The 115,343-nt window shown below is 37.4% G+C and carries 98 protein-coding genes and 6 pseudogenes (2 of these 104 only partly in view); 24 read left to right on the top strand and 80 right to left on the bottom strand.

Going from position 1 to position 115,343, the window contains the following annotated elements:
• From LDX58_RS26355 to lipP1, 5 genes and pseudogenes are all read right to left on the bottom strand, one after another.
• A protein-coding gene (locus LDX58_RS26355) for a bifunctional diguanylate cyclase/phosphodiesterase (RefSeq protein ID WP_308017434.1) crosses the window boundary here: on the bottom strand, positions 1-617 show its 5' portion. The gene continues 928 nt to the left of window position 1, outside the view; only the first 617 of its 1,545 coding nucleotides appear in the window; the start codon lies at positions 615-617; its stop codon lies beyond the left edge, outside the window.
• Between the two features lie 401 nt (positions 618-1,018).
• On the bottom strand, positions 1,019-2,767 hold the full coding sequence (locus tag LDX58_RS03110; RefSeq protein ID WP_227935372.1) for a methyl-accepting chemotaxis protein: 1,749 nt from the start codon (positions 2,765-2,767) through the stop codon (positions 1,019-1,021).
• A gap of 917 nt (positions 2,768-3,684) precedes the next feature.
• Positions 3,685-3,852 (bottom strand): annotated as a pseudogene (locus LDX58_RS03105) (carbon starvation induced protein CsiD); the annotation flags it as partial.
• Positions 3,853-4,077: 225 nt separating this feature from the next.
• On the bottom strand, positions 4,078-5,712 hold the full coding sequence (locus LDX58_RS03100) for a flavin-containing monooxygenase (protein WP_227935371.1): 1,635 nt from the start codon (positions 5,710-5,712) through the stop codon (positions 4,078-4,080).
• 131 nt (positions 5,713-5,843) lie between these two features.
• Complete coding sequence (gene lipP1 / locus LDX58_RS03095) at positions 5,844-6,770, bottom strand: LipP1 family hormone-sensitive lipase (protein ID WP_227935370.1); 927 nt, start codon at positions 6,768-6,770, stop codon at positions 5,844-5,846.
• A gap of 142 nt (positions 6,771-6,912) precedes the next feature.
• Between lipP1 and LDX58_RS03090 the strand changes: the two genes are divergently transcribed.
• Positions 6,913-7,608, top strand: coding sequence for a response regulator transcription factor (locus tag LDX58_RS03090; protein WP_227935369.1), 696 nt, complete (start codon positions 6,913-6,915; stop codon positions 7,606-7,608).
• Between the two features lie 160 nt (positions 7,609-7,768).
• On the opposite strand, the gene LDX58_RS03085 is transcribed toward LDX58_RS03090, so the two are convergent.
• The 5 genes from LDX58_RS03085 to LDX58_RS03065 all read right to left on the bottom strand — a co-directional run bounded on the left by LDX58_RS03085 (position 7,769) and on the right by LDX58_RS03065 (position 14,957).
• Positions 7,769-8,023: a DUF3006 domain-containing protein gene (locus LDX58_RS03085; protein WP_227935368.1), complete on the bottom strand. Its 255-nt coding sequence runs from the start codon at positions 8,021-8,023 to the stop codon at positions 7,769-7,771.
• 54 nt (positions 8,024-8,077) lie between these two features.
• Positions 8,078-9,322: an MBL fold metallo-hydrolase gene (locus LDX58_RS03080; RefSeq protein ID WP_227935367.1), complete on the bottom strand. Its 1,245-nt coding sequence runs from the start codon at positions 9,320-9,322 to the stop codon at positions 8,078-8,080.
• Between the two features lie 1,240 nt (positions 9,323-10,562).
• Positions 10,563-10,862: a hypothetical protein gene (locus LDX58_RS03075; RefSeq protein ID WP_227935366.1), complete on the bottom strand. Its 300-nt coding sequence runs from the start codon at positions 10,860-10,862 to the stop codon at positions 10,563-10,565.
• A gap of 614 nt (positions 10,863-11,476) precedes the next feature.
• A complete protein-coding gene (gene ppdK / locus LDX58_RS03070; protein WP_227935365.1) occupies positions 11,477-14,140 on the bottom strand; it encodes a pyruvate, phosphate dikinase in 2,664 nt (887 codons plus the stop codon).
• A 4-nt stretch (positions 14,141-14,144) separates the two neighbouring features.
• Entirely contained in the window at positions 14,145-14,957 is an 813-nt protein-coding gene (locus LDX58_RS03065) for a pyruvate, water dikinase regulatory protein (RefSeq protein ID WP_227935364.1), read from the bottom strand.
• A gap of 669 nt (positions 14,958-15,626) precedes the next feature.
• Here LDX58_RS03065 and LDX58_RS26580 point away from each other — a divergent pair.
• Together LDX58_RS26580 and LDX58_RS03055 are read left to right on the top strand one after the other, a co-directional pair.
• Entirely contained in the window at positions 15,627-15,833 is a 207-nt protein-coding gene (locus tag LDX58_RS26580; protein WP_227935363.1) for an OsmC family protein, read from the top strand.
• A gap of 467 nt (positions 15,834-16,300) precedes the next feature.
• The gene (locus LDX58_RS03055) at positions 16,301-16,747 is read left to right on the top strand and encodes a cupredoxin domain-containing protein (RefSeq protein ID WP_227935362.1); all 447 of its coding nucleotides are present in this window, start codon (positions 16,301-16,303) and stop codon (positions 16,745-16,747) included.
• Between the two features lie 484 nt (positions 16,748-17,231).
• Here LDX58_RS03055 and LDX58_RS03050 read toward each other — a convergent pair whose 3' ends face one another.
• Positions 17,232-17,579: a small nuclear ribonucleoprotein gene (locus LDX58_RS03050; RefSeq protein ID WP_227935361.1), complete on the bottom strand. Its 348-nt coding sequence runs from the start codon at positions 17,577-17,579 to the stop codon at positions 17,232-17,234.
• A 648-nt stretch (positions 17,580-18,227) separates the two neighbouring features.
• Positions 18,228-18,887, bottom strand: coding sequence for a YhcN/YlaJ family sporulation lipoprotein (locus LDX58_RS03045; RefSeq protein WP_227935360.1), 660 nt, complete (start codon positions 18,885-18,887; stop codon positions 18,228-18,230).
• Positions 18,888-19,430: 543 nt separating this feature from the next.
• Here LDX58_RS03045 and LDX58_RS03040 point away from each other — a divergent pair.
• Entirely contained in the window at positions 19,431-19,682 is a 252-nt protein-coding gene (locus LDX58_RS03040; protein ID WP_227935359.1) for a YrhK family protein, read from the top strand.
• Between the two features lie 28 nt (positions 19,683-19,710).
• Positions 19,711-20,412 carry an MgtC/SapB family protein gene (locus tag LDX58_RS03035; RefSeq protein WP_227935358.1) on the top strand — a complete coding sequence of 234 codons (702 nt, stop codon included), beginning with the start codon at positions 19,711-19,713 and terminating at the stop codon, positions 20,410-20,412.
• A 337-nt stretch (positions 20,413-20,749) separates the two neighbouring features.
• Here the strand turns inward: LDX58_RS03035 and LDX58_RS03030 are convergent, their stop codons facing one another.
• The 7 genes and pseudogenes from LDX58_RS03030 to LDX58_RS03000 form a co-directional block, all read right to left on the bottom strand.
• Positions 20,750-22,192 carry a glycoside hydrolase family 1 protein gene (locus LDX58_RS03030; RefSeq protein ID WP_227935357.1) on the bottom strand — a complete coding sequence of 481 codons (1,443 nt, stop codon included), beginning with the start codon at positions 22,190-22,192 and terminating at the stop codon, positions 20,750-20,752.
• A gap of 49 nt (positions 22,193-22,241) precedes the next feature.
• Positions 22,242-24,101: a beta-glucoside-specific PTS transporter subunit IIABC gene (locus tag LDX58_RS03025; RefSeq protein ID WP_227935356.1), complete on the bottom strand. Its 1,860-nt coding sequence runs from the start codon at positions 24,099-24,101 to the stop codon at positions 22,242-22,244.
• A gap of 351 nt (positions 24,102-24,452) precedes the next feature.
• Positions 24,453-25,286: a BglG family transcription antiterminator LicT gene (gene licT / locus LDX58_RS03020; protein ID WP_227935355.1), complete on the bottom strand. Its 834-nt coding sequence runs from the start codon at positions 25,284-25,286 to the stop codon at positions 24,453-24,455.
• Positions 25,287-25,441: 155 nt separating this feature from the next.
• Positions 25,442-26,194 (bottom strand): annotated as a pseudogene (locus LDX58_RS03015) (Cof-type HAD-IIB family hydrolase).
• Between the two features lie 347 nt (positions 26,195-26,541).
• Positions 26,542-27,411 carry a Cof-type HAD-IIB family hydrolase gene (locus LDX58_RS03010; protein WP_227935354.1) on the bottom strand — a complete coding sequence of 290 codons (870 nt, stop codon included), beginning with the start codon at positions 27,409-27,411 and terminating at the stop codon, positions 26,542-26,544.
• 164 nt (positions 27,412-27,575) lie between these two features.
• A pseudogene (locus LDX58_RS03005) lies at positions 27,576-28,172 on the bottom strand (family 1 glycosylhydrolase); the annotation flags it as partial.
• A 69-nt stretch (positions 28,173-28,241) separates the two neighbouring features.
• Positions 28,242-28,499 carry a PTS glucose transporter subunit IIA gene (locus tag LDX58_RS03000; protein WP_227935353.1) on the bottom strand — a complete coding sequence of 86 codons (258 nt, stop codon included), beginning with the start codon at positions 28,497-28,499 and terminating at the stop codon, positions 28,242-28,244.
• Positions 28,500-28,677: 178 nt separating this feature from the next.
• Between LDX58_RS03000 and LDX58_RS02995 the strand changes: the two genes are divergently transcribed.
• From LDX58_RS02995 to LDX58_RS02980, 4 genes are all read left to right on the top strand, one after another.
• Positions 28,678-28,872, top strand: coding sequence for a heavy-metal-associated domain-containing protein (locus LDX58_RS02995; protein ID WP_227935352.1), 195 nt, complete (start codon positions 28,678-28,680; stop codon positions 28,870-28,872).
• Between the two features lie 103 nt (positions 28,873-28,975).
• Positions 28,976-29,176: a hypothetical protein gene (locus LDX58_RS02990; protein WP_227935351.1), complete on the top strand. Its 201-nt coding sequence runs from the start codon at positions 28,976-28,978 to the stop codon at positions 29,174-29,176.
• 228 nt (positions 29,177-29,404) lie between these two features.
• A complete protein-coding gene (locus LDX58_RS26350) occupies positions 29,405-29,980 on the top strand; it encodes a spore coat protein (protein WP_227935350.1) in 576 nt (191 codons plus the stop codon).
• Between the two features lie 78 nt (positions 29,981-30,058).
• Positions 30,059-30,205, top strand: a complete 147-nt coding sequence (locus LDX58_RS02980) for a hypothetical protein (RefSeq protein ID WP_227935349.1) — start codon at positions 30,059-30,061, stop codon at positions 30,203-30,205.
• A 75-nt stretch (positions 30,206-30,280) separates the two neighbouring features.
• On the opposite strand, the gene LDX58_RS02975 is transcribed toward LDX58_RS02980, so the two are convergent.
• The 37 genes and pseudogenes from LDX58_RS02975 to fabG all read right to left on the bottom strand — a co-directional run bounded on the left by LDX58_RS02975 (position 30,281) and on the right by fabG (position 71,631).
• A complete protein-coding gene (locus LDX58_RS02975) occupies positions 30,281-31,144 on the bottom strand; it encodes an MBL fold metallo-hydrolase (protein WP_227935348.1) in 864 nt (287 codons plus the stop codon).
• Between the two features lie 278 nt (positions 31,145-31,422).
• The gene (locus LDX58_RS02970; RefSeq protein ID WP_227935347.1) at positions 31,423-31,572 is read right to left on the bottom strand and encodes a hypothetical protein; all 150 of its coding nucleotides are present in this window, start codon (positions 31,570-31,572) and stop codon (positions 31,423-31,425) included.
• 118 nt (positions 31,573-31,690) lie between these two features.
• Positions 31,691-32,075: pseudogene (locus LDX58_RS02965) on the bottom strand (VOC family protein).
• A gap of 170 nt (positions 32,076-32,245) precedes the next feature.
• Positions 32,246-33,661: a Na+/H+ antiporter NhaC family protein gene (locus LDX58_RS02960; protein WP_227935346.1), complete on the bottom strand. Its 1,416-nt coding sequence runs from the start codon at positions 33,659-33,661 to the stop codon at positions 32,246-32,248.
• A gap of 402 nt (positions 33,662-34,063) precedes the next feature.
• Positions 34,064-34,999, bottom strand: a complete 936-nt coding sequence (glaH, locus tag LDX58_RS02955; RefSeq protein WP_227935345.1) for a glutarate dioxygenase GlaH — start codon at positions 34,997-34,999, stop codon at positions 34,064-34,066.
• Between the two features lie 382 nt (positions 35,000-35,381).
• Entirely contained in the window at positions 35,382-35,708 is a 327-nt protein-coding gene (locus LDX58_RS02950; RefSeq protein ID WP_227935344.1) for a DUF3870 domain-containing protein, read from the bottom strand.
• A 32-nt stretch (positions 35,709-35,740) separates the two neighbouring features.
• Positions 35,741-36,955, bottom strand: coding sequence for an L-2-hydroxyglutarate dehydrogenase (gene lhgD, locus LDX58_RS02945; protein ID WP_227935343.1), 1,215 nt, complete (start codon positions 36,953-36,955; stop codon positions 35,741-35,743).
• Between the two features lie 251 nt (positions 36,956-37,206).
• Entirely contained in the window at positions 37,207-39,309 is a 2,103-nt protein-coding gene (locus LDX58_RS02940) for a (Fe-S)-binding protein (RefSeq protein ID WP_227935342.1), read from the bottom strand.
• A 172-nt stretch (positions 39,310-39,481) separates the two neighbouring features.
• A complete protein-coding gene (locus LDX58_RS02935) occupies positions 39,482-40,459 on the bottom strand; it encodes an electron transfer flavoprotein subunit alpha/FixB family protein (protein WP_227935341.1) in 978 nt (325 codons plus the stop codon).
• Between the two features lie 14 nt (positions 40,460-40,473).
• Positions 40,474-41,244 (bottom strand): electron transfer flavoprotein subunit beta/FixA family protein, encoded by a 771-nt coding sequence (locus LDX58_RS02930; protein ID WP_227935340.1) that lies wholly within the window; start codon positions 41,242-41,244, stop codon positions 40,474-40,476.
• Positions 41,245-41,276: 32 nt separating this feature from the next.
• Positions 41,277-42,428: an acyl-CoA dehydrogenase family protein gene (locus LDX58_RS02925; protein WP_227935339.1), complete on the bottom strand. Its 1,152-nt coding sequence runs from the start codon at positions 42,426-42,428 to the stop codon at positions 41,277-41,279.
• Positions 42,429-42,487: 59 nt separating this feature from the next.
• On the bottom strand, positions 42,488-43,333 hold the full coding sequence (locus LDX58_RS02920) for a 3-hydroxyacyl-CoA dehydrogenase family protein (protein WP_227935338.1): 846 nt from the start codon (positions 43,331-43,333) through the stop codon (positions 42,488-42,490).
• Positions 43,334-43,428: 95 nt separating this feature from the next.
• Positions 43,429-44,769 (bottom strand): hypothetical protein, encoded by a 1,341-nt coding sequence (locus tag LDX58_RS02915; protein WP_227935337.1) that lies wholly within the window; start codon positions 44,767-44,769, stop codon positions 43,429-43,431.
• Positions 44,770-45,269: 500 nt separating this feature from the next.
• On the bottom strand, positions 45,270-46,031 hold the full coding sequence (locus LDX58_RS02910) for an SDR family NAD(P)-dependent oxidoreductase (RefSeq protein WP_227935336.1): 762 nt from the start codon (positions 46,029-46,031) through the stop codon (positions 45,270-45,272).
• Entirely contained in the window at positions 46,028-46,447 is a 420-nt protein-coding gene (locus LDX58_RS02905; protein WP_227935335.1) for a PaaI family thioesterase, read from the bottom strand. Before LDX58_RS02905 ends, LDX58_RS02910 begins: the two co-directional genes overlap by 4 nt.
• Before the next feature lie 2 nt (positions 46,448-46,449).
• Positions 46,450-47,229, bottom strand: a complete 780-nt coding sequence (locus tag LDX58_RS02900) for an enoyl-CoA hydratase/isomerase family protein (protein ID WP_227935334.1) — start codon at positions 47,227-47,229, stop codon at positions 46,450-46,452.
• A gap of 22 nt (positions 47,230-47,251) precedes the next feature.
• The gene (locus LDX58_RS02895) at positions 47,252-48,439 is read right to left on the bottom strand and encodes a thiolase family protein (RefSeq protein ID WP_227935333.1); all 1,188 of its coding nucleotides are present in this window, start codon (positions 48,437-48,439) and stop codon (positions 47,252-47,254) included.
• A 15-nt stretch (positions 48,440-48,454) separates the two neighbouring features.
• Positions 48,455-49,318, bottom strand: coding sequence for a 3-hydroxyacyl-CoA dehydrogenase family protein (locus LDX58_RS02890; RefSeq protein ID WP_227935332.1), 864 nt, complete (start codon positions 49,316-49,318; stop codon positions 48,455-48,457).
• A 15-nt stretch (positions 49,319-49,333) separates the two neighbouring features.
• The gene (locus LDX58_RS02885; RefSeq protein ID WP_227935331.1) at positions 49,334-50,941 is read right to left on the bottom strand and encodes a long-chain-fatty-acid--CoA ligase; all 1,608 of its coding nucleotides are present in this window, start codon (positions 50,939-50,941) and stop codon (positions 49,334-49,336) included.
• 84 nt (positions 50,942-51,025) lie between these two features.
• On the bottom strand, positions 51,026-52,069 hold the full coding sequence (locus LDX58_RS02880; protein WP_227935330.1) for a TAXI family TRAP transporter solute-binding subunit: 1,044 nt from the start codon (positions 52,067-52,069) through the stop codon (positions 51,026-51,028).
• A 32-nt stretch (positions 52,070-52,101) separates the two neighbouring features.
• On the bottom strand, positions 52,102-54,057 hold the full coding sequence (locus tag LDX58_RS02875; RefSeq protein WP_227935329.1) for a TRAP transporter permease: 1,956 nt from the start codon (positions 54,055-54,057) through the stop codon (positions 52,102-52,104).
• A 66-nt stretch (positions 54,058-54,123) separates the two neighbouring features.
• Positions 54,124-55,272: an acyl-CoA dehydrogenase family protein gene (locus LDX58_RS02870; RefSeq protein WP_227935328.1), complete on the bottom strand. Its 1,149-nt coding sequence runs from the start codon at positions 55,270-55,272 to the stop codon at positions 54,124-54,126.
• Positions 55,273-55,562: 290 nt separating this feature from the next.
• Entirely contained in the window at positions 55,563-57,248 is a 1,686-nt protein-coding gene (locus LDX58_RS02865) for a sigma-54 interaction domain-containing protein (protein WP_227935327.1), read from the bottom strand.
• Between the two features lie 615 nt (positions 57,249-57,863).
• The gene (locus LDX58_RS02860) at positions 57,864-58,634 is read right to left on the bottom strand and encodes an SDR family oxidoreductase (RefSeq protein WP_227935326.1); all 771 of its coding nucleotides are present in this window, start codon (positions 58,632-58,634) and stop codon (positions 57,864-57,866) included.
• A 100-nt stretch (positions 58,635-58,734) separates the two neighbouring features.
• Entirely contained in the window at positions 58,735-59,919 is a 1,185-nt protein-coding gene (locus LDX58_RS02855; RefSeq protein WP_227935325.1) for a thiolase family protein, read from the bottom strand.
• A 61-nt stretch (positions 59,920-59,980) separates the two neighbouring features.
• Complete coding sequence (locus LDX58_RS02850) at positions 59,981-60,376, bottom strand: PaaI family thioesterase (protein WP_227935324.1); 396 nt, start codon at positions 60,374-60,376, stop codon at positions 59,981-59,983.
• 340 nt (positions 60,377-60,716) lie between these two features.
• Positions 60,717-62,258 carry a tripartite tricarboxylate transporter permease gene (locus LDX58_RS02845; RefSeq protein WP_227935323.1) on the bottom strand — a complete coding sequence of 514 codons (1,542 nt, stop codon included), beginning with the start codon at positions 62,256-62,258 and terminating at the stop codon, positions 60,717-60,719.
• A gap of 23 nt (positions 62,259-62,281) precedes the next feature.
• On the bottom strand, positions 62,282-62,728 hold the full coding sequence (locus LDX58_RS02840; protein ID WP_227935322.1) for a tripartite tricarboxylate transporter TctB family protein: 447 nt from the start codon (positions 62,726-62,728) through the stop codon (positions 62,282-62,284).
• A 231-nt stretch (positions 62,729-62,959) separates the two neighbouring features.
• Positions 62,960-63,733, bottom strand: a complete 774-nt coding sequence (locus tag LDX58_RS02835) for an SDR family oxidoreductase (protein ID WP_227935321.1) — start codon at positions 63,731-63,733, stop codon at positions 62,960-62,962.
• Positions 63,734-63,906: 173 nt separating this feature from the next.
• Positions 63,907-64,938, bottom strand: coding sequence for a tripartite tricarboxylate transporter substrate binding protein (locus tag LDX58_RS02830; protein ID WP_227935320.1), 1,032 nt, complete (start codon positions 64,936-64,938; stop codon positions 63,907-63,909).
• A gap of 379 nt (positions 64,939-65,317) precedes the next feature.
• Entirely contained in the window at positions 65,318-65,719 is a 402-nt protein-coding gene (locus LDX58_RS02825) for an acyl-CoA thioesterase (protein WP_308017432.1), read from the bottom strand.
• An 83-nt stretch (positions 65,720-65,802) separates the two neighbouring features.
• Positions 65,803-66,978, bottom strand: coding sequence for an acyl-CoA dehydrogenase family protein (locus tag LDX58_RS02820; protein ID WP_227935319.1), 1,176 nt, complete (start codon positions 66,976-66,978; stop codon positions 65,803-65,805).
• A 121-nt stretch (positions 66,979-67,099) separates the two neighbouring features.
• Entirely contained in the window at positions 67,100-68,716 is a 1,617-nt protein-coding gene (locus LDX58_RS02815; RefSeq protein WP_227935318.1) for a long-chain-fatty-acid--CoA ligase, read from the bottom strand.
• Positions 68,717-68,781: 65 nt separating this feature from the next.
• Positions 68,782-69,954 carry a thiolase family protein gene (locus LDX58_RS02810; RefSeq protein ID WP_227935317.1) on the bottom strand — a complete coding sequence of 391 codons (1,173 nt, stop codon included), beginning with the start codon at positions 69,952-69,954 and terminating at the stop codon, positions 68,782-68,784.
• 50 nt (positions 69,955-70,004) lie between these two features.
• The gene (locus LDX58_RS02805) at positions 70,005-70,409 is read right to left on the bottom strand and encodes a MaoC/PaaZ C-terminal domain-containing protein (protein WP_227935489.1); all 405 of its coding nucleotides are present in this window, start codon (positions 70,407-70,409) and stop codon (positions 70,005-70,007) included.
• Between the two features lie 2 nt (positions 70,410-70,411).
• Positions 70,412-70,861, bottom strand: a complete 450-nt coding sequence (locus LDX58_RS02800; RefSeq protein ID WP_227935488.1) for a MaoC family dehydratase N-terminal domain-containing protein — start codon at positions 70,859-70,861, stop codon at positions 70,412-70,414.
• Positions 70,862-70,866: 5 nt separating this feature from the next.
• Complete coding sequence (gene fabG / locus LDX58_RS02795; RefSeq protein WP_227935316.1) at positions 70,867-71,631, bottom strand: 3-oxoacyl-ACP reductase FabG; 765 nt, start codon at positions 71,629-71,631, stop codon at positions 70,867-70,869.
• 412 nt (positions 71,632-72,043) lie between these two features.
• Here fabG and LDX58_RS02790 point away from each other — a divergent pair, with 412 nt between their 5' ends.
• Positions 72,044-72,940, top strand: coding sequence for a LysR family transcriptional regulator (locus LDX58_RS02790; protein WP_227935315.1), 897 nt, complete (start codon positions 72,044-72,046; stop codon positions 72,938-72,940).
• A gap of 474 nt (positions 72,941-73,414) precedes the next feature.
• Here the strand turns inward: LDX58_RS02790 and LDX58_RS02785 are convergent, their stop codons facing one another.
• The 3 genes and pseudogenes from LDX58_RS02785 to LDX58_RS02775 form a co-directional block, all read right to left on the bottom strand.
• On the bottom strand, positions 73,415-74,425 hold the full coding sequence (locus LDX58_RS02785) for an NADP-dependent oxidoreductase (RefSeq protein WP_227935314.1): 1,011 nt from the start codon (positions 74,423-74,425) through the stop codon (positions 73,415-73,417).
• Between the two features lie 250 nt (positions 74,426-74,675).
• A pseudogene (locus LDX58_RS02780) lies at positions 74,676-75,710 on the bottom strand (IS4 family transposase).
• A gap of 559 nt (positions 75,711-76,269) precedes the next feature.
• Positions 76,270-77,178: a ketopantoate reductase family protein gene (locus LDX58_RS02775; RefSeq protein WP_227935313.1), complete on the bottom strand. Its 909-nt coding sequence runs from the start codon at positions 77,176-77,178 to the stop codon at positions 76,270-76,272.
• Positions 77,179-78,200: 1,022 nt separating this feature from the next.
• On the opposite strand from LDX58_RS02775, the gene yhfH (LDX58_RS02770) reads away from it, so the two are divergent.
• Positions 78,201-78,350, top strand: a complete 150-nt coding sequence (yhfH, locus tag LDX58_RS02770; protein WP_308017423.1) for a protein YhfH — start codon at positions 78,201-78,203, stop codon at positions 78,348-78,350.
• A 50-nt stretch (positions 78,351-78,400) separates the two neighbouring features.
• Entirely contained in the window at positions 78,401-78,550 is a 150-nt protein-coding gene (yhfH, locus tag LDX58_RS02765; protein WP_308017421.1) for a protein YhfH, read from the top strand.
• 280 nt (positions 78,551-78,830) lie between these two features.
• Here yhfH (LDX58_RS02765) and LDX58_RS02760 read toward each other — a convergent pair whose 3' ends face one another.
• From LDX58_RS02760 to LDX58_RS02725, 8 genes are all read right to left on the bottom strand, one after another.
• On the bottom strand, positions 78,831-80,021 hold the full coding sequence (locus LDX58_RS02760) for a cytochrome P450 (protein WP_227935486.1): 1,191 nt from the start codon (positions 80,019-80,021) through the stop codon (positions 78,831-78,833).
• 101 nt (positions 80,022-80,122) lie between these two features.
• Positions 80,123-81,130: a biotin synthase BioB gene (gene bioB, locus LDX58_RS02755; protein ID WP_227935311.1), complete on the bottom strand. Its 1,008-nt coding sequence runs from the start codon at positions 81,128-81,130 to the stop codon at positions 80,123-80,125.
• A gap of 2 nt (positions 81,131-81,132) precedes the next feature.
• On the bottom strand, positions 81,133-81,828 hold the full coding sequence (bioD, locus tag LDX58_RS02750; protein WP_227935310.1) for a dethiobiotin synthase: 696 nt from the start codon (positions 81,826-81,828) through the stop codon (positions 81,133-81,135).
• Entirely contained in the window at positions 81,825-83,003 is a 1,179-nt protein-coding gene (gene bioF, locus LDX58_RS02745; RefSeq protein ID WP_227935309.1) for an 8-amino-7-oxononanoate synthase, read from the bottom strand. Before bioF ends, bioD begins: the two co-directional genes overlap by 4 nt.
• A complete protein-coding gene (bioA, locus tag LDX58_RS02740) occupies positions 82,987-84,354 on the bottom strand; it encodes an adenosylmethionine--8-amino-7-oxononanoate transaminase (protein ID WP_227935308.1) in 1,368 nt (455 codons plus the stop codon). Before bioA ends, bioF begins: the two co-directional genes overlap by 17 nt.
• Positions 84,335-85,117 (bottom strand): 6-carboxyhexanoate--CoA ligase, encoded by a 783-nt coding sequence (bioW, locus tag LDX58_RS02735; RefSeq protein WP_227935307.1) that lies wholly within the window; start codon positions 85,115-85,117, stop codon positions 84,335-84,337. The genes bioA and bioW overlap by 20 nt, the downstream gene beginning before the upstream one ends.
• Before the next feature lie 88 nt (positions 85,118-85,205).
• Positions 85,206-85,367 (bottom strand): hypothetical protein, encoded by a 162-nt coding sequence (locus LDX58_RS02730; protein WP_227935306.1) that lies wholly within the window; start codon positions 85,365-85,367, stop codon positions 85,206-85,208.
• Between the two features lie 469 nt (positions 85,368-85,836).
• Entirely contained in the window at positions 85,837-86,337 is a 501-nt protein-coding gene (locus LDX58_RS02725; RefSeq protein WP_227935305.1) for a GNAT family N-acetyltransferase, read from the bottom strand.
• A gap of 693 nt (positions 86,338-87,030) precedes the next feature.
• Between LDX58_RS02725 and LDX58_RS02715 the strand changes: the two genes are divergently transcribed.
• Together LDX58_RS02715 and LDX58_RS02710 are read left to right on the top strand one after the other, a co-directional pair.
• Positions 87,031-87,198: an aspartate/glutamate racemase family protein gene (locus tag LDX58_RS02715; protein ID WP_227935304.1), complete on the top strand. Its 168-nt coding sequence runs from the start codon at positions 87,031-87,033 to the stop codon at positions 87,196-87,198.
• 237 nt (positions 87,199-87,435) lie between these two features.
• The gene (locus tag LDX58_RS02710) at positions 87,436-88,092 is read left to right on the top strand and encodes a DsbA family oxidoreductase (RefSeq protein WP_227935485.1); all 657 of its coding nucleotides are present in this window, start codon (positions 87,436-87,438) and stop codon (positions 88,090-88,092) included.
• 188 nt (positions 88,093-88,280) lie between these two features.
• Here the strand turns inward: LDX58_RS02710 and LDX58_RS02705 are convergent, their stop codons facing one another.
• From LDX58_RS02705 to gltB, 4 genes are all read right to left on the bottom strand, one after another.
• Positions 88,281-89,126, bottom strand: coding sequence for a sulfatase-like hydrolase/transferase (locus LDX58_RS02705; RefSeq protein WP_227935303.1), 846 nt, complete (start codon positions 89,124-89,126; stop codon positions 88,281-88,283).
• Positions 89,127-89,598: 472 nt separating this feature from the next.
• Complete coding sequence (locus tag LDX58_RS02700; protein WP_227935302.1) at positions 89,599-90,978, bottom strand: Glu/Leu/Phe/Val family dehydrogenase; 1,380 nt, start codon at positions 90,976-90,978, stop codon at positions 89,599-89,601.
• 235 nt (positions 90,979-91,213) lie between these two features.
• Entirely contained in the window at positions 91,214-92,698 is a 1,485-nt protein-coding gene (locus LDX58_RS02695) for a glutamate synthase subunit beta (protein WP_227935301.1), read from the bottom strand.
• Positions 92,699-92,703: 5 nt separating this feature from the next.
• Positions 92,704-97,296, bottom strand: a complete 4,593-nt coding sequence (gene gltB / locus LDX58_RS02690) for a glutamate synthase large subunit (protein WP_227935300.1) — start codon at positions 97,294-97,296, stop codon at positions 92,704-92,706.
• A gap of 312 nt (positions 97,297-97,608) precedes the next feature.
• Here gltB and LDX58_RS02685 point away from each other — a divergent pair, with 312 nt between their 5' ends.
• Positions 97,609-97,824 carry a hypothetical protein gene (locus LDX58_RS02685; protein ID WP_227935299.1) on the top strand — a complete coding sequence of 72 codons (216 nt, stop codon included), beginning with the start codon at positions 97,609-97,611 and terminating at the stop codon, positions 97,822-97,824.
• A 65-nt stretch (positions 97,825-97,889) separates the two neighbouring features.
• Here the strand turns inward: LDX58_RS02685 and LDX58_RS02680 are convergent, their stop codons facing one another.
• On the bottom strand, positions 97,890-98,243 hold the full coding sequence (locus tag LDX58_RS02680; RefSeq protein WP_227935298.1) for a SpoIIAA family protein: 354 nt from the start codon (positions 98,241-98,243) through the stop codon (positions 97,890-97,892).
• Between the two features lie 51 nt (positions 98,244-98,294).
• On the bottom strand, positions 98,295-98,717 hold the full coding sequence (locus tag LDX58_RS02675) for a ferritin-like domain-containing protein (protein ID WP_372459079.1): 423 nt from the start codon (positions 98,715-98,717) through the stop codon (positions 98,295-98,297).
• A gap of 229 nt (positions 98,718-98,946) precedes the next feature.
• On the opposite strand from LDX58_RS02675, the gene LDX58_RS02670 reads away from it, so the two are divergent.
• Positions 98,947-99,027, top strand: coding sequence for a YjcZ family sporulation protein (locus LDX58_RS02670; protein ID WP_227935484.1), 81 nt, complete (start codon positions 98,947-98,949; stop codon positions 99,025-99,027).
• A 152-nt stretch (positions 99,028-99,179) separates the two neighbouring features.
• On the opposite strand, the gene LDX58_RS02665 is transcribed toward LDX58_RS02670, so the two are convergent.
• Complete coding sequence (locus LDX58_RS02665) at positions 99,180-99,482, bottom strand: aromatic acid exporter family protein (RefSeq protein ID WP_227935483.1); 303 nt, start codon at positions 99,480-99,482, stop codon at positions 99,180-99,182.
• Positions 99,483-99,711: 229 nt separating this feature from the next.
• On the bottom strand, positions 99,712-101,196 hold the full coding sequence (locus LDX58_RS02660; protein ID WP_227935296.1) for a nicotinate phosphoribosyltransferase: 1,485 nt from the start codon (positions 101,194-101,196) through the stop codon (positions 99,712-99,714).
• A gap of 150 nt (positions 101,197-101,346) precedes the next feature.
• Here LDX58_RS02660 and ybaK point away from each other — a divergent pair, with 150 nt between their 5' ends.
• A complete protein-coding gene (gene ybaK / locus LDX58_RS02655; protein WP_227935295.1) occupies positions 101,347-101,826 on the top strand; it encodes a Cys-tRNA(Pro) deacylase in 480 nt (159 codons plus the stop codon).
• 99 nt (positions 101,827-101,925) lie between these two features.
• Here ybaK and LDX58_RS02650 read toward each other — a convergent pair whose 3' ends face one another.
• Positions 101,926-102,075 (bottom strand): hypothetical protein, encoded by a 150-nt coding sequence (locus tag LDX58_RS02650; protein WP_227935294.1) that lies wholly within the window; start codon positions 102,073-102,075, stop codon positions 101,926-101,928.
• A 119-nt stretch (positions 102,076-102,194) separates the two neighbouring features.
• A complete protein-coding gene (locus LDX58_RS02645) occupies positions 102,195-102,524 on the bottom strand; it encodes a toprim domain-containing protein (RefSeq protein ID WP_227935293.1) in 330 nt (109 codons plus the stop codon).
• A 706-nt stretch (positions 102,525-103,230) separates the two neighbouring features.
• Here LDX58_RS02645 and LDX58_RS02640 point away from each other — a divergent pair.
• Together LDX58_RS02640 and LDX58_RS02635 are read left to right on the top strand one after the other, a co-directional pair.
• On the top strand, positions 103,231-104,361 hold the full coding sequence (locus LDX58_RS02640) for an NADH-dependent flavin oxidoreductase (RefSeq protein WP_227935292.1): 1,131 nt from the start codon (positions 103,231-103,233) through the stop codon (positions 104,359-104,361).
• Between the two features lie 106 nt (positions 104,362-104,467).
• A pseudogene (locus tag LDX58_RS02635) lies at positions 104,468-105,143 on the top strand (NAD(P)H-dependent oxidoreductase).
• Between the two features lie 703 nt (positions 105,144-105,846).
• On the opposite strand, the gene LDX58_RS02630 reads toward LDX58_RS02635, so the two are convergent.
• A complete protein-coding gene (locus tag LDX58_RS02630; protein ID WP_060671790.1) occupies positions 105,847-106,047 on the bottom strand; it encodes a cold-shock protein in 201 nt (66 codons plus the stop codon).
• A gap of 605 nt (positions 106,048-106,652) precedes the next feature.
• Between LDX58_RS02630 and LDX58_RS02625 the strand changes: the two genes are divergently transcribed.
• From LDX58_RS02625 to htpX, 4 genes are all read left to right on the top strand, one after another.
• Entirely contained in the window at positions 106,653-107,918 is a 1,266-nt protein-coding gene (locus LDX58_RS02625) for an ammonium transporter (RefSeq protein ID WP_227935291.1), read from the top strand.
• 397 nt (positions 107,919-108,315) lie between these two features.
• The gene (locus tag LDX58_RS26345; protein WP_308017429.1) at positions 108,316-109,089 is read left to right on the top strand and encodes a PRC-barrel domain containing protein; all 774 of its coding nucleotides are present in this window, start codon (positions 108,316-108,318) and stop codon (positions 109,087-109,089) included.
• A 33-nt stretch (positions 109,090-109,122) separates the two neighbouring features.
• The gene (locus LDX58_RS02615) at positions 109,123-109,563 is read left to right on the top strand and encodes a hypothetical protein (protein ID WP_227935290.1); all 441 of its coding nucleotides are present in this window, start codon (positions 109,123-109,125) and stop codon (positions 109,561-109,563) included.
• Between the two features lie 417 nt (positions 109,564-109,980).
• Positions 109,981-110,895, top strand: a complete 915-nt coding sequence (gene htpX / locus LDX58_RS02610; RefSeq protein ID WP_227935289.1) for a protease HtpX — start codon at positions 109,981-109,983, stop codon at positions 110,893-110,895.
• Between the two features lie 797 nt (positions 110,896-111,692).
• Here the strand turns inward: htpX and LDX58_RS02605 are convergent.
• Positions 111,693-112,301: a methyltransferase gene (locus LDX58_RS02605; RefSeq protein ID WP_227935288.1), complete on the bottom strand. Its 609-nt coding sequence runs from the start codon at positions 112,299-112,301 to the stop codon at positions 111,693-111,695.
• A 431-nt stretch (positions 112,302-112,732) separates the two neighbouring features.
• On the opposite strand from LDX58_RS02605, the gene LDX58_RS02600 reads away from it, so the two are divergent.
• Positions 112,733-113,941: a DUF2515 family protein gene (locus LDX58_RS02600; RefSeq protein WP_227935481.1), complete on the top strand. Its 1,209-nt coding sequence runs from the start codon at positions 112,733-112,735 to the stop codon at positions 113,939-113,941.
• A 214-nt stretch (positions 113,942-114,155) separates the two neighbouring features.
• On the opposite strand, the gene LDX58_RS02595 is transcribed toward LDX58_RS02600, so the two are convergent.
• A protein-coding gene (locus LDX58_RS02595; RefSeq protein ID WP_227935287.1) for an MDR family MFS transporter crosses the window boundary here: on the bottom strand, positions 114,156-115,343 show its 3' portion. The gene runs 240 nt beyond the window's last position; only the last 1,188 of its 1,428 coding nucleotides appear in the window; its start codon lies beyond the right edge, outside the window; its stop codon occupies positions 114,156-114,158.

The following is a 115,343-nucleotide window of genomic DNA, read 5'->3' as shown; positions in this document are numbered from 1 at the left end:
ATTTTTTCAACAAAGGTTACAACATCTTGTTTACTTGTAATATGATTGAGAACGACGATAAATTCGTCTCCTCCTTGACGCGAAATAAAATCAGTTTTCCGAAGGCAATTTTTTAGCCGTTGACTCACTTCTTTTAATAATAAATCACCAATATCATGGCCTAAATTATCATTAACCGATTTAAACCGATCTAAATCTAGAAAGAGTACAGCTAATTTATCATTACTGTTTTTTTCGTATAATTGTTTTTCTATCCAGTGACTTAAATAGTTTCGATTAGGTAAAGATGTGAGCGTATCATGAAACGCCATTAATTTTATCTCTTCTTCCATTTGTTTACGAGCCGTAATATCATGACGAATAGAGATATATTGATACGGTTTTCCTTTATCATTTAAGAAAGGCACAATCGTCGTATCAACCCAGTAAAATGAACCATCCTTTGCTTTGTTTCTGAATTCTCCTCGCCATACTTCCCCCTCCGCAATCGTTTTCCATAATTCTTTGAAAAACTTCTTACTATGGTAAGCAGAGTTAATAATACGATGATCATTTCCTACTAATTCATCACAGCTATACTGAGATGCTTCACAGAATTTTTTATTTACAAATTGAATGACTCCTTTATGATCTGTAATTGCTACGATCGAAGCCTCATTTAAAGCGGTTTTAATATCTTTTAGTTTTTTTTAGATATAGTCTAATTCCGTTTGTTCACACATGCATTTCATCCTCTTTTATTGATTTGCCTATATTATACTGAAAACTTTTTAACTATAGTGTGATATAGGTCACATATATTATATTGGAAAAAGTTGAACGATCAACGGCATTTGTTATCCCGTAGCAAACACAATGAAAAAAGGGAACGAGGTCATTAATACCCCGTTTCCCTTTTGGGGATTTTTACCAGTGTGAATATTTCAATGATATTATTTTCGCAACGCTAATATGCCTGCCTGGGATGAATTCAGTTATTTCGAATTTGGCTTTTAGCAAAGTTTTTGTATTGCAGAGCCTACAGTCTGAATCTTTTCACTGATTCCCGAAGCTCTTCAGCCATATTGGAAAGGATTGTCGCAGTTGCAGCAATCTCCTCCATTGATGCATTTTGTTCTTCTGCTGAAGCTGCCACACTTTGAGAATAGCCTGCTGAATTTTCTGCTAGATTAGACGACTCCTCAATTGCCGTTACCATCGATTGAGATTGCATGGTAATTTGTACAATGCCATCTGAAATTTCGTGAAGTTGAGTCGTCACCTCACTAACCGAGTGAGTAATATCTACAAATTCATTTCCAGCTCGGTCAACAAATGTAATTCCATCTCGAACGGCGTGTTTCCCCTCATCCATTGTAACAACAGATTGTTGAATATCCTTTTGGATATCACCGACCAAATGGTTAATTTCACTTGCCGAATGACTAGCTTGCTCGGCTAATTTCCGTACTTCATCTGCAACAACGGCAAAACCCTTCCCATGTTCTCCAGCTCTTGCTGCTTCTATTGCTGCATTTAATGCAAGAAGATTTGTTTGTTTAGCAACACTCGTAATCAATGAGACAATATTTCCAATTTGAGTTGATTTACTGCCTAATTGATTAACAACTTCTGAAATATCATTGGTTTTAGTATGAATGACATTCATTTGTTTAATAGTCTGTTGAATAACCTCTTGACCACTTTCTGATTTTTGCTTCGTTAGCGACGCAACATCGTTAACGGACTGAATACTGCTAGAAATTTGCTCAATCCCATTCGATATCGCAGAAGCTGACTCCATAGCATTCCTCGCGCTGGTCATTTGATTATCCGCAGAAGAGGCAACAAACTGAATCGATTCCGATATTTCATCCGTTGCTTTACTTGTTTCATCCGCACTTGCAGTTAACTGCTCAGAAGATGAAGCCACATGCTCAGATGATTCAGAAACTTTTCCAATCATTTCTCTTAATACTGTTACCATATTATTAATATTATTCCCTAACAAGCCAATTTCACCTTTTTGGTTGAGACTGATCTTATCAATTTTTAAGTTTCCTTTCGCAATTTCATCTACTTGTCTACTGACAACTGCAAGGGGATCTGAAATATGCTTTGCAAAAAGGAAGATAATAACAATTCCAATCGTCAAAGAAACAAGTAATACAAGGACAACCGTTTTCAAGATACTATTTGCATCCGAATTAAAATCTTGCATGTAAGATCCACCACTAACAACCCAGCCCCAGTTTGGATCTAGTTGATTGTATGAAATTTTATCAGCTATTGTATTCGGGTCGTTGGGTAACGGCCATTTATAATAGGTAAAACCACCACCAGCTTGAGCAGTCTCTATTATATCCTGTGTGAAATATTCGTTGTCTTTATCTAAAGTGTCCCAAGTATTTTTCCCTTCTATATTGGGATGAGCCATTAGTGTACCGCTTTCATCTAAAATAATAATATACCCGTTCTCACCTAAGTTAATATTTTTATTAATTGGACGGGTACCCGCTGCTTGCTTCGGACCTAATATCATAGTCCTTACTTCTTCTTGTGCCTCTTCTAATGAAAGATGACCCTTTTCAACTTCCTTATTCATTATGTCAATCAGTTCAATCGTCATATTTACGCTATTTTGTAACCTGATTTCCCCTGCATTATCCAAACTGTTTGCTGATGTCTGGTAACTAATTATTCCTATAGAAACGCTAGGGATAACTAATAATAATAACGTGGTTATAATTAGTTTAGTTCTTATTTTTAAATTTTTAAGGTTAAACATGTTAATTATACTCTCCCTTGAAAACACTTGTTATTTATCTCACTTTTGAAGCTTCCCCTGAAAAAAAGATGTTTCGTTCGTCCAATTCTTTCTCGGTCAACTCTATAAACGAATTCATCTCCCGCATTTACTTCTGTCTAATCTATTAACAACTGATGTTTATAAGTAGTATTTCATAGTAATTAAGACCTAAAACTATAATACAATAGGAAATGACCATATTCAATAGACTCTGAAAACTATTGTTAAAGAAATCGGGCGACCAAGTACTTTGAAAGATTGGTAGGCACTGCTAACCTATTTCCATTCCCGTCCCTAACCTCCAATACATCAGCCTACTCGTCCTAGTATTTCGGAGCTATCCTTCAACCTCAATTGACTTTCGGTCCACAAACTAACTGTCTACACTTAAAGGTGCCGGTTACCCGACACTCTCCAAGACTCGCTACGAGTAGGTGGCTAGCTCTTTCTCGACGGGAATCACACCCGCTATATATGCCGACCTAAGCTTGGCCGCACGGACAGGCACTTCAATCTTTTAATAAGTGATAATCTGCCTAATGTTCCGTACACAAATACATTGAATGTTCTATTGATATTAACAACTATTCTTGATAGTTCAAGTATTGAATTTGAAGCTACATCATTGTTTAACTCTGTAATCTTTCGTCAAAGTATTAAGACTTGAAGCTGAAGCTCATTTCACCTACAAAAAGGAAAATCTATAAAGATTGCCATAATGATTGACAAAACGCGTCAACTTAGCAAAATAGCTAAAGGGAAAAAATAAACATATTTGGAAGAAATTCAAAAAACCCCTAGTTAAGAACCTAACAACAAGATTCAAGTAAAAGTAAAAAAAGCTGAAGAGAATCATATATCTCAACAGCCTGAATATACTTTATTTTATTTCGTTATCATTCAGCAAAACGTCCACGTTGACGAAGAAGCTCACGATTTAATTCCGGGTGTTTCTCAAAAGCTGCTCGACCATGTAACCAGAATAAATTATTAAGCCCAACCAAATCACCAACTAGCAATTTAAGTTCTACTACACTTTCATCATTTTCCATTGATTCAGATAAAGTTTATTGGATTATTAACTGCATTAAACATAAATATGCCGATTGTCCGAAGCATTGACACTGTTAATTGGGAAGAACTCTTGGTATAACCTTTTGCAATTCCTTTAAACTATGTAGATCTTAAATAAAAATAAAGAAGGTCCCTAACTAGGAACCTTCCAACTTACCATTTTGTCTGTTTTAAAAAATCTTTTTATTTATCTTTACCAATCATATGAACGCTTATTATTTCACCGTCTTCGAAGAGGCCTCCAAAGTAAATCCCTCATACCCTTTAGCCGCTATTTCACTGCACTTCTCTCGGTATGGGCCAACACCTCCAAGATAGATTAAGAATCGACGCGGTTTACCTGGTACATTGGCACCCATGTACCAAGAATCTGTCTTTGTAAACAGGGTAGCTTCAGCTACCTCTCGACAATGTTTACTCCAGTCTTCTTCTGATTCAACTTTTGCATCAATGGTTTCTACACCATTTTCACGAAGGTAATCAATGCAATCTGCAATCCATTCGACATGCTGCTCAATTGATACAGGCATATTGCTTAGGACAGAAGGGCTTTCTGGACCGGTAATCATGAACATGTTTGGGAATCCAGCAGTTGCAATCCCTAGATACGTTCTTGTCTGCTCGCCTTCCTCCCACTTTTCCTTGAGCGTTACTCCATCTTTACCGCGAATATCCATCTTAAACAAAGCTCCCGTCATGGCATCATAACCGGTTGCAAAAACGATTGCATCTAGGTCATACTCTCCTTCCGTTGTTTTTATACCCTTTGGCGTGATCTCAACGATCGGTGCTGTTTTTACATCGACCAAGCTGACGTTCTCACGGTTAAATGTCTCATAATAATTCGTGTCGATAATTGGCCGTTTTGTGCCATAGTAATATGTTGGCATCAGCTTTTTGGCAACCTCAGGATTATGAACGGTCTCGCTGATTTTGGAGCGCACGAACTCGGCTGCCGTATGATTGGCGTCTTCGTTTATAGTCAGATCAGAATAGGTTTCAGAGAAAAATCCAACTCCCCCTTTAGCCCAGGCTTCTTCATACACCCTCTCCCGCTCTTCTTGAGTATCTGCTAAGGCTGAAGGATTCGCTGGTTTCGTCGGTATGCCACCTGCGGATTCACGCATTTGTTGCTTTATTTCGCTGAAATTTTCTTTCGCTTGACGGACATACTCTGAATCATACGGATGATTTCCTGCTGGAACACTGTACTGCGGCGTCCGCTGAAAGACAGTGAGATGCCCTGCTTCTTTCGCAATGACTGGGATGGCTTGAACTGCGGTTGAGCCAGTACCGATAATCCCAACACGTTTACCCGCAAAGTTTACTTTTTCGTGCGGCCAGTGCCCCGTATGGAACCACTCTCCCTTAAAACTGTCTAAGCCCTTAAATTTAGGGATACTGGCCGCGGATAAGCAGCCAACACCAGTAATAAAGTACTTAGCTGATACAACAGCGCCATCATCCGTTTCGATCTGCCACCTATTTAAATCTTCATCATAACGTGCAGTCGTAACCCGCGTTTTAAACTGAATGCCAGAGCGAAGATCGAACTTATCGGCCACAAAATTAAGGTACTGGAGAATTTCTGGTTGCTCAGGGTATCTAGAAGACCAAGACCATTCATTATAAAGCTCTTCAGAGAACGTGTAGTTGTAATAAATACTTTCCGAGTCACACCGAGCCCCCGGATAACGATTCCAATACCAGACTCCGCCAACACCATCGGCCGCTTCATAGACACGTGTCTGTAAACCAGCCTCCCGTAAGCGATGAAGCATATACAACCCTGAGAACCCTGCCCCGATAACGACTGCATCTAACTCCATTACTTCATTTTTCCGAGCCATTTATAGCTGCCTCCTTCATTCTCATATCTCCATTACTACTCTCTGACGTATATGAATTTTTTAAAAGGTCCTCATTAAAGGTACAAGCATTGTTGTAAACCCTTACATTTCATTATTCGATAAAACTTCTTCTATTCAATTCCACTTAAAAATTGGGTAATATTAGAAATCGATCCTTTTATACGGTCAGGAAATACAGCCATATTCGTAAAATAACCGTGGACTAATCCTGTCTCACTACTCGTTTCAACCTTTACCCCAGCTTCCTTAAGACGCTTTGCATATGCCACCCCTTCATCTCGAAGTACATCACATTCAGCAGTGATCACAAAAGCAGGAGGCAAATTACTTAAGTCATCTGCTACTAATGGAGCAACATATTTATTTCTCGTATCCTCGCTGCTGTTAATATAATAATCTCCAAACCAAATCATCAGGTCCCTATCTAAACCAAATCCCTTTTGAAATTCCTGGTATGAACCAGTGTCATAACTCAAACTAGTTACTGGATAAATCAATACCTGTGCCGCGATAGCTGGACCATTTTGATCTCTAGACATTAATGCTACTGCAGCAGAAAGGTTTCCTCCTGCACTATCCCCACCAATCGCTATATTGGAATCGCTTCCATTTATTGATGCAGCATTTTCACTTACCCACTTTAATGCTGCATAGGAGTCATTTAAAGGAACTGGGAACTTATATTCAGGAGCCAGTCGATAATCTACTGAAACGACTACTCTACCAGTTTTATTAGCGATCATTCGGCAGCTTGCATCTGCTGTTTCAAGATCACCTATAACCCAGCCTCCCCCGTGGTAATAGACAAAAAGAGGAAAAGGACCTTCTCCTTCTGGTGTGTATATCCTAACTTTGATTTCCACATCCTTGACAGGAATCAATCGATCCTCAACCTTTGCAAGTGGTGCCAGTTCTACCTCCACAGGAGGAGCTAAAGCAAACAAATCTCGAACAGCTTGCGCTTCCATTTTGTGAAGTTCCGGTAATTGGTTGAATCCCTCCAAATAAGCTTTTGCTTGCGGGTCTAAATTAGGCATTGAATTCATCCTTTCGATCCTATTTTTAGAGTTTTTCTTAATTAATCTATTCTAAGAGGCCTATCTAAAGGATATAATTTTCTGTATAATAAGAACATTCCCAATTTTTATGGTACCACTACCCCAAAAAGGAGATGATTTATTGCCGTCTCAGTTTACCATTCAGGAAAGCATACGAAAAATAGAAACTGCTTCTAGTCATGAAGAGCAATTGTATATGGTTCTCGAAGTATATATGGACCTATTCCCCGTTAAGGATTCTCATTTATTACGGTACTCCCCTTTAGGATATCTTGGAGAAGGGATTGTTGCCTTTACAACCTCTGGATTTACTCAGATTAGAGATTTAAGGGATGATATCAGGTCATTGCCGATCATTTACAAAGCGATACGTGAAAGAAAAGCTAAGTTTTGTTCAGGAATTGAGCATTTTATTAACGTGAGCAGCAAATATATCTTGCCATCTCCAATTAATTGCTTGCTTGTTGTTCCCATATGCTTCGGTTCCGTTACGATTGGCTATATTTGTACATCAGAGTTTGAAAAGGGAACTTTAATCGATCAGCATGTTCTTCCTTCTTATACTTTGTATGGAAAACTCGTTGGAAAAGCATTGGAGAACTTCCATAGTTCAGAAGACCCCGTGTTTTTGAGCAAAAGAGAAATGGAAGTAATGAGGAGAATCTCGTGGGGAGAAAGCACAAAGATCATGGCTGTATCAATGGCAATTGGGGAAGCAACTGTAAAACAATACGTCAAATCGGCAATTAACAAACTTAACGCACAAAATCGGACACAAGCTGTAGCAGAACTATTTCGACGAGGTCTTTTAGCTTAAGTTATAATGTAAGCGCTTTATTAAATGGTTTCATTCCACAACCGATCGCAAAACTCAGCTACTACTTTCTAAATAACTAGCTAGATGATTTTTTATCGACTAATTAAAAGTAATCCGTTTAACCCTCTTCATATTTTAGGAAGAACCTAGTCCCTCAGGACTAGGTTCTTCTATTGGAGCGTTGTCGCAGTATTTCCATTTTCGTTTTAATCCGCTTCTTTGTTTGATTTGTTTCCTTTTCGTCTGCCTCAATAGATACTAACTCATCCCCATTGAATTCGACTTTTACCCATGATCCTTCAGTTACGCTATCTGGTAATTTCGAGGAAGAAATCACTTTCTCAACCTCTTGATCCCCCACTAATAATACCGCATGTTTTCCGTCCACTATCCGATCTACAACAGCTTTTACCACTCTCACTCAACTCCCGCTACGTTAAGTTAATACATCCAGCTTCCATATGATTCATTACTGTACACAAGCAAGTCCTTGGTCTTTAATATCTGCCACCCTACCTGGACCAATGCCTTTAATCCTGTTCAAGTCATCAACGGAGTTAAATGGACGTAATTGAATCAAATCATCCGCTCTGGCATCACCAATCTGAGTGATTTCCATTAACTTCTCCTTTGGAGCCGTATTGATGTCAATACAGTTAGGCCCTGTTTCTTGCTTTTCTTTTGGCTCAAGCTCAGTAGAGGTTGGTGGTCCTGTGACCGTCCCACTTTTGTTAGTTGAAATGCTATATTGTTCCCCATCTGTTGTCACAATGATATGACCATGTACATCTGTTCCATAAAGGTCAATACCGATGCTTTTTACTCGATTGATGATTTCATCATGGGGGAAGCCATAACTATTTCCCTCTCCCGCACTATAGATAGCGACCTCAGGTTGGACGTTATCTAAGAAAGATTGCGTATTAGAAGTTGTCGATCCATGATGTCCCAATTGAAAAATATCAGCCTGTAAATCATGGCTACGATTAATCATGTCACGTTCTGTTTGATGCTCAGCATCGCCAGTGAAGAGGAATTTAATATCTCCATAAGTGATCCGAACAGAAATACTTCCTTCATTTAAATCCCCTGTTACATCTTTTGGACTAACTACTTCTACAAGTGCAGAACCAAATCTATAAGAATCCCCTGCTCTTGGCTCATGGTAATCAGCACCAGAAGTAAGAATAGCGTCTAGCACTTGTTCAAACGTTTGCGAAGTATGTTCATCTCCGCTCATCCAAACTTCTTGGACATTAAACTCTTGCATGACTGTATCTGCCTGGCCGATGTGATCCGAATGAGGATGCGTTATCATCATTAAATCAATGTCTGACACGCCTTGACTTCGAAGATACGGTGTTACATCATTTGCATCGTGTCTTCCTGCATCAATTAAAATTGTAAAATTAGGACCTATTAACAGAGTGGCATCCCCTTGACCAACATCGATGTAGTGAACCGCTAACTCTCCAGATGCTTCTGGTTGACTACTGTGTTCTTCCTCCTCAGGTGATTCGTTATTCGTGGTTGATTCCGTATGACTCTCTTCACCCGCTGTTTCTGAATCTATCTGTTCGTTATCTGTTTGTTGTTCGATTTCATCATTAGTTTGGGGTGGTGCTTGTTGCTGTCCACATCCAACTATAATAATCGATAAAGACAAAAGAAAAGCAAAAAAGATAGGCTGGTGTTTTATTATCTGACGGTCCATGCTGTTCCCTCCAATCCATACAGTTAACGATTATACCATTAAAATGAAGGATAGAATGTGTAAATGATTTCAGAACACCCAACTCCAATAAAACACAAAAAGGGAGTCTCTCAACCTTACCAAAATAGCAAAAAAAATGGTTTGATAACAGTATCTGACTAATCATTGCTGATAAACTTCCCATGAAATGTACCTCTATACGCAAGCTGTTTAACGATGGCACATTGCAACAATCCCTAATGCACTGCAATAAGTATATAAATCTTTACTTGTCTGATTTAATTCTTATTTTAATACAGCAAATTCTTTTATCAGTTACTGTGCAAATAAACAAAAAAGCAGGCTGTAAAGAGTTTCTCTCAAGCAGTCTGCTTTTTTAGAATTTTATTGCTTTTTATAATTGTTCTTTCTTTTCTTTTTTCTCTTCTTCTAATTGGAGCGCGACAATGATGATTAATCGTTTCCTTAGTTCTGTTAAATGTTAAACAACGGTCATTTCAGTCTGTATTAAAAGTCACCTATTTCTACCTCGCATTCATCAAGATCTATTTATGTTCTCTTTATAAATCGAATTTAGTTTCGTCCTTACTCTTTCAAGATTTTTATAATAAGCGAGACCGTTTCACTTATTGTTACTTTTATGGAGTTGAAAATTAATGATGTAGTTGAATATCTGAGTGATATATACTAATATCCTCCGATTATTCCCATAATTTCACTCTTTATTCTTTCATATTGATTTTTTAAAGAGTGTTGAAAGAATAGAGAAAAGTATATTTTGAAGGTGAATCACCTGTCAAAAAAATTCAAGAAGTACTTATTTTTGGATTACTGTTTAATTGGTATTGGAACTTGTACTTTGTTGTTATCTTAGTTTAGATGAAAAACCCTTTACGTCTTCTTTTCGATCATCTGATTTTTAGCTTAATCGATCCTTGTTTAACCATATGCTTTTAATGGGTAAAAAGGGTGACTCAAAAAGTTCGCATGTTGCGATCCGTTTGAGTCACCCTTTCTTTTGATTATTGGTGGCATTGCCAGAAGCGTGATTCACCTACCTAGGGCAAGAAGTGTTCATATTTCCATTTTCAATTCTCACTTTATTATTTGTTATCATTTTTGGAACCTTATTAACCGCTATTCTTACATTAACTACACTAGTTTCCAATGAATGATAAAAAAAGAAACAGAGAGCTAACAGTAAATGTTGGCTCTCTGTTTCTTAATAGTTCACTAAAAATTATTGGAGCTTATTTTGTGTCTTTGCAATTGATTGAGCTTGCTGGACCACTTGTTGCGCCTGTTGTACTTGTTGTGCTTCCTGCTGTACTTGTTGTTGTGCTTGCTGTAGATTTTGTTGAGCTTGCTGAAATTGTTGGGTTTCTTTAGTTAACTGCTGTTGTGCTTGTTGAGCTAGTTGCTGTGCTTGTTGCATTTCCTGTGGCGTCCCACTTGCTTGAGTTTGTTGTACGACTTGCTTCGCCTGCTGTACAGCTTGTTCAGCACGTTGAATTGCTTGTAATTGGTCCTGTTGATTCATAATAATAAGCCCCCAAAAAGTTTTAGTAGGAGTATTAATCCCCTTCAGTATTTTGCTTAATGTGAAGTTTTTTATGCTATAATTTTTTTCGAAAGTTTTTTAATTTTTATTTAAACTTCTGAAGATAATTACTGTTGAATTAGCTCCTACAATTTATTGACATTGGATATTAGGTGACGTTTGGTAAACAAAGATGCATGCTTAGCTTATGTCCTTTTTAGTCACTACAATAACCATAATCTAGGAACTCTTGCTGTATTTAATCGAGTAGGAGTGGTGAAATAACCCCCGACCTCTTTATACGCCAATATCCTTTTCGTATGTTCACCCATTCTCAAGCTTTTTGCTTGGGAATTTTTAATTTCATGAGGCTTTTAAAGCGAGTGCTAATCAATTCTGAACGTTCACCATCTCTTTCTTCTAAGTTCACGCAAAACACACTACATACATTCGCTGTATTTTCTGGCTCCACCTTCTAGAACACCCTAGACACCCTTGCCTTTCGCTAACAGTTTACTGCTAAGCCTGTATTGGACTTTAGCAACTAGCTACTTAGAGCCTCGCACCAACAAAAAGATCCCCGTATTTACGAGGATCTTTGAAGCAAAATATATTTAAACTCGAACTGCCGATTGCTTTAATTCACCTTTAATCTTTGCTTGAGCTGCTGCAAGGCGTGCAAGCGGTACACGGTATGGGGAGCAACTTACATAATCCAAGCCGACTTCATGGCAGAATTGGATTGAATGTTTTTCTCCTCCATGTTCTCCACAAATTCCTGTTTTCAATCCTGGCTTTGTTTGTCTACCAAGCTTTACTCCCGTATCAACAAGTTTTCCTACGCCTTCTTGGTCAAGAGAAGCGAATGGATTTTCTGGTAGCGTTTTGTTTTCAATATAATTCTGAAGGAACTTTCCTTCTGCATCATCACGGCTATATCCAAACGTTGTTTGCGTTAGATCATTTGTTCCAAAGGAGAAAAAGTCTGCCTCTTCAGCAATTTGATCAGCTGTTAGCGCCGCTCGTGGAACTTCAATCATCGTCCCAATGAGATAATCAAATTCCCGCCCTAATTCTTCCTTCACCTGGAGTCCGACATTGATGACCAATTGACGCATTTCCTTTAACTCATTGACATGGCCCACTAAAGGAATCATAATTTCAGGTTTTACTTTGATTCCTTTTTCCATTACCTTTGCAAGAGCATAAAAGATCGCTTTTGCCTGCATGACATAAATCTCCGGGTGACTCATTCCAAGTCGGCAACCACGGTGTCCAAGCATTGGATTAGATTCATCTAAGTGACGTACTTTTCTTAGAAGCTCTTCCTTCTCCTTCAGCTCTTTAGAATTTGGATTTAAGATTTGTAGCTTAGTTACTTCGACCAGTAGTTCTTCCTTATCTGGCAAAAATTCGTGAAGAGGAGGATCTAATAAACGGATCGTTACAGGATGCCCTTGCATCGCTTCAAAGATTCCCTCAAAATCCTCTTGTTGCATTGGTAACAGCTTACTAAGAGCTAATCCACGTTCCTCATTTGTGTCAGCAAGGATCATCTCTTGCACAATTGGGATTCGAAGTGCATCCATAAACATATGTTCAGTACGGCACAATCCTATCCCACCCGCTCCAAATTCAAGAGCTTTTTTCGCATCTTCTGGGTTATCAGCATTGGCTCGGACGCCAAGTCTTCGCTCTTCATCTGCCCACGTAAGAAGCAATTGAAATTCGTTTGAGAGCTTAGGTTCGATCATTGGAATCTCACCCAAGATGATCTCGCCAGCCGAACCATCAATCGTAATGATATCGCCTTGCTTCACGATCGTCTCTCCTACTTTAAATTGTTTTAGCTTCAAATCAATCGCTAATGATTCACAGCCACAAATACAAGCTTTCCCCATTCCTCTGGCCACAACAGCTGCATGGCTTGTCATTCCTCCACGGCTCGTGACTGTTGCTTCGGCAGCTACAATTCCATGAATATCATCAGGCGTCGTTTCAGGACGAACAAGAATAACCTTTTGATCATCTTTCGCTAATCTTTCTGCTTCATCTGCATCAAAGACAACTTGCCCAGTTGCTGCTCCAGGCGAGGCTGGTAAACCTTTAGCTAACGGGTTCCGTACAAATGAATCATCAATTCGACGATGAAGTAACTGATCAAGCTGCTCAGGATCTACACGTAGAATCGCTTCTTGCTTACTAATAAGCTCTTCCTCAACTAGCTCAACCGCTATTCTAATCGCAGCTTCGGCTGTTCTTTTACCAGTCCGTGTTTGAAGAATAAATAGTTCACCACGCTCTACAGTAAACTCAATGTCTTGCATGTCTCGGTAGTGCTTTTCAAGAAGATGACACGTATCAACAAACTGCTGATAGACTGTCGGCATTTCATTTTCGAGGGTAACAATTGGCTGAGGGGTGCGAATTCCAGCCACCACATCCTCTCCCTGAGCATTAATCAAATATTCACCATAAAGCTTGGATTCACCTGTCGAAGGGTTCCGTGTAAAAGCAACTCCTGTACCAGAATCATCTCCCATATTTCCAAAGACCATGCTTTGAATGTTTACAGCTGTTCCTAGATGACCTGGAATTTTCTGAAGACGACGGTATACAATCGCACGTTGATTATTCCAAGAATCAAATACGGCACTGATGGAAAGGAATAATTGCTCTTTTGGATTTTCAGGAAAAGCCCTTTTAGCATGCTTTTTAACAATAGCTTTATATCCTTTAATCACTTCTTTCCAATCTTCTGCTGACATTTCAGGATCTGTTTGATAGCCTTTCTCGTCTCTAATTTCTTCTAATAGCTGTTCAAAGTAAAAACCATCGATTCCTAGGACAACATCACTAAACATTTGAATGAATCTACGGTATGAGTCATAGGCAAAACGTGCATTGTTTGTCAGCTTTGCCATCCCTTCCACGGTTTCATCATTCATTCCAAGGTTTAACACGGTATCCATCATTCCTGGCATTGAATGTACAGCACCAGAGCGGACAGAGACTAATAATGGGTCTGATGCGTCTCCAAGTCTTTTCCCAGTTTTATATTCAAGATTTTGAAGAGCTTTTAATATTTGAAGTTCAATCTTTGATGGAAGCGATTTCCCTTCATCATAATAGGCATTACAAGCCTCTGTTGAAATGGTAAAACCGAATGGTACTGGTAAACCAATTCGGGTCATTTCTGCCAGGTTCGCTCCCTTTCCACCTAATAGTTCCTTTTTATTGGCGTTTCCTTCATCAAACATGAATACAAATTTACTCATGATATCAAACTCCCCTCTTTTTTAACATCGCTAATATAATATCTGCCGTCTCTTCAACTGCTTTATTTGAGACATTAATAATTGGACAACCTATTCGTTTCATAATCTTCTCAGCGTAATCTAATTCCTCGAGGATCCGATCTAAATCGGCATAATTCGCAACAGGCATTAACCCTAAATGTTTTAATCGTTCCTTACGAATTTCATTTAATTTATCTGGTGTGATCACTAACCCAACACATTTATTTCTTGGCAATTCAAATAGTTCAGCTGGTGGTGCAACTTCTGGTACTAAAGGAACATTGGCTACCTTAAACCTCTTATGAGCCAAATACATCGAAAGTGGTGTCTTGGAAGTTCTAGAGACACCAATTAAAACAATATCTGCCCGTTTAAACCCTCGTACATCTTGACCATCATCATATTTTACGGCGAATTCAATCGCTTCCACTCTTCGAAAATAGTTATCATCTAATTTCCTCATGAGCCTTGGCTCCCGTTTAGGATCTTTTTTAAATTTTTCTGCAAAGGCTTCCATAAGAGGGTTCATTAAGTCAATGGCAATAATTCCTTCTTCTCTTGCCCTTTCATCTAGATATTTCTTTAATGACGGAATCACGATTGTATAAGCAATGATTGAATGACTGTATTTTGAAAGAGCAATTATATTCTCAAGATCTTTAATATCCTCTACAAAAGAAATATGCTGGATTTCAACATATCCACCATTAAATTGCGAGGCAACTGCTCTTACCATCAACTCAGCTGTTTCGCCAACTGAGTCAGAAACGACATAGACCATTTCCTTCTTATTCACACGCGATCCCCCTTTTACGCTTTATCGTTTAACCATTTTTACTAAATTGACTGTAGTATCTATTTTCACCCCATATGAGACAAAGAGGGAATCTAGTTAACAATTAATCAATTCTATTACTTGAAATAATTTTTATTATTTCATTAAAAAAGTGAAAATTTGCACTCTAGCTTCTAGAGAAGAAGGGTTATGAGTAATCTTGGTTAGTTTAAATGGCTATGTTACAACAAACATTTAAGTAGAGTGATATGTGTTATACTAATTAACTCTTTTTACATTAATGTGTTATACAGGTTGATTAAATAGTATATTACCATTGACTGGGATTTGATACAACCCTTTTCTTTTGTTTGAGCAAATATAATAACAGATTGCCTGTCAGCTAAAATAACTTCTGACTAGATATCCTGCAAAATCAGTACAAGCTTAAAGTTATTCGTCTGCATGGAGAAAAAAAGTGCTAGTCACTTGTCGAATTTACCAAGTTACAAAACACCTCTCTTTCAAGAAGCTTTCTAATCAGTTTTTGTTTTAAGGATGTCTAAAACCAGCAGTAAGATCTTGTACATCTCTTTGCCTCCGGATTGTTATATCCCTTCTTTACTTAAAGTTCCTAATATTGTTTGAATTAATTATTAATATGTATTAAGGTTACCTCCACCAGATAAAGTGAAAGCACAAATTCAAGGTATCATTGAGGCACCCGAGGGCGTAAAAATCACTACAATCAGCTGTCATTATCAGGTCAAAGTACCAGATGGTAAACTAGACGCAGCAGAACGGGCTTTATCCGTTTTTGAACAATCTTGTCAAGTCGCTCAAACACTCAAAGGTTCTGTTACGTTTAAACATACTTGGAGCATAGAAGTAGGATAACGTTCAATATTAAAATAAAGACATAAAGAAAGTCTCACTGCAATAGGTCTTTTCTTTGTGTCTAGCACTTACTATGGACCTTGCTTTCTATTCATGCAAAAACAGAGATCAAAAATCATAAGAGGAAATAAACAACTATTTATTTTAGCGCTATTATCAAAGAATCTTGTATAAACTTACCGTCCGATAATTGGTTCTTCGTAATTTTTCCTCAAATAATAAATCTCTGCTTTATCAAATTGTTTCTTTTAATCAACCTCTGTTTTTGATAGGAGTGGCGATTACTCTTTCCCTCATATAAATGTATAGTAAAAATTCACACTTAATATCTATACTAGTTTAACTTTAATCTCCTTAAAAATTCCAACCAAAAAGATTAAATGTCCCAATGTTTTTTATAATTAGACAAGTATGGTGGGGCTGTCTGCATATAGTTAGATAAGTTTATATAAGGGGGACTAGCTGAGATGAAATTTATTTTTATCAAAAAAAGTTGGATTACTTTGGCGTTAATCGGGTTATTTGTCGGTTTGGGCACGTATGTTGTTATGTCTCAAAAGCAAGCAAATACTGTCGCTACCCAAGCAGTTGCTAATGAATTTGAAATCCATATGGTAACAGGTGAGTTCAAGACCAAAACAGAGGATGGAAAGGAACTTGAGGCTTATCGATGGGACCCTGGAACAATTAACGTTCCAAAAGGAAAAAAAGTTAAACTGAGCATCTTTGGTGTAAATGGCAAAGAACATCCCTTTGTTATTGAGGGGACAGATATAAAAGGAATGGTACGTAAAGGAGAAGAAACGGTTACTCATCTTCAGTTTGATGAAGATGGCATATACCGGTTAATTTGCACGACTCACTCAAATATTGAAAATAATGGACCTATGATTGCTTATATTGTTGTTGACTAATTTTTTTTAAGTAGTAGCAAGTCAGAAATAAGGTAATAGTTATAGAAACCACTATTACTGACTGTCAGGATAACAACACTATAAGTAGAAAAGTTTCCCCTTCAGACTTGACCGGGGAGACTTTTCAACGATTTATCGATCTAGTTACCTAAAGGTTACGTTTGTTTGTCTATATGGAGTGTAATATAGATTTGATGTGACAGTAGCAGGATTTAGCATAAGTAACCATTTTTACACATACGAAAACGCAGAAGGATTAGAGAGGTGCAAATATTTATTTCCTCCTCTCACTAGGTGTGTACTCTTAATTAAGTTAAATCTTTGATATGACAATAAAAAATCACACGAAATTTTCTTGTCAAACATGTAATTTATCTAATGAATTGTTTGCACTTCCGAAGTAAATTCTTTAGAACCTCATCATGTTTTTTTCAATAAATGATGTTTAAATAGACCTAAATCAAAAGGCGCAAGCAACCTCAGTTTAATAATACGGATAGTACGGATAATAAGGATACGGTGGTGGTGGTGGTGCAATGTATGGTAATAGCGCTAATGCAGCTAGTGTAGCTAGTGGAAAATCAAAGCGTCGAAAGCGTCGAAACCTTCTCCTAGGAATACCATACCCGCCATAATACCGAGTATCAGATTCTTCTCCCTCTTCTCGGTCCATTACATCCTCCCCAACTAACACAGAAACATAATCCGATGTTACGTTATCAATGATTCCATCCATCGTTCGTCCATCTGTCATCGTTAATGTAACATGATACGACAAGTAATTTTTGCATTGGTCGTGCATATTCCTTAAGTCACTCTGATACATATTCATTTTCTCCTCATCTCCTTTCGATACCATGATATTCATCTAGAAGATGGGTGTTACTCTTTCTTGAGTTAAGTTTAGTAATCCTATTCGCTCTCGTTTTCTTAGATTAAAGTCGATGTAAAGAATGTATTTTTTGGATTTCTAAGTCACGATAGACAAGCAAAACGGTCCAAATGTAAGATAAATGTACTTGGTCCTGTTTTCATCAATGATGTTGTCGTTTTCATGCTTAATGTTACCGGTTCCATCATCGTTGTTAAACATTTGCGTATATACCATAATATAGATATAACAAATAAAGGGGGAATAACAAATGATGAAAAAACTTTTAGAAACTTTTAAAGATAGAATTGATATGTACGCGGATGCGTTTAGTAGAATGGAAGGCAGAGAAAGATTAAATGCAAAGCCAAAAAAAGAAGAGAAATAACTTAAAATCCAAAAGTAAGGATGATACGATGATTTCATTTCTAAAAAACCAAAGTGATCCGTTAACCGATTCTCACAAATAAAAAAGAGAATCGGTTTTTTTGTGTTTTATTAGCCCTTCCACTATTTAGTTATCTCATTTCATCGATTTACCTGCTTCTGTACTCTTGAGAAAGTTAAAGGCTCTTTGGTACTTCAAACTTAATAAATTGCCCCAAGGCATTAACGTGAACGCTCAAAGGGACGTTGTGCCTCCTGATGTAAATCGCCTAGCATATCTGTATACGTTGCACCAATTTCTTCAAAAGCCGTTCCTGCACGTAATTGGTTATCCATTGTGCGAATACGACTAACTACATCCTGATCCGTTACAACCCAAACTTCCTTTTCCTCTGCTAAACCTTTTGCTCTACGTTCCACTTCCTTTTTCACATCTTTGATATGTGCATTGGCTGTAATGCCAATAACGACATCATCATCATGTACGATTACATACGCTTCTTCAACACCATCAACTTCTTCAATTCGATCACCGATTCGTTGAACTGTTTGTTCATCATAATCTTTGTGATAATTAACTCCACCATGCGCTTGAATTCGATCCTGCCCAGTTGTACGTAGGCCTGTTTGTCCGATATTACCTTGGAAACTTCCGCCTTGACCTGTTGCAATATGGCCTGTTTGACCAGCAATACTTTGGTTTCCGAATAAACTTTCATTTTGACCTGGTGTATCAGTATTACGACCAACATACATATCCTGCGCCGATAGACCTGTTTGATTATTAGCACCCATGTTTGATGCTAGATTGTCTCCTCCACAACCTGCAAGGCCACCTAAAAGTATCGTTGTTGCTGTAACTGATATAGCAATTTTTCTCATTTTTAAATCCCCCTTATCCAATTATTATTGCTTTTAGAAAAGTCCTTTACACTAGTTAATTAATTCTTGGTTTTCCTTCATATAAGTGTGTGTCAATTAAACTTGAGTAATGTTATCATCACGCTCTTTTGATAATCTGTCTTTTTCATTTTTTCAGCTTTGGTACTATTGCAATATTCTTTTGATTCTCATATGTAGAAATAAACCAATTTACTGGATAATATAGCCAATATTTCTGTGTAGTTCTAATAAGTTAATGTTTTAACTATACCGCTTTTCAGAAATTGGATCATTGAACGATCATTTTCATGGTTGTTGTTTTATTGGATCATCTATTTCACTTTATAATGTTTACTTGACCGTCACTATTTATTCATCATGTCTTTAGAAGCTATAAACACAATTACCTTTCCATTCTGCTGTTTGTTGTTAATAAATTCATTGTCATTTGTGTTGTCTCTCTCCAAACCCATCCTCCTACTCTAAAATTGATGTTTATTCCTTTTTAAAAGTGGAAAGAAACAAAGGGGAGGTTTTTTTAGAATGAAGAACAATAATGATATCGACATATTTATTGGCAAACATGAAATTCTAATAAAGAAACGATATGAATTTTTATCAATATTAAACGATGTTTTTATTGCTGTACTGTTTCTAATAGGAAGTATTCTCTTTTTGTGGAGCTCCACAGAAAAAACAGGTATATGGTTATTTATCATAGCAAGTGTATTTTTTTTAATAAGACCATTACTGCAATTTATTAAAGAAATACATATAAGCAAAATTAAATCATAAATTTTTTGAGGGAGGAGAATGAAAATCATTGGATAATGACATGTTAGCTTCGTTAATACCTTTATTTTTAAGTATTTTACTGAGTGGACTTATTGGGTTTGAAAGGGAAATAACGAACCATCCTGCAGGGTTACGTACTCACATATTAGTTGGGTTAGGAGCTTGTTTATTAATGCTACTATCACTCAATGGCTTTTCTGATTTTATCGAACGTTATCAAGACGTCGCAAGAGTAGACCCAGGTAGAATCCCCTCCTATGTCATAAGTGGGATTGGGTTCTTAGGAGCTGGAACCATTATTGTTCAAGGCGGTCTAAGTGTAAAAGGCTTAACGACAGCTGCATCGATTTGGATTGTCGCTGGAATTGGGTTAGTCGTAGGAGCTGGGATGTATTTTGAAGCAATCGTCACAACACTAATGGTCCTCTTAACTTTATTTTCTTTAAGTAAGGTTGAAGCTACCTTACTTAATAAAGTAGATAACACATTTTTACTTTCTCTAACTGCAAAAAAGAGTGACCAGACCTTTAATGAAATTTTTCCTCTTTTAAACGAAAAGGACATAACGATCCTCGAGAGTAAATTTGAGGACGGAAACGAAGTCTACTCGCCTAATCATGCTACCTATACGATTTTAATTCAAATAAAAAAGAAATTTGAACCAATGGAACTCATTGATAAGCTCCAACAGTTAGAAAAAGTTAAAAAGGTTTCAATTGTTAAAAAATAAGATAAGCATCATTATAATCCCAATACAATCAAGTATGTGAGAGGATGAAATTTTTCTTTTATTAAATAGTTATCATCTTAAAGCAGATGATTCCTCTTCTCACGATGACAAATTCAGCTGTAACCATTTCGCTAACAAAAAGGAAAAAAACCTACAATAGTGTAGGTTTTTATAGTTATCCTCATTTTAAAGAAGCCAATCTCTATATTTTGGAATGCTGTCATTTTCGTATATTCATCCACTTCTTTAAGTGGTTGAACAATACCTTTCATGTCCAACTTTTTCACCATTTCATTGATTTCCTGACTTTGCCAGTCTTCTTGTCGCTGCTTTTTTATTATAGATTTTTCCCATTTGAAGCAATTACATCTTTATACCAGAAGAAGGATTTCTTTCTACTTCGTTCTAGAGTTCCACTTCCGTCGTCATGCTTATCAACATAAATAAAGCCGTAACGCTTTGACATTTCTCCAGTTGATGCACTTACTAAATCAATACATCCCCATGATGTGTAACCTATTAATTCAACACCTTCTTCAACGGCTTCACCCATTGCTCTAATATGTTCACGTAAATAATCGATTCGATAGTCGTCATTAATACTTCCATCTTCTTCTACTTTGTCATAGGCACCTAATCCGTTTTCAACAACCATCAATGGCTTTTCATAGCGGTCATACAACTCATTTAAAGCTACACGAAGACCTACCGGATCGATTTCCCATCCCCAATCACTTGCTTTAAGGAACGGATTTTTAACTCCTCCAATTAGATTTCCTTGACCTACTTCTTCTTCAGTCTTTTCTTTTTTCTCTGTGAGCGACATATAATAACTGAATGAAATGAAATCAACTGTTCCTTCTTTAATTGTTTCTAAATCGCCTTCTTCGATATCTAAATTGATATTGTGTTCCTTAAAGTATCTATTAATAAATGATGGGTACTCTCCACGAACCTGTACATCACCACAGAAGAAATTAAACAGTCTTCCTTGTTCTAAGGCATACATGACGTTTTCCGGATTGCTATCATAAGAATAAGTAGGCGCATAGATGAGCATACAACCAATTTGGGACTCAGGCATCAATTCATGGCCCAATTTCACTGCTTTAGCACTCGCCACAAATTGGTGATGAAGACCTTGAAAACTGTCTTGAAGACGTGTTTCTTCACTATCTGGTGAAAAGCCAAGACCGAAAAGCGGGAAATGGGTTGCACCATTAATCTCATTAAATGTTAGCCAATATTTCACTTTGCCTTTATAGCGATTGAAGAGCACAGTGACATAACGTTCAAAGAAATCAACCAATTTACGATTTCTCCATCCACCATATTCTTTGATCAGATGTAAAGGAGTTTCATAGTGAGCAATCGTTACTAGCGGCTCAATACCATATTTTTGAAGTTCATCGAACACACGATCATAAAAAGCTAGACCTTCTTCATTTGGTGTTAATTCATCACCTTTAGGAAAAATACGACTCCAAGCAATACTCAAACGAAACACTTTAAATCCCATTTCCGCAAATAAAGCAATATCCTCTTTATAACGGTGATAAAAATCTATTCCTGTGTGGTTAGGATAGACATATTTTGATTCATCCATTTCAAAATTAAAACCAGTAGAAGTCAATAGTTTATATCTGTCTTTCCCACCAGGAAGTACATCAGCCAGATTAAGACCTTTTCCACCTTCTTGATAAGCACCTTCTAATTGATTGGCAGCAGTTGCTCCGCCCCATAAAAATCCTTCTGGAAATCTTTTTGTGTTTGTTGACATTATCATTCACCTCATAATTTTTTTGTTAGGGGAAACAATCCCCCTTTTATTAACTAAGTGTTAAAACAGCTTCTTTACTATTTACTAAACCATCTTTTAAAGGCTTTATCGTTTGATAGTTTCCTGTATTCGTGACAATAATCGGAGTAATCAGGTCATAACCAGCTGCTGTAATAGCTGCCATGTCAAAGCTTAAAAGTGGATCACCAACTTTTACTATATCTCCATCCTTCACGTGTGCAGTGAAGTGTTCTCCATCTAAGCGAACCGTGTCAATACCAACATGGATTAAGATCTCAGCTCCATTTTCACTTGTAATACCAATTGCGTGTTTCGTTTTGAAAACCGTTGTAATCGTTCCTGATACAGGTGCAACAACTTCACCTTCTATTGGTAAAATAGAAATTCCTTTTCCCATTACTTCACTTGAAAACGTTGCATCGTTTACTTCACTTAAGCTTTTCACTTCACCTTTTAAAGGACTGTAAATCGTTTCTGCTGTTACTACCGTAGCTCCAACTTCTTTGTTGGCTACTGCAGCTTCTTCCACAACTTCTTCTTCTTCTTCATTCTCTACATCAGTAAAGCTCAAAATATAAGTAACAACTGCTGCTACGATGAAAGGAATTGGCAACCCTAATACTGCTAGTAAGAAGGTGTCTCCAATGAAAGAAGCAATACCTGGTAAACCTACATTTCCACCTAGAATATAGTACTTTACTCCAACTGCGCTGTAGTAGGCTCCCCCTACTGCTCCACCAATTAAAGCAGCGATAAACGGCTTTTTCATACGCATGTTTACCCCGTACATCGCTGGTTCTGTAACACCCATCACAGCTGTAATACTTGTTGTCATCGCAAGTGATTTAAACGTCTTATTTTTTGAACGTAGTGCCACTCCAAACGCAGCCCCCGCTTGCCCCATATTAGCCATAAACATAGATGGAAGGATCACATCATACCCTTTTGTGGTCAAGTTGTTCATTACTACTGGTAAGAATGCATAATGCATACCTGTCATGATGATTAAGGACCAAGTCCCTCCCAGAATTGCTCCTGCGAGAATTCCTGCATTGTCAAATAGTGCTCCAACTCCTACTGACAACATATTACCAATGATTGTTCCAAGTGGTCCTACTGCAATCAAAGTGACTGGAACAATAATTAACATTGTTAATGTGGGAACCAATATTAGCTTGAACATACTTGGTATAATTCTGTCAATCCAATTCTCTACATAAGAGGCAAGCCATATTGCTAACAGAATCGGTATAACAGAAGAAGCATAGGTGACAGCGGTTACAGGCAAGCCTAAAAACGCCACCTTTTCACCAGAACTAAATAGTGTTGTAATCGTTGGATGCAATAGCGCTGCTGCGATTGCCGCCGCTACATATACATTGCTTCCAAACTTTCTAGCTGCACTTACTGCAAGTAAGATCGGTAGGAAATAGAAAGCACCGTCTCCAATTGCATTTAGAATCACATAAACTTGACTCTCAGCTGTCAGCCATCCCATTGAAGCCGCAATAGCAAGTAAACCTTTGATCATACCTGCTCCAGCAATAGCCGGAAGAATTGGTGTAAATGTTCCCGAGATTACATCAAAAATAGCACTGATTGCATTTTTGCTTTTCCCTGATTTTTGATTACCTTCTGTTTTAATCGAGCTATTGTCTAAAATTGCTTGGTATACCTTTGGTACATCGTTTCCGATAATGATTTGGAATTGATCCCCACTGATATTAGTTCCCATCACACCAGGTACTTTTTCGATCTTTTTTCTATCGACGATTTGATTATCTTTTAAGTTAAAACGTAATCTTGTCATACAGTGGATTACGTTCTGTATATTTGCTTCTCCGCCTACTAGCTCAAGAATGTCTTTTGCTGTTTTTTGATAGTCCATTGTCAATGCCTCCTTTTTTGGGTAAAAAAATAACCTGAGAAGAGAATAAGGTAGAAATTCATGCACCTTTTCTCTTCTCAGGTTTTGCCTGCCTAACCAGTAACAATCCTGAATTTAGTATTAAATTTTAAAGAATACACCTTCTGGTTCATTCTGCGGCTTTACCGTCCGGATCGGAGAAGCTCCACTGGAATTATAGCAACAAAAAAACCTAAATTGCACACCAAGAGTTAGGTGACAATTTAGGTTTTGCCTGCTTTACCAGTAACAACCCTAAAGATTTAAGGTGTATTAATTTATGAGCTAATCATAGCATGGTCTAAAAATGTTGTCAACGCTTTCACCAAAAAATCAATTCCGATTTACGACCCGTTCAATATGAATTGTTAAATAAAGCTTTTCTTCCTTCGTTAACTCATACTCATATTTTTTTGAAACAAAATCAGCAATTTTTTCAGTACACTCCACTGCTTCTTTATATTTTTCTTTTATTGTTTGGTAAAGGAAATCATCTTCATCAGAGTAATAGTTTTGACTGAACATTCGTTGGGCAAAGAATTTTAAATGTGTTATAAATCGAAAATAATTAAGTGAATCTTCATCAAAATCAATTTTAAAGTGATACTTTACAACGTTTAAAACCTCTTGAATGACCTTCGTAATATTCGCAATGTTTGGCATTTCTTCGTTTAATTCAGCATTAATAATATGCATCGCAATAAAACCAGCTTCATCTTCAGGGAGGGTTATATTTAATTTATTCTTAATGATGTCTAATGCTCTTTTACCAATCGCGAATTCGTCCTTATAAAGCTTCTTAATTTCCCAAAGTAAGGCGTTTTTTATATCCATCCCTTTTTGGTGTCTTTGAACAGCAAAATGGATGTGATCTGTTAGAGAAACATAAATACTCTCGTTCAACTTTTTCCCCAAAACATCCTTCGCATTATGAATAATTTCATCAGAGATTTCCATGTATTCTAAAGGAACTTCGTATAGAAGGGTCTTAAACCTTTCTGAAACATCTATATTTTCTAATGTAAATACTTTCTCTATTAGCGATTCATCAACAGGCTCTCCCGGCTTCTTTTTAAAAGCAAGCCCCCTTCCCATTACAACCATTTCTTTCTGTTGTTCGTTTAGTACACTAATAACATTGTTGTTAATGACTTTGTGAATTTTCATATACAAAACCTCTTTTTAAAATATTGCCGAACTATATTAATTAAAAGAATAACTTTAAAGCTTTCATAAGTGAATCTAATTTTTCATCAAGTTTTAATCATTCTTCTATATTTTGGCTTCTAAAGATATCTTTCATGCTTTTAAATCTAATTCATTTATACCATTTGAAGACCATGGAAAATCCCATCTTCCTCAACTGATTTGGTAACATATTTTGCGACATCTTATAAGTTATTTTCTGCATTCCCCATTGCGACACTATTTTTTACAGTTGAAAGCATTTCCACATCATTCAGCCCATCTCCAAATGCATATTGACGTTCTTCTGAAAATCCTAGTTTTTGAACAATCTGCTCAATACCTTTTGCTTTGGAACCTCCCCTAGGAAGAACATCGACTGAAACAGGATGCCACCTCACAAAATCAAAGTCTTGAAATTGTTGTTCATATTGTTTCTCTTGCCCTTCTGGACAAAATAGAAGAGTTTGGTACAATTCACGTCCTTTGTAATAATGCGGATCATGTGTAGGAAAACGCTTGATTTTCAAGGTTTCAATGCTTTCCTTTATGTAGGCATGTTCGGGAACATTTGCCCTCATGTCCTCATGATCCATAAAGACAACAGGTATGATTGTTAATAAGAGTTGCTGCTGTTAACTTTTCTAGTGATGAAATCTTTAATGGATTGGTATAGAGAACTTCCCCATTTAGCACAACATATTGACAGTTATAACTAACGTACGTATTTATATCCAATTCCTTTCGTAAATCCTCATACATAAAAGGAGCCCTTCCTCAATGGATACTACATGTCCATTTTCCTTTAATGAAAAAACGGCTTCTTTTGTTGAAAGAGGCAATTCTTTATCATGAGTAAGCAATGTTCCGTCTATATCACATCGTTCCACGTTAAATTAACGGGAAACAGTGTCTGATGCTCCAGCCATCCTTGCTAATCCTTTAATGTTTGTCATATGGTCACTTGTTTAATACTCGAATTGTCATGATTACACTTTAACAAAATGTGCCTATTATTTATAATAAATTTATCTTCTTATTGTTCGGTTGAACGATGGTCATGATCACTCTCTTTTTGCCGGACAGAAAATCAACAGGAGAAACCGTTGAAAAAAGTCGGAAAGGACAAGTATAATAAACCCTTTTTAATATAGAAAACTTCTAAAAGCAAGTAGTTTAACATAAAAGGTTCCTGTCCCCGGTACTTTTAAGCAATTGGGGGCAGGAACCTTAGCCGTTATTTTTGTAAATGATTATTTAACATTTCTTCTATTGCAAAGGCTACGCCGTGATCGGTATTTGTTTTCGTCGTAAAGTCCGCTAACGCTTTAATTTCCTCTTCTGCATTTCCCATTGCGACACCTAGGCCGGCCATTTTTAACATCGTCTCATCATTAAAATTGTCCCCTAGACTCATCACATCAGCCATTTCAACTCCTATATGGTCAGCAAAGTAACTTAATGCTATTCCCTTTTGGGCTTCTGGGTCATTAAACTCCAGATTTCTGCTTGCTGAAGAGGTAGTAATTAGTCCTTCCATAGGAGCTAATGTAGCTCTAATCGATTCGAGCGGCTCCTGCTGTTTGGAAAAAGCAAGCATTTTATAAACTTCCACTTCTTCGTTATCGATCACTTCTTGAAAGTCATTTACTACCTGTACATTTTCTTCCTCAAAACGTTTCCGGGCAAATTGCAGAATCGTTTTTTTATCCATAGTAGGATTAGCTGTTTGAAAAATATCAATAATTACTTGTGTAAAGCGTTCATAACTTGTGGAATAGGGACATTCATTTGTGAAAACTTCCAAATAGAGGTTATCTTCTAAGACCTTAGAGAGAACCTGCTCGGCAATACTTTTTGATAACGGAGATTTTTTAATCAGCTTTCCCTCTTCGGAATAAATTGCTGCTCCGTTAAAACAAATGACCGGACAAGTGATGCCGACATCCTGAAGGGGCTTGCGGGCATACTCGTGCGATCTTCCTGATACGACAACAAATGTGATTCCTTGTTGCTGCGCGCGTTTTATGGCAGCAGCATTTTCAGAACTAACTTCACCAACTTCATTTAATAGGGTCCCGTCTAAATCAGATGCAATAAGTTTCATTTCATTTTCTCCCTCCATTTGACAACAAAAACACAAATCTTTTTCTTAACTTTTAAAAAAAACCAAAGAACAAGGGATTATCCTTATTCTTTGGAAACAAAAAATTAGTCTAATTTTTCCCCGTTGCTAGCAATGACTTCCTCATACCAATAAAGCTCTTCTTTTTCTTGAAAAACAAGGCCAGCGCCGACAAACGGCAAGTGCAGCAACATATTAATTTCATTAAAAGTCATCCAGTACTTCACTTTTTCTTTATAACGCGCTAATATTGTTTTTGCATACGTTTCAAAAAACGTGACGAGCTTTCGGTTTCTCCAACTTCCATATTTCTCAATTAGATTGACCGGAACATCGAAGTGAGCAATCGTTACGACCGGCTCGATGCCATGCTTCAACATTTCATCAAACAAGCGGTCGTAAAAAGCAAGCCCTGCTTCGTTTGGCACAACGTCATCCCCGTTCGGATAAATCCTTGACCAGGCAATCGAGACCCGTAGCGCCTTAAACCCCATTTCCGCCAGAAGGGCGATATCCTCTTTGTAACGATAGTAAAAATCAATTGCTTCATGAGAAGGATAAAATTCCCCTTCGATAGGAGTTAATTGATCGATATTCCCAAACATAATATCCCAACGCTTTTTTCCTGTCGGGAGTAAATCGACAAGGGTTAATTCTTTCCCGTCTTCCAAGTAAGCACCTTCTACTTGATTGGCAGCAAGGGCCCCGCCCCATAAAAAGTTTTCTGGAAATTGATTTGCCAAATATCCCCCTTCTAATATGTAGGACCGAGAAGAGGACTGTATTGCCCGTCCCCTTCTCTTTCGTTTCGTTTATTTTACCACTGTCATTAAATAATCTCCCGACTTAACCTCTTGATCAGTCGTGAAAATCAGTTTATGTTCACCTGGATTTGTGATCAGAACTGGCGTGCTTAAATCGAAGCCTGCCTCTTTAACTTTATCGATATCAAATTCTGTTAAAAGCTGTCCCTTTCTGATCCGATCCCCTTGCTTAACGTGTGCCGTAAAGTATACTTCCATTGTAAAGGATTTTTTTATGTCTAAAACAGCTAATAATTGAAGATTCAAAGGATTTCAAATCTTCAATTATTATTAATGCAACACTAGTGACATTTTATATACTAAAAAACTATCTTGTCATCCTTATTCTCACATATGTCGCTTTTTTATAAAACAAACTTGGTTTAAAATAAAATACTTTAGAGAAAATAAAGATGTCTACATCTTCAGGAGGGAAATTTAATCTATGACACAAGAAACCATTTTTGTGAAAGATGCAACAACTATCAAGCCCATTCAACAAATCGAACAAAGTCTGACTCAATTAAAAGGAATTGAAAGAGTTCTAGTGGACACAGCTGATGGAGAAGTGAAGATTGAATTTGATAGTGACAAAATTACAAGAGAACAAATTGTTCAAACCTTACAACGACTAGAATAACCAAGTGTCTTTGGGATATTGAGAACCTATAATCCCTATCAAATGATCGGATAAATCTTTAAGATCCACTTAAAAAATTAGCTGTATTAAGGTGGTGATAGAAATGAATAAGGAGACCAAAGTTGCTAATGAACTTCAAAAAATGTTAACACAAAATGAAGTCCCCATTTCAGTTCAAGAAGATATTAATCAAATCTCAGATAGTTTAGTAAATGGACTTGTTTCACTTAATGAATTGCAAAAAGAAGATCAGTTTGTTGTTGAAGTTATTCAAAAGGCAATGACTAAGATCGAAGGAAGCTAAGTTCTTAAAAAATAGTAGAAATATTAATTAATCGCTAAGCAACGCTAATGATGTTGCTTTTTTTATTCTAATATTAAGCTTTTACATTATTTAACTATAATTTAAATTAGATCAAAACATTTAATTATTACTAGATGGTTTCAAATTATATTTTAGTGTATGTAAAAATCCTCTGCACATAAACTAATTTGGGGTCATACCTAATTATTCTTTTTGGAGGAATGAAATGTGAATTTAGCAGCACATGAACTTTTAGAAACACAAGAAGCCTTGAGAACGAAAGCAGCAGAGATTGAACAACATGGTTTATTTGCTAACCAATGTAGAGATCAACGCTTAAAAGGAATTTTAGCAAAGCATCAACAGCAAATGATTACTGCCTACCAACAAGGAGTTAACCTTATGCAAGGCAGAGGAGCTCAATTGACTCATCAAACTCCAAACTTCTATACTCAAAATGTAAACCCTAATGCTCATCATCAAGTGTCGATGTCAGCCCCAATGATGAATACACAAACTTTATCAGATCAAACAATGGCAACTTTAGCTCTAAATACTCATAAATCAGGCTCGGTAATGGGAATGCAGTGGGCAAACGAGTGCGTAGATCCACAAATCCGAATGTACCATGTGAATGGTGCTAATTTATGTCAAGAGATGGCCTACGAAATCTGGACTTGGATGAATCAAAATGGATATTACCAACCACAAAATTTCAACAATGCACAAACCACCCAAATGATGAACATGTTTCAACCAATGGACATGCCAAGACAAAATACAAACACGCAAAATTTAATGTGAGTAGTCTATTTAAGTGCAATTAGAGTAGGATAAAAAATTGCTCTTGATGAAATTATTAAAAGGTGGGAGGTAGGCGAATTGAACACCAACGAACAAGGATTATCTGAAAAAAAAATAAAAAGAAACTCTTACGAAATAGAGCCAAACACAAAAGAATCTAAACAGCTAAAACAAGCCCCTAAGCCACATAGCTACGGTGGACAAATAACGGAAGATATGGAGTAACAGACTCCAAATTAAATAAATTCCAAAAAGGAAAAGTCAATATGACTTTTCCTTTTTTGGATACTTATTAAAACTCTAATGTTTAATATCTTTATTAACGAACTTACCGTAGTCAGGGATCGCAATTTTGTCAAAATCACGAGAAAGCATTTGTAAATTCATTTTCAATATTTCACCTGTCATAGGCAATCCATGTCCTGTTACTGCAACAGAAGGATTTAAGGCCTCTAACTTTTTAACGGAATCCCAGGCGGCTTCCCAATCTGGTGTAAGATACCTCGGCGGACCACTTATTTCCTGCTCTTGTGTTAAGACAGAGTAGAGAGATTCTTGCTTAACCGTAACAAATGCATCTCCTGCTATAAGCGCGCGATCTTCCTTTCTAAATAATGAAACATGACCCGGAGTATGACCTGGTGTATGAATCCAACGGAAATCCGGCATATGAGGAACGCCCCCATCAGAAGGAAGTCTTTCTACTTTATTTCCTAAATTGATCGGTTCGTTTGGAAACATCGGTGACATCTTTGCCACCATTCCTCCTTCAACGGTTGGGTCAGGATCTGGATAGGCCATTTTCCCCGTTAAGAACGGGAACTCGAATTCATGGGCATAGACCCGAACATTCCAATGCTCGACTAATTCAAGAATTGACCCTACATGATCGAAGTGTCCATGAGTTAGAATAATGGCTTTTGGTCGACTGTTTTTTCCAAAACGTTCTTCCGTAGTAGAAATGATTTCATTTGCCGATTTTGGTGTACCAGCGTCAACTAAAACAAAATCCTCACTCTTCGGATCACCTACTAACATAATATTGACAATTTGCACATTGTAACAAAATAAATCAGGAAGTACCTCTAATCCAACTCCACTTGTTGCAGATGTTGCAGGGATTGGTTTGTAATCACTACCATATGATAATACTTCTTTTTCCATTTGCCATCCTCATTTCCTCAATTAACATAGCCAGACACTTATAATATCAACTACTTTTTTTGAAATATGTTATTGAAGTTCATTTAAGTTTGCTGCTTAGGATGTGGATTAACTAAGGAAAATAGTTAATCATAAAGCTTCATATTTACTACCTTAGTGTGAATACCAGATGCGCAAAACCTTCGATACATAGTTCGTTCCTCTACTTTAATTACTCTTTAACTTGACGTATTTTCCCCTTAAAACACCGTTAACCGTGCTCTTTTCTTTTTTAAAAGTTATTCTTCTACTTGAAAATCCCCTTCGTTTCTTGGTTGATTGTTGTTACGATTGGAATTTTGTTCCTGTTCTTTTGTTGTCTGTCTAATTATTTCTGTTTTAGTACCAAGAGTTTGTTGATAAGATACCTGTCTATTATTTTCTGACATCCTTTTCACCTCCTCTTATTAATAAATTCCCCATTTCAAGGTAAATTTAGCCTGACAGAGACTCATATTAACAACAAAAAAAACCCAAGAATTCCTCCTGGAGTACAATGTAAACATGTTATTTCCCTCTCTCAAAGAACTCAATCCACTCACCATCTGGTCCGTGAAAGAAAAAGTATCTCGATCCATTCGGCAACGTAGTAATGTCTTCATCAATTAGATTCACAGCAGGGTTTCTAATTCTTTTAACCTCTTCCTCGATGTCATCGACGGTAATCGCAAAATGGTGGACTTTCCCTTCAATTGGTAAATCATCATTATAGCCTTGAATTAATTCAAGTTCTGTTTCCCTTTCCTTATTAAAACCAAGGAAAGCAAGTCGCATGTGCCCATCGGAATGGACCAAGGGTCAACTGCATACCGACAATGTCTTGGTAAAACTGAGTCGACGTTTCAAGATCTTTTACCATTACCCCCACATGTTCCATTTTTTTCTTAGCCATTTTACTCCCTCTTTCTTTTTAAAAATCAACTAAACTTCGTATTAGTAAAGCTAGATAGTACTATACCCTCTACGTCATTATGTACACACGTACCTTCCGTATCAATAGAGTAAATGGGCAAGTCTTTTAACTTCCCCTATCATGTATACTTTTTCCTACCGCTATATACCTTAGAATAGAAACGTCACAGCTGCATACATCACCGTCGTTATCCCTGCTGCAATTAATGCCGGTTTCAATTTATATTTTGCGTACTCGATCACTGAAAGCCCTAAAATTTTGGCAATTGTATTCGTATCATCACTTAAAGGGGAGGCAAACGCCCCAAACGAACCACTTGCAAAGACTGCACCTATTACTAATGGAAGAGACACATCACCAACAGTTGCAAGAGATATCCCAAGTGGCATTAAAATCCCCCATGTCCCCCAGGCAGAACCAATAAAATACGAAACCACGGCCCCAAATATAAAGATGAGGGGTGCGATGAACATTTGCGGAATCCACCCTGAATGCGCTGTAACAAAAGCTGAGAACCCTAAGTCATCCGTAATAGAAGAGAGCCCCCACACAATTGATAAAAGCAAGATGACGGACATTAGTTCATTTCCGCCAGCAATAAAACCTGAAATCAATTCTTCAAGTTTAAATCGCTGAATCAGATAAAATCCAATAGAGAGTAGAACCGTTATCAGGAGCGCAACAACCATCGCATCTAGTACTTCCGCTTTAATAAAAGCTTCAAAGAAACCAAATCCTTTAACATGCCCACCCCACCAGGTTAAAAATAACGTCAGACCAATGACCAAAATCAATGGCAGTAGAAGATTCATTGGTTTTATCGGTAACTCTTTTGAGACACCTGGGTGGCAATCATGCCAGTCGTCTTCCTCTTCAACTGTTTGCTCATCAATCTGCACCGGCGCAGTTGATTTGGTTTTAGAATGGTGAAAAAAGCTTAAATAGATCCCCAACAAAATAATGACGATTGAAAAAAAGTTAAAAGGAATGCTTTGTATAAAAAGCGAGTAAGGGTCAAACTCAATTCCTTGATTTTCAGTCGCTATTTGGATAATGGAGACCATATAACCGACGAAAGCAGTGGCCACAGGAATCAGCACAATAATCGGAGTTGCCGTTGTCTCGATCACAAAGCCGAGCTCGGCCGTCGTCATTTTTACCTTCTTAAGCAATGCTCTCATAATCGGAGCAATGGTAACAAAGCGGAACGTTGGAGCTGCAAACGTCCCGATCGTCGACACATATGTTAGAACGAGGGCTTGTTTTCTTGTTTGAATTTTTTCTGCTGCCTTCTCAACAAATCCCCTAATTCCACCAGTCATCTTAATCATCCCTACCAGTCCGGAAAAAGCATATAAAAAGACAATAATTTTAATATTATTTGTATCAATGAGCGCTTGTACAACGTAGACAAACAACGCTTGTACACCGCCAAAAATGGTAGGCTCCATAATATAAGACCCAACTAGCAACCCTAAAAAGAGGGCCGGGAGCACTTGTTTCGTATATACTGCCACTGGGATCACCACTAAAAATGGGATAATCGAAAGCCAACTTGATTCCATCTTCAATCACCTATCTTGAATCCGACTTTTGTTAAAAAATTCATGTGTTCTTATCTTGTGATAGAGCTGGAATATTATACTTGGGGTTATCATTCAGGGTGAGTTACTTTGATGCGAGTTAAGATGAAGCTTCCTCTATGATCCTAAGTTAGCTGAAGCTTTTATTTAGAGCTCAAACTGCAGTTGTCTTTTGCTTTATGCGAATTATTGAATATATTAGCGAAGACTCTTATATAACTGTGAAAAATTTCCTTTTTCTACTCTACCAAGTTCTTCAGGTGCTATCAGCACAAAATATACATGTTATCAATCAATAATATATAATCACCTCTAAGAATCTCAAACAAAAAAGCGTACTGCAGAGAAAACTCTCTAGAGTACACTTTGGCTTTGTCCTTTAGATTAATAACGCGTAAAACTTCCTCGCTGACGTAGTAATTCACGATCTAAGTTTGGATCCTTTTCAAAAGCCGCGCGTCCGTGTAACCAGAATAAGTTGTTAAGCATCACTAAATCACCAACAGGTAATTTAAGCTCAATTACATTGTTATCACTTTCTAATGACTCTGATAGATCATGTAAATATTTTGCCTGCTCAATACTATTTGGGTAAACAAATTGATCAATAAAACAGATACATGGTTTATTATTATAATTAAAGAATGGAGCTCTTGTAACATCTTCCTGAACATTCTTACTCGCTGGTGCTTTATACGTAAATTCATAAGAACCCAATGGATGTTTATAAAACTTATCAAGTTCCGCCCAGTCATCTAGATGCAGTAAACGCGATTCACCACCTCGTGCATTTTCTTCATGCATCTTCATCATTAGCAACCAATCTGTACGTTCTTCCACAAATGTCCCATCTGTGTGCATCGTAAATAACCGATAGGCTTGTCGTAAATAAGAATCACTATTATCTGTATCTTTCACCGTAAACCTAGCATAATATTTACCCGACATTGCATCAAAATTAGGTGTTCCAATAAGGTGAGTTAAGGCAGTTGAAAACAACACATAATTCTCTTTATCCTTCGTTTCACCTTGAACCCCAATTGTAAATCCGCCAGATTCTCGATCATTAAGGATATTGCGAACTAACGATGTAAAAGATGTACCAAGTAATTGCTGCAGTTGGCCAGCAACAATGTGACGCATATAAGGTACATATTCAAGCGCTTGTGTAGATACATCTTTATTTAACTTTAAGAATTGTTGGACAATCCCTTGCTTAATCTCAATATGATATAGGCGATTGCTTTGCGGGTGCTGTTTCACCTCATAGCTTTCTGTTATTTGTACAAACCTACTTGTTTTTTCTACTATCATACTCATTTCAAATTCCTCCTAATGTTTTCTTTTTAGGAACAATAAATATTGTTAAGGGGAATAAAACATAAAAAGCCAGTTATATTATAGCGCACCCTTAAAAAGGGTACTCCTTATAATATAACTGGCTTCTATTACTTTACTGCTCTAAGGTTGTTAGAGTCATAGTAAATATTACAGTTATGCACATATATTTTATTCGTTCTTTAACAATACTTTTCATGAAATTACTCACGAATTCGAAAGAGGTCATCTTCCTAAGGTGAATATATTTGGTTAATTCCTACTTATAATCATATCTTACTGGCCCGAAAAAATCAACACATTATTTGAAGATTTCAAATTCCTTGGTGTGTTAATTTCTGCCCCATACAAAGGGATTTTAGTATTAATAAACCTCATTTCTATATTGCTGAAAATGCACATGTAAATCTTTAAATGCAGCAATTAAAGCATTAGTGGCTTTTCCTCTGTAATTATCAGTAATTAATTTCGTAGCATATTCCATGTCTTCATTAAGACTGATTCCTTTAAGAATATGACCGATAAACGCTCGCGCCTGATCCGTAGCTAATGTACAAGAAGCCTCAACAATAACTCCATACTTTCTATCTACTTCCGCTGTAATTGTTAGTGTATCAAATACACTTTTTGCTGCCATCCCTTGAGGCAGTCGTGCATGTCCCGCAATAAGCAGCGTATTAGGATTCACCATTCCTATTCCTACCTCTCTCAACTAACGATTATTTAAGAAATAATGACTGATCTCAAATGCTGTTGTACTGGAATTCGTTCTACCACTGCTTTGCCAATTTCAATAGACGCTGTTGCAGCAGGCGAGGGGGCATTACAAACATGTACACTTTTTTTTCCGATAATAATTTCGAAATCATCAACTAAACTTCCATCAGACCTCAATGCTTGCGCTCTTACTCCAGACGGCCCAATAACTAAATCTTCTTCTTTCACTTCCGGAATTAACTCTTGTAAACTAGCAACAAATCTCTTTTTACTAACTGAGCGGACCATTTCTCCAATGCCTTCCTTCATATACTTACTCGCAAGTTTCCAAAATCCTCCGTAACTCATTACTTCTGAGAAATCTTTTAAATTAAAGTCTACTTTACGATATCCTTCGCGTTTAAAGCTTAATACAGCATTAGGTCCTGCATCCACCTCTCCATCAACCATTCGTGTAAAATGAACACCCAAAAAAGGAAAGTTTGGATTAGGAACAGGGTAAATAAGATCTTTAACTAGATATCTTTTTTCAGGCTTTAATTTATAATACTCACCTCGAAATGGAACAATCTTCATATCCGTTTTATAACCTGCCAGCTGTGCGATCCGATCACTTTGAAGACCTGCACAGTTAATCATCAGATGTGCATGAATCGTTTGATTGCTCGTTTCGATGACGACTTCATCTGCGGTTTCAGTGATTTTTTTCACCTCAGCTCCTAATTGAATTTCTCCACCTTTCACTTGGATCATTTCAGCTATTCTTTCACTAACTTGCTTATAATTAACAATACCAGCCATTGGTACAAGAATGCCCGCTATTCCATTTACAAAAGGCTCTTTTTCCTTTAATTCTTCTGAAGTTATTTTTCTAATCTTCAATTCATTTTCAAGACCTCTTTTATATAAATGATCCAGCATAGGAAGTTCTGCTTCCTTTGTTGCAACAATAACTTTTCCACATATGTCATGTTCAATGTCATACTTCTTACAAAATTCGGTCATCGACTGACTCCCTTTACGAGCGAATCGTGCTTTAAAGCTACCTGGCTTATAATAAATTCCTGAATGAATGACACCGCTGTTATGACCCGTTTGATGCTTTGCGACTTGATTCTCTTTGTCTAAAATGATAATTTTTGCATTAGGATAGCGTTCATATAATGCTAGACCTGTAGAAAGGCCTACTATTCCTCCACCCACGATTGCGAAATCATACATAAAGCCACCTCCAAAGTATTTGAATTTCTACCCTTACCTCGAGTCTGATCTTATGAGAATACGAGTTTTGAAGAATAAAGACTGACATTGATTAAGTTTGTGATTAAACTGTTATCACAGACTTTATAATCCTTAAACTTAATAAATAATTGAAAGCCCATAAATAGGGCAACAAAATGCGATGTTGCCCTATTACAAGTTGCATTATCGTTGAGATAACTTACATTAACTTACAGCTTCCTGATCTACCTTTACGCTAATTCAACTTCTTGTTTTTGAATCAACGATTGTTCTAAAATTTCAACTAAATCCAGTGTTTGAACCTCTTCTTCGACTTCTTTCGCTTTGGCTCCATCACTTAGCATCGTTAAGCAATACGGACAACCGCTTCCAATTACAGATGGCTGTACTTCAAGCGCTTGCTCTGTCCGAGCTACGTTAATGCGCTGACCAGCATCTTCTTCCATCCACATCATTCCGCCACCGGCACCACAGCACATGCCGTCCTCGCGACTTCGTTTCATTTCCACAATTTCAACGCCAGGAATGGCTCGTAAAATTTCACGTGGTGGTTCATATACTTCGTTGTACCTGCCAAGATAACAAGAATCGTGGTAAACAATTTTCTCTTTCACTTCATACTTTGGTTGAATACGCCCCTCATTAATGAGCTTTGCTAAGAGTTCGGTATGGTGATAGACTTTTACTCCTTCAAGGCCAAATTCAGGGTATTCATTTTTAAACGTATTATAAGCATGCGGATCAATCGTGACAATTTTTTTTATGTTGTGTTTTTGGAAGAGTTCAATATTCGCTGCTGCAAGCTCTTGGAATAAAAACTCATTTCCAAGTCGTCTCGGTGTATCGCCCGAATTCTTTTCTTTATTACCAATAATTGCAAAAGTAACACCAGCTTCGTTCATTACTTTCGCAAATGATTGAGCAATTTTTTGACTTCGCTTATCATACGAACCCATCGATCCGGCAAAGAAAAGGAATTCAAATTCTTCTCCAACCTTCTCCATTTCTTTAACAGTAGGTACGTGAATATCATCACGACCTTCACGCCAATTTTCACGCTCTTTACGGCTAATTCCCCATGGATTTCCTTGACGCTCAATGTTCGTCATCGCTCGTTGTGCGTCCGAATCCATTTTCCCTTCTGTTAAAACAAGATAACGGCGCATATCAATGATTTTATCAACGTGTTCATTCATAACAGGACATTGGTCTTCACAGTTACGACAAGTCGTACACGCCCAAATTTCCTCTTCTGTAATAACATCTCCTATTAAGCTTACATCATATCCAGCTGCGGCTTCCTGTCCCGCAGCTCCGCGCATCGCCAGTTGATTCGCTTTCGTGTTTGAGAACGCAAACTCCGGAAGCCATGCTGATTTTGAAGTGACCGCAGCCCCTTTTTCAGTGAGGTGATCACGCATTTTGACAATTAAGTCCATAGGTGACAGCATCTTTCCTGATCCTGTTGCCGGACACATATTCGTACAGCGTCCACACTCGACACAAGCATATAAATCAACCAATTGCTTCTGGTTAAAGTCTTCAATTTTATTCACACCAAACACTTCTTGACTTTCATCTTCAAAATTAATTGAAGACAATTGACCAACTTTATGTGTCCGTCCTAAAAAGACGTTTACTGGGCCAGCAATTAAGTGGGCGTGTTTAGATTGTGGTACATAAACGAGAAATGTTAGCAAAAATAATAAATGTAACCACCAAAACAGAAAGAATAGTCCGCTTGCTACAGCAGGAGAAACAAAGCTAAATCCAGCGGCAATCCCCGACGCAATCGGTTCAAACCCACTTAAGGATTTGTCTAACCAAATGATTTCCATTCCTTTTGCTAACAGCTTTGAGGTCATTAATCCCCCAATAAAAACCAGGACGAGCCCTGATTTCCACCCACGCTTTAAGCGGACGAGTTTTTCAATATAACGACGGTGAAAGGCCCAGACAACAGCGACCAATATCATCAATACAACAATTTCTTGAAAAAAAGTAAAAAATGAATACAATGGTCCGAGTGGCAAGTGTGAGCCAATCGCTATCCCTTTCCAAATTAAATCAATTGCTCCAAGTTGAACAAGTAAAAATCCATAGAAGAACATCAGATGAATGATTCCACTTTTCTTGTCCTTCATCACTTTCTTTTGTCCGAATACATTGACCCAGATTGCATTCATACGCTCTTTCATTGTATGGTTAAAATCCGCTTTTTTTCCAAGTTTAATGTATTGGTACCTCGTCAGTACGAGCCTAACAAATAAAGAAACTGCATAAGCAGCGACAGCTAAGAATAACAGAGTATTTATTAATATTAACGTGTTCATCATAAACCTCTTTTCTAGTTCAAGTTTTGATTATGAACTACTACTAGGTAAAATTGGTGCCTATTTTTTACTTTTTACTAAGAAAAAGTGATCTGTTTGCAGGAAATAAAACGATTGGACAAAAAAGGAGTTTGAGAATCCTTTTTTGTCCAAGGTTTACTTTAATACATGGTTAGTTTGTAACAAGCGACTTTTTTAGTTCTTCCGTCAAAATCGGGAGAATTTCAAACAAATCTCCTACAATTCCATAATCGGCTACTTCAAAAATGGGAGCCTCAGGATCTTTATTAATTGCGACAATGACTTTTGAATTAGACATCCCTGCTAAATGTTGGATTGCCCCAGAAATACCTATCGCAAAATAAAGATCAGGTGTTACGACTTTCCCTGTTTGGCCAATCTGCAGCCCGTAGTCACAATAATCAGCATCACAAGCCCCACGCGACGCCCCAACAGCTCCTCCTAATAGATCAGCGAGTTCTTGTAGTGGTTCAAAACCTTCTTTGCCTTTAACTCCACGTCCTCCTGCAACAATAACATTTGCCTCTGACAAATCTACACCACCAGTTGCCTTGCAAACGATGTTACGAATGATTGTGCGTAAATTTGTAATTTCAACTTTTATGACTGAAACTTCTCCACTGCGAGAAGAATCTTGGTCTAGTGCAGCAATATTATTTGGTCGAATCGTTGCAAAGATGATGCCTCCATTCACTTTTTTCTTTTCAAATGCCTTACCTGAATAGATAGGACGAGTAAATACAGCCTCTCCACCATCTAATTCAACTGAAACAGCATCCGAAATTAGCCCGGCATTTAGCTTCATGGCAAGTCTTGGAGCAAGGTCTTTTCCAATAGCAGTATGACCAAGTATTACACCTTCTGGACTTTCTACGTCAAAAACTTGTAAGACCGCTTGTTGAAACGCATCTGTCGTGTAACTGTTTAAGTCTGTATGATTTACAATAACAACACGATCGGCTCCATATTGAATAAACATTTCAGATAAACCACTAACTTTATCACCTAAAAGTACACCTACAACTTCTCCGCCATTTGATACGGTCTTTGCAGCAGCAACTGCTTCATAAGACACGTTACGTAATTCACCGTCTCGTACTTCACCGATCACTAAAACTTTTTTTGCCATGATAATCCCTCCTATTAAATAACTTTCGCTTCTGATTTTAGTAATGATACAAGCTCTTGTACTTGTGCTTCTGGTTCGCCTTCAAGGACTTTTCCAGCTTGTTTTGCGGACGGAAGGTAAATTTCTATAGTTGTTGTTTTTGCTTCTACATCTTCTTCGTCCAAGTCCAAATCATCTAAATCGAGTGTTTCTAAAGGTTTTTTCTTCGCTTTCATAATTCCCGGTAAAGATGGATAGCGCGGCTCATTTAACCCTTGCTGAGCAGTAATTAAAACAGGAAGGGCCACCTCAACCGTTTCTTCATCACCTTCGACATCTCTAACGATCGTTGCCTTACGGTCTTCAATAGTTAATTTTGTAATTGTTGTCACTTGTGGGATATTTAATAATTCAGCGACTCGTGGACCAACTTGACCTGAGCCACCATCGACCGCTACATTTCCTGCTAAGATAATATCAATCTCTTGGTCTTTTAAATACGTTGCAAGAAGAGTAGCTGTTGAAAACTGATCTAGTTCATCAATGTCTTCACTATCTAATAAAACTGCTTTATCAGCTCCCATTGCTAATGCCGTACGAAGCTCTTTCTCGGCTTCTTCTTCTCCAACAGTTACAACTGTAACTTCCCCTTCATGCTCGTCACGAAGAACAATTGCTTCTTCAATCGCATATTCATCGTAAGGGTTGATAATATACTCAGCGCCACTCCCATCAATGCTTCCTTCGCTGATCGTGATTTTCTCTTCTGTATCAAACGTTCGTTTCATGATGACAAAAATATTCATTTTCATCTCTCCTTTTCATCTAATAGAGTTTTTTACTGTTTTACTTCTCTAGCTAATTCAGAGGCAATAATATTACGTTGGATCTCGGATGTACCTTCGTAAATCGTTGTAATTCTAGCATCACGATAATAGCGCTCGATCGGATATTCCTTCATATAACCAATTCCTCCGTGAATCTGAACAGCGATATCTGCAATACGATTATAAACTTCTGAACCATACAACTTGGCAATTGCCGCTTCTTTAACAACACGTTGTTTTTGATCTGTCATCCACGCTACACGGTATGTAAGGGAGCGCAAGGCTTCTATCTCCATAGAAATATTGGCAAGCTTATGTTGAATGACTTGCTGTTCATAGATTGGTTTCCCAAACTGTTCTCTCTCAAATACATAATCAAGACAGTGTTCTAGCAGCCTTTCACAAGAACCTAGATTACGAGCAGCTAAACCCGCTCTTCCATTTGCAAGAATTTTCAATGCATTAATATAGCCTTTTCCTTCTTCACCTAATACATTTTCTACCGGAACTTCCATATCCTCAAAGAATAATTCCACAGAATGCGAACCACGAAGCCCCATTTTTTCTTCAACCGCTCCAACTTTAAAACCTGGGAAGTCTTTCTCAACAATAAAAGACGTAATCCCTTTCGCGCCTTTTTCAGGATCTGTCATCGCCATTACTGTAAATACATGCCCATCAAGACCATTGGTAATATAGTGTTTTGACCCATTTATAATATATTTATCGCCTTTTCTCTCGGTTCTTGTTTTCAAATTAGCAGCATTCGATCCCGCACTTGGTTCTGTCAAGGCAAAAGCACCAATCCATTCTCCTGTAGCCATCTTAGGTAGGTACTTTTGTTTTTGTTCTTCTGTCCCAAGCTCTACTATTCCTACACTACCAATCCCTGAATGAGCTCCGACTAGTGTTGTATAACCGTTATGTGTTTTTCCAATTTCCTCATAAATTGCACATTTTCCAACCATATCCAATCCAAGTCCACCGTACTCTTCTGGAATACTTAAACCAAAAAGCCCCATATCTCTAGTCATCTTTTTGATTCTTTCAGGAATTTGATCTGTTTCTTCAATTTCCATAGCTGCACTTTCTACTTCTTCTCTAATAAATTTCCTAACACCTTTTCTAAGCAATTCAATATCTTCAGAAAAACTAAAATCCATTTGATTCACACTCTCCCATTCTAATATTTACATCTCATAATTTTTTAAGGGCTTACATTTTAGTTATATTGATAAAACCCTGAACCTGTTTTTCTTCCTAGCTTCCCAGCTTTTACATATTTAACTAACAGCGGACATGGACGATACTTTTCACCTAATGTTTTATGAAGATACTCCATGTTGCGCAGTCTTGTATCTAAACCTACTAAATCAGCCAGTTCAAGTGGCCCCATTGGGTGATTTAATCCAAGTTTCATAGATTTATCTATATCCTCTGCAGAAGCTACCCCCTCCATCAGAAGATTCATTGCCTCGTTCCCGATTAAGCAATTCATTCTACTTGTTACAAAACCAGGAAATTCATTCACTTCTACCGTTTCCTTTTGCATTTGCCTCCCAACTTGTTCGGCTAGTTTGAACGTTTCTACTGATGTATCTAGACCTTTTACAATTTCGATTAGCTTCATTTTATGAACTGGATTAAAGAAGTGCATGGTGATTACTTTATCTGGACGAGATGTTTGAGCACCAATTTCAGTCGGGCTCATGGTAGACGTATTAGTTGCAAAAATGGTATGTGGTGAACACAACTTATCTAGTTCCTTAAATATTTGCACTTTCAACTCCATTAATTCAAGTACAGCTTCGATTACAAGATCTGCTTCTTTTACACAAATTTCAAGGTCCGTAGAAAATGTTAGGTTATTTAGTGCTTTTTTAACATCACCTTCTTCAATGAAGCCTCTTTCAGCACTCTTTCTCAATTCATTCTCGATATAATTGTTAGCTTGAGCTAACGAATCTGAATTAATATCGTTTACATGAACCTGAAAACCATTAAGGGCACAAACATAGGCTATACCTCTTCCCATAACTCCCGAACCTATGACAGCTATATTCTTCATTTATCTCACTCCTTAGATAAGTAGCTATTTGACTACTCAATGATTTACTTTGTTTAATCGTGTCGATTTAAAGTAGTGAACACTCATTTCTCTTACTACAACCAGTTCAAAACAAAATTTGTGATATAAATTGAAAGTGTATAAACCATAATAATGACCCATGTGAAAGTTCCGTTCCATCTTATCGCAACATCCCTATATACCTTGTCTAACAAATTAGACAAAATCACATTAACCGCTGAAATAGGAGAAATAATCGTTGCCGTCGTCCAAGCACACATTAACGTTAAAGCAAAAGCAACTGGATGAATTCCAACATCAAAAACAACAACACTTGTTGCAATAGCACTTATTGTTACGATCTGATGAATTCCTACCATAGCTAACAATGAAGTAAATATGATAATCGAAAATATTAATAATAAAATGGAAATATTACCCAAAAGCACTATAGCACTATTTATCCACTCACCTAAGGTGGTTTTTGAAATAACCGAACCAAAAAATCCAGCCGTCAGAAATAAAACGATTTCATTTGCACTTTGATAAACAGAATTTTTCCTGTATGTATTTAATCTTGTGAGAAATGGTTTTAATGATTTTAAATAAAGGCTCCATAAGAGAGTTAATATAAAAGCTCCTATCGTTACATTAATAACCATCTTTAGTTCGAATATAAAATCGAGCAAAAAAACAATTAAAAAAAACAGAAAAAAGATAATTAATAACTCATAAATTTTGCGCAAATTAATAGAAGGTTTCTCCTCTGAAGTCCATTCAATATGTTTCGAATCTCTCAAAAATAATAGATTACTTACTAGAAGGTGAATGAGTGCTACTACTAAAGCTACTGGTAAATATGAATACAAAGGGACATTCACAAGGTGCAGCACTAGTAAAAGAGAAGCAAAGAAAGGTGACCACATAATGGTGACCGTAAAGCCCCTCATGTAACTTTTAGCTAAGAATTCATTGGGTAGTTTTAATTTTTTTAACAGGTCATCCATTAATCTAATTGTTCCCATATTTATAATTGGACCGATAAGAAAGAAAAGTCCTGTGATTGATAAAAATAGTTTCCTTGGACTACTACTATATCGTTTAATAAAGAAACCAATATGTTCATCGTACTTCCCTATCCCTATCGGAAAAGACAACATAGGAACGATAACTAGCAACACGATTAATGGTAAATTGACAATTACACTTTCTTCCCAATTCTCAACATTCCCACTACTAATCATTACAATTATCCCTATCAAAAGCATGGATGAGCTTATTGCTTTAGAAAATCCATTTAACTTTGAAAGAAGTAAAAGAACAACGATAAGTGTGAGAAATCCTAAAATTCTTTCCCCGTATGGAAAAGCAAAGAAGGTATGGATCAAAAACGTAATTACTAGGACCCAGATAGATCCGCTTCTTATGGATTCCACATCTTGCCTCCGTTAATCAGTTCTTCTATCGAATATTCTTTAATTCCTACTAAAGATATTACGCTGAATTTCTAAGGTTTCTACGTCAAATACGTAGATCGTAGAAATAACATGCACTGGGTAATCTTTTAAATAACGCTGCCATAATTTGTACCCCCATATCATTTTTCTTGTTACACCTTTTAATAATGCAATTCGCATGCCAACTTTATTTCTAAAGGTATTTTTTTATATATTTTTATAATCCTTATACTAGCGCCTTTTACGAATGTAAACGGTCTATTTATCATTTTGAAAATCGTATATAAAATGAGGAATCGATATAATCTAATTCAATTATGCATCATTTAATTCGTCAGTGAATTTTCATGAAAACGACGAGATAGTATCTCTGAAATATCCTTTATAAACGTAGTAGATAATACGAATTTGTATCATAACTAAATAAAAGGGGTGTTCCAAAAGATAAAAACCTTTGGAATACCCCTTTTAAATATTTATTACGTTCTTGGTCCTCCAGCTACATATAACACTTGACCGCTAACAAATGACGATGCTTCTAGTGCAAAAAACAATGCAGCATTTGCTATGTCAGCTGGTTTTCCAGTTCTACCTACAGGAATTGTATTCTTATTTCTTTCTATCAGATCTTCAAAGTCGAGGCCTAACCTTTTTGCTGTTGCCTTTGTCATCTCTGTTTCAATAAAACCAGGTGCTATGGCATTAACCGTAATGCCATACCTTCCAAGTTCAATCGCTAGTGTTTTTGTGAATCCTTGAATGCCAGCTTTTGCTGTTGAATAATTCGCTTGGCCCCTCTTCCCGAGTGCAGAGGTAGAAGAAATATTGATAATTCTTCCATATTGTTCACGTACCATGTATTTTTGAGCAATTTGACTGCAAAAATAACTTCCTTTTACGTGTACATTCATGACAGTATCCCAATCTTCTTCCGTCATTTTAAAAAATAGGTTATCTCGTATGACACCTGCATTATTCACCAATATATCCATATTCCCATGTTTATTAGCTATTTGTTGAAACGTATCATCTATTTTTTCTTTATCACAAACATTCACTTTAAACGTCGCTATCTCTAACCCATCGTTTGCAAACTCTTCTTTTGTTTCATTAAGAGCTTTTTCATCCAAATCAATGATATAAACGGTTGCTCTTTGAGAAGAAAACGTTCTTGCTATCTCCTTGCCAATCCCTTTACTACCGCCTGTTATTAAAGCTACTCTTCCATCTAGTAAATTCAACGTTCCACCTTCTTTTGTGAAATCACTTTAAATACTCCTACACCTTTTGAAACTAAAACACCTTGTGATGTTCGAATCTCTCCTTCAACGGTTAAAATTTTATGTCCTTGTTGGATAATCGTAGCAGTTGCATAAATTTCACCCTCTGAAATAGCAGATAAGTAATGGATGTTCAAATTTAACGTTACGCAGTCCGTTTTCGTTTTTGCTCGAACTGCCATACCCGTTATATTATCAAGCATTGACGCTTGAATTCCCCCATGTAAGGTTCCATTCACATTTAAGGCATGATCTGTAATTTTTAATTTTAATGCTACCTTTTCTTCTGTAAACTCTTCAACCTCAAATCCAAGATGTTTCATAAATCTACTAGACTCAATCTTCGTTTTCATATCATTTAAAGTTAATGTTGTCATTTTTATTTACCCTGAAAATTCGGACTTCGCTTCTCAAGAAAGGCAGCAGTCCCTTCTCTTTTATCTTCAGAAGAAAACAATATCGCTTGAGCGAGCTTTTCGATCATTAAACCAGTTTTCATATCTGTTTCTGTTCCTTGGTTAACAGAAAGTTTTGCCAGCCTTACTGCTAACGGACCTTTTGCTAAAATTTTAGCAGCCGTTTCTTGAACGTTTTCTAGTAGATTTTCAGAATGGACAACTTCTGAAACTAACCCAATACGATAGGCTTCCTCTGCAGTAATTACCTTACCAGTTAGTATCAGTTCCATCGCTTTTCCTTTTCCTACGAGCCGAGCTAATCGTTGTGTCCCTCCAGCTCCTGGAATGATCGATAAATTTAATTCTGGCAATCCAAATTTTGCATTCAAAGAGGCTATTCGGATATCGCAAGCCATCGCTAACTCACATCCTCCACCAAGAGCAAAACCATTAACCATCGCTATTGTTGGTTTCTCATACGCTTCAATGAGATCGTATACTTCCTGCATTCCGCCAGATCTAAATGCATCAATCATATTTTTTTCCTTAAGTTGTGCAATATCTGCACCTGCAGCGAAGGATTTCTCTCCTTTTCCAGTAAAGACCAGACACCCTACTTCACTATCTTCTCTTAGTTGATTAAGTGCGATCACAAATTCTTCTAATGTTTCTTTATTCAGAGCATTCCGTACCTCAGGACGATTAATCGTAATAAAGCCAATCTGGTCTTTAATTAAAACTTCAATATTAGAAAACGACAATTTTCCCACCCCTTTTACTAGATTAATAAGAAGCACTTCTTTCTAATGCAAGAGCGATACCTTGACCACCGCCAATACAAGCAGTCACCAAGCCTCGATCTACATTTCTTCGTTTCATTTCATATACAAGCTTTGTTACTAGCATGGAACCTGTTGCTGCTATAGGATGACCATGGGCTATCGCCCCCCCGTTAACATTCACCTTTTCCATGTCAAGTTCTAATTCACGGTTACAAGCAATAACTTGAGCCGCAAACGCTTCGTTTAATTCAATTAAATCAAAGTCAGCAAGCAACATACCTGTTTTCTCTAGCAACTTTCGCACTGCTGGAACTGGACCAATTCCCATAACGTTTGGATCAACACCAGCAACTGTCCATTCTGTTACTTTCGCTAAAATTTCTAATCCTTTTTCTTTTGCAAGTTCGGCACTCATCATCACGATTGCAGATGCACCATCATTTACGCCTGATGAGTTCCCAGCTGTAACACTTCCATCCTTTTTAAAAACAGGTTTTAACTTGGCTAGGCCTTCTATTGTTGAATTTGCACGAGGATGTTCATCAGCCTCAAATAAATACGGGCCTTTTTTTCCAGATAGTTGAATCGGGACAATTTGTTCGTCAAAATAACCATTTTCCATTGCATGCTGCATGTTAAGCTGGCTTCTAAGAGCAAACTCATCCTGTTCTTCTCTTGTAACATTATATTTTTTAACTAAGTTTTCAGCTGTAATACCCATTCCAGGATCACCGATAAAGTCTGGTGAAAGTCTTCTCTTTACAAATTGAGGAGGCATGCGGTCGTATGGCCGTTGTTGAGGTGCAAGCAAGTAAGGGGAGCGTGTCATACTCTCGGTTCCCCCTGCTAGAAAAACCTCTCTTGGGTTTAACTTCACTCTGTCAGCTGCAAGCCCTACACTATTCATTCCAGACCCACACTGCCTATCAATAGTAAGTCCTGGTACGGATATAGGCAGGCCCGCTTGCAACAATGTCAACCTAGCTATGTTTCCTCCGCCTGATAAGCAATTGCCAAAGATGACGTCACTAATCTCTTCTCCATTTAGGTTTGCCCTTTTCATTGCTTCTTGAATAACGGCTGCACCGTACTCTGATGGGTCCATCGTTGCCAGAGAGCCTCCTTGCTTGGCAATTGGCGTTCTTACTGCTGATACAATTACTGCGTCTGTCATACGTTCCCTCCTCATATACGTGGCTAAGGCTTAACTATATGTGTAGAAACCTTTTCCCGTTTTTCGTCCAAGTTCCCCTTTTTCGACTTTCTCTTGAATTAATTTTGCTGGTTTATCCGCTTCGTTTTTCGATTCTTGATACCGCTGCATCCGAACATAATAATTCACGTCAATCCCTGTTAAATCCATTAATGCAAAAGGACCTATTGGGTGATTTAATGCTTTTGTACATACAATATCAATATCTTCATGTGTCGCATATCCGTTTTCTAGTAAATATACGGCTTCGTCCATTAATTTACCTAGGATTCGGTTTGCAACAAAACCTGAAATTTCTTTTTTTAGCAGAACTGGGAATTTGTTAATCGATTTGATGAATTCCATTGTAGTTTGCGCTGTCTCGTCAGATGTATGGGGTCCCTGTACCACCTCAACAAGTTCCATTACAAGTGCGGGATTAAAGAAATGTACATTACACACTTTTTCTGGTCTTGTCGTTACATCGGCCACCTTTGAACTAACAATCGTTGAACTGTTGGTAGCTAAAATCGCATGCTTTGGTGTGATGTCGTCTAGCTTCTTAAAAATTTCACGTTTTATCTCCAATTTTTCTACGGCTGCTTCAATCACAAAATCAACTTCTTTTAATGACTCAAGGGAAGAAGAAAAGGAAAGCCTATTAAACGCTTGATTAACCTGTTCTTCTGTTAGTCTTCCTTTTTCAATTCTTCTATCCATATGGCCTGTAAGTGATTCTTTAGCTTTTGATAGACTTTCCTCACTAATATCTTGAAGAATGACATTGTAACCAGCTAAAGCACAAACCATTGCAATTTGAGAGCCCATTGTACCTGAACCAATAACTGCAACCTGTTTAATAGTATATCTAGTCATCTACTCATCCTCTTTCTACTTAGTATTTGTTTCTTCCTCAACTAGCTTACGCTTAAGAAGTTTTCCGACGGTATTTCTTGGCAAAGCCTCACGAATCTCAAATAATTTAGGAACTTTATATCGAGTCAGATTCCGATAGCAATGTCCTTTTAGCTCCTCGATATCAAGTTGATATCCTTCTTTTGGTACAACAAATGCTTTTACAATTTCACCTTTATCTGTATCTGGTATCCCCACAACAGCAGCTTCTTTTATATGCGGGTGCTCATATAACACACCTTCCACTTCTTGTGGATATATATTAAAGCCGCCATTAATAATCATTTCTTTTTTTCGACCAACAATATAAAAATATCCATCCTCATCCATCATTGCTAAGTCGCCTGTATTTAACCAGCCGTTTCCGATTGCTAGGAGGGTTTCTACTTCATTATTCCAGTAGCCCTTCATTACCTGAGGTCCTTTAATAACTAACTCTCCCACAGATTTTGGTGGTAATTCGTTTTTATCATCATCAACTACTTTACAATCTGTACCCGGTAAGGGAATACCAATGCTCCCTACTTTTCTAACACCAAATATCGGATTTCGATGTGTAGATGGTGAAGTTTCTGTCATTCCGAACCCTTCCCCAATGATCGCACCAGTTAACCTTTCAAACTTTTTGATAATTTCTACTGGTAAGGGCGCTGATCCACTTGAGCAAAACTTCAAACAATCGAGCCCATACTGCTCAACTTTTGGATGGTTAACAAAGGCATTGTACATTCGAGGTACACCTGGGAAGAATGTCGGTCTGAAAGTTTGTATGTTTTGTAATACTTCTTCTATTTCAAATTTCTTTAACAGTAAGATGGTACTTCCCATATATAGTCCTAAATTCATTGCACTTGTCATTGCATACACGTGATAAAGTGGGGTTGCGGTCAATACTACTTCTTCTCCATCCTTCATTTCTTCGCCGTACATTAGGCGACTTTGTACGACATTAGCAACAAGGTTATAATGTGTTAACATAGCACCTTTGATCTTACCTGTTGTACCGCCTGTATATTGAATAACTGCAACATCATCAAAAACCGCTATGTCTGGATTTACCTCGGCAGGCTCGCCACTATCGATTAAATCCTTTAAAAGGTAATACGTTCCATTCTTATTTCCATTTAACTCCAGTTTATCTCCCGGTACGATGATCGTATCAATCGTACACATAAACTGAACTTGATTTACGATATCAAGACACTCTGGCTCGACAACGATGTGACTAAGTTTGGAGTTATCGACAATTTGCAGTAACTCTCTATGTGTGTACATCGGATTAATTTGGACTACAATCATTCCTAGAGCTTGGGCTGCATAATAGCTCAGAATATAATTAGGATGATTAGAAAGCATTAACCCAATTCTTTGCCCCTTTTTCATCTCTATCCGATTCCAAGAATCGACTAATCTATTGACTCTATCGAATAGTTGCTTATATGAGATCATTTCATCTTCAAAAATAATTGCTGCACGATCGCGATATGTTTGTGCACTTTTTTTCAAAATTTCATATAAAGAAATTTCTGGTATAATTAAATCCTTTTGAATACTAGGTACTCCTTTTTGCCATGGGCGTGTCATCTATTTTTTTCACCCTTTCATTAAAAACCGTTGACATTATTTTTAGAGCAACCACTACTTAAAGTGGTTGCTGGAATATTTCTACTAGTTTAATGCTCCAACTTCTTCATAATATCTTTTTGCTCCAGGATGCAGCTGTTCTGCTTCAATACCATCTAGTGCAGTGTCTAGTGTGAAGTTTTCTGCACGAGCTGGTACTGACTTTTCGAATTCAGCCATGTTATCCCAGAACATTTTTGTTAGATTATAGACATAGTCCTTATCTAGATTATTGGAAACTGTCAACATCGTAACAAGCGTGTAAGTCGGAATCTCCTCATCCTGTCCTTTGTATGAGCCTGCCGGAATGCTATCAAAAGAAATACCAAATCCTCTATCCGCCAAACTCTCCAATTTATCCTGTTCAATTGGCAGAATCTTAACTTCTCTAGTTAACTCAATTTCTTGTAATGCAGTTACTTGCGGTGCTCCACCAGCAACGAACACATCAACATTTCCATCAGTCAGCATTGTTGCACCATCTGAGTAATTTCCATAAGAAATTCGTCCACCAGCTTGGCGAATTGCCTCTTCATCATATCCGTATTCAGCCATCATTCTCCAAAAGCTTACTGGGCCACCACCATTTTGTGGTCCTAAGAAAATGTGTTTACTAATAATGTCTTCAATCGTATTAATATCATTGTTCTCGGCAAGTGTGGCAATTGTTTGATATACAGGGTAAATAGATGCGAGACCAGCTGGTGTCGATAAAGCTTGATCAAATTCTGCCGTTCCATTTAACGCATCAACAAAATCAGATGTGTAATTAATGCTATATTCAATATCTCCAATTTCCATTGCTTTCAAGTTCGAAACAGATCCACCTTCCAGTTGAGATGCATTTAGGTTTTCAAATCCTTCCATATAAATTTCTGAAAGCGATGTTGTAATTGGATACCAACCTGAACCCATTGGTCCTGAACCAATTCGTAAAAACCTGTCAGGAGCTGTAAGTTTTTCTGATGTAGCTTCACCGCTTGAATCGCTAGCTGCTTCACTCTCACTATCAGCTTGCTCCCCGCCACATGCAGTTAACACCATTATCAACAATCCGATAAAAAATGCACTTAATAGTTTCTTATTCATCTTTATCCCCCATAAATATATTTTAAAAGACTTTATGCGCTTAACTGTCTCGGTTCATCCTTGTTTTTGGATTTCTGCCAGAAAATAATTAGGATGAATATTGCTACACCGAACAAATCTCCCAATAGCCCCGGAAGTACTAGTGCTGTCGCACCAATAAACAATATAATCCTCTGCACAGCACTTAAAACATTTAGAAGATATCCCTCTACTGCACTAGCAATGAGGAAACAACTTGCTAAAGCGCTTACAGTTACGAGAATAATTTCTACTGCATTTCCATCTTGCATGAGCAATTGCGGATTATATACAAAGATAAACGGGAGAAAGAACCCTCCAAAACCGATTCTCATTGAATACAGTGCTGTTGCATTCGGATTTGATCCAGCAATCCCCGCTGTCGTGTAAGCTGTAATTGCCACAGGCGGTGTGAGTCCTGATAAAGCACCAAAATAGAAGACAAACATATGGGCAGCAATTAAATTAACACCTAAATCTGTTAATGCAGGCACACCCAAAATTGACAAAATGACATAAGCAGACACGGTTGGCATTCCCATTCCTAAAATAATAGAAGCAACAGCCATTAACAAAAGTAATACGAAGAGATTTCCACCAGCTACATCAATCATAAAACGTGTAAAGGTTAAGCCTAGTCCAGTTAGCGAAACCGCTCCAACGACAATGCCAGCAGTTGCACAAGCGGCTATAACTGCTAACGCAGCCTTGGTACCGTTTTCGAGAGCGCCGAGAATACTAAGTAATCCCATTCTCGTTTGCTTTCTTAACCAACTTAAAAGAATCGTTGCGATAATCGCATAGAAACCTGCTTTCATTGGACTAAAACCATAAATCATTAATCCGATGATTAATAGTATTGGTAAAAACATGTAACTTTGTTTTAACAAAACTTCTTTCACACTAGGCAGTTGTTCTTTTGGAATACCCTCTAACTTCAAGCGTTTTGCATGGAAATATACGATAAGCCCAGCGATCAAGAAATAGATGACTGCTGGTATAAGCGCATAAAGAGCAAGCTGAATGTAAGGAACTCCTGTTGCCTCCGCCATAATAAACACAGATGCACCCATAATCGGCGGCATGATTTGCCCGCCTTGAGACGCTACGGCTTCAACCGCTGCTGCGAACTTCTTTTTATACCCAAGCTTTTTCATAAGGGGAATCGTAAAAGAACCCGTAATTGCGGCATTTGCTGCTCCATTGCCTGTAATTGTTGACACCAATGCACTCGCACCAACTGCCGAAAGTGCCGGTCCACCAGGTTTATTGCCTAACGCCCCAAAAGCAAAATTAGTAAAAAATTGTCCTCCGCCAGATTTCATCAAGAACGCTCCAAATATCACGAACAAAATCAGCATCGTAGAACTGATATAGATTGGTGAACTAAATATCCCTAACGTACTATTAAACATCTGATCAATGACTTTCCCATAGCGCACTCCTGGATGAGCTAAAGCACCAGGGAAGTATTGCCCTAAAAAGATATAAGCCATGAAAAACAAGCCAATTAGAGCCATTAATATCCCATTTGTACGGCGTGTCGCCTCTAGAATCAACCCTATTAGTACCGTACCAAATATAATGTCATTTATGCTTACATTCCCCTGTCTACTTTGAATACCTTGTGCATCAAATAACATATAAGCTGCAGTAGCTAATGTTATGAGGACAAAGATAATGTCTAGCCAACCAAATTCTTTTCCCTTTTTAAACGGAAACAAAAGAAAAATTAATAATACTGCCCAAATGACATGGATACTTCTTTGCTGCCATGACGGCAATGTACCATAACCTGCCGTATAAATGTGAAAGATTGATAGTCCAATAGCAAGAGTGGCTATTATTAAAGTTAATAGTCGAGCTTTATTCCACTTGGTTCCTCTGCTTTTCCATAATGTTTCAATATATGATGGTTTTTCTTGGATCGCTGTATCAATTTTTTGGGGAGTCTTTTTTATATCTTTCATATTTTCACCACCTCACTATATAAACCGAATGAACGTAATAATCCATACAAAATGGCAGGTGCATTTTTAGTTTTCCTCAAGAATTCGTCTAGAGATAATAATTCTCTGAATTTCATTCGTTCCTTCATAGATCTTTGTAATCCTAGCATCTCTATAAAAACGCTCAACAGCGTACTCTGCTATGTAGCCGATTCCTCCGTGAATTTGTAATGCCTTGTCAGCTACACGGTTGTATACATCTGACGCAAAGAGCTTTGCCATTGATGCTTCCTTTATTACTTTCTGTCCATCATCAATCTTCTGTGCTGCACTCATCGCTAATGCTCTTGCTGCTTCTGTTTCAGTAGCCATATCTGCAAGAATCCATTGAATTCCTTGATTATCTGCAATTGGTTTACCAAATTGCACCCGTTCTTTTGCATACTTAGCAGACAACTCTATTAGTTTATCGCATGATCCAACTGCTCTAGCTGCTAAACCGACGCGGCCCTCTCCTAAGATTGTTAGCGCATTTATATAACCCATCCCTACTTCGCCAATGACATTTTCCTCAGGTACAATACAATCTTCAAAAATAATTTGAGATGTGTAAGAACCACGAAGTCCCATCTTTTTATCTTTTTTACCGACAATGAGCCCTGGGAAATCTTTTTCAATTAAGAATGCTGTGATTCCGCCTTTTGCTCCTTTTTCTCTATCCGTTAAAGCAAAAACAGTAAACACATCAGCAACAGGTCCATTTGTAATAAAGTGCTTGGTACCATTTACAACCCAATATTCTCCCTTTTTCTCGGCTGTTGTAGATAAATTTGTTGCATCCGATCCAGCTCCAGGCTCTGATAAAGCAAATGCCGCAATTTTTTCACCACTAGCCATATCTGGTAAATATTTACGTTTTAAATGTTCAGATGCTAATTTAACAAGTCCAGTGCTACCTATTCCCGTATGCGCACTAATTAATGAAACAAACCCATTATGTGTTCTTCCAAGCTGCTCTAATACAACAGCCTTGCCAACCGTATTTAGTCCAATTCCACCATACTCTTCTGGTATGCTCATTCCAAAAAGTCCTAGTTCCTTTGCTTTATCCACGAGGTGCTGAGGAATGGCATCTTCTTCCTCAATTTGTTGAGCAAATGGTTCTACTTCCTTTTCTACAAAGTTACGAATCATTGTTTTCATTTGTTGTATTTCATCTGTTAAAACTACTGTCATTTTAGATTCCTCCCTGAATTGTTATTCACTAACTTTAAAATGCAATGTTCGTGCCAACTTTTTTTAAAAATAGAGGGAATCATTTATTTAATGCTTATTTACAAGGATTTTCAATAAAATAAGTGCTAAAACTGCTTGCTACTTTAAATGACTTGTACTTTATCAGCATGACATTTTCTTTTTTTAATTCAAGAATGAATCTAAATAACGTAAAAACGTTCAAAACAGGATAGATTCAATGATTCAATATTGTATTATCGATTTTATTTTAAAAAAATGGAGAATCTTTATTAAGATTCTCCATTTTTTTTATTTTTTAATGTAATCTTGTACTTTTTTAACTTTCTTACTACCGTAGCTTGACTAGTCGCTAATACCTTGGCAATTTCATACGTAGTGTTATATTTCTTAGCTGCATTTGATAACACTTTTTCTTCGGTATACTCCACTGCCTCTTTTAAAGTAATAGATTCGGTAATCATCTCATTAATATTAGACGATTCTCGGTATTCATAAGGTAAATTTTCAATAGTTAACATTTCATTATCAGTTGTGAAAATCATTCGTTCTATTAAATTGGATAACTCTCTAATGTTTCCTGGCCAATTATAACTCTTAAGAAATTCTTTTAAATTTTTATCTAGAGTTTTATGAAAACTATATTTTTTATTCACTTGATTTAAAAATAGACCTGCAAGGGGAAGTATGTCATTCCTTCTTTCACGCAATGGAGGAATTAAAATAGGAATGACATTAAGACGATAAAATAAATCCTCTCTGAATGTACCTTCATTCACCATTTCTTTCAGATTACGGTTTGTCGCCGCTATTACGCGAACATTTATTTTTTTCGTTTTTGTTCCACCAATACGTTGAATCTCATGTTCTTGTAATGCTCTTAATAGTTTTACTTGAAGGGCAAGCGATAATTCCCCAATCTCATCTAAGAAAAGCACTCCGTTGTTGGCAAGTTCAAACATTCCAGGTTTACCATTTCTACTGGCACCAGTAAATGCGCCACTTTCATATCCAAAAAGTTCAGACTCTAATAAATCTGCCGGAATAGCACCACAATTTACTTTAATATACTCTCCATCTTTCGCTCTTAAACTATTGTTAAAAATAAATTTCGCTAACACATCTTTACCCACGCCTGTCTCACCCAAAATAAGTACAGTAGCATCAACATTGGAGATTCGACGAGCGGTTTCGTAAATAATTTTCAACTCTTGACTAGAAACAACAACTCCATCAATATTTCTATTGCTACCTTTTAATTTATCTATTTCTTTTTTGTAATTCTCATTTAGTTCATTTGCTTTTCTTAATGCAGCTTGTAATTCATTAAGTTCGGATAAGTCTCGGATATTCGTTACAACTTTTGTAATCTGCCCATTTTTATCAAATACAGGATTACCCGTAATAAGTGTTTCTTTTCCTTTGTAATTAGCTTGAACAATAGAAACCGTTCTTTTTTCCTTAATGACCTTATGAGTTACAGAATTTTCAAGAATTCCTCTTTTCATAAGCTCATCTACTTTTTTTCCTATGTAATATTCCTTTGGGATCCCAGTTATTCTTTCTATCGCTGTATTTGTTTTCAAGGTCTTCCCGTCATAATCAGTGATATATATCCCATCATACGAATTCTCAATGATTGTATCTAATTCCACGTTTAACTGCTCAGTCTCTTTTAATCTTTCTATTAACTTCTCTACAGAGCTCGATTCAATCCCCATGTAAAGATAATAATCCCCCATATGACTGAAAACTGATTTCACAAAAAGAAAAGAGCGATTATCCATATTAGTATAGATAAACTTATCCTCCGTATTATCATTTAAGAAATTTATTATATTTTTTGTTTCAGAACTCTTTGATTCCTTCGTTTTCACAAACTCCATCATTTTACTATTTTGAAAAATAACTTCGCCTTGTTTACTTGTTACAAACAATGGATAAGGTAATACATTCAAAAACTTCAACTCTAACTGTAGCTCTAGCATAAATTTCCTCCTTATATGTGAAATACAATCTGTAGGAAACTAAATCTCACTCCGCAAACGACCATCTTTTAAAGAAGATGAATTAATACTTTAGTATTTACAAATAGATCTTACACTTGCAGATTTATATCTGCGAAAAACTCTAGATAAAGCGCATACATTTAACAGCCATAAAAAAATAATTTTCGTTAAGGCGTGCTCACTCTTCTTAGATTCATTCTCTTCCTTATTCTAATGGAACACGAAACAGCCAACTAACATGAAACTTGATCTAACATACTGTATAAATACTTTTTTCAACTTGTCCTATTGCACTTTATGCATGGAGATAATGCTGTAAAAAAAGATATTGTTGAATATTAAAAACATTTAACAATCATAGAATATCATATTATTTATGAACTCTCCAAGGCGATCAAGCATGAAAGTTAGAATAATATCCATTTATTTGTTTATAAAGGCGATTTATTTTCTTAAAAGATAGTGATCTTCTTGACCACTTTCTCGTTTTTTTATATTAGGAAAAAAAGATTATCCCAAACACGAGATAATCTTTTCTAATATATTTTTTTAAAACACTATTCTTTACAGTGTAGCTCCGCCATCAACGACAATCGTTTGTCCTGTCACAAAGTCGCTAGCTGTAGAAGCAAGATATAGCGCAGCACCTTTTAACATGTTGTCATCACCAATCCTTTTTAAAGGAATATGTGAAATAATATCATCTCCTTTTTTTTCAAGAACTGATTTTGTCATCTTCGTAGGGAAAAACCCAGGTGCAATAGAATTAACATAAACTCCATGATGTGCCCATTTTCTAGCAAGATCTTTTGTAAAATGAATAACAGCAGCTTTACTTGTACTATAGCCAATGGCATTTAGAACTTCTTCTGGCTCTGCTTTTATACCAGCGACTGATGAAATATTAATGATTTTTCCAGCTCCGTTTTGAATCATATGTTTTCCTACTTTTTGTGACATCAAGAAAGTACCTTTGACATTAACGTTCATAACTTTATCCCAAGCATCCTCAGGCATTTCTTCAACAGGTGCTCCCCAAGTTGCCCCACTGTTGTTTACTAATATATCTATCTTTCCAAATTCATTAATCACTTCTTTTATAACGCGCTCAACATCTTCTTTATTTGTTACGTCACAAGCTAGCGCCATCGATTTTGTGCCTTTTTCTTGTAGTCCTTTAGCGGTTTCTTCACAGTTCTCTAACTTCCTTGAACAAACAATGATTTGACAACCCGCTTCTGCAAAGGCTTCAGCAATTTGTTTACCAAGACCTCTTCCTCCTCCTGTAATTAAAGCTACTTTTCCAGTTAAATCAAATAATTGAAAAACACTCATCATTACTCCTCCTTCGAATAACCAAGTTATTTTTAGATAATTAAAAGGAAAACCTAGCAACTTATGTTACTAGATTTTCTTTTCCAAAAAAGCAATTTGATTATAGATGCTCCAGCATGATTGCCATTCCTTGACCACCGCCAACACATAAAGTTGCAACCCCATATTTCTCTTTTCTTTTGCTCATCTCATGAATAAGTGAAGTAACAATCCTACATCCAGTGGCACCAAGTGGGTGACCTAAGGCAATTGCTCCACCATTAACATTAACTTTTTCAGAATCAAGTCCCGCTTCACGAATGACAGCCAAGGATTGTGCGGCAAAAGCTTCATTTAGTTCAATTAACCCGATATCCTCAATTCTTTTACCCGTTCGTTGAAGTAGTTTTGCTAGAGCAGGGACAGGTCCGATACCCATTATTTCAGGTGATACTCCTGAAGATACCCAATCTACAATTTTAGCAAGTGGCTTTAATCCAAGTTCTTGAGTCTTCGTACTAGACATTAGAACAACTGCGGCCGCACCATCATTCCTTCCGCATGCATTTCCCGCTGTGACAGAGCCATTTTCTTTAAATGCAGTTTTAAGTTTTGATAACGCTTCCAATGTAGTGTTAGGTCTTGGAAACTCATCCGTATCAAATATAAAACTAGTTTTTCTTTCTTTAATTTGAATCGGTACAATTTCATCCTTAAATTGACCATTTTGAATGGCGTCTGAAGCTTTCTGCTGACTTAACAATGCAAATTGGTCTTGATCTTCTCGTGAAATGTTATATCGTTCCGCTACATTTTCAGCAGTAATTCCCATCCCAAGGTGACTACCATATATCTCCTGTGGTTGTTGTCCATTTTCCGTATTTGAATCAACCAATTTCGGATTTCCTTCCCCGAAACGTGAATTTCTTAAGTAGATTGGTGCTCTACTCATATTTTCTGTTCCACCAGCAACAACAATTTCTGATTGGTTTAACATAATTTGTTGCGCCCCTGAGGCAATTGCTTGCATACCTGATGCACACAAGCGATTTACTGTATAAGCTGAAGCTTTTTCAGATATGCCGGCTCTTAACGATGCAACCCGAGCAACGTTTGATGATTCAGTTGATTGACGTACTTCACCTAAAATAACCTCATCTACCAGTTCTGGTGAGACGCTTCCTCGCTTAAGTGCCTCTTTTATAACAATGGCACCTAAATCCCCTGAACTTAATCCTTTTAACGAACCACCGGACCGTCCTACTGCTGTTCGAACTGCGCTTACAATTACAACATCATTATTCATTTTTATTCTCCATCCTATTATAAAGTTATCAGTCCTAAAACTATTTAATTAAAACTCCCATTTACTTTCGAATTACTTTGAATGTGCCAATTCCCTTCGCAATCAAAGTGCCTTTTTCGTCCTTAATGATTCCTTCAGCGGTCGTAATTTTGTATCCTTGCTGAAGAATGTTTCCAGTTGCTGTAAGAAATGAATCAGCTTTTACAGGCGCTAGATAATTTACACTTAAATTTATGGTGATAACTGATGAGTTAACGACCATTGAAATGGAATCACCAATGACATTATCTAACATTGTCGCGATTACTCCTCCATGAACAATTCCTTTGTTGTTTAAGTGATACTCTTCAATTTTCAACGCCGTAATTACTTTATTATTCTCATCTAAATTTGTAGTAAATTTAATATGGTTAGTAAAAGGACCATTTCTTGACGGTGGACTGTCTAGATTAAACAATGCTTTCACTCCTTTTTATACGAACAAATTATTGAACGTTATCCCCTGCATTCTTTCAACTTTAACCTAAGTAGATCGTTTTCATTAGCCTCCTACTCTTCTACAAGCAAAAATCATGCCAAAAAAAGAAAGTGCTGTTATAAAGCACTTTCTTTTACTCTCAAGTGTAAAATAATTCAATATTGAAAATTACGCCTCTTTAAACGATTCATTTTTGACACAAGAATTCAAATTTAAATCAATTTTTTCAAGAACTATTCGGTCAATACATGATCATGCAGCATAGACATGTAACTAAAGATAGTGCTAGAAGTTCTAAAAAATCCTACCTTACTTTTTATTACAGCCCTATATCGTTATTCATGTTTTTCTTTGTTTTGATAGTCTTTCTTATAAAGTTAAGAATAATGAACAAGGATAGCAATAATAAAAAGAGTGATATCGGTTTCATAAAGAACACATCAATTTTGCCGCCTGATATAGACAGAGCCTGACGAGTCGACTCCTCAAGTCTTGGACCAAGAACAAATCCTATAATAATTCCAACAAGTGGTATTTCTACCTTTCTCATTATATAACCAACAACACCAAATACAAACATAACAATAATATCAAATGTAGCTTGGCTATAACCATAAGTTCCCGCAATACACAATACGAGAATTACTGGAATTAGAACGGTTGGTCGAATAACAGCAATTTTACGATAAATATTACTTGCATACCAATTAAAAATTAAACAGAATAAGGTTGCTAGTAACATACCTGCAAATATTCCATAGACAATGGATCCGTTATTTTGAATAAGTTGAGGTCCTGGTATAATCCCATGAATGATTAATGCACCGAATATCAATGCAGCTGTTGCATCTCCTGGAATCCCTAAAGACAAAAGTGGAATGAGGTTAGAACTCCCTACGGCACTGTTTGCTGTTTCTGCTGCAACAAGTCCTTCCTTCTCCCCTTCCCCAAATTTCTTTTTATTTTTGGATTTACTTCTTGCTTGAGCGTAACTTACAAAGGCAGCCGTTACAGGTCCCAAGCCAGGAAGTGCACCGATCACTGTACCAATTACTGAAGAACGTCCAAGCGTTCTTTTTACGTCATTAATATCTTTTAGTGTTATATTATCATCTTCTTTTGCTGCAATCACATTAATGGAATCATTATCAGAATTACCAGGTTTAGATTTATTGACTTTAGAACGGTAATGATCTTCCATCGTTTGAAACACTTCTGATACAGCCAACAAACCAATTACCAAGGCAATTATACTAATACCGCCTGATAAACCTATAATTCCAAAGTCAAAACGGGGGATACCAGTTTGTGGATCTGATCCCATTGTAGTCAACATCAGACCGATTAGGATCGCTATAATATTTTTTGAAATCGAATTTCCTGTTACGAATACGATTAAGGTTAAAGCAAAAATAACGAGCGCAGTATTTTCTGGTGGCCCGAACATTAATGCTACTGTTGCAAGTAGCGCCGCAGAAAAAATCAATGTCAAATTCCCTACTAAATCACCAACCGTAGAGGAAATTAACGCAAGCCTTAATGCTTTTCGGGGATATCCTTTCTTTTTTAGTGCATATCCATCCAGTGCTGTTGCTGCAGCTGCAGGAGTACCTGGGGCATTAAACATAATAGCGCTAATACTTCCTCCAAACATCCCACCTTTATACATAGCTATTAACATACTAATACCCATTATAGGATCTAAATAAAAGGTTACAGGTAAAATTAAAGCGATTCCCATTGTCGCAGTCAATCCTGGTATAGCCCCTAAGATCGTACCGGCAATAACACCTACTAAAATTAATAAAATGGACATTGGGGTTAACATGGTAGCAAAACCATCTACTATTTGGGCAAACATGTAAATATGCACCTCCCTTTTACTTAAAACAAGATCCCCGACGGGAAGTATAGTACTAACACTTTCGTAAACAAGAAATAAATAGAGCCAGGTAAAACAACACATAAAATAATAGAAATGATCCAACCTTCTCCTAAAAATCGCATCATAACGATAATAAACATAATAGACATAATAAAAAATCCGATATATTGGATCAAGAAAATATAAAAGAAAAAGATTAAAATATTGACTCCTACCCACTTAAAAATAGTCTTATCAAAATAAAAACTTTTCGATTGCTTTTTAACTACCATATGGATAATCATGATCAAACTAACTAAAAATAATCCAATGGCGTATAAGTTTGGAAAGAGTCGAGGATTTCCACTCTGCACTTCCTTCGGTATGATTGTTACTAAAAACAAAAGACTTATAACAGCAATAAATAGAAAAATATATGTGTCTTTGACAACTATTTTTTTATCCATTTGTCAGTTATTCCCTCCCTTATCTTCAAGACCCTCTCATTACATAACGTTTCTAGACATAATGCTTTACACTAGACGGTATAATGTTAAGTCAACTATTGAAAGCGCTATCAAAATAAATGATAGATTCTACATGAAAACATTTTTAAAAGGTTGCCCTCACATGCTACGTGAGGGTAAACCTTCTCTAAGATCAGATAATATTTAGACAGCTGATCTTTACAAGGACTACTATAATGTGCTCCCGCCATCCACACTCAATACGGAACCAGTTACAAAGTCACTTGCTTTCCCTGCTAAATAAATTGCAGCTCCTCTTAACATATTTTCGTCTCCAATTTTATTTAACGGAATTTGATTGAGTACTGATTCCTTTTTTTGATCTAATGTGCCTTTCGTCATCTTTGTTTCAAACATTCCTGGGGCAATAGCATTAACATAAATATTATGTCTTGCCCATTTGATCGCTAAATCCTTTGTAAAGTGGATAACCGCTGCTTTACTAGTTGTATATCCAATTGTATTGGTTACCTCAGGCGGTCTAACCGTAAGCCCAGCTGCGGATGCAATATTAATGATCTTTCCATAATTTCGTTCGATCATATGTTTTCCTACAGCTTTACTCATTAAAAACGTGCCTGTTACATTAACATTTAATACTTTATTCCACGCCTCTAGAGGCATTTCTTCTACTGGCGCCCCCCAAGTGGCTCCACTATTATTGACTAAAATATCAATTTGCCCAAAGTCTTCTAACACTTGTTGTACGACTTCTTCTACCTGTGCTTCATTTGTAACATCTAGTGCATAGCTTTTTGTTTTTACTCCATATTCCTGGGCAAGCATTTCAGCCACTTCCTCACAATTTTCTTTTTTCCGTGAACAAAGTGCCAATTGACACCCCATTTCTGCGTACACTTCAGCTATCTGCTTACCCAGACCTCTTCCTCCTCCTGTAACAACTGCAACTTTATTTGTTAACTCAAATAACTCTTGAACGTTCATTCTCATCATCCTTTCTCTTATAATCAAAACCAATCGAAGTTTAACAACTCAATACGTTAAAGCGGCTACTATTGCAAGGTGAACCGCTTCTAGGAAAGTTCACTTCAATTCACATCTAAAAACAGGCCCTCCAAGCTCTACATCATTCATATCGCCTGAAGGGCAGTTATCAATTACTGAACTACTCGATCAATCACGTTTCCAAAATCCTCACTCATATTCTCAAAGTAGTCCATCAATTCATCTTGGCTCATATCTATTGAAATAAAACCATTTTGATTAATGAATTCAGCAATTCTAGGATCCTCTAAAGTTTTGACAATAACTTCATCCCACTTTTTTACAACATCGTCAGGCAAATCTAGAGGCCCCCCTACACCGATTACTGCATTTAACACTAAATCATCATAACCTAACTCTCTTAAAGTAGGGACATCCTTCAATATATCCACCCTATTGTCATTAAGAGTTGCTAATAAATTTATCTCTCCTGATTCCGCTGGTCCAAGATATGTTATAGGTGGGTCTACTGAAATATCTACATGACCTCCCATTAAAGCCGCAGTAGCTTCCCCAGCACCGTTGTAGTTAACAATATCCCATTGTAATTCGTCGTTTTCTGCCTGTTTAATTAACTCTATAAATAGACTGTTAACAATAGAAGCTGAAGCAACGTTAACCTTATTATCCTTTGAATATTGAACTAGCTCTTCAAATGTTTTAAATGGAGCATCCTTAGAAGCAGCAATCATGTACTGGTATCCAAAAGTGGGTCTAATAAGTGTGAAGTCATCTTTATCATAATCGATCATGTTAAGATGTGGATTGACCGCATATAAAGTTGTTCCTAGTCCTAAAGCCATTTCATAACCGTCTGGATTAGCTCTATATAGAGACTGATACATAGTCAAGCCCCCACCTCCTGTTTCATTTTTTACAATAATCCTTTTACCTAAGTGCTCTTCGGCAATGCTGGCAAAATGTCGTGCGAAAAGGTCAGTAGACCCACCAGCACCGAAAGGAATCATGAGAGTAACTGGCTTTGTAGGGTAATTGCTAGTATTCTCTTTTTCACTAGCTGTGGTTTCATTGTTCTCTTCTGCAGCAGCCTCATTTGTATTTGAAGTAGTTTCTCCAGCACAAGCAGCTAATAGAAATACTAAACTAATCACAATTAAGTAAAAGCTGTTTTTTAACCAATTCATAATAATTCATCCCCTTTAAAGTCTAATAGTTTTAAAAAGATCCCTCTCGAAATAAAGCGCTTACAAAAAAGGAAGTCTTGACTCCTTTTCATGGCAGTAAATCATTAATCATTTCCTTTCTGTTATCAGATTGCAGCAATAGCCCTGTAAAAGGTATCTAAATTTTATCACTGGAGATGACTTTCAAGTTCAGGTAATAAAATATTTGAGAGAATGGAAGACAAGTCCTTTAGTCCAAAAGCACGGTTCAAAATGAATATGCTAAAGACTAAGGATATTGCCTAACTTAATAAAAGGTGTATGATTTGCTAAAACAAAATAATGCAACTGAATTTAGCAAAAGAAAAGATAGTCCAAACTGACTTACACTAAGATTCGCTTATAATTTAGCAGGGGTTAATAAATATTGCTCGAGCACAGAACGAATTTCTAACGGGATTTCTACGGACTTCTGTGCTAGAAAATCAAAGCAAACCAAAGTAGCGCCACCAGCTGCAATAACATCTCCTGTTTCTGCATTTTTTATTTCATGGTCAAGTTGAAAGCTCTTAGTGCCTATTCTTGTAACTTTAGTATGAACAGTGATTCTTTGTCTCGAATATGCTTGTTTGAGATAATCACATTTCGATGAAGCTACCATAAAATGAAGCTTACCACCTGAGCGTTGTTTTAATTGATCCATTTGAATGAATTCAAAAAATCTTGTACGCGCTTCTTCCAAATAGATAAAGTAGCTCACATTGTTTACATGCCCAACAGCATCGGTTTCACAAAACCTAATGTAAATTTCAAATTCAGGAACGTCTTTAATCGGTAATTCCTCCTTCTAAGAAAACTAGCATTCAATAAACCTATTCATCTAGTTTAAATGTATTGTCCTACCTTCACATGTCCTTTAAGTAAGTTTCTAGAGATAATCAAGCGTTGAATCTCGTCCGTACCATCGTAAATTCTCCACAATCTTGCTTCACGGTACCAGCGTTCAATTGGCAGCTCTCTCGTATACCCCATACCTCCGTAAATTTGTAATACACGATCAACCACTCGATTCCCCATATTCGCTCCGTATAATTTTGCGACCGATGCAAGATGACGGTTATCTTCACCTTGATCAAGTGTAAATGCCGCGTTTAATACAAGCCATTTAGCCGCATCAATTTCAACAGCTGAATCGGCAATTTGCCACTGGATTGCCTGTCTGTCAGCGATTGGACGTCCGAATGTAACACGCTCTTTTGAATAATCGATCGCCATTTGAAGCAAGCGTTCAGCAGCTCCAACAGCACGTGCCCCTACGATCCACCTTGCAAAACCAATCCATTCCAAACCTAGGTTATAACCGCCATTGATCTCACCAAGAATATTCTCCTCCGGTACACGAACATCATCGAAAACTAAGCCCGCAGGTCCCCATTCGCCCATCGTATGAATAAATTCTGACTTCCAACCCATTTCACGATCAACGATAAAACATGTTACGCCATCTCTCCCTGTTGCAGCATGCGTTTCTTTATCAGTAATAGCAATAACCATAACGAAGTCTGCTTCATTTCCACCTGTAATGAATGTTTTCTCACCATTAAGTACCCATTCATTTCCGTCTTTTACGGCTGTCATTTTAATATTTCGTGTATCTGAGCCTGCACCAGGTTCTGTCATCGCAAAGCATGATTTCTTCTCACCATTTATTGTTGGAATTAAGTATTTTCTCTTTTGTTCTTCATTTCCATAATAGAGGATGTTATCAGCTCTGCCACCAAATTTAAATGGAACAAATGTTTTAGATACTTCCATTTCTACAATAGCCATCATCATTTGCCCAAGGTTTGCTCCACCATACTCTTCTGGTGTATTAATCCCCCAAAATCCAAACTCTTTTGCCTTTAATTGCAGCTCATTCATTTTTTCTTGAGAGATACTCGGTCTGCCTTCCCTCTCATTTTTCAAGACTTCATTTTCAAGAGGTATTAACTCATTTTCAACAAATTTCCTAATCGTCTGTTGTACCATCTTTTGTTCTTCATTTAATCGTAAATTCATATCGTTTTCCCCCTGGTATTTTTGTATTTATGAAATTAATAGAGTTCCCTATTAATTTAATCTATTTTTTAAAAATTCAGTAATTTCTTTTCGGTAGTTTATTTTAAGCAATTCTTCAGTTTTATTTTTTTTGCATAGCTCTCTCAAGTTCTTCTTTTACAAGCTGTCGCTTTAAAAGTTTTCCTACCGTATTCCTTGGAAGGGAATCTCGGATTTCTATCACTTTTGGAACTTTGTAGCGTGTTAATTTTGTTTTGCAATAATCTTTTAGCTCTTCAGGATCAAGCTTCCTTCCGCTTTTTAATACAACGTATGCCTTGATCACCTCGCCATGCTCTTCATGAGGAATTCCAACTACAGCTGCCTCTAGGACGACTGAGTGTTCATAAAGAACCCCCTCAACTTCCTGCGGGTAAATGTTAAATCCCCCAACAATGATCATCTCTTTTTTTCTGCCTACGATATAAAAATAGCCATCCTCATCCATTGTTGCAAGGTCACCAGTATAGAGCCATTCTTTTTTAAGCGCTGTTCTTGTCTCTTTTTCGTTATTCCAATAACCTTTCATAACTTGTGGTCCCCTTATCAGCAATTCCCCGATTGTATTGGCACCAAGTTCGTTGTTATTGTCGTCGACGATAATACAGTCCGTCTCTGGAAAGGGTATCCCGATACTTCCCACTTTTCTTGTTCCAAATGGCGGATTTCGATGTGTTGAAGGTGAAGTTTCCGATAATCCAAATCCTTCTCCAATCACCGCACCCGTCAATTCTTCAAAACGCTTAAGAACTTCTACTGGCAGGGGCGCAGAGCCACAAGAGCAAGACTTTAAACAGTTCAATTGATACTGTTCAATGCCTGGATGGTTAACAAAAGCTATATACATCTTCGGAACTCCTGGAAAAAAGGTCGGTTGATATTTTTTTATTTGTTCAAGTACATTTATCAACTCGAACTTCCTGATCAACAAAATTGCCGCACCTATATAAATAGGGAGATTCATTGCGCTTGTCATTCCGTAGACGTGATACAATGGTGTCGCTGCCAAAGTTGTTTCATTCCCTAACTCCATTTGTTCTCCATACATAGCATGACTCTGAACTACATTCGCCACAAGATTATAATGAGTCAGCATTGCTCCCTTTGTCTTCCCTGTTGTCCCCCCTGTATACTGAATAACAGCAACATCTAAATGCACATCAACTTCTACAGGGTTCTGAACTAGCGACGGATGTTGAATGCAATTTTCTAAACTAATAAACTTATTTGTAGGGTCAGTACTATTTTCAGAACTGAACATATAACTGAAATTGTAAAATTCAGTTGCTTCAAGGATTGTTTTTCTAGCTATGGAATCGCCAACGATATAAGAGACTTGTGAATCATTTAATATATGAAGTAGTTCTCTTTGTGTATACATTGGGTTGATTTGTACAACGATAAGACCTAGTGCAAGAGCAGCATAATAGCTGATAATATAGTGAGGGTGATTAGCGAGCATTAACCCAATTCTCTCACCTTTTTGAAAGCCCATTTGCTCCCAAGCTCCAGCGAGACGGTCGACCTGATCCTTGAACTCGCGAAAAGTTATTCTATCATCTTCAAAAATAATCGCTGTTTTTTCCGGGTACTTTTTTTCGGATTGTTCTAAAATGTAATAGACCGATTTTTCTGGTATCTCTAGCAACATACCTTCTGGATAATGTTTATGCCATGGTCTGTCCTTTAAATAACGCAAGCGCTTTCACCTCCAAGTAAACTACAAAACTTGATTTATTTACTGGTCGATTCCTATGATTTACCTCAACCATTACGTTCAATAATTACCGCAATTCCCTGTCCTCCGCCAATACAAGCAGTAATTAGAGCATACTTCCCATTCATTCGTTTCAATTCGTATACTGCTTTTGTTAGAAGAATTGCTCCAGTCGCCCCAAGGGGATGTCCATGCGCGATGGCTCCGCCATTGACATTAAGCTTTTCTGGGTCGATATTTAGTTCCCTGTCACAAGCAATTACTTGTGCTGCAAATGCTTCATTTAATTCGATAATGTCCATATCATCTATTGATAGATTTGATTTTTCCATTACTTTTTTTGACGAAGGTACTGGTCCGATCCCCATAATATTTGGATCCACTCCAGCTACTGCTGATTCACGGATAACCGCTAATGGTGTAAGTCCTAATTGATCTGCTTTCTCTCTTGACATAATTACAAGGGCTGATGCAGCATCATTTAACCCCGAACTGTTCCCAGCTGTAACAGAACCATCATAAAGAAATGCAGGAGATAGTTTCGATAGCCCTTCGAATGTTGTATTTTGACGTGGATGCTCATCTTTCTTAAATTCAAACGGTTCAGCCTTTCTTACAGGGATACTGATTGGAACTATTTGTTCATCAAAACGTCCCTCTTCCATTGCTTTAGCCATTCTTTGTTGACTTCTAAGCGCAAATTCATCTTGCTCCTTACGACTAATTTCATATTTTTCAACAAGGTTTTCAGCTGTTATTCCCATAGGAGGGTCACCAACTTCTTTTGGTGAGAGCTGAGACTTTCTAAACTTTGGCAAGGTAGGACTGTACGCTTTATCAACTCTATCCATTAAATAAGGAGCTCGACTCATACTTTCTACTCCGCCAGCAATATAAACGTCTCCAGCTCCAGACTTAATTGCCTGAGCAGCTAGAACGACTGCATTAATCCCTGAACCACATTGACGGTCAACAGTTAAACCAGGAAGTTCTTTCGAAAGTCCTGTTTGAAGAGCTGTTAATCTCGCGATGTTTCCTCCCCCGCTTAATACATTACCCATAATGACATCCTCAACCATATCCGGAGTCACACTTGCCCGTTTCATTGCCTCTTTGATCACTTCTGCACCATAAACGTGAACAGGTACGGTAGCAAGCGCTCCACCTTGTCTTCCAATTGCTGTACGAACAGCTGAAACAATGACTGCATCTCTCTTCATTTATCATTCTCCTTTTCTTTGTTATTTTATCTTTTCACTAGACATTCCTTCTAAAGAGATGGACAAAAGACCACTTGGCCTTTCAACACGTCTTTTTTCTCTTGATTGATCGCTGAAACAGTAAATGTCACTGTATTTTCATGTATTTTTTCTACTGTTGCTTTTAACGTGACGACATCGTTCAAAAACACCATGCCTCGGAATCGTATGGAATATTCTTTAATAAATCCATTTCCTAAAAAAGGGGTAAATACCCTCGCTAAGTTCCCCATCGTCCACATTCCATGAGCGATAATAGCAGGAAGTCCAGCTTTTTCTGCTTCTTCCTCTATCGTATGAATAGGGTTGAAATCTCCTGACACCCCTGCATACTTAATCAAACTTAAACGTGTCACAGGGCCAACTTGTATTTCATCTAAAGACTCACCTACTGTCAATTCGGCTATGTTCTTCAATTTCAATTTGACATCTCCTTCCTCACAGCTTCGCTTATGATGATCACATATTCTGTTTTACACAAAAGCTCACCCTGTTCATCTTCTACACATTTTGAATAGACTAGAAATCCCATATTGCCGAATGTTCCTTTTTTTTCATAGTAGTTTTTCACTTCTGCATAACAATAGACTGTTTCTCCGACAAAAAGAGGGCGGGTATAATGATATTTTTGTTCCCCGTGGATTAATCCTTTTGTAGGGACTTTTACATCTGGGATCGTCCCATAATCAAATGTGACTGGAAAGGTGACAGGGGCTATGTTTTTCTTATGTGTCGTTCTCGATGCTGCTTCTTCATCAACATATATTGGGTCTATATCACCTATTGCTTCAGCAAATTTCTTTACCCAGCCTATTTCAACTATATTTTTTACTTTTGCTGATCTTTTTCCGACTATATTCTGAAACATTTCATTCACCCTTTCGGACCTCCTGCTACATACAGCACTTGACCACTAACAAATGATGAGCGCTCATCTGCAAAAAACGCGACGGCATTGGCAATATCTTCTGGCTTACCACTTTTTGCAACTGGAATCTTACTAATTGCTGCTTTTGAATATTCTTCAAAGGTAACCCCGACTCTTTCTGCTGTTGCTTTCGTCATCTCTGTTTCAATAAAACCTGGTGCAACGGCATTCGCCGTGATCCCAAACTTTCCTAGTTCAAACGCGAGTGTTTTCGTAAATCCTTGTAAACCAGCTTTTGCTGTTGCGTAATTGGCTTGCCCTTTGTTCCCTAGAGCAGATGTTGAAGATATATTAATGATTCTTCCATAGTTGTTTTTCACCATATATTGCTGGACAGCGCGAGTGGCATAAAAAGCACCCTTTAAATGGACTTCCATGACAGTCAACCAATCTTCGTCTGTCATTCTAAACAACAAATTATCGCGAATCACACCAGCGGTATTAACAAGAATGTCGATAGATCCAAACGTTTCCACTATTTCCTTCATTGCCTGTTCTATTTGGTCGCGCTCTGTCACACTCGCTACTTTTGTATAAACGGGAATTCGCTTTTCCTTTAACTCTGCTTCTGTTTCCTTCATTGCCTGTTCATTTACATCAATGATCGCAACCTTTGCCCCTTCGGCAGCAAAGCGCTCCACAATCCCTTTTCCAATTCCTCGACTTCCACCTGTAACAAGAGCTGTTCTTCCCTCGAAATTCCTCATCATTTCACCATCCTCAAGTCTATTTAATTTAAATAATGTCTCACTAATAGAAATTACTTCGCTTTACGAAATTAATCTCATTGAGTTAAATAAGAAGTAGAATTGAAGATATCCACTCTAGTGGCTACCCACTTTTCAACAACTCCTCGTTAATGCAGAGGCAATAACGCGTTACTTACACAATTCCACACTATGAAATATGGCTATACTAAATATCTCATCCTTTCGAAAAAGTCCATCGATTGAAAAGACTTTAGATTTCTGAATATATGAAATATTCATAATATATGTTTATGGTAGAATATTTTGTAAATATAGTCTAATATCAAATTATAACTACTATAATACCTTTAAAGTCTTAATATCGAGCAATGACATTACATAAGGACTCCGACATATATAAGGGGGAAATACTATGGAACTTCGTCATATTAAATACTTTATCGCAGTTGCGGAGGAGCTACATTTTGGAAGAGCGGCGACTCGATTAAATATTTCTCAACCTCCACTTAGCCGACAAATAAGCCAGTTTGAAGATGAAATAGGAGTTAAACTATTTTTTCGTACAAAACAAAAAGTAGAGCTGACCGATGCAGGCAAAGAACTGCTGAAACAGTCTTATGAAATTTTAAAAATGGTTGATAAAGCATGTAAAGATGTTCGAAATATATCTCAGGGCTTGAAGGGTTCGTTGTTAATCAGCTATGCAAGCGGGATGAATGAAGTATTGATCCAAATAGTTCTGTTATTTCAAGAGGAATTCCCAAATGTTAAAATTGTATTACAGCAGTCCTTATCTTCAACTATAATTGAAGATTTAAGAGAGAGAAGTATTGACATTGGAGTTATGCCATACTTCGATTGTGAATTCTTACAATTTCAGACTGTCACCGAGTCTCCTTACGGTGTGATTTTACCAAAAACACATCGATTAGCAGAAAGAACTTCTCCAATTGCGGTGCGTGAATTAGCCGAGGTTCCTTTCATTGCGACTACCAAAACTTCTATCTATTTTAGTCATATCATGTCTATTTGCAACCAAGCAGGTTTTCATCCTAAAATTTCTCAAGAGGCACTTGGATTACCAACAATCATATCCCTAGTTGCTGCCGGAATGGGAGTCGCACTAATTTCTAGACTATCCTACGAAAAACATACAAATCCGAACATTGTGTTCAAGGAGATATCTCCCGTTACTAATCTTCAAACTTCTTGCGCTTGGCACAAAGATGAAAAATCTCCTGCTGTAAATACCTTCCTTACTTTCACTCAAAATTATTTAAAGAACAATAATGTTTTAGTAAAGAAATAATAGTCGCGTTATATTCTTAAAACATGAAACCCAAATAATGGACACCTATAATAAAGTGCCCCTATTCGGGTTTCATGTTTTTTGAGATAAATCCGTCTGTAGAATTAACTAAACCCGAAGGAATTAGGTAAAGATACTCATACAGAATATCCAATAAATTAAGATGTTTTTGCGATCACTTGATCATTAATCTCTTTTGAAACATTCCAAATCAACGGGGGATCAATCCGCCCTAGAGCAATGGAATTGGCATAAATTCCGTATCTTCTCACACACCAGGTAATTGGCGTGTCAAGGCTATTATTCCTGTTTACTTACTGCATAATGGGCTGCAGTTATTGAACTATATGTTCGTCCAGTCAAAGAAGCGCTGATTATAATTCGTTCTCTCCCAGCTGTTTTTATTAATCTTAGCTACTTGGCTACAATAAAAAATCTCTAATTCTCACAGACAAGGTTCTCTAGTTTTTGTATTTATTCGTATGAAACCTTTACAAGTTGTTTCCCTATATTTTCTCCAGAAAAAAGTCCTATAAATGCTTGTGGCGCACGTTCTAATCCTTTAATAATTGTTTCACGATATTTTATTGTCCCATCATTTACCCACTCACCTAATTGTTTTAATCCTTCTTCTTGACGCTGTACATAGTTTGATACGATAAAACCTTGCATTAGTGCACTGCTGTGGATTAATTTTCTGTGTACACGTGGCCCCATCTCTAGCTTTTCCTGGTTGTATTCAGCGATTTGACCACAAAGGACAATTCTAGCTTGAAAGTTAATTAGATTCATAACGGCGTCCGAAATATCACCACCTACATTATCAAAATAAACGTCCACCCCTTTAGGACAAGTTTTTTCTAGTGCTTCCAACACGTTTTCTGTTTTATAATTTATCGTCTCATCAAATCCAAGTTCATTTTTTAAATATTGGTTTTTTTGATCTGTACCAGCAATTCCAACAACATGACAACCTCTTATCTTTGCAATTTGTCCTACAACCATTCCAACAGCCCCAGCTGCTCCAGAAACCACTACCGTCTCTCCTTGCCTTGGCTTCCCAATGTCCAGTAAGCCAAAGTAAGCGGTTAGTCCCGGCATCCCAACAACCCCTAGAGCGGTTGAAATCGGGGCTAGTCTAGGAGCTACTTTTCTTAGATTGCTGCCATTTGAAACAGAATAGTCTGCCCACCCTAAGCGTCCCTCAACGATTTCTCCTACTTTAAAACTTGGATTCTTAGTTTCTAATATTTCTCCAACAACCCCTCCTATTAATACTTCATTTAATTCAAAAGGATTGGCATATGTTTTTATTCCTCTCATTCTTCCTCGCATATATGGATCAACTGAAAGATAAATTGTCCGTATTAATAGCTCTCCCTCTTTGATCTTCGGGATATGATTAAGAATCAGCTGAAAGTTTTCAGGTTTCGGCACTCCAGTTGGCCTACTGACTAAGTGGATACTTCGATTTAATTTTTCCATTGATTTACCTCCATTAATTAAACAATTAATTTAGATGAATTAGCCAAAGCAATTTACGGTTGTATAAAAAGTAATTTAATTCAACTAATAAAATCACTAGTGTTGCATAAAACCACACAATTATAATTTGAATATTCTCTTTATATTCTTTTCTGGAAAATGAGCTAAAAAGACAATCCCAAGCAAAAGGTGGCACTGTCCATTTGGAAATTTTATACAATTTCCACTTGACAACAACGACAAGTACATGTTAGGGACTTCCTCTTTGCTCAATGAATCCGAACCATACTCTTGCTGGTCTCCACATGGTTGCCTTGAGCCATCGGGTATCCGTAATAATGTTGGTTTTCCTTTGATTTCAAGTTGAACGGAGTACATTCAGGCAATACGTAATTAATGCAAGGAAAATTTGATTGTGTACAGCTTGTTCGCTGTATCCAAAAAATGTTTTTATTTCAACGTGCTACTTTAACCATTTGAAAAATAACTCTATTGCCCATCTTGAACGGTACAGGTCGCCTATTTCTTCCGCTTTTAAGTCAAAGCGATTCGTGATCAAACGTATAGGATTCCCTTTCGAATCGACCATTTCAAAGATTCGAAATACATTTTCAGTACGCTTTTGTGATGTACCGATGTAATCGGACTTCCTTCAGGTAAAGAGTAGGATTCAACTTTTCTTATGACGGCATTCTTTTTAAGTCTTGAGACAAAAAAATTCCTTCATCAAAGTACCGATCAAATCGTTCATAGTCGATAAATCCACGATCAAACACATGGCATCTTTGTCATCAACGAGAATCTCCAGTTGATTCCGATCGTGTTCAACGGCATTTGTGATAACGGCTTTATCAGGATAGACCGTATCTTGATCGCCAAAAACAAATCTATGATGAAGTTTGACACCACCCTTGCTCTTACGAAATGTAGCCCAGTTACAACGGGTGAGATTTAGCGGCAGGGTGCTTGAATCGACAATTTTTAAAGGAAGTGCTGATTTATGTTGGTTTGTTTTCATTTGAATCTGTCGAACTAATTCAAAAAAGACCATGAAAGAAAGAGACGAATCTATGGCCCTGTTTTTGCGAGAAAGCTGAGAGACACTGATTGATTTGAGCCCCAATTCTTTCTGTAAGTTTTCATCGGCTAGTTCTGCATTTAACGCATGAAGGCTTTACTTGTTTCAAGTGTGCATAGAGAAATAGTTTCGTAAAAAGGACGTTGATAATTTCTTCTTATACTTATCCAGTCCATCTTTTTTTACTTGTTCATTAAAAAGTTTCATATTTATGGGTGCATCCCATTTACCAAGTGAAGATAATCGTGTATCTTGTCCATAGCTGATATCCTTTACGTTGGATTTGGATAGGAACCACCTGTACTTCCATTGTAAAGGAATTTTTATGCGCTTACGAACTAAAATTTGAATATTGGGTGTATTTTGAATTTTAAGGAAATATTTATGCGACACTAGTGTAATAAAATCGCTCGTTTATTAGCTGAGGGATTCAATAGTATTTTATTACTAATTGAAAAGGATAATTCTTCCGTTTAGAGTTTCGTGTAGATTTCATCACTAGCTCTTTAGGTATGACCCTTAATGAATCTTTCTAACATTGTTTTTAACGTTTCGTTTAACGCTTTGTATTCAAGCTCTTTGCTTTTCTTGTCTAACTTTTTAAACGATTTTTTCGTTCAACCTAAGTTATAGAATGTGTTTCAGTATCTATTGTTAGTAAAAATTCCTTTAATTCTGCTTAAGCACTGGGGGTCAGACATTCTTTTCCTTTTTAAATGATTCATTTTTGATAAAAAAAATTCAAATTTGAATTAACTTGTACAAACTATTCCACTTCGTCAATAAATGATAATACAGCATAGATTGTACTTAATACAGGAACATCTACCCCAGAACGGTTACCGAGTTTTACAAAGTATCCACATAAAGCCTCGACTTCCATCTTCTTTCCTCTTTCACGATCCTGAAGCATCGAAGTTTTATGAGTTCTGGCTATTTCAGCATCTCTAAATACGTTATCTATTGTTTCTTGGGTTATTTCTATATTTACACTTTTGGCAACTTGCACTAATTCTCGAAGAATGGACTTAGATGTACAGCTTAATCTTTCATTATCTAAGATTTGACCAACTGTGGCATTAGTAACAGCAGATAATGGATTAAAAGTGACATTCCATAATGATTTTTCCCACTTCTTTTCTATTATATTGTTGGAATATTTACTACGAATACCCGCCTTTTGGAAAAGATCGATCACTCTATCAATAAACTCTTTCTGAGTTTCTTTTAAACCTCCAATAAAAAAAATATGTTTTCCACTCTGCGAGATAATACCAGATTCTTGTACTTTTACTGTTACGTAAGCAGAGCCCGACAATATGGAATCATCGCCAAAATTCTCACATAAAATCTCTTCGTTAACTACCCCATTTTGCAAACACAATATATAACAATTCTTCTTAATATATGGTTTTATTTGCTCACAAACCTCTTCCGTCTCGGTAGATTTAACCGTGAAGATCAGCAAATCTGCTTCCTTTATGCAGCTGAAGTTATCTGTAAAATGTTCGTAAACCTTAAAGGTCCCATAATGATGTTTAACCAGTAAACCTTCTTCATTCATTTTCTTCAAATGCTTCCCCCTCGCTATAAAGGTAACCTCACTACCAGCCTGTTTTAATAAAGCTCCTATATAACCTCCTACAGCACCTGCACCAATAACAGCTATTTTCATCAATATCACCCTTTATAAATATTTTTTAAAACTTCAAGTTACAAGAAAGGAAATACTCAATCAACTCCATCTATGTTAAATGCAATTATTATGCCATTTATAAAGTACCAAAAAAAGGTTCCTGACTCCCAGCTCATTAAAGCGCTGGGAGTCAGGAACCTTTGATACAAGCATTTCACCCTTAAGCACATCCATGCGTTCCAACCATTCCATTCGTTTCGCTTTTAGCAACGGCTTCGGTTGAAAAGTTTAGAATGTCTCAATCCTTTTACATGAGAAATAAATTTATCGGAATGCAGCTGTGCTAACATCCCCCCCCAACCGACAATAATAGTCTCTGGTTATGTTTTACAGCCTCATCCTCTTTAGGGGAGGAACACCTGCTTATAATTTCATCCAATTTTTGAAGCAACATCAAAATTGATATCTCCAAAGTCGATCCATAATCCACCGAATATGCTCCTGATAAGCTTAGTACGAGATATAACGGGTAAGATTGTAAGCACTAGCGATCACTCGTATCATATCTCATTCGTGAAGGATATACAGTAGTTTTTGGGAGGAATATGAATGTTTTGACACTAGTAAGAGGCCGAGCCAAACGCACCATGAAGCATAGCAAATCAAAAATCATCCTACCTCTAACCTTCATTTAAATAAGTTGAAGTTACCATTTAATAAAAAAGATGAAGCAGTCTGACTTTCCCTTTCTGCAAAAAACAGTGATCAGACCTTTACTGAAATCTTTACTCTTTTAAACGAAATCATTTTAGATTCAAAGAAACTGAACAAACGGAATTAATCGATAAGGCTTTTGACCGTCTTTAACGCTTAAAGAGTAGGAGCGATCAAGAACCTCTATTTTTTTGCAAAACATCTAAATGCTCTGAACACCCATTTACAGCTCTGATATAGTACAAATGCTAGATAATAAATAAAAAACAAAAATAATTCTGAATTTTATTGTAAAACAGTATTGCAATTACCTATCTGTTATAATACAATAAAGATAACAATAACAGATGGAGGGATTACCAATGACACCAACACCAGAATATTTTAGAAAGATTGAGCCGAAAATTTGTACAGATTGTGGGAATACTATTGAAGAGATGCATGAATCCTACCTTAACCAATGTGAAAAATGCTTAAGACACGTTGAGCACTCCTAATAATTGTCGCGCTCAAGTACTGTTATAAAACAGAATGGAGAGGATTTAAAATGAGAAAGTATCCAATGCACCCAACCATGAATTACTTCTCAACATTAGAGCCGAAAACTTGTCATGATTGCGGAGATCACATCGTAGAGATACAAGAATCCTGTTTCACTCAATGTGAACAATGTCTAAGACACGTTGAACATTCCTAGCATTAAAAAGACTGATTCTACTGAAGGACCTAAGTAGAATCAGTCTTTTTAGTTAAAAGGTTTCGAACCCAACACTTTAAAGGAGGGCACTAGGCAATTAAATGCTTCACTCCCAAGTTAAGTACACCAAGTCCCTCATTTTTTGCACCGGCTTCAAATAGGCGTCTCTTCCATACTGATCCATCATTCATTAAGAAAATCTAATCCCTTCATAAGGCAATGAATTGAAGAAGTTTCTTTATTTGCTCCTCATCTAGTGTGTAATCATTTTTATATTCTCTTAACTAAAGCTAATCGGCAATTCTTCTAATGCCCTAAATCCAGTAAGATTTCTCCATTGTACATCATCTGTATCCAGTCGGAGGTTTACTGTATTTTGTAAGAGCGTTTGTATAGCAATTTGTGCTTCCATTCTTGATAATATAGCACCTAAGCAAAAGTGAATACCCGCGCCAAAGGAAAGATGGGGATTGGGGTTCCTAGTAATATCAAAGACATTTGCGTTCGCAAATTGCTTAGGATCTCGGTTAGCCGCTCCCATAAAGACATAAACATGATCGCCTTTTTTGATTTCCGTTTGATTTAGGCTGACATTCTCCGAAGCAATACGGGCTGTCATTTGTGTTGAACTCTCATAGCGTAAACATTCTTCAATTGTCGATTCAATAAGTGATGGATTTTCGATTAACTTATGAAACTCAGTTGGATTCGTTAATAAACAGTAGACTGAATTACTTATTAAATTTACCGTTGTTTCATGACCTGCAATGACAAGCAATATGCATGTCGACAGTAATTCCTCTTCCGTAAGCTTGTCTCCGTTTTGACCTTCAGCTACTAATAAACTAATCATGTCCTCCTTGGGATGTTGACTCCGCTTAGCGATAAGCTCTTTAAAATACGTACGCATAGCCATAATTGTATCGTTTCCCTTAACAAGCGACTGTCTAGAACGTGTTAAATCAATCGTTTTAATTAAGGTTAAAGCCCATTCACGAAATAGATCTTTGTCTTCTTCTGGTACTCCTAACATTTTAGCAATCACAAGACTAGCTAAAGGAAAGGAAAATTCAGAAATGACATTCATCTTCTTTTGGTCTTTCACTTTCTGAAGTAGTACCAATGCTATTTCCTCTATAATAGGACGATATTGTTCCAGAGCTCTAAAGGTGAACCTTTCTCGGACAAACGCCCTTAACCGAGTATGGTCAGGTGGATTTTGATAAAGCATCATTTTGTTTTGTACATTTTTCAAGTTTTCATATTTCTTAGTTGTCTCGGGAATTGGAACACGATTTTGAAAGCGAATATCCTTTAGTATCAAACTAGCTTCTTCATACCCAGTCACATACCAACCCGGATACTTAAAGAAATTCCCTTTATAAATCGGCTGTATTGAACGAATTTCATCATAAAAGGGATACGGATTTTTGACAAAATCTGGAGTCGTAAGAGTTACGCTTTGATTCATCATAATATACCTCCCAAAGAAAAAGATGTGTGAGGCTACTGAAAAAGGTACGATTTTCACCTTTTTCAGTGACCTCTGTAACCTCTTCTTTTCAAATTCAATTATTTTCCTGCGGCTAAGCTTGCTTTCATTTCGTCTACACTTTCCACTTCAAACCCTAAATCAAGGAGCATTTTATGATCATCGGATTGTTCCTGACCAGCAGTTGTTAAGTAATCTCCAATGAAAATTGAATTTGCTGCATAGAGTCCGAACGGCTGCAATGAACGGAGATTAACTTCTCGTCCGCCAGAAATCCGAATTTCTTTTGTTGGATTAATAAAACGGAAAAGAGCTAAAACTTTTAAACAGTAGAGTGGCTTTAATTCATTTACCCCTTCTAATGGAGTACCATCAATTGCATGTAAAAAGTTGACAGGAATGGAGTCTGCATCTAGTGCTTTTAAACTTTTTGCCACATCAATGACATCTTGCTTAGACTCCTTCATTCCGACGATGACTCCTGAACAAGGAGAAAGACCAGACTCCTTTGCCAGTTCTACTGTATTTACACGATCATCATACGTATGGGACGTTGTAATCGAATCGTGGTGACTCTCCGATGTATTTAAATTATGATTATAGCGATCAACTCCAGCTTCTTTTAAACGTTTCGCTTGTTCAGGCTTTAAGATTCCAAGACAGGCACAAACCTTTAAGCCGTATGTATCCTTAATTTCTTTAACCGCATCAACCACTTGATCCACTTCCTTGTTAGATGGACCTCTTCCGCTAGCTACAATACAATAAGTTCCGACATTTAAATCATGCGCTCTTTTGGCTCCCGTGAGGATTGATTCCTTGTCGACCATTCTGTATGATTTTATTGGCGCTTCTGAAATAGAAGACTGAGAACAGTATCCACAGTTTTCTGGACACAATCCCGATTTTGCGTTCATGATCATATTCAGCTTCACTTTATTCCCGAAATACGCTTTTCGAATTTGATAAGTAGCATGCATAAGCAGCAATACTTCATCATCGGGACAATCTAAAATTGAAAGGGCCTCCTGATCGCTTAATTCGTGCCCATCTAATACTTTTGTTGAAAGCTCCATCCATTGATTCATGTTCATACCCCCATTTTTTTATAAAATCTATTTAAGTCAAGATGATCCTTAATTAAGCGCTTACTACTTTCGACGGTAACTTCCTTTATTTTTGGCGTTATTCCTAAAATGGGAACAGCACACATTTCTTCCATCACCTTCGGACTTGTTTGCTCTGCCAAATCTGGTGTTTCACTCATTCCGTTTATAATAATTCCACTTACGGTTATGCCTAATTTTCTAGCGTATTCTACCGTTAAGAACGTATGATTAATCGTTCCTAGGTTTGGTCGTGCGACAATTATGATGGGTAGATTAAGTGCTTTTATAACGTCACTGACTAAAAAACCCTTCCCTAATGGAACAGAAATCCCACCAGCTCCTTCAACAATGAAAAATTCATGCTTTTCCCGAATAACATTCCAATGCTTCACAATATCTTCTAGTCCGATATGCTTTTCTTCAAGTTCTTGAGCAACACCTGGAGCAAGAGGTTCATCAAATTGGAATGGGGTGATTTCCTCAAGGGTCAGTGACGTTTTTGACAGCTTTTTGAGCCAATATGAGTCACTTTCTGGATCATCCCGTTTCATTCCACTCAGCATTGGCTTAAACACACCAACATCCATGCCTTCATCCTTCAGTACTCCTGCAATCCCACCGGAAATGACGGTCTTACCAACACCTGTGTCTGTACCTGTAACAAAAAATCCCCTCAAATCATCACTTCCATTACTTTATCGATCTTTTTAAAAGCACTAATTAATTGATCAATGTCTTCTATGGAATGCTCTGCAGTAACCGTTAAGCGGATTCGACTTTCTCCATCATTAACAGTTGGCGGCCGAATGGCTGGTGCAAATATGCCATACTCTTCTAACCTCTTAGAGAACCACACTGCCTCCTCCGCTCCTCCTATGATAACGGGAATAATCGGTGTTTCATCCCCTTTTACGTGATAGCCTAATTCTGTTAACTTATTTTTTATCAAATTCACTTTTCCTTTTAATGAGTTTCTCATTGTCCGGTCATTTTCAATAATATCTATCGCTGCATAAGAAGCTGCGCAAACACTAGGGGGAATAGCGGTTTGAAATATAAACGTTCTCGCTTGATTCATTAAAAAGTCTATTAATATGCTAGAACCAGCAACAAATCCCCCTTCTGTCCCTACTGCTTTACTCAAAGTTCCAATCATCACATCTGGTTTCACGTCAAAATGCTCACTCGTACCTCTGCCTCTTTCACCTAAAACACCCGTACCGTGAGCATCATCGACTATGACATACGCATGATATGTTTTTGCTAGAGACATAATCTTATCTAATGGAGCAAGATCACCATCCATACTAAATACACCATCTGTCACGATAAAACAGCGTTGATACATTTGAATTTCTTTTAATTTGGTTTCGAGATCATCCATATTCCCATGCTTATAAACGATTGTTTTTGCTTTTGATAGACGACAGCCATCTATTATACTTGCATGATTAAGCTCATCACTTAAAATAACATCTCCCTTTTCAGGTAAAGTGGACAGGACACCAACATTTGCGAGATAGCCACTTGAAAAAAGCAGGGCTGCTTCTGTTTGCTTAAAACTTGCAATTCTTTTTTCAAGGGTTTCATGCCAGCGCGTATTTCCAGTCGTTAATCTTGATCCGCTGCTTCCCATACCAAACTCATGCAGAATGGATTCGGCCGCGTAAATGAGTCGTTCGTCACTAGCTAAACCTAAGTAATTGTTTGAAGAAAACACGATGACTTTCCTTCCGTTAACTTCCATACGAGGTTTAGCTGCACTATTCATAACGTTAAATGTTCGATGCAGTCCTTTTTCTTTTATTTTATTAACTCTTCCCGATAACCAAGAATCAAACGTTCCGTACAAATGATGCTGCCTCCTCTCTTGTAATCACCTCGATTGCCACTTTCATGATGTTTACCATCTCTAGAAGTTCTGTCTTCGTGCTTACGAGTGGAGGCATAAATACGATGACATCTCCTAGTGGTCTCGTAAGCATGCCAAGTTCTCTCATCTTTAATGAGACTTTGTAGCCAATTCTTCTTTCACTTGGAAAGGGCTCTTTCGTCGATTTGTCATGAACAAGCTCAATCCCACACATAAATCCTAACTGCCTAACGTCACCAACATGAGCGAACGAATTGAACTCTTCTAGCATCGTTTTTAATTCTTTTGACTTACTAGCAACGTTTTCAACAATCGTTTCCGATTCAAACAGTCGCAAGTTTTCTATTGCAACTGCACACCCTAGCTGATTCCCTGTATAAGAATGCCCATGAAAAAAGGTTTTTAACTTTTCATAGTCATCGTAAAAAGCTTGATAGATTTTTTCCGTCGTAAAGGTAACAGCAATTGGGAGATACCCTCCTGTAATACCTTTACCGGCTGCCATTAAATCAGGTTGAACGTTTTCATGCTCACACGCAAACATTTTACCCGTACGACCAAAGCCAGTCGCTACTTCATCAACAATCATTAGGACATCATATTTTGTACAAAGTGCTCTTACACCTGATAGAAATCCTTCAGGCATTACAATCATGCCTGCTGCACCTTGAACCATTGATTCAATCGAAAGGGCTGCAATTTCCTCGTGACTTTCAACAAGAAGTTCTTCAAGCGCTTGTAAGCATTCATCCCGACATTGTTCGGGATCTTTACTATTTGATCGATACACATTAGGAATTGGAGCTTTAAAACTATCAAACATTAGTGCACCGTAAACGTGATGAAAAAGGTCGATCGAACCGACACTTACAGCTCCAATCGTATCGCCATGATAACCGTTTCGCATCGAGATAAACTTTTGCTTTTGCGGTTTTCCAACGTTACTCCAATATTGAAAGGCCATTTTCAAAGCAATTTCCATCGCTTCAGCACCACTATCTGAATAAAAAACACGTGTTAGATTTTCAGGAGTGATTTCTATTAGCTTTTCTGCAAGCTCTGTCGCCGGTACATTTGTCATTCCGAGTAAAGTAGAATGAGCAATTTTCTCAAGTTGATTTCTAATCGCTTGATCTAATTCTTTTTTACGATGTCCGTGGACATTAAGCCAGACGGATGAAAAGCCATCATAATATTCCTTCCCATTAATGTCCTTTACTTTAATGCCATCGCCACTTTCAATCATAAGAGGGTCTTGATCATAATCCTTCATTTGTGTAAAAGGTAACCATAAGTGCTTTTTGCTTTTCTCAATTAATTCGTGTGTCATTCTCTTCCTCCCACTCTAGTAGTATTGGTTCTTTTTCAAGGTAGTCTATATACGTTTCTATGTTCTCAGAACGACCTACAAAAAAAATACGACAGCCTCTTTCATCACCATATTCCTTAAGGTTTGAAATTCGTTGATAGCCGAGCTCCTTACTTGCAACATAGCCAGTAACGTAGTCCGGATCATCGGACCAACATAATTCAGCGATTGTGTCTGGATGATTGGCTACTTTAGTTGCAAGAGTAACCGCTTCCTTTACTCTAAAATGAACAGGCATATTCTGTCTCGTAGCCCATTTTTCAAAGGTTTCGTCAAACCAATCCATCCGTGAAACACGAATCCCTTTTTTGCCTCTATTGTCCACCCGTTCACCTGAATGAGCATCTATTAAAATGGCTCCCCTCATTCCATCATTTTGTGAGATTACATCATATGCCATGTCAATCGTTTGCTTAGGTACTCCACATTTCTTTAGAAGATTAATGGCTACCTCATGGCCTTCATCTGCGTTTGAAACAGTGTTTGTCTTAATATGTAATGGTGCTAGTAAATGAAAGGGTTTATCCACTTCTTCAAATTGAATTTGCATAAAATCAGGAGCTCCTCTGGCATGCGAAAGTGCCTTGTCCATTAGGGTGTTCATTGCCTTTTTTATATTTTCATAAGTTGCAAGCATCTCTCCTCCTGAAATATGCTTCCCCCCTTTTTCATGGGAAGCGTCCTTTGCAGCTCTCATTCGAACGCTAAAAAATTTATCCTGCATATTGTCTAGCCCCTAACTTTAAAACATCTCTATGAAACTTAGCTAATCGTAAAATCACAATTATTGCAGGTAGCACTCCAATTAGTGCCTATACTTCTACTTGAAGTGTAGTTGAAAGAGCCAAACGTGCAGGAAGATTAATAATGGAAGCTACTAACTGAAATTCTAAGCTAGGTATAAATAGATGTAGGTTGGTCATCGTTGTAACGATTATAAAACTTGCTAATAATAATAGGTTATGAACATTCATAGATTTTCCATCCCCTCTCCTTTCTGAATGTTAACTATATTTAAAAATAAGTTTACAATTTGATCATTACATATGTCAACAAGATTTTATTTCAGGTTAACAATTTCCCTGGAAAATGTTGATTTAATTGAATGAGATCTAAATCAGCACCCTATTTTTGACATCTACAGTACTCAGAATTTAACATAAATACTCTCATACCAACCTTTTTTTGTACTCTAGAAAACGTTCACGTTTCAAAACTTGCATCCTATAGATTGTACCCATGGCTTAGCTCTAAAAAATAAACTGACAGAGTTATCTGTCAGTTTATTTTTTGGTTTATTTTTTAGTTTACTTTTATATTGATTTGATGATTCCTATGCTTCAATAAGTTTCATATCTAAGGCCTAGTTAATGAAATTTCCAATGGCAATCATAAAAAATACGAGGTTACAAGTCATGCAACCTCGCATTTTATACGCCTTCATCAAATCCCAAGCCGAAACGCCTTCACAATCACCCCGTCATTCGCAGGTTCAAAATCAAATTGCGGCAATCGCTCGAAGCCCATCTTCCCATATAGATTAATTGCACTTTTCATGAAATCTGCCGTATGTAACCCAATCGCATCAAAGCCTTTTGCTTTCGTTCTTTCAATACATTCATTAATTAACGCTCTTGCAACGCCTTTACCTCTTGCTTCTGAGGTCACAGCGAGTAAGCGGATCTCGGAATAATCGATTTCATCAACAAGCCCTTCATAGGCATCTGACTTAGGAGGAAATAGAGCGACACTTCCTAGTATGTTTCCATCAATTTCAGCAACAATCAGTTCAACACCTTCTTGCACATCTGCTTCTGAAGAAATCGCTTGTTTTAGAGCTTGCCAATGTTCTTCCGTAATAGCTTGTGCATGTTCACTATATGCATCCAATCTTTTAGTACGAATCTCAAGTAATTCTTCCTTTAAAGCATCACGTATGTTCATTCGTTCGTAACTCCTTTAGTTAATTAGAAATTTTTCTTCTTGTTTACTCAGCAAGTAACGATTATGCTGCGACTGAAGTCCCTTTAGCTCTGGCCATTTAGGCAAGGTTTTTACGTCACCATTATTTTGAAAAACAGTGTCGATGTGTGATAATGCTTTTTAATCGTGTCAAAATCTGTTGTATCTCCAAAACTTGGTGTTTGATATAAGTCGCGAAGATAGCCCCATAAATGCTCGTATTCACGGATAAGGTTTCGATTGGTATTAAAGCTACATCAAAACGATTTAATGTTGCATAAAGACGAATATCCGAATCTGTAATAAACTCTCTAAATAACAATCGTTAGTTAAAGGCACCGTCTTTTTTAAACTAGTTTGTCATGTTTGCTGTATGAGTATCGAGCTGCTAGCTTGTTGATCTGTCATGGAAACATCCCCTTTTGCGAGTCATATCGATTTTTAACTTTGCACGGTGGAAATATATCGGTTAATTTAAGGTTTGATTAACCGATTCGATAGATCTATCAGCTCATTTCTAATTTTATCAATCTATTCTTTAAATATATCTGCTAATACGTATTATTATCAACTATTTACAACTTTTTTTAAAATTAAATAGTAACTCATCTTTATTATAATTAGGAGCACTTAAGCTGGTGATATTAATTTCAACATAACAGAAAGGGGTATTTTATGATTTATCATGCAAGAAAAGGTCAAGTGTTTTACGGTCACACCATTGGAATTCTAATGCTTGATAGCTTTGTCCCCTTGATTCCTGGAGATGTTGGCAATGCGACAACTTATCCGTATCCTGTGTTATATCGAACTTTGAAGCATATCACAACTAAAAAGATGTGAATATGGAGTCTAATGTACATGTTGAACTATTCAGATTAACTTTAGTTTTTGTCTTGTTTGATAACAATCAAAATCACCTAACATTTTTAGGCAGATTACTACTGATGAGAGAAGGCTGAAGATTGGTCAAGACTAACGAAAATCGTTTATACTATGTGGGAATATAGAAATCAGATGGAGGTAGATCCTATGTTATATATTGAAATGTGGACTGACTTTGCTTGACCATTTTGCTCTATTGGCAAAAAGCGTCTGGAGGACGCAATTCAGAAAATAGAACAACCCGTTGAAGTAGTTTATCGGTCGTTCGAGCTAGATCCTACCGTTGAACGGAATGTCCCTTATAATATCTATGAAAAACTGGCCTCAAAATATGGTATGAGCCTAGATCAAGCGAAGGCAAATTGCCTGAACATGGTTCAAATGGCACAGGAAGCTGGTTTAGAATTTAATTTAGATACGTTAATTTTAACGAATACCTTTGACGCGCATCGTTTGGCAAGTTTCGCCAAAAGTCAAGGGTTGATGCATAAAATGACAGATCGATTATTACGAGCCTACTACACTGAATCCAAGCATATCGGGGATCATGCGACACTAATCGATTTAGCGGAAGAAGTTGGCTTGAATCGTGATGAAGTCACCAAGATGCTCTCAAGCAGTGAGATGAGTGATGTGGTTCGCGCTGATGAACAGGAAGCACAGGACCTCGGCATTAGAAGCATTCCTTATTTCATTATTAACAAAAAATACGCCATCTCTGGTGCTCAGCCAACTCAAGCGTTTGTCAATTCCTTGGAACAAATCATCGAACAAGATGGTCCTTTCACAAAAGGAGAAGAACAAAACGGAGCGGTTTGCGATGAAAATGGATGTGAAATTCCAGAAAAATAAGGTCACTAAAAAGGCGGTATCTTGTTTAACACAAGATACCGCCTTTTTCACTAGCACGGATTAATCGATCGCTGTCATCAGTGGAATGTTCTGCGGTAACAGTTAACTGAATCCGACATGCTCCATCCTTAACCGTTGATGGACGGGTCGCTGGTGCAGATTATGCCATACTCTTCCAACCTTTTAAGTTAATGATGTCCTACTGGACTTTCGTAAGCTATATATGAATTCATTCTCGGACGCTTACCTTTAACTACTTTCTTCCCAGGAGACGTTGCTTTTAACTCATTTTTATCGATAGCAGGATCTTGCTCTCGTGAAGACAATATATTAATTAATTTTTTACGATACTCTGTTCTTTTTTCAAATTCCTTTTGAACAAGATTGTAAATTTCATTGGGATCGTCTTGAATATTAAATAATAATTCATAACCATCTTCTTCATACCATATATACTTCCATTCTCCATCTGTTACCATAAAGGATCGATATCCATCTTTACCAAGTTCCCCTAAAAGTACTTCCCGAACCTTTTTAGAATTATCCTTAACAAGCGGGAGTAAACTTCTACCATCAATCCCCTCAGGAATGGAACCGTATCCTATATCAACAAGTGTTGGTAATATATCCTGCAAACCTACAACTGTATTATTCGTACTATTTGGTTCCCACTTGTCCTCTAAACGCTGGTCTCCTTGATATGGTGGTTTAATAATTAATGGAATGTTACAAGACCCTTTTAAAAAATTAAATTTTTGCCAGAGGTTATGATCTCCTAAATTGTCCCCATGATCTGCTGTGAAAATAATCCAAGTATTATCTAAAATACCCTCTTCCGAAAGAGTTCCAAGAATTCTATTAATTTGCCTATCGATATGGGTAACTGACGCATAGAAAGCACGCTTTGCCAACTCAATTTGATTTTTTGTCATATTCTTTCCAAACGACAAGCCCATTTGATGATATATCGGGTAGTCTTCAGCCCAATCACCGATAGGAGATTCAGGTATATCCTCACGTTCATAAACATACAAATGATGGAAACACTTTTATCTTAAACATTGGTCAGGAAGAAGGAAAAATAATGAGCTAAAAAGGATATCAAATCGGAGTTTTAATATTTAAGATTAAAAGTAAATTAAAAGTACCTACCTTTGTCAATCGTCACAAAGATATAGAGCTACTAGAAAATCCTTAAAAAACACATTAATAATCACAGGATTAAATGGTTTGCATGCTTCCCAGAAAGATATTAATCTTTTAAATTTTAACAGCTATTGGAAAAATAAAAAAAACGGTAATGTTCGGATTATTAATTTCCATTGAGGTTTGAAGTTAAGAAGAGTAAGTCTTTTATCTATGTCCTATTATTGAAATATATCTGCTATTTCGGCTTGTTCACCGACCAAAATTTAACATTTATCGCCTACATCAGTTTTCATCGGCTAACTAAAACCATCCTAAAAAAATAGAGCAGTTGCTTATAGCAACTGCCCTATTCGTAGTTTAATACAACTTCCCTTGACGATACATCACCGTAACTAGCTTCATCACAGAATGAATGAAACAGTTCTGACGTAAGGAAAAAGGATCTCCAAAATACTGTGGCAAGATCGTATCCATCGTTCCTTTCATCTTTTCAACTAGCAATTTAAATACTTCTTCTTCACTATAAAATTGAGTTTCGCGACCTTGAAGCCATTCAAAATACGAAACGATGACTCCTCCTGCATTGGCAAGAATATCAGGAATGATAATGACACCTTTTTCGCTCAAGTACTGATCCGCTTCACCTGTCACTGGTGCGTTTGCACCTTCGACAATGATTCGTGCTTTAATTTGCTCCATATTGCCTTTATGAATTTGGTCTTCTAACGCCGCTAAGATTAAGACATCAACATCAAGATCTAACACTTGATCTCTATCATGGATATCGGCTTTGATGTCAAATAGAGACAATTGTTCCTCTGTTGTTGGTAGCTCGCCTTTATTTTTTGTTGTAAAGTCAATTAAAGCTTGAATATCTAAACCATCTGAATTATACAGCATTACATTTCGATCACTAACAGAAACAACTTTATTTTGTAACAGCGTGCACTGATGAGCCTCAAGAGCAGCAACCGAACCAACATTACCAAATCCTTGAACGGCAATGGACATCGGTTTATTGGCATAGCTTAGTAACGTTTGAGCAAACTTGTTATCTGTATTCGATAGAAATGTCCGTTGTTCCTTCAAGAAATCATAGAGCATATATCTAAATGTAAAGTATACTCCTTTTCCTGTCGCTTCTCTTCTCCCTAAAGACCCACCGTTAACGACGCTTTTCCCAGTGAAACTTCCTCTATATGGTTCGCCTGGGCGAATGCTTTTATATTCAGCCATCATCCAATCCATTTCACGGTCACCAGATCCCATATCAGGTGCAGGAATATCTTTGTCAGGACCTAATATATCACTAAAATAATGAACATACTTTTGACAGATTAAATTGATCTCTTTGGCTGAGTGCTCCCTCGGACTGATCACAACCCCGCCTTTCCCTCCACCGAAAGGAACTTCATGAAGGGCATTTTTCAGAGTCATTAAGGCAGCAAGGTTAACCACTTCGTCCTCGTTAACGGATTCATGAAAACGGATCCCCCCTTTATATGGTCCGAGTGTGTGATTGTGTTGAACGCGAAAAGCAGGGATTCGAACAACCTCGCCATTATCCATAGAAATTCGTAAAAAGGCTTTATGTATTTTGTTCGGTGTTGAAAGAATTGAAGCCAAAGATGCAAATGCTTGTTCTCTCGATTCACTTTGTAATTCAGGTAAAAAAGAAGAATCCTTTAATAATGCAGCTAATGATTCTTGAACAATTGTTCCGGTTTGACTTGCCATAAAAACAAAAACCTCCTATTTTTGTGGTAAAAAGAATCTATTCTAACTTTTCTCTATCATTAAAACATATACCCTTTACTCTAAAAAACAAACTAAAAGCAACAGATCCTCTTTATCCTGTTTTGAAAGCTTCACCGAAATTCAAGCCTGAACACTCATTTTCGTACACACGATCATGTGAAAAACAAAAAATAGTAGCAGGTCACTTGTTGTATTAAACAAGTGACCTGTACCCCTACGGCAATCTCGTCTCGCCCATCAAAAATCGATCACACTCTCTGGCTGCTTCTCGACCTTCATTAATCGCCCAAACAATTAAGCTTTGGCCTCGTCGCATGTCACCAGCGGCAAAGACACCTTCTAAGTTCGTTTCATATTTTCCGTACTCCGCTTTGACATTGGAGCGTCCGTCAGTTTCAACAGCAAGCTCCTTGATTAGTCCTTGCTCTGGTCCGCTAAATCCGATCGCGAGCAACACTAATTGAGCAGGCCAAACTTTTTCTGTACCTGGAATCTGCTTTCTAACTCTTTTTCCGCTTTCATCAACGGCCGTTTCCACGTTAATCGTATGAACTTCTTTGAGATGACCATTTTCATCGCCAACAAATTTGGTCGTCATGACAGCATACGCCCTTGGATCGTCTCCGAATACAGCTGTCGCTTCTTTCTGACCATACTCCACGCGGTGAATGATAGGCCACTGTGGCCAAGGGTTATCATCTTCTCGGGTATCACCTTTTTTCTCATAAATATCAAATTGCGTTAAACTCTTACACTGATGGCGAACGGAAGTAGCTAAACAATCGGTCCCAGTATCGCCTCCCCCGATCACAATGACATCTTTATCTTTGGCGGAAATATAGTTACCATCTTCTAAACCGGAGTCTAATAAGCTTTTCGTATTCGCATGCAGAAAGTCCATCGCATAATGAATTCCTTTTAACTCTCTGCCTTCAACTTCCAAATCACGATGTTTCTCTGCACCACCGCAAAGAACGATTGAATCAAATTCAGACTGAAGGCCAGAAACGGGATAATCCTTTCCGACTTCCGTATTCGTCACAAACGTAATTCCTTCTTCTTTCAAGAGATTTACACGACGCTCGACTACCGAATAGGGAAGCTTCATCTCAGGTATACCGTATGTCAGAAGCCCACCAACGCGGTCATGGCGCTCAAACACTGTGACATTGTGTCCTGCTTTATTCAGCTGAGCAGCACAAGCAAGGCCGGCGGGTCCAGACCCGATCACCGCCACCTTTTTATCGGTTCTCACTTCTGGAGGTTGAGGCTTCACCCAGCCTTCCTTAAATCCTTTTTCAATAATTTCAAGTTCGATCGACCTAATTGCTACGGGTGGTTCATTAATCCCGAGCACACAGGCACCTTCACAAGGAGCCGGGCAAGCCATCCCGGTAAACTCAGGAAAGTTATTCATCTTATGCTCTCGTTTTAAAGCCTCTTCCCATTGACCTTGATACGCTAAATCATTCCATTCGGGAATTAAGTGGTGGACAGGACAACCAGAAGTCATCCCGTTAAGCATTGTTCCTGTATGGCACGTTGGAATTCCACAATCCATACAACGAGCTCCCTGCTGCTGAAGCTCTTTTTCATCTAATGGTAATGTATAATTATCCCAATCCTTTACTCGTTCAGCGGGGTCACGTTCAGGACGCGTTCGACGTCTGAAATCAATAAAGCCAGTTGGTTTTCCCATTGTCGTCACCCTCCATCCTTCATTGCATTGACAACTTTTCTACTGTCTTCAAATGCCGCAAGGGCTGCCTTATGTTTTTCTAACCCACTTGCTGCGTAGTATTTGATTCTCTCTTGCATTTCTAAGTAATCTTTTGGAATCACGCGAACTAATTTGGTTTTCAGATCACCCCAGTTTTCGAGGACTCGTTTCCCGGAGCGACTGTCCGTGTACTGTACATGTTTTTCAATCATGCCATAAACTGTTTTCAGTTCTTCTTCATCCTCAATTGCTCCTAGTAAAACCTGACCCAGATTACATTTCGTATGAAAGCGATCGGACTCATCTAGCACATAGGCCACTCCACCAGACATACCAGCAGCGAAGTTTTTCCCGGTACTCCCTAGGACGACGACCCTTCCACCTGTCATGTATTCACAGCCATGGTCGCCAACCCCTTCTACAACGACATTAGCACCACTATTTCGAACACAAAACCGTTCTCCGGCAATCCCGTTAATATAGGCTTCTCCTGCCGTTGCTCCGTAAAAAGCAACATTTCCGATAATAATGTTTTCCTCTGGAATAAATGTACTTCTCCGGGAAGGATGAACGATTATTTTCCCTCCTGATAAACCTTTTCCGATAAAGTCGTTTGCATCTCCAATTAATCTCATCGTCAATCCTGGTGTAATAAAGGCACCAAAGCTTTGCCCAGCCGAGCCTTTAAACGTTAGCTGAATTAAATCTTCTGGTAACCCTTTTGCCCCGTATCGCTTCGTGATTTCACTTCCGAGAATCGTTCCTGCTACACGGTTAATATTGCGAATCGATAATGTCGCTTCCAACGGCTCCTGATTTTCAAGCGCTTCTTTACATAATGGAACTAGTTCTTGCATGTCTAATGTTTTATCAAGTCCATGAACTTGTTCAACGGTTGCATAACGACTCACGCTCTTTGGTACATCCGGTTGATAAAGCAGTTCCGATAAATCAATTCCTTTCGTCTTCCAATGAGTAATTGCTTGGTTCGCTTCTAGTACATCGGTTCTACCAACCATTTCATTAATCGTGCGGAATCCGAGTTCTGCCATAAGCTCTCTTACTTCGGTTGCGATAAAACGCATAAAGTTCGCGACATGCTCCGCTTGACCAGGGAACTTTTTCCGAAGCTCAGGATTTTGCGTTGCCACTCCTACTGGACAGGTGTCAAGGTGACAAACCCTCATTAAAATACAGCCTAGTACAACTAACGGAGCTGTTGAAAATCCATATTCCTCTGCTCCGAGCAAGGTCGCAATAATCACGTCTCGACCTGTCATCATCTTTCCATCCGTCTCAACGACAATTCGATCGCGCAACCGATTTAAAAGCAAGGTTTGATGTGTTTCCGCTAGCCCAATTTCCCATGGCAATCCTGCATGCTTTAAGCTCGTTCTTGGCGCAGCGCCTGTTCCACCATCATAACCACTGATTAAAACAAGGTCGGCTCTGCCTTTTGCTACACCAGCCGCAATCGTTCCAACTCCTACTTCTGAAACAAGCTTCACGCTGATTCTAGCTGCTGGATTGGCGTTCTTCAGATTGTGAATCAACTCAGCTAAGTCTTCAATGGAATAAATATCGTGATGAGGAGGTGGTGAAATTAAGCCAACACCAGGTGTCGAGCCTCTCACTTCTGCAATCCACGGATACACTTTCTTCCCAGGGAGATGTCCGCCTTCTCCTGGTTTTGCACCTTGTGCGACTTTAATCTGAATTTCATCAGCGTTGACTAGATAATGACTGTTTACACCAAATCGTCCCGAAGCTACTTGCTTAATTGCACTTCGTCGTAAATCTCCATTTTCATCAGGTGTAAATCGATTAGGATCTTCTCCTCCTTCACCAGAGTTACTTCTCCCACCAATACGGTTCATCGCAATTGCAAGGGCTTCGTGGGCTTCGCTACTAATCGAACCGTATGACATCGCTCCAGTTTTAAATCTTTTACATATCGACTCAATCGATTCGACTTCATCTAATGGAACCGGTTCTCTTTTCTTAAAAGAAAGCAAGCCGCGAATCGACTGTAAATTATGATCGGTATTTGTTAGTAAGTTTGAATACTCTTTGAAGAGCTTGTAATTATTCGAGCGACACGCTTGTTGCAACAAATGAATCGTTTTGGGATTATACTGATGATCTTCTCCATTTTGGCGCCACTGAAAATCATCACCCGATTCTAATGAATCCTCAGAACCTCTAGCATCAACAAATGCTCGTTTATGCCTTAAGATCACTTCCTCGGCGATAATATCTAAACCAATTCCACCTATCCGTGACGCGGTTCCTGTAAAATATTGATTGATGACATTTTTATTAATTCCAATTGCTTCAAAAATTTGAGCACCGCGGTAGCTTTGAATCGTTGAAATGCCCATTTTCGATAGTACTTTTACAATGCCGTCTGTTGCCGCCTTAATATAAACTTCGACAGCTTTCTCCCAATCAATATCACGTAGGTCTCCATTTTCAATTAAACCTTGTAAAGTTTCAAGCGCTAAATATGGGTTAATTGCTTCCGCTCCAAATCCAAGTAATGCTGCGAAATGATGCACTTCTCTCGGCTCAGCTGATTCAACAAGTATGCTGACCTTCGCACGAGTTCCTTGGCGAATCAGATGGTGATGCAAACCGGAAACGGCGAGTAAAGTTGGTACAGCAGCCGACTTTCTATTTACTCCTCGGTCTGATAAAACAAGCAAAGATACTCCTTTTTCAATCGCCTCGTCTACTTTGGCAAAAAGTTCACCCAAGACGGCTGCCAAATCAGGAGTTTTGTTCACTGAAAAAAGTAATGAAAATGTCTCGCTCTTAAAGTTCGACTGATATAATTTCCCTAACTGATCATTGCTTAAAATCGGTGTTGCAATCTGAATTTGCTGACAGCTTTCAGGTTCTGGGTTGAGTAAGTTCTTCTCAGGACCGATTGTTGTTTGAATGGAAGTCACGACTTTCTCGCGAATTGCATCAATTGGCGGGTTCGTGACCTGGGCAAACAGCTGCTTGAAATAATTATACAAAAGCTGCGGCCTCTTTGATAAAACGGCAAGTGGGGAATCGTATCCCATCGAGCCAACAGGGTCTTGCTTATCGGTGACCATCGGCTTCATGATTTTATTTAACTCTTCGTTCGTATAGCCAAAGGCAAGCTGCTGTTTCATCCGTTCTTCTGCATGAAGCGGTTCGGTTCGCTCTTTTGTTTCCGGCAACTGATCTAAGTGGAGCAAATGGTCTGATAACCACTTTTGATACGGCTTTTCTTTGGCGATCTGCTGTTTAATTTCCTCATCAGGAATGATTTTCCCCTTTTCTAAATCAACAAGGAGCATCTTTCCTGGATGAAGTCTTTCTTTGTATTCAATATCTTCAGCAAAAATCTCTAACGCGCCAACTTCAGAACCTAAAACGATCATGCCATCTTTCGTCACATAGTATCTTGCAGGTCTAAGGCCATTTCGATCGAGGGTTGCCCCTATTTGTTTTCCATCCGTAAACACCACTGCAGCCGGACCATCCCACGGCTCCATTAAACAACTGTGGTATTCATAAAAAGCTCTTTTTTCCTCATCCATTGTTTCGTCATTCACCCATGGTTCAGGAATCATCATCATCGCGGTATGAGCAAGCGATCGTCCTGAAAGATGAAGAAATTCAAAACAATTATCAAACATCGACGAATCACTGCCATCGGTGTCAATTACCGGAAATAGTTTGTCTTGATCTTCCTCTTGAAACAGCTCCGACTTACAAAGAGCCTCACGCGCCTGCATCCATTTCACATTTCCTTTGATCGTGTTAAATTCGCCATTATGTATCGTATATCGGTTTGGATGAGACCTCTCCCAGCTAGGAAACGTATTCGTACTAAAACGTGAGTGCACGAGAGCCAATGCCGATTTAAAATAACGATTGTTTAGATCAAGAAAAAAGGAATCGAGCTGTTCCGGAATTAACATGCCTTTATACACGATGATTCTTGTCGATAAACTACAAATATAAAGACCTTCTTGATGTTTCTTATCTGCTGCCTGCGTCTCTTTTTCCAAACGTTTGCGGATCATATATAATTTTCTTTCAAACTCTTCTTGGTCTGTTATCACACTAGAAGGAGCAATAAACATTTGGCGAATAAAAGGTTTTGATTTCTTTGCCATATCCCCAACAAATGAATCATTCGTTGGCACCGTTCGCCAACCAAGAAAGACTTGCCCCTCATCTTCAATGATCGATTGGACTAGTTTTTGCATTTTTTTCCTCGTTTCAGGGTCTTGAGGCAAAAAAACCATTCCAATTCCATATCCCCCTTCTTCAGGGAGAGTAATATTGTCTTTATCGCATTGTTTTTCAAAAAAAGCATGGGGAATTTGTGTCAAAATTCCAGCTCCATCCCCCGTACTTGTATCAGCTGATTGTCCACCCCGATGCTCTAAATTACATAAAATTGTGATCGCATTTTCAACAATGTCATGTGACTTTTCCCCATTAATATTAGCCACCATTCCAATTCCGCAAGCTTCATGCTCATAGTCAGGACGATACAAGCCTTGTGCAACCGGATATCTATGCTTATTCATGACAACATCCCCTCTTTTAAAATTAAGTTCATGTTCGAGGCCTCTCACCAACACGAGAAAAGAAATTCTTTTTCCTAAGGATTAAAAACATGCCTTTACTAATAGTTTCTACATCAACTTTCCATTTAATACAAACTTTAGCTTTTGATTAGACAATAACAAAGAAGTTATTGTTTCAAAGTAGCTTTACTACATTTGATAATTGTGTAAATGAAGCAGCAAATAAAATTGCGAAAAATCATAACATATATTCCTAAAGAAGAGGAAAAGTAATTTTATTCGGTATGCGATAATCAAAAGGAGGTGTTTATTTTGAAAAAAACTTGGTCAGTGTTATTAGGTAAAGAAATTGTTGAAGAATACCAAATCCCTTTTAAAGGGATTATTGTAGAGTCTGAAGAAAAGCCTAACGAAAATGAAATTAATGCTCATTTGAAGGAACATTATTTTCCTGAAAAAGAAGATATTTTTTATGAGTTAATAACAGATATCTCTGAGATTAATATGAATCATTCTGCTCAACAATAACCAATTTGATTATAAAAAAGCCAAGCGAACGCTTGGCTTTTTTATCTTTGTATAGTAACTGCTCTCTAACGCTCAAACCAATCTAAGGCTTTTTCTCTTTCACCAAAATCAAAGTGGTGTACTTGAACACCAGGAATATATTCACTGATTTTGGCGCTTAACTCAATCCACTTTTTGTCACTGAAAACAGCGATTTTATGAAACTCTTCCCAATGCCTTGCACTAAATTTCAAATCTTCAATCAATCCCTTTACTGAGTAATCCGTTTCATGGACAGCCAATAAAAGATTTGTCTTTTCATGTTTCTCTTTCTTCTCTTTAAAATCCTTTTCGAAGTCTTCAATCTCTTTTTTGGTTATTTTTCCATTCACGACAACTTCAATTACGGTTTCTAAATTGTTCGGTTTTATTGCAATCATCAATAGAACCTCCCTTTTTAAAATCTAATTCTTTTTTAGCAAACTACCACTCTAGTTAAAATGTGCATCCGTGAGGATACGATCTAACTCTTCCATATGATGAGTCTCATCGGCAATCATATCTTCAAGCTTTACAACTAGTTCCGTTTGACCTAATGCCTCAGCTTGCTGCTTACGCATTTCATAACGATCAATTGTATCTTTCTCTGCTTTTCTCGCTGTTTCAAGCATTTCTTGTACGGTATCAGGCTGCTCCAACTCAGCTGGTTTCATTGTTGGCGTACCACCAAGAACCTTGATTTTTTCGGCTAAGTAAAGAGCATGTCCTTGTTCATCTGAAATTTCGCTTTCAAAGAAGGGTTTTAATGTTTGTCTATATAGACCAGACACGACTGCAGCATGATTGGTGTACATAATACTTGCAGCATACTCATTCGCTAGGTCCTCATTTAGTCCTTCAATTAACTCGCTCATTTTGTTATCCACTAAAATCATCCTTTCGAATAAATAATTTGTCTCTACTAAATGTGTACCCGGTTCTCAATCGAATAAACATATAACATTCATAAAGGGCATTTACCGTATAAAAAAAGACCAGTCTCTTATCTTAAACTCCTGCTTATTTTCTCCCACACCTCACAATTTCTCCTCATAAGGTTATTTGTGTAGCGCTAAAAGGAGGAATTGTTCATAAGGGACGTTATTGGAGGTTGAAAGTAGCTTTACATTAATCATTGTGTTGTTTATCCTGCTTGTTTTTATAGGGTTAGCGTATACATTCTAATAGAAATCAAGAAAAGGAAAGGGAATTGGGTCCCCTTGCCTTTGTTTATCTCTTTTTTAGTTGCCTCAAAAATCACTTGTACTCCAACGTTTTCACTGTAAACTATTGCTATTTTCACTACATAGCCCCATAGTTTCAACTTTTCGAAATGGCTAGCTAGTACCCTTTCGTATTAATAATGACATGTATTGAAAAGTTGAATGTATATGTTCAAGGTAGCTTCTCTGATATTTTGGTGGCAAAATCATAAGGTTAACAAATATAGCAGAGCCAGTACCGACAAGGATAATCAAAAAGCGATTTAAGGTAAATAAAAGATCTTCATTTCCCGGGGCACTCATGATAGCTAACACTGTAATGAGCGTTAATGGGATCGTACTTTCCATTTTCATTTTCAAACTCAGTGAAATCACGATCATGATTACGATTCCTACCATATTGAACAAGTGGGAAATACAGATAGCCTTAGTAAGCGTAATTACGGAAAGATCAAATAAACTATCAGCCAGTCAATCATAATTCTATCATTGAAGTTGAAAATAACCTTGGTCTTCTATCTTTATCCTCGCAATCGATTCAAAGCATTATATTAAAATGAGATCGGTGCCAGATCCCTGACGCATTGTGGGATCTGGCACCGACTTTTGAATCAGGTATAGAATAGGTTACTTATTCTTAACATCTCTATATCCTGGTCCCGCCTTTAACCTTTGACTTTATCTCTTGTATAATCGTCATCTTGTTATCCCAGCATTTTTGACTTAGATCAACTGGGTACTCTTCAGGGTTTAATGTACGTTGGTACTCTCCCCAAAGAAGATTGAAATTTTCAGAGACGAATTTCTGGATCTTAAAAATATCAGGATTTTCATAAACAAGTTCTCCGTTTAGGAAAATATCTACATGGAGGTCTCGCGCTTCAAAATCAGTAACAAATTTGCTAATAAAGGTATGGGTTGGGTGAAACATTTTTAGCCGTTCTTCTTTTTGTGGTTCTTCATCTTGAAGAGCAATATAGTCACCTTCTGATTTATGGTTAAGGGTATTCACAATTCTGTACAGTTTTTTCATTCCTGGTGTTGTGACTTTTTCTGGATTCGAGGATATTTTAATTGTATCCACCATTTCCCCATTTTCATTTTCAATCGCGACAATTTTATAAACAGCTCCGAGTGCCGGCTGATCATAAGCCGTAATAAGTCTTGTCCCAATTCCCCAGACATCAATTTTTGCGTCTTGCGCTTTTAAACTAAGAATTGTTTGTTCATCTAAGTCACTTGAAGCGACAATCAGAGTGGAATGAAATCCAGCTTGATCGAGCATTTCTCTCGTTTTTTTGGACAAATAGGCCATATCACCACCATCTAATCTGATCCCTGTAAAATCAATCTGCCCTTCAAACTCTTTTGCTACTTCAATAGCAGCGGGGACCCCTGAACGCAAAACATCATATGTATCAACAAGAGGAATAAATACTTTATTTTTCCGCCTCGCGCAACTCTCAGCGTATTTTTTCATTCCCACGTAATCACTTTTATACACTTGAATCATCGAATGTGCATGTGTACCTGAAACAGGAATCCCAAATTTCTTTCCCGCACGCACGTTACTCGTTGAATCAAATCCTGCAATGAAGGCCGCCCTCGTCCCCCAGACGGCCGCATCCATTTCTTGTGCTCGTCTCGTTCCAAATTCCATCGCTTTTTCACTGCCTATGACCTGTTTGATTCTTGAAGCTTTTGTCGCAATTAATGTTTGATAGTTAATGATGTTTAACAGCGCTGTTTCAATCAATTGAGCCTCAGCAAGGGTTGATTCCACTTGCAGAATTGGTTCATTGCCAAAGACTAGCTCCCCTTCTTTCATTGAACGAATTGATCCTGTGAATCTAATGGTTTTTAAGTAATCTAAGAACTCCTCTTCATATCCAACCGCATCACGCAAATAATCAATATCACTCTTTGTGAAACGGAATTCTTTCACATATTCAATTACACGTTCCAACCCTGCAAATACACCGTAACCGTTCCCAAATGGCATCTTTCTGAAGTACAATTCAAACACAGCTTTGCGATTATGTATATTGTCGTGCCAATACGTTTCCATCATATTTATTTGGTAAGCATCTGTATGTAGAGCCAAACCGTCATCCTCGAACACATTACTCATTTAAAGACCTCCTATTAATCAACTACTATAAGTATCTCCGTAATTGTATAATCTAAAAAGAATGCTTATTCACCTTATTATAATGAATTTTTTGTCAGCTAAACAACTAATACAGCTGATTACAATTAAAAACAATGCAAGGAGAATGAAATGAAAAAAGGAAAAACAAATGCAATGCGAATATTGGAAAAAGAAAAAGTAGAATACGAAATGTTATCCTACCGTGCAGAAGATGGCAAAATTGATGGGATATCCGTTGCTAAGAAAATTGACAAAGAGGTCGCGATCGTTTTTAAAACATTAGTCGCTCAAGGTTCAAGCAAGGCCTATTTTGTTTTTGTTGTTCCCGTGGAAGCTGAGCTTGACTTGAAGAAAGCAGCGAAAGCAGTTGGCGAAAAGAAAATTGAGATGATACCAGTAAAGGATATTACGAAAGTTTCCGGTTATGTGCGTGGTGGCTGTTCTCCAATCGGGATGAAAAAATTGTTTCCTACTTATATTGATCAAACGGCTGAGCAACTTGAAACGATTATTGTCAGTGGAGGGCTGATTGGTATGCAGATTGAATTAAAGGTGGCCGATTTAATCATGATCACAAACGCACAGTTTGCTAATTTATTGAAGGATTAATAAATTTTAGTTTTTGTAAGCTAAACTTTTAAGCCCACTTACTTATTTGTATAAAAAAGCCACCCTTATCTTATATAAGGATGGCTTGAGTCGGTATAATCACACATCAGACGAATCGTCATAATCATAACGAAATCCGTCATTCTGTGCTGTTTTTTCATTATCACTTTGATCTTGATGATCAGCTGTTGCTTGTATTTGTTGGTCAGATGTCGTTTGCATCTTTTGTTGTTCTTGATCCTTTTTCATAGTAGGCCCTCCTAGTTAGGATTTCTACTAGTAGTATGGTTTATTGTCTTTTCTTTTATCCTCAAAGATGAAACCTCGATCTTCTTTAGGTCTTAACTAATCTTAATGATGGTTTAACATTAGAATATTTCTTTTACTTCAAAATGCGCTCTTAATATTTGAGTTAGATAATGAAAAGGTGTTGTCTCGACCTGTCCATATTCCTTTTGAGTGTATAAGTGAGTGGCGTTTGGCAATTCCCTTCTCAACTGTTTTCTCAAGCTTTCTCCTGCATCATCAGCATCTACAAGGATAAATACATCCATGTCCTCAATAGGAAAAATCAACGTCTCTAGCTTTTCTTGACTTAATGTTCCGTTCGTACAAACGACTTCGACTTCTTCAGCCAAGACTTGCCGTATACGTTTTCGGTCACTTCTGCCTTCTACAATCAACACTTTGTCTTCCATGTTATCAGTCCTTTACTGTCTGTTAACTTATTCTATAATTTATATTCATCGGTTCCCACTTAAATAACAATCTAGATTTATTAATTGTAAGTCATAAGCATCCTGTGAAGAAATCATACATTTGTAACGATTTTCCTTTATAGATAATTGGTTACTCTCTATTTATTGACCATCCCTTAGAACCAACTATCTAAATAGAGATCGCACTCAATCGATTAGAATAGCGAAAAAAAACCTCCCACAATTCTCATCTTGGGAGGTCCGAATTTTTGATTTAATAATAATATCCTTGGTTCATCATCTGTTTCACTCGTTCTTGCTGATGTTCACATAAGTTTACATATAGCTTCGATAAGAAATTTCTCATAATAAATTCCTTCTTTCGATTTAGTGTATTCTTATTATGATCGACCCACCAATTTTTTACAAAAGTTGTAAAAACCGATGGAAACGAAAACTTCGTGATGAAAACGGAGAACATCATTGTTTATCTCGCTCAATCATAGATATACTCACTTTTCTACTAAGAATGACTTAGCTTCCTCAGATTTACCCCATTTTTTCAAAAATTACTTTATTAGACCCGTACGCTCAAGCAAGTTATTTGACTGCAAGAATAAGGAAAGCATACTATAACACTTGCACGAACATCTTCAGTCTCTTCAAAGTAAATTTTGAAGAGACTGACAACAGGAGGAACAGAAAAATGGATTTAACATACAGTAACTTGTTTAAAACCATTGATTTGAGAAAAGGTCTTCAACTGAAAAACCGTGTTGTTATGGCACCTATGACTAACTTTTCTTCAAATCCAGATGGTACTGTTTCAGAGGATGAGGTGAATTATTATATACGTCGTTCCAAAGGAGTCGGCATGGTGATCACGGCCTGTACAAATGTGACTGCAAATGGAAAGGGGTTCCCAGGCGAATTTGCGGGAGACCGTGATGAGATGATTCCGAGTCTTCGCAAACTAGCCACAGCCATCAAAGAACAAGGTGCAAAAGCTATCTTGCAAATTTTCCATGGTGGTCGTATGTGTCCACCAGATTTAGTGCCTGATGGCAATATTGTTAGCGCATCTGCAGTTGCTGCTGATCAAGGTGAATCAACAGGACCTGTACCAAGAGCCTTAAATGAAGAAGAAATCAATTATATGATCCATGCTTTTGGTGAAACGACCCGACGTGCGATTGAAGCTGGATTTGATGGTATCGAAATTCACGGAGCAAATGGCTATTTAATTCAACAATTCTTTTCACCACATTCTAACCGCCGCGAAGATCGCTTTGGTGGGAGTTTAGAAAAGCGTATGACTTTTCCGATAGCCGTTGTTGATGAAGTGGTACGAGTGGTAAACGATCATGCCAAAAATCCCTTTATTATTGGCTATCGCTTCTCACCAGAAGAACCTTCAACACCTGGGATTACGATGGATGACACACTTGAATTAATCCATGCTTTAGCTGACAAGGAACTTGATTATCTTCATATCTCATTAATGGAATTTGATTCATCTTCAAGAAGAGGGGGGGATGATACTCGTTCACGTTTAGAATTAGTGCTAGATAAAGTACAGGATCGCGTTCCTGTGATTGGAGTCGGTTCAATCCAGACAGCAGAAGATGCCCTAAAGGCTATGAAAACAGGTGTGCCTTTAATTGCGCTCGGTAGACAACTCATTATTGACCCAGATTGGGTTGCAAAGGTAAAGGAAGGCCGTGAATCAGAAATTGAAACAAAGCTGGATTTACAAGGACAAGATCGACTTATTGTACCAGACCCACTTTGGAATAAAATTGTTACTTCACCAGGTTGGTTTCCAGGAGTTGAGTAAAAAGCCGTCACGGAGACTGTTACAATGAGAGAAGCATTTAAGTTCCACAATTATCCACTGTTAACCTATCAATCCTCAAACGTTCAAGAAACGGGGCGAATTACATATGACTAACACAACTATAAAGAAACATATCCTAGATGCACTGCGTTTTAGACATACTACAAAGGAATTTGATCCTTCAAAGAAAATATCCGATGAGGATTTTAACTTTATTTTAGAAGCAGGAAGATTATCTCCAAGCTCGGTGGGCTATGAACCTTGGAAGTTTCTTATAGTTCAAAACCATGAACTTAGAGACAAACTGAAAGAAGTTTCCTGGGGGGCTAAAGGGTCAGCTCCCAACAGCAAGCCATTTTGTCGTAATTCTTGCACGAACCATCAAAGACACAAAATATGACTCCGATTACGTAAAGAATCAAATGCTAAGCGTGAAAAAATTCCCACCAGAGCTCTTTGATCAGATCAAAGAGCGCTACAAGACCTTCCAAGAAAAAGATCTTAAACTTTTGGAAAATGAGCGTACGATGTTGGATTGGGCAGGAAAACAAACCTATATTGCATTATCTAACATGATGACAGCAGCAGCTGTAATCGGCGTTGACTCCTGTCCAATTGAAGGTTTTAGTTTTGAAAAAGTGCAGAAAGTGTTAGAAGAAGAAAATTTACTCGAAGATGGGCATTTAGCCATTTCGGTCATGGCCGCATTCGGCTATCGTGCAAACGAACCCCGTCCTAAAACTAGAAAAGATATGAAGGACATTGTTCAGTGGATTGAATGACTCTGCGTTTTTCTTAAGAAACCCTAATAAGAATTTCTTATTAAATGCAAGGCCGTATGTTCAGTATTAAAGTCACCCTAAAGAGACTAAGTAGTTCTGGTAATGTGGAGAAAAAGTAAAAGAACAGTATAAATAACGAGTGAAATAACAAAACAATTAGCACACAAAAGCGCTTGGATTATTATTCTAATCCAAGCAAAAGATGAATGAAAAAGTCCTCTCTGACTATTAAATCATCCTTTTTTAGTTATCAAATAAAAACTTAGTTTTTAAATTTATTTAGGTATTCTCGACCTAATGTGTTATGCTGTGTCTAACCTTTTTACCACTTGTTTATAGGTTGTCTTCAAGACTGGCTAAACTTGTCTGATCCAAGACCTTTATATAGAGGCTTTTGACTTCAAAATCCTTGTATAGCTAGGTTTTAAAATCGAGCAAGAATGCGTCAGTCTTTTTTCGTCTATTTTTAGATAAGAAAAACGGCGCTAGCAAAGTCTTCTTAGAAGCAATGAGCGCAATCGCTGCTTTCTTTTAAGCTAAACGACAAGTGAAGTTCTTGTTGTTCGACGCGCAGCCTGTTGAACCATTGCCACCTATGAATTGACTTTCATGCTTGAAACCCATCTGTACCCGTATCCACTCTAATTTTATACGTTCTTATTTTCCAAAAAAAAAAGGACTCTATAATAGAGTCCTTTTCTAATTATGCTTTGTTAACGTTAGTAGCTTGAAGTCCACGTTGACCTTGTTCAGTGTCAAATGTAACTTTTTGGCCTTCGTCTAAAGATTTGAAACCTTCGCCTTGGATAGCTGAGAAATGTACGAATACATCTTCTCCTCCTTCGATTTCAATGAAACCAAATCCTTTTTCTGCGTTAAACCATTTTACTGTACCTTCTTGCATGTGTGTTTCCTCCTAAGTGAATTTTAAAATTCACATTTTATTACTATAGTTGCTCAATTAGATATCAAAGGCGAAAAGTTCAAATACTTTTTCTTCAATTACAGATGAACAAAAATAATTCTTCCTTAGAATAACAGATAAAATTAGTAAAAGCAAGTCTTACTTCATTTTTTATTTTCTTCGTCTATTTCCTTCCTCCACTTACATACCAAAGCAGCCAATTCAGATCTCAACTATTTATTGAAGTTATAGAGCTAGATCTTTAATATATCAGTTTAATTTCAAATTTTTCAATCTAAATACTCGATCTATCCATCTATATTAACTTTAAACTGCTAACTAAAATCATTGCTTGTCAATCCCTCCTCCAACTCTCTTGTAATTAATCTTTCATTGGATGAAATTTAAGATAGATACCACGATTGACTCGTTTCATGAAAATATTCTTAATTCATAACCCTCATCCCATTAATGGAAAAAAATTGATACACCGTTAGATTATCTTACATTGTTGTGGAAACTGAAAATCAAGAACTCTATACTAGCTAACAACAGATGTTAACTATACTCACATTAAAAAGTTACTTATAGAGAGGTGTCAATAAATGTCTGAATTAGTCCTGATGGATAATCTTTGGGTTATTATTTCTGCCATTTTAGTTTTATTTATGCAAGGTGGATTCATTCTATTAGAAGTAGGTTCTACACGTATGAAAAATGCCGGACACGTTGCTGGTAAAACAATCTTTACAATCGGAATCTCCTCACTAGTGTTTTGGGCAGTCGGTTGGGCATTCGCATACGGAGAAGGAAATGCATTCATTGGATTAACTGATTTCTTTTTTGGGGATTATTCGGTAAGTGAAGAGGGGCTAGTGAGTTCGGTCGATTTCCTTTTTCAAATGATGTTTGCAGCGATTGCCGTCACAATTGCTACGGGAGGATTAGCTGAGCGAGCAAAACTATCCACTTATGTTGTTTTCATAACTTTATTCTCAGTATTTGTTTATCCAATCGTCGCACATTGGATCTGGGGTGGTGGCTGGTTATCTCATATAGGAAAACAAGATTTTGCAGGTTCATCTGTCGTTCACTTAACTGGTGCGATGGCGGCTCTTGCAGCAACTATTTTACTTAAACCACGTCTAGGCAAATTTAATAAAGATGGATCGGCTAATGATTTAGCTGGACACAACCAGGTTTTTACTGCTTTCGGAGTTTTAATTTTGTGGGTTGGTTGGTTTGGCTTTAATGCCGGAAGTACACTAGGGGTAGCTGATGGTTTTTTTGGGTATGTTGCTTTAAATACTCAGCTTGCAGCTGCAGCAGGTACAGTAGCTGCCATGTTTGTCACTTGGGCGGTGACAGGTAAATCGGATGTGCCTACAATGTTAAATGGGGCATTAGCAGGTCTAGTTGCAATTACAGCATCATGTGCATTCGTTGCTCCATGGGCAGCTGCCCTAATCGGTGTCGTTGCTGGGGGTATCATCTTCTTTAGTATGAAACTTTTCGAAAAAGCAAAAATTGATGACCCTATATTCGCTCTGTCTGTTCACGGTGTAGCAGGAGTTTGGGGAACCCTTTCTACAGGATTCTTTGCAACTCCTGAACTTGCAGAGTTAAACGGCAAAGGTAGTGCTGGTCTTTTTTATGGCGGTGGCTTCACTCAACTAGGAATACAACTCTTAGGAATTGTGGCTGTCGCGACTTTCGCCTTCATTGTTTCTTACGTTCTACTTTTACTAACAAAATCTTTGGTAGGTGGCTTACGTGTATCTGAGGAAGAGGAGATTATTGGACTTGACTTAAGTGAACATGGCAGTTACGGTTACCCAGAAAGCATGCCAAATCAGAAAACAAGTGCGTAGAAATCATTACATTTTAGCGAACAGACTTGGCCCTGTTCGCTTTTTATTTCATTTTAAATCGTTAGAAGAGGCCTTTCTATATTCCGCTTTGAAGTATATTAAACTTTTCCCATCACAATCTGCCGATGATTTGGTCTTAGTTATCCTTCCTGATTTAGTAATCTTGCATAATATTTCTTTAAACCACTCCTAGTTCAGAGATTATCTTTAAATTATATTCCTCTTTTTCCACACACCCATTAATTCTAAATTTTAAAAATGTTCTTCACCTTGAAAAACTAACTCTTAAAAGATGCAAACAGATACTTAACGTCATTACCCCCCTCATCATAACCCTTCCACCATAGATTCATAGTTTTTAACTAACCTGCAAATGTTTAATTTTTCTTCTTAGTGGATATTTACAAGAGTAGATCATATTAACGAGGAGGGATTCATTATTCTTTACAAAGCTAAGTTAGTAGAATCTTGTGTTGTAAGGGCGACAGACGGAGAATTAGGCAAAGTAAAAGATTTGTACTTCGATAGTGAAAAATGGGTGATACGTTATTTTGTAATAGATACGCTTAAATGGCTACCAGGTCAAAAAGTATTAGTGTCACCGAGTTCATTTGACAGTGTTGATTTAGTAGATAACAAAATATCTGTTTTAGCAACTAAAGAACAAATAGAAAATAGTCCATCTATTGAAGAACATCAGCCCCTATCTCGTCAAAAAGAAACAGAACTTCATAGCTATTATGGCTGGGCACCTTACTGGATCGGAAGTGGTTTATGGGGAATGAGTAATGTCCCATCTATCGCTGAACAACAACGCGAACTGCAAAATGATCGAGAACCAGACGATGAAACCGATGCCGCTTTAAGAAGTATAAACGAAATTAAAGGACAAATAACTGGATATAACGTTATGGGTACAGATAAAAAGATTGGTCATGTTGTTGACTTTGTCATCGATGATCATTCTTGGGCCATCCATTCTTTAATCGTTGATACAGGATCTTGGTTACCAGGGAGAAAGGTCGCATTAGCTACAGAATCGATTGAATCCATTGATTGGGTTAGTAAAGAAATCATAACAAATCTCACTTCAAACGATGTTGAAAAAAATTCAAGTACAAATGATTCCATTTCAGAGTTGGATGGGATTCCGATTGATCGTTTTAAATAGGTAATAACAAATAATTAAGGAAGGATGATTATAATGGGAAAACACTTCATCGTAATCGCATCAATAGTTATTCTTCTAGGTGCATGTAGCAATGTTGATAGAGAGGTTCTGACTCAAGAGGCATTAGAAGACAATTTCGAAGAAGTACTTACAAACAATCAAGTTAGAATAGATAATGAGAGTGTAGATCGATCATTTTTTGTAGCGGGACAAACCGCAGAATTAGCTACTGATGCGTTTGTTACCTTTACTAATAGTGCATATGAGGAATTATATGACTTGTATAAAGTCGATTATTCCAGTAGTCAACTTGAAGACATGATCGAAGACAACACAATCGAATTGTATGAAGAGGGAACGGAAGTAGAAGTGTTGGATGTTAACATGACTGAAATTGAAGTAGCCGTTCCTGGTACTGAACAAACAGGCTATATCCACACATCGCTACTAACTGAACCTGAATCTACTTCTTAATTTAACATCAGATTAGGAGACTCAAAAAATTCTTTGAGTCTCCTAATCTATGTACTTCACCAAAAAGGCTTCAGCAAACTTGTCATATGACAGCTGATGAGAGTGGGAAATTAGTTCTACCACTTCTATGGCAATTATCTTTTTTGAGTAATTAATCAAAAAAGATTTAAGGATTTCTTTCATCATTAAACGTCCTTTTATCAAGACTCATTCACTACTAACAGTTTAATTTCATTCAACAGAATTAAGGATGAGTGATTTATTGTAAGAAAAATAGTTCCTTCCACTGAAAATAAGTTTTTTAGCTGAATTTTTTTCAGAGTAATTTAATGAGTTTATTCAACTAATGCTAATCTTCTAACCTTATTGTCTAAACATGTTAAACTAGAATAGGAAACTTACAATTGGAGGCGTATAATGGGTAAACGATTATTGTTTTTTATTTTAACGAATATTCTTGTGATGACGACGATTGTGATTGTCTGGTCGATCATTACGACTTTTACAGGTATCAATGGGTCGTTTGAAAACGGTGGTCCTGGACTAGGAATTGATTACATGGGGCTCATGGTATTTAGTTTACTTGTTGGTTTCACTGGATCATTTATATCTTTAGCAATGTCTAGGTGGATGGCTAAAAAAATGATGAATGTCAAGGTGGTAAAGCCAGAAGGCCAACTAAACGCACAGGAGCGTTCTGTAGTTGAAAAGGTTCACCGTCTATCTCGTGCAGCTGGCTTAACACATATGCCAGAGGTTGGAATCTATCAGTCATCTGAAGTAAATGCATTTGCAACAGGTCCTTCAAAGAAACGGTCCCTTGTTGCAGTTTCATCTGGTCTCCTAACTGTGATGGATGACGATGCTGTAGAGGGAGTTATTGCTCACGAGATAGCTCACGTAGCAAATGGAGACATGGTAACAATGACTCTTTTACAAGGGGTCGTCAATACCTTTGTAGTCTTTTTCTCCAGAATCGCTGCGATTCTTGTTTCACGCTTAGTCCGTTCTGAAATGGAAATGATTGTCCGCTTTGTTGCTATCATCATTTTCCAAATTTTATTTTCTATTCTAGGAAGTCTGGTTGTTATGGCCTACTCCCGTCACCGCGAATACCACGCTGACCGTGGGGGCGCAGATCTTGCAGGACGCGACAAAATGGCCCATGCCCTACGTTCATTAAAAAATTATGTCGATCGTGCAAAAGTTAATGATCGTACCGATGATTCAGCGATCCAAACGATGAAAATCAACGGTAAAGGTGGAGTGATGCAACTCTTCTCCTCCCATCCTGATTTGAATGAACGGATTGCTCGTTTAGAAAATCGATAAGAACTCTGTATACCTGCTCTTGATTTCGAGCAGGTGCTTTTTTCTTCCTTCCACTAACAAATCTCTTACACGTGAATCTAATTGGCATTTCCCCTTCATCTATAACAGTTTAAGACAGCTCAAAAGAACAGCATAACTCATTTAACTCAAATCAGTGTTGTATGACTGTGTTTTTTTCGATTCTGGTCATGATCTCTGTTTCAACTCGCTTCGGTTTATTACTCATAGAAGAATTAGGTTGAAATGGCTACCCGAACAAATCACACAAAATTCAAAACATTTTTTAGCTAGAGTAAAAAGTTGTCGTGATGAGATGAGGTATAAAAAATGCTATGAATTTTAGAAACTCCGTAGCATTTTTACATATGAAACTTAAAGTAATGTCATTGTGGATCTAACTAACATGAGCCGAGTCTTTAGGCTTTTTAATAACTAACTTTTCCTTTCTCTGCTCAATAATAAATAACGCCCCTTGGGAACTGTATAGCCCAAGAGGCGTAATCTGTTCATCTAGCTTTTTCTTGAATTTACGAGCCAATTGATTCACAACATGACCAGATAAATATTCGACAAAATATCCTTCAGACTAGGATAATTTTCATAACGTAGCTCTCCCTAATATTTGTTAAGGTTTCTACTCAGTATTAAATCATCTTATATGCCAATATTTTCACAAACAATTGCCAATTGAAATTCCTTGGTTAGAGTTAACTTCCCGTTGAATTCCATATAAGTGGCTTCTTTATGCAAATAACACTAAGGCAGCAGAGACTCTCTTAAAGAGACTCCCTGCTTTCCTAGTAAACCAATTGGTAAATTAAAAATCTCTCATTCTGATTTTTTTCATGTAATTCCGGTAGGATGATTTCTTTCTGTAATTCAAAAGAAGTATAGGTCTCTAAGAAAGAAATGTAATCCTTGGATGGATAATATAAAATAATCTCTATATCCCGGACTGCTTTCTCGACTGAAAGCAATATTTGATTAATGACCTGTCTAAACACTTGAATTGAAAACGGATTAAAAAAGTAAAATCGATTGTCTAATTCGTCAATTTGATAATCTTCGGCTTTACAATAAAGGAAGAGGATTTTTTCTTGTCCTTTGTTTGTTTTGGATAAATAATATTTCTGATTAACCATCGCTTCTCTGTACAAAATTTCATCTACTTCAATCCCCACAACAGATGCCTGAAACCTATCATAAATAAAGAAATTCAATCGACCTTTTCCACATCCAAAGTCAACGATTCGATCACTACTCTTCAATTGATAATGAGAAAATAATGTTTCAAGAGCACGATAGGGGGTTGCTTCATAACGGTTATAATGCCAAGATTTGTGGAATTCCTTACCGTCTTCTCCTGTTTCAACGTTCAACAATTTATCATAATCCTGTTCCTTCATTTGTTTACTCCTATTCAACTTATTCGCTCTTGTAGAAAAGTCGCATAATGATCACAGCAGATTGTTAGCGCAATTTGCTGAGCTATCGTTCCATCGGAAAAACAGAGCTTTTCTTCCCTAAACAGTCCGCCATCTTATCCTGAAATTCTGCCATTATTAATTCTTGTATATATCACTTTCAACTTAATATGCACATACCATACCTTTAATGGGTTACTATTTACAACTAACAAAAACAACCACATAGCTTTAGGAAAATCAAAAAGTTGATTGCTGAATTTTTCAGTACCTCATGGCTTTAGCTATAGGTTTTTTAAGCTAATATTCAGTGTGTGTACAGACTTTGGAATTACATTAGGTACCTATCCCATTTCTAAACGAATCTCCTTATTCATACATAAAGTAGAAAGAAGGAGGTTTTGAACTTGGATATGATAAAAAAAATCTTCCAAATCCCTAACATGATCCAGCAAACCATCATTCATACATTCGAAAAAAAACACTATCAGGCGAAATGCCGCCTAGTCGATTCTCCACTAGCGATACATTCAACGGTTTTCAAAAAATTGAAACAAACAATCACACAACAACCCTTTCAAAAAAAAGAACCTCTATCATCTTTATCAGACGTTGAACAAAATCTAATCCGTCACCTCAAACATAAAGTAAAAAAGACTAATCAAAACAATGCGACTCGAACAAATGCCTATCTTCATTTTTACAAAAAACACCCCGAACTCCATTGGGCTTTATTAGCTCATCTCGTTTCAAGAAACGGTGGCTGGAACATGACTGATCTTCAAGGTGGGTTAACGGATATACTTACTCAAGGCAGAAAGAAGGATTTCTTTATGTTTCTAGAGTTTTCTAATGCGCTTATTTTTTATGATGCCTATCCTCAACTACTACTTTATGAAGAAAGTAAAAAACAAAACAAAAGTTTATTCCACCTTCTTCCTTATTTTCAGGTGTCGCGATTTATGAAGCCCATTTGGGATTATTTTTTCACATCAAAAGATTCAAACTTTTTAACTGTAGCTTTAATTATAAATGAACAGCATTACATTGAAAAACGAGTTATTCAAGATTCATTTTATCAGGAACGTGTACTAGATACCCTTCTGTTTCAGGCTCAGGAGCTTTTCCAAATGACTCATGTGCTATTTCCCTTTCACTATAATGAGACGAAAAAGCGGCTAGCCGGATTTTCTTTAGCGGATTTCGCTTGTTTATCTGAACGAATCGATTTTGGGAAACAACTCTATGCCATGCTCTTTGGGCTGACCCCTCTTTATGATGACATTTATTTTTTTGCAACAGAAATTCCCCACACAGGTTCTCGTTCCGATTATTGGCCAACCACCTTCACGACCAAGAAGAATGATAGCTTAAAAGGAGAAACATCTTGTGGACTTAGAAACCGAATTTACAGTCCTTTTTTACAAGATAGCTGGGCTGACGTCACCCATACTTTCACCGACCATCACGATTGGTATTGCCCAGGGAATTCAGATGTATTTTCCTTTTTTAAAAAAATTGAAGCACCCAGTTCTTTCGATATTACGAGCGATTATTGTCGCAATTTACAAAAGATGTACGTAGCTTCTCTCGCCTATAAAAAAGCTAAAAAATGGCTTTAAACAGAGAAAAACGGCACTAGCCGTCTTTTCTTAGAATGAGCGATACCACTGTTTTCTTTTAAGCCGAATGACGATCAAGCATGTAAAGTCATTGTACCTTCGAGTTGACATGCTTCATTGAAAACCATCCTATATTCACTCAAATTTTTTATGATTTTATCTATTCATAAAGTGAAGCTGTTCCATAACTGAATTCAGCTTCACTACTAATCTCTTAATTTGACTTTTTAGAGGGCTGCGGGTTAAGCCTTTCTTCATTTGGCTTATTGTATTTCACAAAAAATGAGGTAATAAGACCAATTAACGAAAGAACCGCAACGACGATAAAGGCAACGTTCGCTCCATGAATGTCTGGGTAGGCGATATCAGCTTGTTGTTCACTTTGCAAGGTTACCGTTGTCATCACAGTCACAAGAATAGCCGTCCCAACTGAAGCTGCAATCATCCGCATCGTATTATCCATCGCCGCACCGTGAGGAATCAAACGTTTTGGTAACTGATTTAAAGCAGCGGTTTGAATTGGCATTAAGACCATGACTAATCCTAACATTCTTACTGCATACATGATTGTAATAAAAGAAAAGGATGTCTCAGGCCCTAAACGAATAAAACTAAATGAAGCCACCGTTTGAATCGTTAAGCCAATCATCACTAACCATCTAGCCCCTATTCGATCAAAGACCCTACCGATTATCGGTGCCATTATCCCTGTTATAACAGCACCAGGTAACAGGGCAAGCCCCGCTTCAAACGCTGTAAATCCTCTCATATTCTGCATAAACAAGGGAACGAGCGTCTCAACACCAATTAATCCCATAAAGGTAATCATTCCTATGATGACAGCGAACGGAAAAATGGAATATTGGAAAACTCGAAACTCAAGCATTGGATGGACCAACTTTAACTGTCTTGTGATAAATAGGACAAGTGACACCACTCCAATTCCAAGTGAAAAAAGGGTAAGTGACGCCGTCCAACCGTAGTTTCCCGCACTCGTAAATCCGTAAAGAAGTCCTCCAAACCCAAAGGACGACAACATAATTGAAAGAACATCCACTTTTGGTCGAGTGACTTCCGTTACATTTTTCAACTTAAAAAAAGCAATTAAAATATCAATAAGAGCAATAGGTAAAATGATAAAGAACAAAAGTCTCCATGAGTAATGTCCTGTTACCCAACCAGAAAAAGCTGGACCAATGGCCGGAGCAAACGAAATAACGAGTCCAACCAACCCCATCGCTGCACCACGTTTATTAACAGGGAAAATCATTAAAAAGACGGTTATCATAAGCGGAAGCATCACACCCGCTCCACTTGATTGAATAATTCTACCAAGAAGTAACACTTCAAAATTAGGTGCAACACCTGCCACTAATGTCCCGAAAGCAAAGACACCCATAGC

It is taken from the genome of Alkalihalobacillus deserti, assembly GCF_020734105.1.
Lineage (GTDB): Bacteria > Bacillota > Bacilli > Bacillales > Bacillaceae_D > Halalkalibacter > Halalkalibacter deserti.
This window is presented reverse-complemented; position numbering and strand designations above follow the sequence as displayed.

Coding starts and splice junctions, on each gene's coding strand:
- LDX58_RS03110 (WP_227935372.1), bottom strand. CDS start 2,767: ATGTTTAACCTTAAAAATTTAAAAATAAGAACTAAACTAATTATAACC.
- LDX58_RS03100 (WP_227935371.1), bottom strand. CDS start 5,712: ATGGCTCGGAAAAATGAAGTAATGGAGTTAGATGCAGTCGTTATCGGG.
- lipP1 (WP_227935370.1), bottom strand. CDS start 6,770: ATGCCTAATTTAGACCCGCAAGCAAAAGCTTATTTGGAGGGATTCAAC.
- LDX58_RS03080 (WP_227935367.1), bottom strand. CDS start 9,322: ATGGACCGTCAGATAATAAAACACCAGCCTATCTTTTTTGCTTTTCTT.
- LDX58_RS03075 (WP_227935366.1), bottom strand. CDS start 10,862: ATGAATCAACAGGACCAATTACAAGCAATTCAACGTGCTGAACAAGCT.
- ppdK (WP_227935365.1), bottom strand. CDS start 14,140: ATGAGTAAATTTGTATTCATGTTTGATGAAGGAAACGCCAATAAAAAG.
- LDX58_RS03055 (WP_227935362.1), top strand. CDS start 16,301: ATGAAATTTATTTTTATCAAAAAAAGTTGGATTACTTTGGCGTTAATC.
- LDX58_RS03050 (WP_227935361.1), bottom strand. CDS start 17,579: ATGAATATGTATCAGAGTGACTTAAGGAATATGCACGACCAATGCAAA.
- LDX58_RS03045 (WP_227935360.1), bottom strand. CDS start 18,887: ATGAGAAAAATTGCTATATCAGTTACAGCAACAACGATACTTTTAGGT.
- LDX58_RS03040 (WP_227935359.1), top strand. CDS start 19,431: ATGAAGAACAATAATGATATCGACATATTTATTGGCAAACATGAAATT.
- LDX58_RS03030 (WP_227935357.1), bottom strand. CDS start 22,192: ATGTCAACAAACACAAAAAGATTTCCAGAAGGATTTTTATGGGGCGGA.
- LDX58_RS03025 (WP_227935356.1), bottom strand. CDS start 24,101: ATGGACTATCAAAAAACAGCAAAAGACATTCTTGAGCTAGTAGGCGGA.
- licT (WP_227935355.1), bottom strand. CDS start 25,286: ATGAAAATTCACAAAGTCATTAACAACAATGTTATTAGTGTACTAAAC.
- LDX58_RS03010 (WP_227935354.1), bottom strand. CDS start 27,411: ATGAAACTTATTGCATCTGATTTAGACGGGACCCTATTAAATGAAGTT.
- LDX58_RS02995 (WP_227935352.1), top strand. CDS start 28,678: ATGACACAAGAAACCATTTTTGTGAAAGATGCAACAACTATCAAGCCC.
- LDX58_RS02990 (WP_227935351.1), top strand. CDS start 28,976: ATGAATAAGGAGACCAAAGTTGCTAATGAACTTCAAAAAATGTTAACA.
- LDX58_RS02975 (WP_227935348.1), bottom strand. CDS start 31,144: ATGGAAAAAGAAGTATTATCATATGGTAGTGATTACAAACCAATCCCT.
- LDX58_RS02970 (WP_227935347.1), bottom strand. CDS start 31,572: ATGTCAGAAAATAATAGACAGGTATCTTATCAACAAACTCTTGGTACT.
- LDX58_RS02960 (WP_227935346.1), bottom strand. CDS start 33,661: ATGGAATCAAGTTGGCTTTCGATTATCCCATTTTTAGTGGTGATCCCA.
- glaH (WP_227935345.1), bottom strand. CDS start 34,999: ATGAGTATGATAGTAGAAAAAACAAGTAGGTTTGTACAAATAACAGAA.
- LDX58_RS02950 (WP_227935344.1), bottom strand. CDS start 35,708: ATGGTGAATCCTAATACGCTGCTTATTGCGGGACATGCACGACTGCCT.
- lhgD (WP_227935343.1), bottom strand. CDS start 36,955: ATGTATGATTTCGCAATCGTGGGTGGAGGAATAGTAGGCCTTTCTACA.
- LDX58_RS02940 (WP_227935342.1), bottom strand. CDS start 39,309: ATGAACACGTTAATATTAATAAATACTCTGTTATTCTTAGCTGTCGCT.
- LDX58_RS02935 (WP_227935341.1), bottom strand. CDS start 40,459: ATGGCAAAAAAAGTTTTAGTGATCGGTGAAGTACGAGACGGTGAATTA.
- LDX58_RS02930 (WP_227935340.1), bottom strand. CDS start 41,244: ATGAATATTTTTGTCATCATGAAACGAACGTTTGATACAGAAGAGAAA.
- LDX58_RS02925 (WP_227935339.1), bottom strand. CDS start 42,428: ATGGATTTTAGTTTTTCTGAAGATATTGAATTGCTTAGAAAAGGTGTT.
- LDX58_RS02920 (WP_227935338.1), bottom strand. CDS start 43,333: ATGAAGAATATAGCTGTCATAGGTTCGGGAGTTATGGGAAGAGGTATA.
- LDX58_RS02905 (WP_227935335.1), bottom strand. CDS start 46,447: ATGACAACATTAACTTTAAATGATATGAAAACGAAGATTGAGTCTAGT.
- LDX58_RS02895 (WP_227935333.1), bottom strand. CDS start 48,439: ATGAGGAGGGAACGTATGACAGACGCAGTAATTGTATCAGCAGTAAGA.
- LDX58_RS02890 (WP_227935332.1), bottom strand. CDS start 49,318: ATGACTAGATATACTATTAAACAGGTTGCAGTTATTGGTTCAGGTACA.
- LDX58_RS02885 (WP_227935331.1), bottom strand. CDS start 50,941: ATGACACGCCCATGGCAAAAAGGAGTACCTAGTATTCAAAAGGATTTA.
- LDX58_RS02880 (WP_227935330.1), bottom strand. CDS start 52,069: ATGAATAAGAAACTATTAAGTGCATTTTTTATCGGATTGTTGATAATG.
- LDX58_RS02875 (WP_227935329.1), bottom strand. CDS start 54,057: ATGAAAGATATAAAAAAGACTCCCCAAAAAATTGATACAGCGATCCAA.
- LDX58_RS02870 (WP_227935328.1), bottom strand. CDS start 55,272: ATGACAGTAGTTTTAACAGATGAAATACAACAAATGAAAACAATGATT.
- LDX58_RS02860 (WP_227935326.1), bottom strand. CDS start 58,634: ATGAGTGTTTTTCAATTATTTGATTTAACTGGAAAAGTAGCTTTAATT.
- LDX58_RS02855 (WP_227935325.1), bottom strand. CDS start 59,919: ATGAATAATGATGTTGTAATTGTAAGCGCAGTTCGAACAGCAGTAGGA.
- LDX58_RS02845 (WP_227935323.1), bottom strand. CDS start 62,258: ATGTTTGCCCAAATAGTAGATGGTTTTGCTACCATGTTAACCCCAATG.
- LDX58_RS02840 (WP_227935322.1), bottom strand. CDS start 62,728: ATGGATAAAAAAATAGTTGTCAAAGACACATATATTTTTCTATTTATT.
- LDX58_RS02835 (WP_227935321.1), bottom strand. CDS start 63,733: ATGAACGTTCAAGAGTTATTTGAGTTAACAAATAAAGTTGCAGTTGTT.
- LDX58_RS02830 (WP_227935320.1), bottom strand. CDS start 64,938: ATGAATTGGTTAAAAAACAGCTTTTACTTAATTGTGATTAGTTTAGTA.
- LDX58_RS02820 (WP_227935319.1), bottom strand. CDS start 66,978: ATGAATTTACGATTAAATGAAGAACAAAAGATGGTACAACAGACGATT.
- LDX58_RS02810 (WP_227935317.1), bottom strand. CDS start 69,954: ATGAAGAGAGATGCAGTCATTGTTTCAGCTGTTCGTACAGCAATTGGA.
- LDX58_RS02800 (WP_227935488.1), bottom strand. CDS start 70,861: ATGTTTCAGAATATAGTCGGAAAAAGATCAGCAAAAGTAAAAAATATA.
- fabG (WP_227935316.1), bottom strand. CDS start 71,631: ATGATGAGGAATTTCGAGGGAAGAACAGCTCTTGTTACAGGTGGAAGT.
- LDX58_RS02790 (WP_227935315.1), top strand. CDS start 72,044: ATGGAACTTCGTCATATTAAATACTTTATCGCAGTTGCGGAGGAGCTA.
- LDX58_RS02785 (WP_227935314.1), bottom strand. CDS start 74,425: ATGGAAAAATTAAATCGAAGTATCCACTTAGTCAGTAGGCCAACTGGA.
- LDX58_RS02775 (WP_227935313.1), bottom strand. CDS start 77,178: ATGAAAATAGCTGTTATTGGTGCAGGTGCTGTAGGAGGTTATATAGGA.
- yhfH (WP_308017423.1), top strand. CDS start 78,201: ATGGAGGGATTACCAATGACACCAACACCAGAATATTTTAGAAAGATT.
- yhfH (WP_308017421.1), top strand. CDS start 78,401: ATGAGAAAGTATCCAATGCACCCAACCATGAATTACTTCTCAACATTA.
- LDX58_RS02760 (WP_227935486.1), bottom strand. CDS start 80,021: ATGAATCAAAGCGTAACTCTTACGACTCCAGATTTTGTCAAAAATCCG.
- bioB (WP_227935311.1), bottom strand. CDS start 81,130: ATGAATCAATGGATGGAGCTTTCAACAAAAGTATTAGATGGGCACGAA.
- bioA (WP_227935308.1), bottom strand. CDS start 84,354: ATGACACACGAATTAATTGAGAAAAGCAAAAAGCACTTATGGTTACCT.
- bioW (WP_227935307.1), bottom strand. CDS start 85,117: ATGCAGGATAAATTTTTTAGCGTTCGAATGAGAGCTGCAAAGGACGCT.
- LDX58_RS02730 (WP_227935306.1), bottom strand. CDS start 85,367: ATGAATGTTCATAACCTATTATTATTAGCAAGTTTTATAATCGTTACA.
- LDX58_RS02725 (WP_227935305.1), bottom strand. CDS start 86,337: ATGAACATACGTGATGCTTTAAAGGAAGAATTACTTGAGATTCGTACT.
- LDX58_RS02715 (WP_227935304.1), top strand. CDS start 87,031: ATGATTTATCATGCAAGAAAAGGTCAAGTGTTTTACGGTCACACCATT.
- LDX58_RS02700 (WP_227935302.1), bottom strand. CDS start 90,978: ATGGCAAGTCAAACCGGAACAATTGTTCAAGAATCATTAGCTGCATTA.
- LDX58_RS02695 (WP_227935301.1), bottom strand. CDS start 92,698: ATGGGAAAACCAACTGGCTTTATTGATTTCAGACGTCGAACGCGTCCT.
- gltB (WP_227935300.1), bottom strand. CDS start 97,296: ATGAATAAGCATAGATATCCGGTTGCACAAGGCTTGTATCGTCCTGAC.
- LDX58_RS02680 (WP_227935298.1), bottom strand. CDS start 98,243: ATGATTGCAATAAAACCGAACAATTTAGAAACCGTAATTGAAGTTGTC.
- LDX58_RS02675 (WP_372459079.1), bottom strand. CDS start 98,717: ATGAGCGAGTTAATTGAAGGACTAAATGAGGACCTAGCGAATGAGTAT.
- LDX58_RS02660 (WP_227935296.1), bottom strand. CDS start 101,196: ATGAGTAATGTGTTCGAGGATGACGGTTTGGCTCTACATACAGATGCT.
- ybaK (WP_227935295.1), top strand. CDS start 101,347: ATGAAAAAAGGAAAAACAAATGCAATGCGAATATTGGAAAAAGAAAAA.
- LDX58_RS02650 (WP_227935294.1), bottom strand. CDS start 102,075: ATGAAAAAGGATCAAGAACAACAAAAGATGCAAACGACATCTGACCAA.
- LDX58_RS02645 (WP_227935293.1), bottom strand. CDS start 102,524: ATGGAAGACAAAGTGTTGATTGTAGAAGGCAGAAGTGACCGAAAACGT.
- LDX58_RS02640 (WP_227935292.1), top strand. CDS start 103,231: ATGGATTTAACATACAGTAACTTGTTTAAAACCATTGATTTGAGAAAA.
- LDX58_RS02630 (WP_060671790.1), bottom strand. CDS start 106,047: ATGCAAGAAGGTACAGTAAAATGGTTTAACGCAGAAAAAGGATTTGGT.
- LDX58_RS02625 (WP_227935291.1), top strand. CDS start 106,653: ATGTCTGAATTAGTCCTGATGGATAATCTTTGGGTTATTATTTCTGCC.
- LDX58_RS02615 (WP_227935290.1), top strand. CDS start 109,123: ATGGGAAAACACTTCATCGTAATCGCATCAATAGTTATTCTTCTAGGT.
- htpX (WP_227935289.1), top strand. CDS start 109,981: ATGGGTAAACGATTATTGTTTTTTATTTTAACGAATATTCTTGTGATG.
- LDX58_RS02605 (WP_227935288.1), bottom strand. CDS start 112,301: ATGAAGGAACAGGATTATGATAAATTGTTGAACGTTGAAACAGGAGAA.
- LDX58_RS02600 (WP_227935481.1), top strand. CDS start 112,733: ATGATAAAAAAAATCTTCCAAATCCCTAACATGATCCAGCAAACCATC.